Consider the following 111,433-nt stretch of genomic DNA (forward strand, 5'->3'; position numbering starts at 1 on the left):
GGTGTTGCAGGCGGTGTTGCCGGGGTACAGCTGTGCACCGTTGCCGTTGAATCTGCTCGTCGTTCCTGAACGGGCTGAGTTGGCTCGGGTTCGGCCGGCCCGGCCACGACGCGCCCGCACTGCGCTTGCCGGGTCAGTGGCGGTACAGCATGGGGCTTTCACCTCCCGATTTCCTTTCGCAGCAGCGAGGAATCGCGCCGGGGCGGGCGAAAGCCGGCGGGCGCGTTCTCCGGTGCGGAGCGACGCTGCCCGGGCTGTGGCCCATCGTGGCCGGGGCGCCTTGTCGAAACCTTGCCGTCACCTTGAAACCGCGGCGGCGGGACTGGTATCCCGGAAACAACCCAGGGAGGTTCCGTGAGCGGCACCGAGGTCAGGGTTCTCGGAGAGGTCGAAATACGGGTCGGCGAAAGGATTCTCGCGTTGGGCCCGCCGAGGCAGCGCCGGCTCCTCGCGGCGCTCCTCATCCAGCCGAACGTCCAGATCTCGACCGGCGAGCTGATCAGCCGGGTCTGGAACGGCTCCCCGCCGGCACGCGTGCACAACGCGCTCTACAGCTACGTTTCCCGTCTCCGCGCGGTGTTCCAGGACAGCGATCGGCTGGTTCTGACGCGCGGGCACCGCGGATACGTGGTGATCGTCGACGAGGACGACATCGATCTGTGCCGGTTCCGCGGGCTGGTGGCGCGGGCGCGGAAGTCCGGCAGCGATCGGCGGCGGGCGAAACAGTCGTACGAAGCGGCGTTGTCGTTGTGCCGGGGCGTGCCGTTCGTCGATGTCGACGCCGGGTGGCTGGTCGATCTGCGCGCCCGGTTCGCCGGCGAGCGGCTCGGGGCGGAGCTGGACCTGTTCGACATCTGCCTGCGGGAAGGCAAGTCGTCGGAACTGCTCGGCCCGCTGAACCATTACGCCGCCGAACATCCGCTGGACGAGCGGATCGCCGCGCAACTGATGACAGTGTTGTGCCGGCACGGGCGTCAGGCGGACGCGCTGCGCCGGTACGCCGGGTTGAGCCGCCGCCTTCGTAACGAGCTGGGCGTCGATCCCGGCACACGGCTGGTGGAGTTGCACGGCCGGATCCTGTCCGGCGCGTGTCCCTAACCCGGCAAAGCGGCGTTCAGCAGCAGATCCCGCAGCGAGAGCGCGGCTTCGGACGGCTTTTCGGGCAAGAGGACGACCTGGTCGGCAGTCGTCGAAGGACCGGTCAGCGGGATGATCAGCAGCCCCGGCGGCTGGTGGTCCAGGGCCGACTCGACGGTGATCCCGATGCCCGTTCCGGCCGCGACGTGGGCGGCGATCGCCTGCACGCTGTCGGCGGTCCGGATGATCCGCAAGTCCGCTCCGCTGATCCGGAACGCGGACAGCAGCCGGTCGCACAGCCCGCTGTTGATCTGGTGCGGCCAGGTCAGCAGCGCGGTCGCCGACAGCTCGGCGGCGCTCAATTCGGCATGTCCGGCAAGGGAATGCGCCGCGGGCACGAGCGCGACGAACCGTTCGGCGGAGAGCACTCTCGCCCGCACGCCGTTGATCCCGCCGGTCGCCCAGCCGATGCCGAGCCCGACGGTTTCCGCGCGCAGGGCCGCGAGCTGCGCGGTGGTCGGCATCGGCTCCGGCACGATCGTGACGTCCGGGAACTGCTCGCGCAGCTGCGGCAGGCAGCGCATCAGCACCTGGTGCGCGGTGTATTCGGCGTGGGCGACGACGAGCGTGGTGCGCGCCCGGCCGCCACCGGCCAGGGAACGGCCGCGTTGCTGGAAGCGGCGCAGTTGGGCGAGGGTGGCGTAGGCGTCGGGCAGGAGCGCTTCGCCGAGATCGGTCAGCGAGACGCGGCGACTGGTGCGGTGGAACAGCTTGCCGCCCAACGTTTTCTCGAGACGGCGGACGGCGTCGCTGACGGTCGGCTGTCCGCGGTGCAGGCGTTCGGCGGCGCGGCCGAAGTGGAGCTCCTCCGCGACCGTGACGAACGCTTCCAGCTCGATCCTGTCCACCGGATCAGGCTAGCCCGATCAATCGGTGTGACCGATCGCTGGGTGTCGGAGAACGGCGTTGATGGCGCCCAGCGGTCGGGATGAGATGGGGAGCAAGCAGGGGATTTCCCCACGACCGGAAGAAGTTTTCGCATGACAGCCAATGCCGTTGACGGCATCCCGCACGCCACCGTGACCGTCGTCTGCCATTCGGTGCACGGGCACACCCGCCTCCTGGCCGAGCACCTCGCCGAAGGGGCGCGGCAGGTGCCGGGCGTGGAGGTGCACCTCGTCGACGTCCGCGCCGAGGACGTCACCGCGGGCCGCTGGCACGACAGCGAGGTCATGGCGTTGCTGGACCGTTCCGACGCGATCGTCCTGGGCTGCCCGACTCTGATGGGCAGCGTGTCGGCGGTGTTCAAGGCGTTCATGGAGGCCGCGTTCACGCCGTTCACGACGCAGGTGTGGAAGGACAAGCTGGCCGGCGGGTTCACCATGTCCGCGTCGCAGAGCGGCGACAAGCTGACCGTGCTGCAGCAGCTGTCGGTGTTCGCGGCGCAACTGGGCATGCAGTGGATCGGCGTGGGCGACATGCCGGGCAACAACTGGAGCGGCGGCACCCGCGACGACCTCAACCGGCTCGGCTCGTGGCTGGGGCTGATGAGCCAGAGTCATGCCGACCTGGGCCCGGAGGACGCCGGTTCGCCTGGCGACCGGGTCACCGCGCAGCGGTACGGCGAGCGGATCGCCCGGCTGGCGCAGCGGTGGGTCAACGGCGTGCCGTACGAGACCGGCCGGATGACCGAACACGAGACCCGCGCGCTCTCCGCCTCCCTCCGGGAAGCAGCGGCCGGGTGAGTTCGCGGTCTGTGAAGGACTCCTTGCGGGAATTAGATTCCGTCAAGGAGCCCTTCACCGACCAGGCAGGCTTAGGTCCCGGCGACGAACTCGGCGAGCAGGCCGTGCGGTGCGTCGGGACCGAACATCTGCCGTTGCAGGTGCGCGCCCTCAGCGGCGGTTTCCGCGCTGCGCGGGAACATCGCCTGCTCGTACTCGGCGAGCGCGGCCTCGACGTCGCCGGGATGGGCGGCGAGCGCAATCCCGAGTTCGGCGCCGTCGAGCATGGCCAGGTTCGCGCCTTCTCCGTTCGGCGGGGCGAGGTGCGCGGCGTCGCCGATCAGGGTCACGCCCGGCACCCGCTCCCATCGGTGGTCGATCGGCAGTCCGTAGTGCGGCCGCAGGACCGGCGCGGTGCTGGTTTCGGTGATCAGTGCGGTCAACGCCGTCGACCAGCCCTCGTACTCCGCCGCGATCCGGGCGGTCGCGGCGGCTGTGTCGGCTGTGTCGGCGAAATCGATGCCGTCGAACCATTCCAGCGACCGTTCCAGCCCGAGGTAGGCGTGCAGGATCCCGTCTCGCTCGCGGTGCGCGGTGATGCCGTGGCCCGGCGCGAGCACCAGCAGCATCCCGCCGCCGACGGCCTCGGCCGTGGCCGGGAACCGGCGGTCGGAGTCGTGGACGAAGGTCTCGACCGAGGACACCCCGCTGTACTCCGGCTTCGCCGAGGACAGCAGCGGCCGGACCTTCGACCAGGCACCGTCCGCGCCGACCAGCAGGTCCGTGCTCACCGTGGTTCCGTCCGCGAAGGCGACCTCGTAGCCCTCGGCCAAGGCGCGCACGCCGCTGACCTTGTGTCCCCAGTGGACAGTGCCCTCCGGCAGCGAGTCGATCAGCAGTTGCCGAAGCTCGCCGCGGTGGACTTCGGGGCGGCCGCCGGTGCCGTCGTCGGGTTGTTTGAACAGCACTGTCCCGTCCCGGTCGAGCAGCCGCAGTTCTTGTCTCCCCTCCAGGACCAGGGTGCGGAATTCGGCGGTCAGCCCGGCGGCTTCGACGGCGAGCTGGCCGTTGTAGTCGTGGATGTCGAGCAGGCCGCCCTGGGCGCGCGAGGCCGGGGACGCCTCGGCTTCGTAGACGGCGGCGGGGATTCCGCGGACGTGCAGGACGCGGGCGAGCGTGAGACCGCCGAGCCCGGCGCCGACGATCGTGACGGGTGTGTTCATGACACGGCTCCTTCGAGAGAGAAGTTCTGGTACGCCATTCCATATTGGAACGGCGCTCCAGATGTGTCAAGATAGGCCCATGGCTACGGGGACGCGCCGGGCACAGCGGCGCACGGAGGCACTCTCTCGGGAGCGCATCGTCGAAGCGGCGGTGGAACTGCTGGACGCGGCCGGCGAGAGCGGCCTGACCTTCCGGGTGCTCACCGAGCGGCTCGCGACCGGTCCCGGCGCGATCTACTGGCACGTCGCGAACAAGGGCGAACTGCTGGTCGCCGCGACCGACGCGGTGGTGGCGGACGCGCTGGCGGCGGAGTCGGCCGGCTCGCCGCGCGAGGAGGTGCACGCGGTCGCGCTCGGGCTGTTCTCCGCGATCGACGCGCATCCGTGGCTGGCCGCGCAGCTTCTGCTCCAGCTGTCCCGCAGCCCCGGCGGACCGGTGACGCCGCGGATCCTCGAAAGCCTCGGCCGTCGGGTCCGCGCGCTCGGCGTGCCCGAGGAGCACTGGTTCACCGCGACGTCGGTCCTGATGCACTACGTCCTGGGCGCGGCCGGGCAGAACGCGGCGAACAGCCAGGTGACCGAGCCGGACGCGGACCGGGCCGAGTTCCTCGCCGCCACCGCGGAAGCGTGGGAGGCATTGGATCCGGAGGAGTACGAGACCACCCGGGCGATGGCGAGCCAGATGAGCGAGCACGACGACCGCGAGCAGTTCCTCGCCGGGATCGATCTCGTGCTCGCCGGGGTCGCCGCGCTGTATCCGGGCGGGCGCGCATGACCCTCGCGCTCACCGATGCCGGGGGAGCGGGCAAGGACGCGCGGGAGCGGTTCGGGGAGTTCCTGCGCGTCTACGCGTCGGTCAACACCCGCGTCGCCTACGCGACCGACCTCGGCATCCCGCTCGACTGGGTCCCCGGCTACCAGCCTCCGGACCCGGGCCGTCGCCGCGGCCGGGCGCGGCGGACCGATCCGGACGCGCTCGCGTGGCTGCCGTGGTGCCTGCGCAACGGGTTCACGTCGTTCGCCGACGTCCGGGTGGAGCACGTCGAGCAGTGGCTGGACGAGCTGGCGCGGGCCGGATACCGCGACGCGACGCGCGGCCGGATGCTGTCGGCGGTGTCCGCGTTCTACCGCAAGTACCTGCTGCGGGAAGGCTTGGCCGGGCACAATCCCGCCGCGCTCGTCGACCGGCGCGCGCAGCATCTCAACCGGCCGTCCGGCGTCCCGTCGCAGACCGCGCGCTGGTCTTTCGACGCGTGCCGCGCGTTGCTGCTCGCCGCCTGGCTGCTGGTCGAGCACAGCCGGAACGGCCCGCGCGACCGGGCGATGGTCGAGATCCTGATCGGCACCGGGGTGCGCGCGGAGGAACTCGTCGGCGTCGATCTGGCCGACTACCGGCGGCCGGCCGCGGGCGGCATCGGCGTGCTTCGCGTGCACGGCAAGGGATCCAAGGACCGCGAGGTCGCGCTGGCCGCACCGGTGGCGGACGCGCTCGACGCCTATCTCGCGGACCGCGTCACGCCGCAGGTCCCGGCGCTGCGCGGGCAGGTCGGCGCGAAGCGGGCGGAGCCGCTTTTCGTCACCAGCACCGGCGCGCGCGTGCACGTTTCGCACGTGACCGCGTTGCTGCGGCGGCTGTGCGCGACGTTCTGCCAGCCGCCCAAAACCGCGCGGCTGCAGCAACTCCATGACACCGCCGAGGCCCGGTTCGTCGCGACCCACCTGCAGTCGTTGTGCGACACCGTCCACCCGCATTCGGCGCGCCACTCCTACGCGACGCACGCGATCGAGCGAGGGGTCCCGCCGCGCCAGGTGCAGCGCGACCTCGGGCACGCCGCGTTGTCGACCACCGAGGGGTATCTCCACGACGAGAACGCCATCCGCGATTCCGCCGCGCACGAACTCGCTCCGGCGCTGCACCGCGGGTGGCTCGGCTGATCATCCGCCGCTGATCCGGGCGAGCCGCTGGGCTTGTCCTTGGTGCAGATCCCGGACCCACTCCCAGCCGGGCTTGGCCGACGGGCCGATCCGCGGGTCGTCGGGTTCGCGGCCGTCGCGCAGCGCGTGTACGTACGCGCGGTCGAGGTCGATTCGCCTGCTGATCTGGTCGGCTCCGACGGATCCGTGGCCGGGGATGAGGACCTCGACGTCGTCCGCCACGGCTTCGAGCGCCCGCAATCCGGCGAGGTAGTCCTCGATCGGGTCGGCGGCGGTGTCGAACATCGGGACCAGGACGTCGGAAAGCATGTCGCCCGCGACGAGCACCCCGCGCTCCTCGATCAGCAGCGCCGCGTGCCCCGGGGAGTGCGCCGGATGTTCGATGATCCGGGCTCGCGGGCCGTCCCACGGAACATAGGCGGTTCCGGCGGGCAGGCCGGTGATGCGGCCGAACAGGTCCAGCGGCACGTCGTCGGCGATCTCCGGCGGCAATCCCTCGGCGATGAGGGTTTTCCAGTCCGGCTTCGCCAGCAGGTCCCGCAGATCGGCCGCACACCGGGCGGTGCCGTAGCGGGGCGCGTCGCCGAATTCGGCGTGCCAGAGCGCGTGATCCCAATCCGGATGCGTCGCGAAGCCTGCCGCGACCGGCTGGCCGAGTTCGCGCAGATCGTTGGCGAGGCAGGTCAGTTCGTCATCGGTGAGCCCGGGATCGACGAGCAGCACGCCCTCCCGGCCCTGCACGACGACCGCGTTGTTCTCGAGCAGTTCGCTCTGGTGGACCAGCACGCCCTCCGCCGCCTGGCTGAGCATGACGGCACCCCCTTCCGTTCGTGATGCGCGACGGTATCCCGAAGTGATGGCAAAGTGCAAGCACTAGGTATTGCCGCGTCAGCGGTCAAGCCTCGATGAACGGTTCGGTGCACAACGTGCAGGCGATCGGCCCCAGTTCCAGAATCGACCGGGCTGCGCGGATCCGGCGGGGCGGTTCGCATCGGCAGATCGCCGCGACGTAGTTGGGCCCGCCGCGATGCGCGCCACGGCCGTCGACCGGCGCGATCACCACCGGCGGCGCGAGCGGTTCGGCCACCTCGTCCGGCCCTTCGGGATCGTCCGGCGGGGCCGCGACGGCGCGCCGCGCGACTTCCTGTTCGGTGTGTCGCCACACGGTCAGCGCGTCTTCGAGCCGGGAGAGTTCTCCTTCGTACGCCTCGAGAGTCGCGGGGAGGGCGGTCGTCGCGGACCAGCCGATCCGGTCCGACTGTTCGGCGCGCAGGCCGAGTTCGGCGGCGAGCGCGGCGAAGCGTTTGTTGTGGTAGCGGCCGTCGCTGACGTCGACGATGTCGCGGGTGGCGGCGAGTCCGTGCGCGGCCTCGTGCAGCGTGGTGGAGAGGATCTCGGCCGCGCCGCGCCGGAGGCCTTCCGCGCCCAGGAAGAACTCGGCGCGCGGTTCGACGCCGTCGCCGACGTGCCAGCGGGACCGCGCGAAATGGCCGTGGATCTCGGTGGTGGTGCCCATCGTTCCGGACGCCAGCACGAGGATCGCTTCGGGAACATCCGCGTGCCGCCGCCGGATTTCGGCCCACAGCTGTTCCATCGCGTGCATGACGCGGGTCGTCGGGCCCAGCGCTGCGGTGTTCATGCGCCCATCTTGCCGCTTAAGCGGTAACTAGCTCAGGGAGAGTCCGGAGAGCACCCGGTCGAGGCCGGCGGAGAAGACGGCGTCGCCGTCGGGGTGGACGGCGTCGCGCGCCGTGCGGAGGAGAGTGGGGTAGCGGCCGGAGTCGAACATCCGCTGCAGGTACGGCGCGGCGGCGCGCTGCCAGCTTTCCTCGTCGAGGCCGGTGTCGCTGATGAGTCGCCGCTCGCGGATCTCGCTGCGCACGGCGCCGGTGACGTAGGAGTGCACGGTGAAGACCGTGATCATGGCGTCCTCGATCGGGCCAGGACCGGCCGCGGCGGCGAGCGACGCCTCCAGGTAGGCGAGCGCGTTCGGGCCGAGCCCGGGCCGTCCGCCGATCAGGTCCGCGAACCATTCGTGCCGCTGGACGGCCGCGCGGCAGCCGTGGGCGAGCGCGCGGAGTGCCGCGAGCCCTTCGGTTTCCGGGTCCGGCAGCGGGATCTCGCCGTAGACGGCGTCGGTCATCAGGTCGAGCAGTTCTTCTTTGGTGTCGAGGTAGCCGTACAGCCGCATCGGCCCGGAGCCGAGCGCGGCCGCGACCTTGCGCAGCGACACCGCTTCGAGGCCGCCTTCGTCGGCCAGCGCGCAGGCGGTCTCGACGATGCGGGCGCGGCTCAACGGCACCGGCGCCGCGCGCGCCGGCGGTTCGGGCCGTTCCCACACCAGTTCGTCCATGCTCGCTCCTTTTCGGGTGACAGTACCGGGGCGGTTCCGATACGGTGTATTTGCTCAATACAGTGTATCGAGGGGTTGTCATCATGCGAATCGTCATTGCCGGGGGCGGGCTCGGCGGGCTCACCTGCGCGCGGGTGCTGCGGGCGCACGGCGTCGACGCCGTGGTCTGCGAACGCGACGCCAGCCCGGAAGCCCGGGTGCAGGGCGGCACGCTGGACCTCACGGTCGACGAGGGCCAGTGGGCGCTGCGCGAGGCCGGTCTCGAGGCCGGTTACCGCGCGATCGCCCGTCCCGAGGGCCAGGACATGGTCCTCTACGACTCAGCGGGAACCCTGCTGCGGCAGGAAATCACCCCGGACGAGGGCGAAGCGCGCTGGGGCCGTCCCGAGGCGGACCGCCCGGCGCTGCGGAAACTGCTGCTCGACGCGCTCCCCGAGGAGACTGTCCATTGGGGACACGCGGTGACTCGCGCGGAGCCGCTCGGCGACGGACGGCACCGCGTCCATCTGTCCGGCGGCGAAACCCTGGAGTGCGATTTCCTCATCGGCGCGGACGGCGCCCGGTCGAGAATCCGTCCGCTGTTCACCGACGCGGAACCGGCGTACTGCGGCGCGCACGGGATGGAGCTGGTCATCCATGACGCGGACCGCGCCCACCCAGCCGCATCGGCGCTCGTCGGGCGCGGCGGCTTTTCCTCGATCGGGGATCACCAGACGCTTTCCGCGCAGCGCAACGGAGACGGCACGATCCGCGTCCACCTGACCCTGCGCTGCGCCGAGGACTGGGTTGAGACCTCGGGGATCCCGTTCGACGACCCGGATCGCGCCCGCGTCGCGCTGAAGGAGCTGTATGCCGGGTGGCCGGAGGAGTTCCTGGCGTTGCTGGACGCGACGTCCGGGCCGGTGCTGGTGTATCCGCTGACCGCGCTGCCGGTCGGGTTGCGATGGGACCCCACGCCGGGCGTGACGCTGATCGGGGACGCGGCGCATCTGATGTCCCCGTTCGCCGGACAGGGCGCGAACCTCGCGATGCGGGACGGCGCCGAGCTTGCCCTTGTTCTCGTTCAAGGCGGCGACGTGCGGAAGTTCGAGGAGGCGATGTTCGACCGCGCCGAACCGGCGGCGCAGATGTCGGCGGACAACCTGGAGCTGTTCCTGTCCGACGGCGCGGCGGAGAAGGTGCGGCACCTGTTCGCGAAAATGTCCGGGGAAGAGGACTGATCTAGCCGAGTGTTGCCGGGCCTTGGCACACCGCGTTTTCCGCGACTGCGGGCGTTTCCCGGGCATCTTGCTTTCGGCGTGCGCGGGGCGAGCCTGAGCTGACTGCGGCGTGCTGGTTCAGCTCACGGCACCTGTTCAGGCGGGTTCGCGCAGGCGGTAGTGCTGCGGACTGCGGCCGTACTCCCGTTTGAACGCGGTGCTCAGCGTGAAGGGGCTGCGGTAGCCGACCTGCCGGGCGATCGCGGTGAGCGTCGCGTCGGGTTGCTGTCGCAGGAGATCGGCGGCGAGGGCGAGCCGCCAGGTGGCGAGGTACGTCATCGGCGGCTCGCCCACGGCGTCGGTGAAGCGCCGGGCGAGCGCGGCGCGGGAAACCCCGGTCGCGCTGGCCAGCCCCGCGACGGTCCACGGATGCTCGGGCCGGTCCTGCAGCAGCCGCAGGGCGTGCCCGGCCACCGGGTCGCCGTGCGCGCGGTACCAGGCGGGCGCGGCCGGGCGGTCGAGCCATTCGCGCAGGACGCGGACGAGCAGGAGGTCCAGCAGCCGGTCGAGGACCGCTTCCTGGCCGGGGACGTCGCGCTCGATCTCGTCGGCGAGCATCGTGACGAGCGGGTCCGGACTGTCTCCGGCGCGTGCGGTGACGACGCTCGGCACCGCGGCGAGCAACCGGCGCGACACCTCGCCGACGGTCGGGTAGGTCCCGGTGAGCAGCACCGTCGGACCGTCCGCGTCGCCGCCCCAAGTGCGGACGCCGAACTCGGTCAGGTCGGTGAGATGCCCGCCGTCCGGGGTGACGCACTCCTGCCCCGGCCGGATCACCGCTTGCGGCGGCGTCCCCGGCTCGTCGGCGACGAGGTACGGCTCGGGCCCCCGGATGACGGCGACGTCGCCCGCGTCCAGGCGCACGGCTTCGGCGTTGTCGGGCACCAGCCAGGCATCGCCGCGCACGACGGCGAGCACGGTCAGCGGCGCTTCGTCCTCGATCCGCAACGACCACGGCGGCCGCAGGACGGACCGGAGCAGGAACGCGCCGTGCGCACGGGGTCCTTCAAGCAACGCGGTGAGCGGGTCCACGCTGCTGAGAGTAGCGCTGCGGCAAGGGAAAGCTCGGTGGTTCCGGGGGCCGGGCTGGCTGGGATCGCGGCACTGCGGGTTGCGGCACCGCGGAAGCGCGGTTCGCGTCGCCCGCAGTCCTCGGCCCGCCATTCCAGGCCGCGCCTCCGCGCGTGCCCGGTTCGCTCGCGCTCGCGAACAAGCCCACCACGTCGGAAACCGACCTCGCTCCGGTCTCTCGGTCGCGAACTGGTTGCCGTTTTCACCGAATACCGGCGACCGTTCAGGCCGCGAGCATCGCCGCCGCGATCTCCTCGGCGGCAGCGTCCGGAATCGCGCTGGCGGCATCCTCCACGACCGCCAGCCGCGCACCGGGGATCTCGCGGGCGAGGGCTTCCCCGTTGCCGACCGGGAAGAACGCATCTCGGCGGCCGTGCAGCACGACGGTCGGGATCGCGAGTTCCGGCAGGCGTTCGCGCCACCGCGGTGTGCAGTCGAGTTTGGAGAACACCATGCCCAAGTGATTCGCCAGTTGCACCAACGGCTCCGTGCTGGCCGCGCGGTCGAAGATGCGTTCAGCGGCGGTTCGGGCCTCGTCGGGGTCGTTGCCGAGAATCTCGGCGCTGACGGCGGCGCGTTCGGCGACGGCGGCACGGTCTGACCAATCCGGCATCGGCAGCGCGAAGACTTTGTGCATGACTTTCGCGTCGTGGTCGGGCAGATCGGGGTCGACGGGGCCTGGCGCGACGGGGCGCGTTCCGTACAGCGTGAGGGCGGAGAAGGCGGACGGGTGGTCGAGGGCGGCGACTTGGGCGACCATCCCGCTGACCCCGACCCCGGCCAGGTGTGCGGGCCGGTCGTCGAGTTCTCGGGCGAGGGCGGCGGCGTCGGCGGCGAGGTCGCGCAGGGTGTAGGCCGGGGCGTTCGGATCGAGAGTGGTCGAGGCGCCTGCGTCGCGGAGGTCGTAGCGCACGACGTGCCGTCCGTCGCGGGCGAGTGCTTCGCACAAAGTGTCCGGCCAGGACAGCATCGTCGGGCCGCCGGCGAGCAGGACCAGCGGTGCGGTCGGGTCGCCGAAATGCTCGGCGCCGAGCGTGACGCCGTTCGGAAGGGTGTGCTGCATGGAGGTCTCCTGCTGAGACGATCGCGCATGGTTCCGAGCGGATAACCGATGGATCGTCTCGCGATCTTTGGGTTGACTGGGAGCGTGCTGGGGGACGAAACGGAAGGCAAGACGATGGTGATCGTTTCGAAGGCGGTTCTCGTGGCGGCAGTGGTTGCGGCGGGGCTGATCGCGGGGTTGTTCTACGCGTACACGGTGTCGGTGATGCCGGGCCTCGCCCAGGCCGACGACCACACGTTCGTGACCGCGATGCGCCGGATCAACGACGTCATCGTGAACGGCTGGTTCATGCTGTCGTTCCTGGGCGCGCCGCTGCTCGCGGTCGCGGCGGTGGTCCTGCACTTCACGAGCGGGGCTCGGGGCGGGCTGCCGTGGCTCGTCGCGGGTGCGGTGCTGCTGGTGGCGATGGTGATCGTGACCGGCGCGATCAACGTGCCGATGAACAACGCCCTCGCCGTGGACACGGCCGACTTCGCCGCGCTGCGGGCCCGGTTCGAGGAGCCGTGGGTGCGGTGGAACACGGTGCGGACGGTGGCGTCGGCCGCCGGGTTCGGGTGTCTCGTGGGCGCTTTGGTGACCCGGAGCGCGTGACTCCGGGCCACCGGCCGGTCAGTCCGCGAGCCGGAAGCAGAGGTCGGTGTCCCAGTTGTTCGGGTCCGGCTCCGCCTGCGGGTTCGTGCGGTAGATCTCGAGCCGGGCGGTCCAGTGCTCGCCGTCGGCCTCGACGGTGCGGTCCCAGCGAACGTCCTCCTTCTCGCCCCAGGCGAGCAGGTCGGCGGTGGCCGCGAAGAGGCCGCTCGGCGCGCCGTGGTGGGTGGCCTGGGCGTATTTCCCGGCGGGCAGCACGGCGTTGAAGTACTCGTCGCCGAGGTCGACGGCGTCCGTGACCGGGACTCCGACCTCGACGGTGACGGTCTCCATGTCCGTGCCGAGCACCAGATAACGGAAGAACGGCGCGCAGGCGGGTTCGAGGCCGCGTTCGTCGAGCGCGCCGACGATCGCGGCGATCCGGTGCGCGACCTCGGCCATGCCGTCGAATCCGACTGTCGCGCGGTAGCCGACGTAGCGCTGCTCGTTTCTGTCCACAATGGAGGGCATGGGGTTCCTTTCGGTTCGGGGCGCCGGCCTCAGCCGAGGAGCGGGCGTACTTCGATCGTTCCGTATGCGGCGGCCGGATGGCGGGACGCGTGCTCGACGGCCTCGTCGAGGTCGGCGCATTCGAGCACCGCGTAGCCGCCGATCTGGTCCTTGGTCTCGGCGAACGGCCCGTCGCTGAGCAGGACGTCGCCGTCGCGCACGCGCACCGTGGTGGCCGTCGCGGGCGGGTGCAGTCCTCCGCCGCCGACGAGGATGCCGCGTTCCACGAGGTCCTCGGACCAGCCGCCGCAGCCGATCGCGAGCTGTTCCTCGGTGGGCGCTTCGGACCCGGCGATCATCAGGAGGTAGCGCACGAGTTCTCCTCGGTGAGAGTTTCGGCGAGGCGAGCGGCAAATGCCTCGGGTTCGACGGCGAATCCGGCGTGGTCTCCGGGGAACCGGACGGGTTCGCTGCCGAGCGCGCCGGCCAGTCCGACGCCTGCCTCGTACGCCGGGGTGCCGATCGCGTCGCCCACCGCGACGACGATCCGGGTGTCCGCGGCGGCGAGCGCTTCGAGGTCGGGTTCCCACGCGCCGATCGCGCCCATCAGCTTGCCGAAGAAGACTTCGAAGTTGCCGCGCATCTGCTTGCCCTGCTCGATTTCCTCGGCGGTGGGGTGCTCGGGCGGCGGCGGGATCTCGAATCCGCTCGCGGCCATGAACGCGCCCAGGGCCGCGTCGATGCCCTGCTCCCGGTAGATCGCCGGGATGTCCGGGAAGTCGGCCAGCAGTTCGCCGAGATAGCGGCTGACCGGCGGTTCGTGCGCGACGAGCGTGTGCACCGCGGCGGGGTAGCGGGTGGCGTGTTCGAGCATGGTGATCGCGCCGCCGCTGTTGGCCAGCACGGAGACCGGTCCGCCGTCCAGTTCGGTGAGCAGCCGCTGCACGTCCTCGGCGTGCTGGCCGACCAGGTCGTCGTCGAGTTCGGTGGTGCGGCTGCGCGAGATGCCGCGCGGGTCGAAGGTGACGACGGTGTAGCGGTCGGCGAGGAACGGGCGCAGCGCGGTGAACGCGGTGGCGTCCGCGGGTCCGCCGGGTACGAGGAGCAGCAGCGGTCCGGTGCCTGCGACGTCGTAGCGGAGTTCCGCGCCGGGCACGCGAAGGGTTTTGGTGATCATGGCTGTCCTTCCGGGGTCGGTTTGCCTTCCCGACGAACGGAAGAGGCCGAGACAGACACCTCGGGCGAAGAAATTTCCGAAAGTCTTCTCCGGAGGTAGCTGCGTTCGGCTCCGGTGCGGGCCAACGCGAGCGCTTCGGCGTACGCGACCTGGGCTTCTTCGGTGCGGCCGAGGCGGCGGAGGAAGTCCGCGCGGGTGGCGGGCAGCAGGTGGTAGTCCGCCAGCTGCCCGGTCAGCCGGTCGGCGAGGGCGAGCCCGGCTTCCGGTCCGGCGGCCATCCCGACCGCGACCGCGCGGTTCAGCTCGACCACCGGACCCGGCCGGAACCGCCGCAGCTGGAGGTAGAGCCCGGCGATCTGCGCCCAGTCGGTGTCCTCGGCGCGCGCGGCGGTGGCATGGCACGCGGCGATCGCGGCCTGCACCTGGTACGGCCCGGGACTGCGTCGGCGCAACGCTTCCTCGAGCAACGCGGTTCCCTCGGCGATCGCGGTGGCGTCCCACCCGCTCCGGTCTTGTTCGTCGAGCGGGATCAGCTCGCCGTCGGGCCGGTTTCGCGTGCCGCGGCGGGCGTGTTGCAGCAGGAGGAGCGCGAGCAGGCCGGTGGCCTCGGGTTCGTCCGGCATCAGGGTGCACAGCAGCCGGGCCAGCCGGATGGCTTCGCCCGCCAGGTCGGGGCGCTGGAGATCGTCGCCCTCGCTGGCCGAGTAGCCCTCGTTGAACAACAGGTACAGCACGCCGAGCACCGCGGCGGTGCGCTCGGGCAGCAGATGGGCGGGCGGCACCCGGTACGGGATCCCGGCGGCGCGGATCTTGCGTTTCACCCGCACGAGGCGCTGCGACATCGTCGATTCGGACACCAGGAACGCGCGGGCGATCTCCGCGGTGCTGAGTCCGGCCAGGGTCCGCAGCGCGAGCGCGACCTGCGCTTCGAAGGCGAGCGCGGGGTGGCAGCAGGTGAAGATGAGCCGGAGCCGGTCGTCTTCCACTCCGCTGGCTCCGCTGTGGACAGCGGCCGGTTCGTCCGCGACCGCCAGCCGCGCGGCCTCCCGGAGTTTGTCCTCTCCCGCCGCAGCTCGCCGGAGCCGGTCGACGGCACGGTTGCGCGCGGCGGTGGTGAGCCACGCCCCGGGGCGGTCGGGAACGCCGTCGCGCGGCCAGGTCCGCACGGCGAGCGCGAACGCGTCCTGCGCGCATTCCTCGGCCAGGTCCCAGTCGCCAGTGACGCGGATCAGCGTTGCCACGACCGAGCCCCACTCGTCGCGGAACGCCTGCGCGACAGCGGCTTCGACCACGTCGTGCTGCCCGGTCACCGCACGCTCCCTTCTCGTGCTGGTCGGCGGACCAGTTCCGCCGACACTCTCCGAACGGTAAACCGGGCCACCGACAATTTCGCGGGATCAGGCTCCGGCGAGCTGCCCGATCCCGTCGAGGATGCGGCCGAGCCCGAACCGGAAGTGGTGCTCGGGATCCGACGACCCGCCGTAGGTCTGACCGGCGGTGGCGCCGACGCGGCTCGCGCGCGGGAAGTGCACCGGATTCGCCGCCGGGATCTCGGCCAGCACCGGCGCGGAGCGGTTCCACCAGTCGAAGTCGGTCATGCCGCTGCGCCGCGCGGCGCGGGTCGCGTCCACCGAACCGCGCGCCGCGCCCGCGACCAGTCCGTTGAGCAGGCTGACGATCGCGTCGAGCTGCACGTCGTCGAGGTCGAGTTCGTCCATCGCGGCCAGTTCGCGCTCGTATTTGGCGAAGCTGTGCGGGCCCAGCGTCGGGCGGCCGACGCGGATCTCCAGCAGCCACGGATGCCGGTGGTAGAGCCGCCACAGGTCCTCGGCGACCGCGGCCAGTCCGGCCCGCCAGCCTTCCGGCAGCTCGCCGGGGAGTTCGCCGTGCGCGTGGTCGAGCATCAGCTCCAGCAGTTCCTCGCGGCCGGGCACGTAGGTGTAGAGCGACATCGTCGCGACGCCCAGCTCGTCGGCGATCCGGCGCATCGTGACCGCGTCGAGCCCGTCCGCGTCCGCGACCCGGATCCCGGCCGCCACGACGTGCTCGACCGACAGCTTCGGTTTCGGGCCGCGGCGCGGGGGACCGGGCACGCCCCACAGCAGTTCGATGGTCCGCCGCGGATCGCCCGGCTCCTCGGTGTCCATTTCGCTCCTTGTACGCAGTACAGAGTTTTCCGGTAGACTATCCCGGACAGGCCAGCCAGGGGAGGGCGGAGCACTGAATTCTGTAGTGGTGGAGCCGGGCCGGATCGTGTTCTGGAGACCGGACGGTGCGGAGCCGGACGGTCCCGGGGCGCCCGGCACGGTCGAGGTCGTGCTGCCGGACGGGGTGCGCACGGTGCCCGCGCTGCGGTTGCCGACCGCGGAGGCGGTGCCGGTGCTGCGCGCGCTCACGGACCCGTCCGCGCGGTTCTGGGCGCTGGCCGCCGAAGCCGCGGAACGGCTCGCCTCGGCCGGGTGGACCGGACCGCTCGACCCGGCCGAGGAAGCCTGGCTGCGCCGCCTTGCCGAAGCGATGCCTCCCCGCGCCCACGCGACTCCGATCCCTGGCGACCCGGCGCGGTTGCCGGAGCCGTATCCGCTGCTGATGCGTTTCCTCGGCGACGTCGCGGGCGTGGAGCCCGCGCTGCGCGTCTCGCTGCGGATCGAGTCCGACGATCTGGCGGGCGGCCGGTTCCGCGCCGTGGTCCAGGTGCACGGCGGGACCGAGCCGCTGGTCGACGCGGAAGAGCTGTGGCGCACTGGAAGCCAGGAAGCACGACACGAGGTTCTGCTGGCGTTGCGGCACGGAGCCGAGGTGTGGGCCGCGCTGGCTCCGCTGCTGTCGGCGGCGGTTCCGTCGGCGGTCGCATTGGGAGACCGCGAGATCGCCGAGCTGCTCGCCGGAGCGCTCGACGCCGCCGAATTGGCGGTGCACTGGCCCGCGGAGCTGACCGGGCTGGCCGCGCGCGCGGTCGTCCGGCCGGGCGACGCGCCGTCCGACGCGCGGTCGTTCTTCGGCGGCGACCGGGTGCTGCAGTTCGACTGGCAGCTCGCACTGGGCGACAGCGAGCTGAGCGTCGCGGAACTCGACGCGCTCGCCGAGGCGCAGCGCCCGGTCGTCCGGCTGCGGGACCGGTGGGTGCTGCTGGACCGCACCACCGCCGACCGCGCCCGCGATCGCACGCTCAAGCCGTTGACCGCGATCGAGGCGCTCGGCGTCGCGCTCACCGGCCGCACCGAGGTCGACGGCGAGCTGGTCGACGTCCGCACCGACGGCTGGCTGGAAGACCTGCGCGCGCGGCTGTCGGCCGATCCCGAGCCGGTGCCGCAGCCGGCGGGGCTGGCCGCGACCCTGCGCGATTATCAGCTGCGCGGCCTGCACTGGCTCGACACCGTCACCGGGCTGGGTCTCGGCGGCTGTCTCGCCGACGACATGGGGCTCGGCAAAACCGTCACGCTCATCGCCCTGCATCTGCACCGGAGCGCCGGTCCCACATTGGTCGTGTGCCCGGCTTCGCTGCTGGGCACGTGGGAAACCGAGATCCGCCGGTTCGCGCCCGGGGTCCCGGTGCGCCGGTTCCACGGCGCCTCGCGGTCGCTGGACGAGCTCGACGGCGGCTTCGTCCTCACCACCTACGGCACGCTGCGCACCGACCCCGCGCCGCTGGCCGAGGTGAGCTGGGATCTGCTGGTCGCAGACGAGGCGCAGCACGTGAAGAACCACCGCTCCGACACGGCGAAAGCGTTGCGGCTGCTGCCTTCCGCGGCGAAGGTCGCGCTCACCGGCACGCCGGTGGAGAACACGCTCACCGAACTGTGGGCGATCCTCGACTGGACCACGCCGGGTCTGCTCGGCCCGCTCGCCGATTTCCGCCGCCGCTGGGGGAAGCCGGTCGAATCCGGGGCGGACCCGGCGGTCGCCGGGCAGTTGTCCCGGCTGCTGCGGCCGTTCCTGTTGCGCCGCCGCAAATCCGACCCGGGCATCGCGCCCGAGCTGCCCGCCAAGACCGAGACCGACCGGCCGGTGTCGCTCACGACCGAGCAGGCGTCGCTGTACGAGGCCACCGTGCGCGAGCTGATGGCGGACATCTCCGCGAGCGACGGCATGGCCCGCCGCGGCCGGGTCGTCAAGCTGCTCACCGCGCTCAAGCAGATCTGCAACCACCCCGCGCAGTATCTCGGCGAGCCCGACGGCAGCACGCTTTCCGGCCGGTCCGGGAAGCTCGAGCTGCTCGACGAACTGCTCGACACGATCCTCGCCGAGGACGGCGCGGTGCTGGTGTTCACCCAGTACGTCGTGATGGCACGGCTGCTGGAACGGCACCTCGCCGCGCGGGGCATCCCGTCGCGGCTGCTGCACGGCGGCACCCCGGTCGCCCGGCGCGAGGAGCTGGTGCGCGGCTTCCAGAACGGCGACGTGCCGGTGTTCCTGTTGTCGCTCAAGGCCGCGGGCACCGGGCTCACCCTCACGCGCGCCGATCACGTCGTGCACTACGACCGGTGGTGGAACCCGGCGGTCGAGGACCAGGCGACCGACCGCGCGTACCGGATCGGGCAGACCCGGCCGGTGCAGGTCCACCGGCTGGTCGCGGAAGGCACGGTCGAGGACCGGATCGCGGTGATGCTGCGGGAGAAACGCGCGCTCGCCGACGCGGTGCTCGCCTCGGGCGAGGCCGCGCTCACCGAACTCACCGACGACGAACTGGCCGAGCTCGTGACCCTCCGGAGGCAGCGATGACCGACCGGGTCCGCGGATTCCCCGCGTTCCCCGCCCGCCCCGGCCGCGGCCCGTTCGCCCGCACCTGGTGGGGCCGCGCGTGGCTGCAGGCGATGGAGGACACCGCGCTCGACCTGCGGCAGCTGAAGAAGGGCCGGAGCTACGCCGCGGCCGGACTGGTCGGCCCGATCACGGTCAGCCCGGGCCTCGTCACCGCGACCACCGAGGACGCCGACGACGGCCCGTACCGCACGGGCGTCCACCTGGCCGAACTGTCCACAACGGACTGGGAGCTGCTGCTCGACCGCGCCGCCGACCACTCCGGGCACCTCGCCGCGCTGCTCGACCGGCATCTGCCGCCGGAGCTGGCCGAGGTCGTCCCGCTGCTGCCCGGCATCGGCGACCTGGACCCGGACTGCGACTGCCCCGGCTGGGAGCTCCCGTGCCGGCACGCCGCCGCGCTGTCGTTCCAGGTCGCGTGGCTGCTCGACGCCGACCCGTTCCTGCTGCTGCTCGCGCGCGGCCGGACCGAACAGGAAATCCTGGACGAACTCGGCCGCCGCACGGCCACCCGGGTCACCACGGGAGTGCTGGCCGCGGACGCGTATGCACGGGAGGTGCCGCCGTTGCCGGATCTCGCGGAGTTCACGCCCCGCGTCCGCTGAACCCTCGCGCACAGTCAGCGGGCCCGGTCACTCGATCCGGTGGACTCGTCTCCGGTGGCTGTGCGTCCTGACCTGCGGAATCGGCGGACACCCCGGTCCGCGCGGCGATCATGCTTTCAGCAGGATTTCATAGCTTCTCCGTAGCTTTCCGAATGCGTTCAGTAACCTTCTGACCATTCGACGCGGAGGGGACCCGATTGTGAAGAAAGCCAGGAGGATCGCGCTGATCGGCGCTGTCGTCGCCACGCTCGGCGCGGGATTCGCCAGCGCGGCGCCGGCGTCCGCCGACGGCGCGCACTACTACATCCTGATCGGCGGCACCTGCGACGGGAAGGCGTCGGTCTACCATCCGGAGTGGCTGCGGGGCGGCATCGCGCGCGTCGTCGACTATCCCGCCGGAGCCGCCGGCGCCCCGAACTGCGACCAGACCCCGATGGACCAGAGCGTCAAGATCGGACACGACCGAGGCCGCCAGGTCGTCCAGGACGCCTACCGGGAGAACCCGAACGCCGAATTCACCGTCGTCGGCTACTCCCAGGGCGCGATCGTGGCGAACATGGTGCTCAGCGACATCGCCGACGACCAGCTCGGCGTCGACAAGGCGAAGTTCAGCGCGAAACTCTTCGCCGACCCGATGCAGCCGCCCGGCCCGGCCGGAACCGGGATCAGCTCGACGCTCCCGCCCGGCACCGGACTGCCGTCGCCGTTCGGCGGATACGTGTCGTTCGGCGCGGGCCGCCCGGACTTCGACGGCGTCCGGTCCATCCGCTACTGCATCCAGACCGACGGCATCTGCGACTTCGACCCGATCCAGGCCGCGGGCGGGTATTTCGCCCAGCACTGGTGCTACCAGTGGCCGCGCCCGTCGGACCAGCGGTCGATCATGGGCGACACCATCGCCGACGGCGTCTACACCAACACGTCCGTGCGACTGGGCAAACAGGACTGCTGGGGCGGTCCGGTGCATCCCTGACCGCCGCCCGAGCGGGTTTCCCAACACCCCCAGCGAAGCCGGGAAGCCCGCTCGGGCCCTGCTACGTCCTCATCGCCGCGCGCCGAACCAATGCAACAGACGCGTCTCCAGCTCCCGCTGATCCTCGCCGGTCCAGACCACGTGCCCGTCCGGCCGCAGCAGCACGGCCGGGACGTCGAGGTCCTCGCTCACGTCCACGACGCGGTCGACCCGGTCCGCCCAGCCCTCCGCCGACAGCTGCCCGGTCTGGTCCAGCAGCAGCCCGCGGCCCTGGTGCATCAGCTCGTACAGCCGTCCTCGCTTGAGCGCCAGGTCCGGCATCCGCCGCCCGAGCAGCGGATGCCCCTCGCCGAAGTCGTAGCGGATGTCGAGCGCCAGCACCTTCTCCAGCAGCAGCCGGTTGACCTCCTCGAAAGCCATCAGCTCCGTCAGCAGCCGCCGCATCGCGCGCCCGTCGGGATCGGGCGACATCGCCACGGCCTGCGCGCGGACGTTGTCCAGCACGGCGTCGGCGACCGGATGCCGTTCGGCCTCGTAGGTGTCCAGCAGTCCCTCCGGCGCCCAGCCGTTGACCTCGGCCGCGAGTTTCCAGCCGAGGTTGAACGCGTCCTGGAGGCCGAGGTTGAGCCCCTGCCCGCCCAGCGGCGGGTGGACGTGCGCCGCGTCGCCTGCCAGCAGCACCCGGCCGACGCGGTAGTGCTCGGCCTGCCGGGTCGCGTCCCCGAACCGCGAGAGCCAGCGAGGGGAGTGGACGCCGAAGTCCGTCCCGGCGTACTCCCGCAGTTGGTGTTTGACCTCGTCCAGCGTCGGCGTCCGCGCCTCCCGGTCCTCGACCACGCCCGCGGCGGGCACGACCACGCGGAACATCCCGTCGCGGAGCGGCCCGACCCCGAACCACAGCTGCGTCTTGCGGATTTCCGTCACCAGCGCGGCGACTTCGGCGGGATCCGCGGTCGCCTCCATCTCGCCCAGCAGAATCTCGCGCCGCGCGGGCTCGCCCGGGAACGCGACACCGAGCGCTTTGCGCACCGTGCTCCGCCCGCCGTCGCAGCCGACGAGGTAGCGCGCCCGCAGTTCGCTGCCGTCGGCCAGCGAGACGGTCACCCCCTCGTCGTCCTGGCTCAGCCCGACGACGTCGCACCCGCGCCGGATCTCCGCGCCCGCCTTGACCGCGTGCTCGGCGAGCAGCCGGTCGGTGATCGGCTGCGGAAGCCCCAGCACGTACGGATGCGAGGTGTCGAGCCGCTCCGGCGCGGGCCGCGCGATCCCCGCGAAGAAACCCCCGACCGGGTGCGTCGAACCCTCGGCGAGGAACGGCTCCAGCATCCCCCGCTGGTCCAGCACCTCCATGCTGCGCGAGTGCATCCCCAGCGCGCGCACGAACTTCGGCGGTTCCGCCTCCTTCTCCAGCACGACCACGCGCACCCCGTGCAGCCGCAGCTCCGCGGCCAGCAGCACGCCCGCCGGCCCGGCCCCCACCACGATCACGTCCGCCATGAACTTCTCGTCCCCTGTACCGGAGCCGGTTTCCGCCCGCGGCATTTCCGCAGGCAGTGGCTCCGGCGGACGATTGTGGAGCACCACCCGGGCCTTGCCGCAAGCCCCGGGGTGCGCTATATGTTGAAGGGGACAGGGAGAAGTCCCTGCTCCCTTCCGTCCCCAGTGGACTTTCCTCAGCCCTCCTTGCGGGCCATCAAGTACGCCTGCTGGGTCGCTTCGAAGCTCGGTCCCGGCTCGCGCACCAGGCGCGCGTCCACCACGAACCCGGCGTCGGCGAGCAGGTGCGCGACGAAGTCCGGGTCGAGCCGGTACGCGTCGGCCGCGATGTCGTGCCCGTAGGCGTTCTCGATGCGGCGGCGATGGTTGTCGCCCACCTGGAACGCGGTCAGCAGCCAGCCGCCGGGCCGCAGCACCCGCGCGAGTTCCTTGGCCACCACCGGAAGCTCCTCCGGCGGCGTGTGGATCAGCGAATACCACGCGAGCGCCCCGGCGAGCGAGCCGTCGGCGAGGTCGAGCGCGGCCAGCGAGCCGACCTCGAAGCGCAGGTGCGGATGCGTCCGGCGGGCGACCTCGACCATCGCGGGGGAGAGGTCGACGCCGAAAACGTCGAGCCCCAGCGAAGCGACGTACCCGGTGAGACGGCCGGGGCCGCAGCCCAGATCGCCCACCGGGCCCTCGCCGGTCAGCTCCGCGAACGCGCCGAGCATCGTCCGGTCCCACGTGCTCGACTCGAGGAAATCCTTCAGCATTTCGGCGTACGACTCGGCGACAGTGTCGTACGCGGTCCGCGTCTCGGTTACGTAAACAGGTTCGGTCACGGGCAGGGACAGTAGCCCTCGCCGCCGGGCCCTGTCCGGCGAAACACGCGGACTAGACGCGGGCGCGGGCGATGATCGCGGAAGTGTCGGTTCCAGCGGGCAAAGTGCCGAAAGCCCAGCCCCAGTCGCCGCCGAACCGCGTGCCGCAGAACGCGTCCGCCACCGCGCGCGGCGCGTGCCGCACGAGCAGCGAACCCTGCAGCACCAACGCCATCGACTCGACGACCCGCCGCGCCCTGAACTCCAGATCGTCCACATCGGACAGATCCTTCTTGAGCCGGTCGACTGCGTCGTCGAGGCGCGCGTCCCCGCCCGCCGCCTGCTCCACCTCGGCGAAGAAAGCCGCCACGGACTCCGGCTGCCGTCCCATCGCGCGCAACGCGTCGAGCGCGGCGACGTTGCCCGAGCCCTCCCAGATCGACATCAGCGGAGCTTCGCGGTACAGCCGCGGCATGCCCGACTCCTCGACATACCCGTTGCCGCCAAAGCATTCCAGCGCCTCGGCCGCGTGCATCGGAGCCCGCTTGCAGACCCAGTACTTGGTCACCGCGAGCCCGAGACGACGGAACGCCTGCTCCTGCTCGTCGTCGCGCCGGTCGCCCGCGGCCGCGAGCCGCATCGACGCCGCCACCGCCGCTTCCGCCTCGATCACCAGGTCTGCCAGCACATTCGCCATCAACGGCTGGTCCACGAGCGCCTTGCCGAACGCGTGCCGGTGCGTCGCGTGATGCACGGCGCGCACCGTGCCCAGCCGCATGCCCGACGAACTCCCGAGTGCGCAGTCGAGCCGGGTGTTGTTGACCATCTCGATGATCGTCCGGACCCCGCGGCCCTCTTCGCCGACGAGCCAGCCCACCGCGTCGTCGTACTCGATCTCCGACGACGCGTTCGACCGGTTGCCGAGCTTGTCCTTCAAGCGCTGCAACCGGATCGGGTTCCGGCTGTCGTCCGGGAGAACGCGGGGGAGCAGGAAGCACGACAGCCCGCCGGGGGCCTGCGCGAGCGTCAGGAACATGTCCGACATCGGCGCGCTCGTGAACCACTTGTGCCCGACCAGCCGGTAAGTCCCGTCGCCCGCGGGCCGCGCCGCGGTGGTGTTCGCGCGGACGTCCGACCCGCCCTGCTTCTCGGTCATCGACATGCCCGCGATCAGGCCGCGTTTCGCGGTCGGCTCGCGCAACCCGAAGTCGTACTCGGTCGACGCCAGCAGCGGCTCGTACTTCTCGGTCAGCTCAGGATTCGCGCGCAACGCCGGAACCGCCGCGTACGTCATGGAAATCGGGCAGGTGTGCCCGGCCTCGGACTGGCTCCAGACGTAGAACTTCGCCGCCCGCGCCGCGTGCGCCCCCGGCCGCTCGTCCCGCCACGGCGCGGCCTGCAGCCCGTGCGACACCGCGACGTTCATCAGGTCGTGCCAATGCGGATGGAACTCGACCTCGTCGATCCGGTGGCCGAACCGGTCGTGCGTGCGCAGCACCGGCTCGTTCTCGTTGACCAGCCGGCTCCACTCCTGCACCTGCTCGCTGCCCGCCAGCCGCCCCAGTTCGCGCAGTTCGTCGACGACCCACGACGCCTCCGTGCGCCCGACCGCCTCCGCCAGCGCCGGATCGGCGGCGACGTCGTGCTCCAGCGGCGGAACCTGATTGACGACCTCATGCGTTGCGGGCATCCGAACCTCCCAGTGACCGCACGACGAACGTGCTCAACTCGCTGACCTCCGCCGACCCGCCGTTGGTCAGCGGGCCGATCAAGACTTCCGCCGCGGCGCCGACCAACGCCGCCGCACTCACCGCCGCGTCCTGCGCGGGCAACACCCCGGCCCGTACGCCTTCGGCGACGTGCTCGGCCACGACGTCCCGGAACACCCGCCGGAATTCGAGCCGCTCCGCATCGATCACCGCGTCCACGGGCTCCGCCAACAGGGCGTACGCAAGCCTCGGGGCTTTCAACGCCCGCACCGCGAACGTCTCGAACACCGCTACGACGCGGGCCACGGGATCGGCCGGTCCAGCTGCCGCTGAACGCACCGCCTCGACCTCGCGGGAGACGACCTGCCGGAAGACCCGCACGACGAGGTCAGCCTTGGTGGGGAAGTGCCGGTACACCGTGCCCACGGCAACACCCGCCCGCTCGGCGACGGCGGCAACCGAGCAGCCCGAGTAGCCGTGCTCGGCCAGCTGCTGCACGGTGGCGTCGAGGATGCTGTCCCGGAGCGCGTCGAGGCGCTCCTGGACCTTGGGCGTTCTGCGGTAAGCCACGGCAAGAAGTGAACCACCGATTCACAACTTGCGTCAACGGTGCGGCTCGCATCCCACGATGGGCAGGGTCAAGCACCTGTCCCCGGCAGCGCGGCCGGAACGGCACGCCACCGACGGTCTTCCACCAGGGTATGGAGCAGCTCTACGCTGGGCCGAAGGTGCGAAAGCCGCTGTAGACGCGGGCGGGGGACGGCGTGGAAGACTTTCTCCGGTTCGGGACGGCAGGGGGACGGGTCGGCGCGGAAGACGCCGGCCGGTTCGAGACGGCGAGACTGGCCGTTCGCCGTCGGCGAGTGGGCGTGCTCATGGCGGTCTCCGGCATCGTGTTGTTCAGCGTGTTCGTTTCGAGCGGGATCTTCCTGCAAAACCGCGCGGACGACCTTGCTGCCAGCGGAGTTCGGGTGCAGGGCACGGTCGTCGTGGTCAACGGCGATCGCCCCTCGCGGTCCGGCTTCGTCCATGTGCGCTTCATGGTGGACGGCGACGACCGGGTACGGGTGCTCAGCAGGACATCGAGCGAGCCCGTACCGCGGGTCGGGGACACGGTCACCGTGATGTACGACCCGGCAGACCCCGACCGGCTGCGCACCAGCGACCTGGCCAACGACCCATGGGGGCTCACCGTGGCGATGGTGTTCAGCTTCGTGCCGTCGTTGTGCTTGATTCCGGGCGGGTTCTTGACCTGGCTCGACCGGGAGCGGAGGCTTCGGGCGCGTTCTTACGTCCGGAGCAAGGCACCGCGCCCCCGTCGAGGACGCGACACGCTGGTGCTGTGGCGGGACTTCGGCCCGGCCACCCCGCGCCGACCGGCGCGCAAGCGCCCCAACAGCCGCGCCTGAAGCGGATGCGGGCGGAGCGGGGATCCGTCCAGGTCTCCCGCGCGGCCCGCACCGAGAGCGCCGGACTCGTGCCTCGCGATCAGCACGGGAGGCGAAGGGTTCGGCTGCCACCTGCACGCCGGTACAGCGTAGCGAGAATTCCGTGACGGGCCGGTTATTCGCTTGCCGTACCGCCTCTCTCGCCAGGACCATTTCCCGTATGCGCTTCTCGATCAACATCCCGAACTTCGGCGATTTCGCCGACGCCCGGACCGTGGCGAGAGTGGCCGCGGCGGCCGAACAAGAAGGCTGGGACGCGCTGTTCCTCTGGGACCACGTCGTCCACGACAAGGACAAACGCCGCGGCCAGCCGTTCGGCGATCCCTGGATGCTGCTGACCGCGGCCGCGCTCGCGACCTCCACCCTCAAGCTCGGCACGCTGGTCACCGCGGTGCCCCGCCGCCGTCCCGAGCACCTCGCCCGCCAGGTCGCCACCCTCGACGCCCTCAGCGGCGGACGGGTCATCTTCGGCGCCGGCCTCGGCGGACCGATCCAGGACGAATTCGGCAGCTTCGGCGAACCCACCGACCCCGTGCTGCTGGCCGAGCATCTCGACGAAAGCCTCGGCCTCCTCGACCAGTACTGGTCCGGAAACCCCGTCAACCACGACGGCAAGCACTACCAAGCCCGCGACGTCACCCTCCTGCCCGCCACGGTCCAACAGCCGCGCCCGCCCGTCTGGCTCGCCGCCGTGTGGCCCAACCGCCGGCCCGTCCGCCGCGCCGCGCGCTGGGACGGCATCGCCCCGCTGTTCACAAACGCCACCCACGGCGTCGTCCCGGCAGCGGAAGACGTCCGCGATGTCGTGTCCTACGCCCGAAAACACGGCGCGGGGGAGAAGTTCGAATTCGTCGTCGGCGGCCGCACCCCGGGCGACCCGGCCCGAGCCCGCGACCTGATCGCCCCGCTCGCCGAAGCCGGCGCGACCTGGTGGGACGAACGGCAGCTGATCACCACCAGCGACCTCGACCGCCTCGAACCCACCCTGCGCCGCATCAGCCAAGGACCGCCCAGGGGAGTGGACTAAACCTCGACCGCCAGCACCTCGCTCAACCGCTCCGCCAACGGCCGCAACGACTCCGCCGAAACGCCGTTGTCGAGACCAGCGGCAGGGAGGAAGCGAACGCTCGTCCCGGTAGTGCCATCCGCGGGCACCGCAACCAAATCGTCAACCGGGACGCCGTGGCGATACCGCTGCGTCCACGCCCCCTCCGCACGGCGATTCGTGTGCACCAGCCACTCGCTCAACGCCGCGACCACCGACATCCCGTATCGAGGATGCCCGTCCGGGAGGGGAGTGGCCGGCGGAAAATCGAAATACCGGAAGTCTTTCGTCGCCATCACCGGCTTCCGCACCGGCCGCCCGTCGTCGCCGACCGCCATCTGCGTCCCGCGACCGTCGTCCGACACCGAAACCGAACCGTCCGGGTGGAATTCGACGACCGCCCGGCCCGCACCCAGATCCTCGGCCTCGTCCGCGGCGTAGGCGAGCACCTCCAGAATCAGGTGACACAGTCCGGTCGGCGCGTACCGAGTCGGCTCCGGCAGCGGCATCTACCCATCCTGCCACCGATCCTTGACCTGGTCCGCGCTCCAGCACCTACCTTCGCGGCCATGACCACAACGCTCATCACCGGTGCCACCAAAGGACTCGGCTACGAAACCGCCCGCCGCTTGGTTGCCGCCGGACACACCGTCTACATCGGCGCGCGCGACGCCGCCCGAGGCCAGCGGGCCGCGGAGGAACTCGGCGCACGAACCGTTCAGCTCGACGTCACCGACGACGCGTCAGTCCTCGCCGCGGCGAAAACCGTCGAGGCTGACGGGGGACTGGACGTCCTCGTCAACAACGCAGGCATCGCCATCGAACTGGGCAGCGATGGGGAACCGGTCGGCGCACCGGACGTGACTGCCGACCTGATGCGGGAAACGTTCGACACCAACGTCTTCGGCGTCGTGCGAGTGCTTCACGCGTTTATGCCGCTCCTGCGACGCTCATCCGCGCCGGCGGTGGTGAACGTCAGCAGCGCGCTGGGATCGCTGGGCAGGATGGCCGACCAGGCGACGCATCAGCACGCGTACCGGGGCGTGGCGTACCCGGCGTCGAAGGCCGCGGTGAACATGGTGACTGTGCAGTACGCGAAGGCGTTTCCGGAGATCCGGATCAACGCCGTCGAACCCGGCTACACGAACACGGACATCAACGGACGCCGCGGCGGACAGTCCGTTGAGCAAGGCGCGGAGATCATCGTCCGGATGGCTCAGGTGGGCACGGACGGACCGACGGGCACGTACGTGGACATCGACGGTCCGCTGGTGTGGTGAGGCCGGAATGGCTGGAATACTCGTACTGTGGACGAGTATTCCTGGCCAGACGAGCGCCTCGTGGGCCGGGCTCGTGCGGCATGGGCGGCGACGATCGAGTCCTTGCCGGTGGGGACGTCGATTACGGGCAAGGTGATCGGCCGACAGCGGTTCGGAGTATTCGTGCGGATCGATGGCGTGCCCGACGCGCTGGGGTTGGTTGAGGTGACGGCGTTGCCGTGCGGCACGTCGCTGCCAGCGGTCGGAGACGCCGTCGTCGGCGAAGTGCTGTGGCACGCCGCCCATAACCACCAGATCAGGATCCGACCTTCCCAGCGCTGACTCTCAGGCGGGTGAGTGGTCTGGGTGCTGCTCAAGCAGCTTACTTGACATAATGTACATTATCGGCGTTTTGGCGACCTGCGGATCAGCGTGCCGAGGAGGGGTTTCTCCAGAGGTTTCTGATGCTGTCGCACGACTTGTCTCCGCACGCGTCCTCTGGAGCATTCCTGGCTCGCCGAGCATCAGCTGGCTTGCCTCTCCGTCACAGGTGGACGCTGGGCCAAGTTCCTGCGGAGCCTCAGGTGCCGTCTCGGCGAAGAGCCTGGAATCCCCGACGGGATCCACCGGGTGCAGTCGTGCTTAATTCGTCACCGTGACGAATTAAGCACGACTGGCTGGACGTTGAGGTTGGAGCACAACAACTTTCTCCAACACGCTGAGGCTGACTCGGACGACTTGAAGATCCACTCGACCAGATGAACGCGTCGCAGACCGGACCCAGCGTCAGGTGGATTCGCTGCACAGAGGCACGCGCGAACACCGACTTTTCACGCAACGCAGGGAGCATCCAAGCGCGAGTGGAGTGATCGAAAGGCGCTGTCCCCCAAGGGGATCCAGCCCCTTCTCAAACCTCGTCAAACCCCTTCCACGGCCATGTTTCATGCATAATCGCTATTATGCATCATATATCAGACAACAGGTAGGGCCGAAGCAGCGTCGAAATTGTCGGTGCTGTGCGGTACAAGATCACTATGCTCGTTTCCGAGGCACAGCAAGCGTTCTTCGCGGCACGGCGGCCGCGCAAGGACTCGCCGCACACCACTGCCGCTTATCGGCGCGATCTCGCCGGGATCACCGCTCTCCTGCTGGCCGAGTTGGGTCGCGCCGAGGCGGACGTCGAAGAGCTGACAGCGCCGGTGCTGCGGGCTGCCTTCGGCGTGTTTGCCGACAACCACGCGAAAAGCTCGGTGTTGCGCGCGTGGTCGACGTGGAACCAGTTCCTCACCTTCTGCGTGTCCGACGGACTGCTCCCGGGCAACCCGATGGGAGCAGTCGCCCGGCCCAAGACTCCCCCGCTCACTCCGAAACCGTTGCGGGGCGAGGAAACTCCCGAGCAGCTGCTCACCGCGGCGGCCGACGGTGCGCGGCGCGCGCGGGATCCTTGGCCGGAGCGGGACGTGCTGGTTCTGGCGCTCGGGCTGGTCGCGGGACTGCGGGCAGCGGAAATGCGCGCGCTCACGCCGCGGTCGGTCGTCGGGCGAGACGGTGAACTGAGGCTGCACGTCCACGGCAAGGGCAGCCGGGACCGGTCGATCCCGGTGCAGCCGGCGATGGCGAAACTGATCGAGGACTACCAGGCTTCGTGCCGTCGACGGTTTCCCCGGCATCGTTTTTCGTCGAACGAGCCGTTGCTGCGGGACCGGGCGGGCAACCCGATCGGGCGCGGTGCGCTGGAGTATCTGGTGAAGTCGTGTTACCGGTGGGCGGGTTTGCACGACCGCGTGCCGACGGGCGCGAATCTCCACGCGTTGCGGCACACCTTCGCCACGCGGCTGGCCGAGGACGGTGCGACCGCGTCGGAGATCATGTCGCTGCTGGGTCACGCGAGCCTCGCGACGAGTCAGAACTACATCGAAGCGACCGGCCGGGAACAGCGAGCCGCCGCGGCGAGCAACCGCACGTATCGGGCGCTCAACGGGTTGGCTCGGGAGGAGTCTTCTCGAGAGGGCACTGCGCGGGAGGTCGATGTGATTGCATGAGCGCGTGACTGACGAACCTTCGCGCGTCGTGCGCGCCAGCCGTGAGATCGAGGCACCGGCGGAGCGGATTTTCGAGCTGATCGCCGATCCGGTGCGGCAGCCCAGCTGGGACGGCAACGACAACCTGGCCGAGGCGAAGCCGGGCCAGCGGGTTCACGCGGTCGGCGAGGTGTTCACGACGACCCTCACGAACGGCTGGGTTCGGGAGAACCGCATCGTGGAGTTCGAGGAGGCGCGCCGGGTGGCGTGGCGTCCGTCGGAGCCGGGCAAGGAGCCGCCGGGGCATTTGTGGCGTTGGGAACTGAACCCGCTGAGCGCGACGCGGACTGAGGTGACGCACACCTACGACTGGTCCGAGCTGGATCCCGACGACACGATGCGCAACACCCGCGCGCGGTCCATGACAACGGACAATTTGACGGCGTCGCTGGAGAATTTGGCGCGGGCGGCGGAGCTTCCGCAGTCGTAAGCCGGGGCCCGCGCGCGGATTGCAGCGAGTGCGCGCTGTGTGCCAACAGGCGATCCAGGCCCGGGATGCAGCGACCCTGCCGCAACGAGTCGAGCGGATGCTGGTTCTCGGCCGTGTCAATGAACCCCTGCCCGCGCGGAGGCCACCATCAGCCTCTCCCCTGTGCCCGGCGTGGCTGAACAGGTCCTGTTCAGCCACGCCGTCCCGGCGTTATCGGTGTGCGCGCAGGGCGGCAGCGAGCCACGCGAAAGCAGGCACGCTGCGCGGTTCCGGCGGGCGATTGTCGATCAGGCTCAGCAGTTCCCAGTAGCGTTCGACGCGCGGTTCGGCGACCAGGTCAAGCCATTCGAGCAGGGCTCGCGAGTCGCAGTCAGCGGGCACGATCCGGTCGAGGATCGCGTGACCGGCAGCCGATTCCGGTGCGATCCCCTCCTCCGCCGCGGGACCAGCGTGTTCGAGGACGCCCGGGCGGATGGTGAGGCCGAAGTCGATGCGGTAGTCGGATTCGCCGCGGAGCACCATCTGCCGCATCGTGTGCTGGAAGTCGTCGTCGGAGACGAGTTCGGCCAGCTCTATCCAGGCGTCCACCTGAGCGGAAGTCGGGTCGTCGGGCAACTGCGGCGGCATCTCTCGCATGAACTCGGCGATGACCAGAGCGTCCGGGTCGTCGACCCCGGCGAAGATCTTGTCGACGAAGCCGTCGATGAGCTGTTGCCGTTCGCGGGCCGATAACCGGGCGAGTTCGTGCATCAGGGCCAGTCCTTCGGTCTTGTTGTCTCGGCTGAGGGCGTTGAGCAGGACCGCGCGGTTCAGCCGCAAGAGCTGGATCTGGGCTTCGAGTGCCTCGACGTGGCTCGCGGCGATTTCGGCCAGCGTGGATCGGCTGTCGAGTACCTCGCGCACCGCGTCCAGGCCGAAGCCGAGTTCGCGCAGCGTCCTGACCAGGTGCAGGCGGCCGACCGCGTCGGCGCTGTAGAGCCGGTAGCCGCCCGCGGACCGTTCCGCGGGCGGGATTACTCCGCTGTCGGACCAGAATCGGATCGTCCGCGCGGACAGTCCGGTGCGGCGGGCAAGCTCTCCGATCGGGTAGCGGCCGGTCGCTTCGTCCATGCCCTCAATCTGCACCTTCCACCCGCTGGAAGGTCAACTCGAATTCAGGCGGCCGTCGTGCTCCGGGGGAAGTCCTTGCGCTTGATCTTCGCCCGCCGTCCGTCCGGGTGGTGGAACACGATCCCTTCCGCGAGGTGGCCCGGCGAAAACTTGCTGTCCAAAGTGGTCAGGAACTCGCGCAGGCCCTGGTAGCTGCGCGGGACGTCCCGCACCGCGGGCGCTTGGAAGTCGAACGGCACGCACCGGTGCTCCGGCAAGGCCAGCGGGTTGCCCTGGATGCGCGGCCCGAGCGCTTCGCACGGGTGCTCCCCGTCCGCCCACTCCGACACGTCGGTGTTCCCGGCGGCGGCGAGGATCCACTTGTCGTCGGCGGAGGTCTCGTCGGTGTCGACGTACCAGCCGTCCACGATTCCTTGCTGTTTCTGGGCCTTGCTGGGGTTGCGGCGCTTTTCGACGCGGACCAGGAGGCCGGAGCGGACGGTCAGGCGAACGTTGGTGCCGTCGAGTTTCTCGGTCCCCACTCCGGCCCCGTCGAAGACCCACGCGCATTCGGCGCGGGGCCGGTCGACCACCTGGAAGCGCTCGTCGCGTTCGAAGAGCGTGGGGATCTTCTCCATGACTTGGTTCCCTCTCCTGACATGCCCCAGTAGTTCCTCGTGGCTGACGACGCCCTCGGCCAGTCCGCTCGCCAGCGACCGGACGAGGTCCGCGACCGACACGTCCGCTTCGACCGCGACGTGCTTCAGCGCCTTCTTCTCCTCCGGGGAGATCCAGGCGACCAGCCGCGACCAGCCTTCCGGGGGCGTCCAGCGCGCCGGGGCCGCGGGGCTTTTGCGGGGCCGGCCTCGCCCTCGGGGTTCGTCCATGGCGGGAACACTAGAGCCGCGAGGCCACTTGTGTCAATTGGCATAACCGAAAATAGTCAGCAGGTCAGACAGCGAGTTTCGGGGGAAACAAATAGCCTCAGCGAAGCTGTTCGAGATCCTTGGCCGCTGTAGCGATCTCCTCGGCGAGCTGTCGCAGCTCCCCCGCAGTCGCGCCGTCCTGGGCAGCGGTCACGATGTCCTCCGCCGCGCAACGCAGCTGGAAGAGCCGGTCCTGCAACGCGGCGATCTCGGTGTCCGACAGCACGACCGCGTCCTCGGGCAGGCCGCTGCGCTGCAGGGCGGTCCGGCGTTCGTACGCGCGTTGGCGGCAGGATTGCCCGCAGTAGCGTCGGCGGCGTCCGACGTTGCCCGCTTCGGGCAGGCGGCGGCCGCACCAGCCGCAGTGTTTCGGGGCGTTCGTGCGGCGCGGCACGACGCGTTCGTCGCCGGTCAGAGCGGTTTCGGCCAGTTCCCTCACCCGCCGGACTCTAGCTGTCCATCACGTTCTCACGACGGGGCCACACCGATGGCGCAGACTGGAAGCATGCGTCCACCGTTTCCGTACCTCGCCGACTCGCTCCCCCGCGCCTTCGCCCACCGCGGCTGGCATCTCGGCGACCTGGAGGGGCTGGAGAACTCGCTGCCGGCGTTCCAGCGCGCGGCGGCCGAGGGGTATCGCTATCTGGAGACCGACGTGCACGCCACGTCGGACGGCGTGGTCGTCGTCCACCACGACTCGACGCTCGATCGGACGACCGACGGGCGCGGGGCGATCGCGACGCAGACCTGGGCGCAGCTCAAGGACGTGAAGATCGACGGCCGGGCGCCGTTGTCGCGGCTGGAGGATCTGCTCGAGGAGCTGCCGGAGGCGTTCTTCAACATCGACGTGAAGGCCGACGGCGCGGTGGTCCCGTTCGTGCGGGCGCTGCAGCGGACCGGGGCGATCGACCGGGTCGCGGCGGCGTCCTTTTCGGACTCCCGGCTCGCTCGGCTGCGCCGGCTGGCCGGGCCGAAGCTGCTGACCGCGATGGGGCCGCGGTCGGCGTTCCTGTTGTGGGCGAACGGGTGGGCTCCGCTGCTGCCGATCAGCCGGTTCTCCGCGGGCTGGCTCGCGCAGGTTCCGGTGCGGCAGGGGCCGTTGACGGTGGTCGACCGTTCGTTCGTGAAGTCGGCGGTGCGGCGCGGGTTCGAGGTGCACACGTGGACGATCGACGACGCGGACCAGATGCGGACGCTGCTGGACCTCGGCGTGCACGGCATCGTCACGGACCGGCCGGATCTGCTGCGCGAGGTGCTGCGGGAACGGGGTGCGTGGAAGTAGCGGACAGAACCTGACCGCTGCTCGAGGCAGGATCAAGGGCGTGCCGAAGACCTCCGCGCGGCTGTTGTCGCTGCTCTCGTTGCTTCAGGCTCGGCGGGATTGGCCGGGTGCGCTGCTGGCCGAGCGGCTGGAGGTCAGTCCGCGCACGGTGCGCCGCGACGTCGACCGGCTGCGGGAGCTGGGCTATCCGATCGTCACGACGAAGGGGCCGGACGGCGGTTACCGGCTCGACGCCGGTGCGCGGCTTCCGCCGTTGCTGTTCGACGACGATCAGGCGGTCGCGCTGGCGATCGCGTTGCAAGCGGCGACCGGAGCCGGCATCGAGGAGGCGGCGAAGCGGGCGCTGCAGACCGTGCGGCAGGTGATGCCCGCGCGGTTGCGGCATCGGGTGGACGCCTTGAGCTTCACTGCCGTCGAGCGCCCGGCCCCCAGCGCGGATCCGCAGACGCTCGTCGCGTTGAGCGCCGCGGTGCGGGCCCGGGAGGTGCTGCGATTCGATTACGCCCCAACGGATACGCCGCCTCGGCGCGTGGAGCCGCATCATCTCGTGACGTGGGGCCAGCGGTGGTATCTGGTCGCGTGGGATCTCGATCGCGAGGACTGGCGCATCTTCCGCGCGGACCGGATCACGCCGCGGACGCCCACCGGGCCGCGGTTCGCCGAGCGCGGGCTGTCCGACGTCGCCGCGTTCGTGGCCGCCAAGTTCCGCGGGACGGATCTGTCCGGCGAATGGCCCTGTCGCGGCGAGGTGATCCTGCGTCTCCCGGCGAGCGAGGCGGCGAGTTATCTGGCCGACGGGGTCGTCGAGGCGCTCGGGCCGGACCGGTGCCGGGTGAGTCTCGGGGCTTGGTCGTGGCGCGGGCTGGCCGCTTCGTTCGGCCGGGTCGACGCTGATCTCGAAGTCGTCGGCCCGGCCGAACTCGCGGAAGCGTTCCAGCAGCTCGCCGCGCGCTACGCCGAAGCGGGGCGGGTCAGCGCGGAGCCTTGCCCTCCCACGCGGCCCTCCACGTCTTCGGACCGAGCCGGCCCGAGTCGTTGATGCCGTTGGCGCGCTGCAGGTCCAGGACCGCGGTGCGGGTCTTGTCGTAGTAGCAGCCGGTGCCGCTGAAGCCGTAGCCGAAGGCGTTCATCCGCAGCTGGAACGTGCGCAGCGCGGGCGCGCAGTCGCCGTAGGCGTAGACGAGGCCGGGCCAGGCGGGAGTCGCGCCGGGCGGTCCCGGCGGCGGGGTGGGCTGCGGCTTGGGCGCGGGCGGCGTCGGCAGTCCGCCGCCGCCGATGTAGGCGGCCTCTTCCCAGGACGGGACGCGCTTGCTGCGGGCGTCGCCGTCGTTGGACAGGCCGAGCATGCCGCCGCATTCCCACGGCTGCCAGCCGCGCATCCGGTACAGGTACAGCGCGCGGTAGTCCTGCTCGCGGGGGCTGGCCTGGTCGGGGCGGCCCTGGCCGCCGACGCTGCGCCAGGTGGAGAGGTCGAACTGGTAGGCGCCGTAGTAGCCGTTGCCGGTGTTGATCGTGTAGCGGCCGCTCGACTCGCACATGCGGAGCTTGGCCCAGGTGTCCGAGCGGGGGTCCGCGGAGGCGGCGCCGGTGACGACGAGTTCCATGCCGAGGACGGCGACCACGAGCAGCAAGGCTCGAGCGGCGGCCCGTCTGGCAGTGCGAACGCGGTTGGTCATGCCACGCACACTAAGCACGTGACTCATGGACCACAAGAGTCACACCACGCACAGCAGTCTCACATGACACGCCCGGATATCGCGGCAGCGACACGCCCGGCCCGGCGTGTCGCGTGTTCCTGCGCGCGGCGTGGCGGAAACCGGAAGCGACGAACCGGACACGGTTTGCCCCCTTCGGCGGTACCGGCTGCCCTCTCGGCAGTAATGTCCGGCGCGACCTGGAGATTCATGACCGAACGAGGAGCCGTGGATGACGCTGGCCGAGACCCGGGACAGCAAGCGGGAACGGTGGGGCTGGTACTTCTACGACTGGGCCAACTCGCCGTTCTATTCGTCGGTCACGACCGTGTTCGGCGCGCTGTATATGAGCACCGTCGCGGCGGCGGACGCGAAGCAGAACATCACCCTTAACGGGGACAGGGCTTGTCTCAACGCGGCCGGAGCGGACGACAAGCTCAACCACTGCGACGTGTCGGTGTTCGGCCTCCACTTCCCCGCCGGTTCGCTGTGGGGCTACCTGCTGTCGGTGGCGACCGTGGTGCAGGTTCTGGTGCTGCCGATCGCGGGCGCGGTGGCCGACCGCAGCCGCAACAAACGCAAGATCCTCGGCGGGTTCGCGGTGCTGGGCGCGGTGGCGTCGGCGCTGATGTTCTTCATGGCCGGTTCGGACTGGCAGCTGGGCGCGGCGCTGTTCATCCTCGCGAACATCGGGTACGGCGGTTCGCTGGTCGTCTACTACTCGTTCCTGGTGGACATCGCGACGCCGGACGAGCGCGACGACGTTTCGGCCAAGGGCTGGGCGTTCGGCTACCTCGGCGGCGGGCTCGCGCTCGCGCTGCAGCTCGCGTTCTACCTCAGCCGGGAGTCCCTCGGCATCGACACCGGTCTCGCGGTGCGCATCTGCTTTCTGACTTCGGGCATCTGGTGGGCCGTCTTCACCGTCCCGACGCTGCGGCGGCTCCCCCGCGTCCACGTGCCGACCGAGACCGCGCGCGGGGTTTCCGTGCTGCGGTCCGGTTTCCGCGAGCTGCGCCAGACGCTCGCCGAGGCGAAGGCGTATCCGCTCACGCTCGCCTTCCTCGGCAGTTACCTGCTCTTCGCGGACGGCATCAACACCGTCGTCACGGTCTCGGCACAGTACGGGAAGGACGAGCTCCGGTTCTCCGACGAAGTGTTGATCATCACGGTGCTGGTGATCCAGTTCCTCGCCTACGCCGGCGGCGTCCTGCACGGCCTGCTCGCGCGGCGGCTCGGCGCGAAGCGGACGATCCTGGTCAGTCTCGTGCTCTGGGTCGTGGTGCTCGGCGGGGCGTACTTCGTGCAGCCGAGGCAGCCATTGCAGTTCTTCGCCGTGGCGATCGGCATCGGGCTGGTGCTGGGCGGGACGAACGCGCTGGCCAGGTCGCTGTTCAGCCAGATGATCCCGGCCGGGAAGGACGCCCAGTACTACTCGCTCTACGTCGTGGGCGAGAAGGGCACGTCGTGGCTGGGGCCGCTCGTGTTCGCCGGCGTGGGGCAGGCGACCGGGTCGTTCCGGCTGGCGATCATCGCGCTCGTGGTGTTCTTCGTGCTCGGGTTCGTGTTCGTCGCGCTGGTCCCGGTGCGGCGCGCGATCGCGGCCGCCGGCAACCGTCCGCCGGAGGTGCTGTGAGGCCCAGATAGGGTCGGGCGTCGTGACCGCTGCAGACGACGTTGTTCTCGAGGACCCCACCGACGCGCTTTCCGCGGCCCCGCCGGCCGGGGCCCGGCGCAACGGTCCCGCGCGGGGACGGCTGAAGTTCTGCTACGGCCCGATGGACTGCGGGAAGTCGACGCTCGCGCTGCAGATCGACCACAACCACGCGCGCCAGGGCCGCCGCGGGCTCGTGCTGGTCCGCCACGACCGGTCCGGCGCGCCGCAGATCACCAGCCGGATCGGCATCGCGCGGCGGGCGACCGAGGTCGCGACCGGCACCGACATCCGGGACCTGGTGCGCGAGCAGTGGGCGCGCGGGCAGCACGTGGACTACGTGATCGTGGACGAGGCGCAGTTCCTCTCCCCCGTCCAGGTCGACCAGCTGGCCGAACTCGCCGACGAGGCGGGCATCGACGTGTACTGCTTCGGGATCGCGACCGACTTCCGCAGCACGCTGTTCCCCGGGGCCGCCCGGCTGTTCGAACTCGCCGACGAACTGCAGCCGGTCCAGGTCGAGGTGCTCTGCTGGTGCGGGCTGCCCGGCCGGTTCAACGCGCGGGTCCGCGACGACGTGATTCTCCGTGACGGAGACACCGTTGTGGTAGCAGATACCGAACACTCCGTAGTTGAACCTTCAGCTTCAGCACGGTCTGATGCCGAAATGGTCACGGTCCGTTATCAGGTACTGTGCCGTCGGCACTTCCGCTCGGGGGATCTGGGACCCGCTGCCGCCCAGCACGGTCAGTTACGGTTGTCCTAGAGCTAACCTAACTAGCCCGACTGGGGGATATCCGCACTAAGAAGGCGGTATCCGCGTCACGTCAGAGGGCGAAACGACTCCCTCTGGAGGAAGCTGAAGACCACGGGTGACGCAGCTCATCGTGAGCAGCGACATGGGGCGCCGGGAATCTCTCGGATGCCTCGTTCGTTGCATAGGGTGAGCATCACCCTGGCTCCACCCGGAGCTGACTGAAAGGAATCCCACTATGGCCGACCGTGTTCTCCGTGGAAGCCGGCTGGGAGCGGTCAGCTACGAGACCGACCGCAATCACGACCTCGCTCCGCGCCGTACCGTGCGCTACTCCTGCCCCAAGAACCACGAGTTCGAGGTGCCGTTCTCCGACGACGCCGAGATCCCGACGGTGTGGGAGTGCCGCCTGCACGGCAGCGAATCCGAGATCGTCGACGGCGGGCAGCCCGAGCAAAAAAAGGTCAAGCCCCCCAGGACCCACTGGGACATGCTGCTGGAGCGCCGCTCCATCCCCGAGCTCGAGGACCTGCTGAACGAACGTCTCGCCGAGCTCAAGGGACGCCGGACCAGCCGGTCCGCTTGAGCCTCGGCCAGTAGCTGGCTCCCACCACCGAACAGGAACGGCCCCCGCGACCTCCCCCCCGCGGGGGCCGTTTCGCGTCCGCGGCACGGGCGCGGCCAGCCAGTCCGACGCGGAGGCCGATCGCCGTCTGCGTTTCGGGGGCGGCTTCCTCGCGCGCACCGGGCCAACGCCCAGCCTTTCGCAGACCTCCACGGGTGTCGGCCGGGTTCAGGCGGCCGCGTCGGCGCGGGCCTGCCGCCAGCGCGGGCTGTCGACGTAGTGGTTGTCGTACTGCTCGGACGACGCCGCGATCTCCTTCGGGTCCGCCTCGCCGCGGGCCACGCGGTCGAGCAGCCGGTAGTAGTCGAAGCGGTCCATGCCGGGAGTGAAGACCACCAGGACGTCGGCGGCGGAGCCCGCGGCCGGGCCGAAGGCGTGCGGGACGGTCGGCGGCACGGCGAGGAAGTCGCCGGTTTCGAGGGTGTGCAGGTCGTCGCCCGCCAGGACATGGAGTGCGCCGCCGAGGACGAAGAAGAACTCGGTCGCGCGGGTGTGGAAGTGCGCCGGGGTGCCGAAGACGCCCTCGTTCAGGGTGGCGCGGTTGGTGGTGAAACCGCCGGAGTCGGCCAGCAGCGTGATCAGGCTGCCGGGAGCGTCGGAGAGGACTTCGGCGGCGGCGGCGCGGATCAGGGTGGTTTCGGACATCGGTTCCTCCTCGGTGGAGCTGGCTGACAAGGACTACTTTTCCGTCGCTGAGCTGGGCGAACAACGACGAAGTGCGCATCGGTTGATAAGCTCTGGGTTATCGATCGGAGGCGTGGGTGGAACACCGGGACATCGAGGTTTTTCTCGCGCTCGCCGAGGAGCTGCACTTCGGCCGGACCGCTGAACGGCTGCGCGTGTCGCAGGCGCGGGTCAGCCAGTCGGTCAAGACGATGGAGCGCCGGATCGGGGCGCGGTTGTTCGACCGCACCAGCCGGCGGGTCTCCCTCACTCCGCTCGGTCGCGGGCTGGAGGCCGACATCCGGCCCGCTTACCGGCAGCTGCTGGCCGGGATCGAGCGTGCGGTGGCGGCGGGACGCGGCGTCGAAGGGACCTTGCGGCTCGCTTTCGAGGCTCCGGCGGTGGCGAACCTGATCTTCGACGTCACGGGCGCTTTCCGGGCCCGGCACCCGAGCTGCGAGGTCGACATCAGCGAGGCGCCGTTCGAGGACCCGCTCGCCACGCTCCGCTCCGGCGAGGCCGACCTGGCCGTGGTCCTGCTGCCGGTCGCCGACCCCGCGATCACGACCGGACCGGTCGTGCACACCGAGCCGATGGTGCTCGCGGTCGCGTCCGGGCATCCGTTCGCCCGCCGGGAGTTCGTCACCTTGGAGGATCTCGGCCGCGACACGGTCCTGCGCGCCGCGCACCCGCCGCCCGCCTACTGGCGGGAGCCGCCCGAGCCGTGGACGACGCCCGCGGGCGTTCCGGTCACCCGCGGGCGCGCCTATCGCACCTTTCAGGAACTTCTGCTGGTCATCGGCGCGCGCGAAGGAATCTGCCCGTTGGCCGCGCACGCCGCGGAGTACTTCGCGCGACCGGGCATCGCCTTCGTGCCCTTCCGCGACGCTCCGCTGGCGCAATGGGGATTGATGTGGCGCAGCGCCGGGGAGACCGCGCTGGTCAAGGCGTTCGCAACGACAGCCGCCGAGCTCCGGCCTTAGCCACAGCCCACACCGCGAACGCGCACCCGGCGAACGCCGCGCCCAGGATGCTGGAGCCGGTCCAGCCCGCCGCCGAGAACGCGGTGGTCGTCGTGGCCGCGCCCAGGGCAGAGCCAAGCGAGTAGAAGATCATGTAGCCGCCGATGACACTGCTCGTGCGGTCCGGATGCGCCGTGGTGAGCAGGTGCTGATTGCTGACATGCACTGCCTGCACAGCGAAATCGAGCACCAGCACGCCCACGCCCAGCAGCCACAGCGACGGCCGCCCGACTGCCAGCCACGACACCGCGAGCAGGACCAGCGCTCCGCCGGTGACGAGGCTCGCGTGTCCCCCGTCCGCCCAACGTCCCGCGCGGGCGGCACCGAGCGCGCCTGCCAGACCCACCAATCCGAACAGGCCGATCTGCGCGGTGCTCAGGTTCCACGGGGCGGCGGCGAGGGGCAGCGACAGGCCGCTCCACAGCGCGCCGAACGAAGCGAACAGGAAGAACGCGATCAGTCCCCGCGAGAGGAACAGCGGCTCGCGGAAGAGGCCGCCCAGCGACGTCAGGACCTGGCGGTAGGTGGTGCCGTCGCGGCGCGGGTCGGGCGGCATCGTCTTCAGGACGAGACCGGCGAGTGTCACCAGCAGCACCGCGAGTGCGACGTAGACGCTGCGCCAACCCCACAGTTCGGCCAGCGCACCGGCCGCGACGCGTGCGCCGAGGATGCCGATGACCACGCCGGAGGTCACGACGCCGAGCGTGCGGCCGCGTTCGTCCGAAGTGGACAATGCGGCGGCGTAGGCGACTGTCGTCTGCACGACCACCGCGAACAGGCCCGCGAGCGCTAAACCGGTTAGCAGCAGCCAAGTTTGGGTGGCGGCTGCGGCGAGCGCCGTGCCCACGGCGGTCAGCAGCAGGTGCCCGGCGATGAGCTTGCGGCGGTCGACGAGATCGCCGAGCGGGACCAGCACGGCGAGTCCGGCCAGGTAGCCGAGCTGTCCGGCGGCGACGATCCAGCCCAGTCCGGCGTCCGGCACGCCCAGGTCTCCGCCGATTTCGGCCAGAACCGGCTGAGCGGCGTAAATGCTCGCGACGGCGACCGCGCACACTGCGGCGAACACCGTCCGGCGGCCCGTGGTGAGGCCCATGACTCCCCCAATCAGTAGCTAATTGCAACTGATCGCACCGTACGGCAGAATGGTTTCAAAGAGCAACTCATCAAGGAGGCGCGCCCGTGGGCGAGAACTCGGCCTGGACCGACCCGTCGTGTCCGGTGGCCCGCACCCTGGACCTCGTCGGCGACCGGTGGAGCCTGCTGATCGTCCGCGACGCGATGGACGGCGCGCGGGCGTTCACCGACTTCCAGCAGCGCACCGGCATCGCCCGCAACATCCTCACCGACCGGCTGCGCCGCCTGGTCGAGCGCGGCGTCCTCGACCGGCAGACCGCCGAGTCCGGCAAACGGCAGGTCTACTCGCTCACGCAGGCCGGGCGCGATCTGTTCACCGTCGTCGTCGCGCTCCGGCAATGGGGCGAGCGGCACGCCTTCTCCCCCGGCGAAGACCACTCGGTGCTCGTCGACGAGGCCGGTCAGCCGGTTCCGCCGCTCATGCCGGTCGCGGCGAGCGGCGCCGCCGTCGACGTCGGGACGACCTCGGTGCGCAAGGTTCGCTGAATTCCGCCTGCCCCTTGCTCCGGGGACACGACGGGCCTATTGTCAACGTACTGCTTGATAAAGAGATCGGTTGATAAAGATGTCCGTTGACAACGTCGAGGACCGGCTGGACCGGGCGTTCACCGCGCTGGGAGACCCGATCCGGCGTGCGCTGATCGCCCGGCTCTCGCGCGGCGAAGCGACCGTGAACGAACTGGCCGAGCCGTTCCCGGTGACGAAACAAGCGGTGTCGCGGCACGTCCAGGTGCTGGAGGCGGCCGGGCTCATCACGCGCAGCCGCGACGGCCAGCGCCGCCCGTGCCACCTCAACGCCGCCGCTCTCGAAGAGCTCACCAGCTGGATCGACGCCTACCGGCTGACCCGCGAACGCGAGTTCCGCCGCCTCGACAGCATCCTCGAAGAGGCCAGTGCCCTCGAAAAGACCAAGGAGCAAGACCGATGACCGCGACCACCATCAGCGCCCAGCCCGGCAGCCCGTTCATCGAGGTCGTCCGCGATTTCGACGCGACCCCCGCGCAGTTGTTCCGCGCCTTCACCGACCCTGACCTGTTCACCCGCTGGCTGGGTCCGCGCGACATCGAGATGCGCATCCTGGAGTTCGACGCGCACTCCGGCGGGGCGTACCGCTACGTGCATCGCGACTCCGACGGCGGCGAGTACTTCTTCCACGGCGTCTTCCACGCGGTGGAGAGCGCCGAGCGGATCGTCCAGACCTTCGAGTACGAGGGCGCGCCGGGCAACGTCAGCCTGGAGAGCATGACCTTCGAGGACCTCGACGGCCGGACGCGGCTGCGGACCCGGTCGGTCTTCCCGAGCGTCGAGGCGCGCGACGCCATGGTCGCGAGCGGGATGGAGCGCGGGATCCGCGATTCGATGGACCAGCTCGGCGAACTCGCGCGCGACGCGGACCGGCCGGGAGCGAGCCGGGTGGTCGTGGACATCTCGATGTCGCTGGACGGCTACGTCACCGCCCCGGGAGCCGGTCCCGACCACGGGCTCGGCATCGGCGGAGAACCGTTGCACGCCTGGGTTTCCGAGCCGACGCCGCGCGATTCGGAGATCCTGCACCGGTCGTTCACCGACACCGGGGCGGTGGTCATGGGCCGCGCCATGTTCGACGTCGTGGACGGCCCCAACGGCTGGGCCGACGAGGACGGCTACGGCGAGGGCGAGGACCGGATCCCCGCGCCGCCGGTGTTCGTCGTCACCCACGCCCGGCCCGAAAAAGTGCGGCTGGGCGAGCGGTTCCGGTTCGTCACCGACGGCCTCGAAAGCGCGATCGAGCAGGCTCGCGCGGCCGCAGGCGGAAAGAACGTCACCGTGGGCGGCGGCGGGTCGATCGCGTCGCAGGTCCTGTACGCCGGATTGGCGGACGTGCTGCGGATCCACCTCGCGCCGATCGTCCTCGGCGACGGAACCCCGTTGTTCCCCCAAGGAAATCCCGGGCCGGTGCGCCTCGAGCCGCTCGGTGCGGTGTCGACGCCGGGCGCCGAACACCTCACCTACCGCGTCCTGAACTAGAAAACCGTCAGCCTCGGCCCAGCAGCTTCTTCAGCTGGGCCAGGCGGCGCTGCACGCCCCACTCCGCGACCCGGAAGAACGCCTCGGACATGATGCCGCCGCTCATCTTCGACACGCCGATCTCCCGGTCGGTGAAGGTGATCGGCACCTCGACGATGTCGAACCCGGCGTCCGCGGTGCGGCGCGTGAGGTCGATCTGGAAGCAGTAGCCGTGCGAGGCGACGTCGTTCAGCGCCAGCTTCTCCAGCACCGGACGGCGGTACACGCGGAAACCCGCGGTCATGTCCGCCACCTTGATGCCCAGCGCGATCCGCGAGTACAGGTTCGCCCCGCGCGAGAGCAGGGTCCGGCGCAGCGGCCAGTTCACCGTGCTGCCGCCGGGCACGTACCGCGACCCGATCGACAGGTCCGCGTCGCCGACCGCGTCCAGCAGGCGCGGCAGGTCCTCCGGCGCGTGCGAACCGTCGGCGTCCATCTCCACGAACGTCGCGTAGTCGCGCTCCATCCCCCAATGGAACCCGGCGATGTAGGCCTTGCCGAGGCCCTCCTTCGCGGTGCGGTGCAGCACGTGCACCCGCTTGTCCCCGGCCGCGCGCTCGTCGGCCAGCTCCCCCGTGCCGTCCGGGCTGCCGTCGTCGACGACGAGCACGTCGACGTCCGGAAGTGCCTTGTGGAGCCGGTCCAGCACCGGGCCGAGGTTCTCCCGCTCGTTGTAGGTCGGGATCACCACCAGCACCGGTTCGATCGTTTCGGCCCCCCGCGGCGCCTGCGCCATCCGTCTCCTCCGCATCCGGCGAGTCAGCCCGCCGTTTCCCCTGCTGTGGTCCCCGTTGTCACTGTCTTGCCGGTACCGCGCCGGGTGCGAAAACGGAGCACGAACCCGCCGGCGACACCCGCGATCGCCAACGCCAGCAGTCCGTACTCCGTCCACGCACCGATTCGATCCGACAGCGTAGTCTGCGTGCGCAGCGGCACGCGCCCGACCAGGGCATCCGCCGTGAAAAGCCCGGTGGAGCTGGTGATCGTCCCGTCCGGGGCGACCAGCGCGCTCACCCCGGACACCGCCGACACCACCACCGCGCGCCCGTGTTCGACCGCGCGCAGCCGCGCCATCGCCAGCTGCTGGTAGCTCATCTCCCCCGGCCCGTACCACGCGTTGTTCGTCGGCACGACGAGCAGTTCGCCGCCTGCGTTCGCCGCGTCGCGCGCGGGGCCGTCGAACGCCGACTCGTAGCAGATGAACACGCCGATCTTGGCTCCCGCGACCGACAGCGCGGCATTGGAGCCGTCGCCGGGCCGCATGTCGCGGGTGTCGTCGATGAACGGCGTCACCAGCCGCGCGATCGCGCGCGCGGGCACGTATTCGCCGAACGGCACCAGATCCTGCTTGACGTAACGCTGTCCCGGCCCGGTGTTCGGATCCCAGACGACAGCGGAGTTCTCCGCCGCCCCGTCCGGCGTGCGCACGAGCGCGCCGATGATCCCCGGGGCGCCGAAGGCCGACAGCATCTGGTCGACGCCCGGGTCGTCGCCGTCGAGCGGAGTGGAGGTTTCCGGCCACAGCACCAGATCCGGCTTCGGCACCTGTCCTGATTGGACCTTCTGCAGCAGCCGGGAGCTTTCGGCGAGAGCGTTCGCGCGCAGCACCCCGCGCTGTCCCTGCAGAGCCAGTCCGATGTCGGGTGCGTTGCCCTGCACGGAGGCGACGGTGAGCGAACCGTTCTGCGCCTCGGTCCCGATCGTCGGCCACACCGCGAGCCCGGCCGCGGCGGGAAGCACGGTGAACACAGCGGGCCACACCAGCGCGCGGTCCCAGGCTTTTCGCGTGCGCCACAGGTTGCTTATCACCGCTGCGAGCCCGAAACCGGTGAGCACGACGGCGAAACCGACCAGCGGCGCGCCGCCGACCGACGCCAGCGACAGGAACGCGCCCTCGGGCTGGCTGAACGCGACCCGGCCCCACGGGAACCCGCCGAACGGGAACCACGTGCGCGGCGTCTCGAGCGCGACGAACACCAGAGCGCCCCAGAGCGGCGCCAGCGGCAGCCGCGCCACGACCCGGATCAGCCACCCGGCGAGTCCGAAGTAGAGCGACAGCGCGAACGACAGCGCCAGCCACGGCAGCGGCCCGAAATCGCGGCCGAGGAAATCCTGCAGCCACACCAGCAGCGGCACGAAGAACGCCATGCCGAACACGAAGCCGTACCCGAACGCGCCCCGGAACGACCGTCCACGAAGGACCAGCGCGAACGCGGCGAACGCGATCGGGGCCAGCCACCACAGCGGGCGCGGCGCGAAGCTGAGGTAGTAGCCGTAGCCCGTCGCCGCCGTCGCCAGGACGCGCGCGAGCCAGGGCTTCCACGCCCGCTTTCGCTTGGTCTTGTGCGGAACGCCCGAATCGGCGTCCGCCACGCTCACTGCCACACCCGGAACTCTAAGCGGCCGGTGTGAACTCGTCGTAGATGACCGTCCCGCCGCGGACGGTGCGCAGGCAGCGCGGCAGCGGCGCGCCCGGCTCCAGCCTCGGCAGCGGCGGCACGCCCGAACGCGGGTCGGTGGACCAGCGCTGCACGCGGCTGTCGGCCGTGGCGACGACGAGGTCGGCCGCGTCCCAGATCGCGTAGTGCGCGGGCGCGCCGGGGACGAGGCTGCCGGTGACGCCGTCGTTGACGCCTGCCGCGCGGTGTCCGGCGCGCGTGTGCGCGGTGAACGCGGCGCGGGCGGAGAGACGCGCTTCGGGAGTGTGGTGGTGCACAGCCGCGCGTACGGCGGCCCACGGGTCGACCGCGGTCACCGGGGCGTCGCTGCCGAAGGCGAGCACGACTCCTTCCGCAGCGAGCTGCGCGAAGGGGTTCAGCGCTGTCGCGCGGGCGCCTAGGCGTTCGGAGTACATGCCGGAGTCGCCGCCCCAGGCTTCGTCGAACAGCGGCTGCACGGACGCGACGACGCCCCATCCGGCGAGTGCGCGCGCCTGGTCCTGGGTGACCATCTCCAGGTGCTCCAGCCGGTGGTGCCGCGCGGCGAGGGAACGCTGGCCGACCTGCTTCTCGGCGAGGCGGAACCCCTCGACCACCTCGCCGACGGCGGCGTCGCCGATGACGTGGAAGCCCGCCTGCAGCCCGGCTTCGGTGCAGGCGACGAGGTGGTCGGCGATGACCGCGGCGTCGGCGTAGAGGGAGCCGGAGGTGCCGGGCTCGTCGGAGTACGGCGCGGTGAGGGCTGCGGTGCGGGAGCCGAGGGCTCCGTCCACGAAAAGGTCTCCGGCGACGCCGTGCGCGCCGAGGCGGCGGGCGGTGTCGAGGGCGTTCAGCTCGCCCCAGTAGCCGACGACCTCAGGCAGGGTCGGGTCGGTCAGCGCCAGGAGGTCGGCGAAGTCTTCCTCGCCGGAGATGTCCGGGCCCGCGCATTCGTGCACCGACACGATCCCGCGCGCGGCGGCCGTCGCGAGGAACGCGCGCTGGGCTGCCTGGCGCTGCGCCCGGGTGACCGCGTCCCGGGCGGCTCCGCGGACGAGGTGGTGGGCGGCGCGGGTGAGCGGGCCGTCTGCGGACCATCCCGCGGCGGACTCGACACCGGGCGCGAGTTTCGTGAGCGCGCTCGAGACCAGCGCGGAGTGGACGTCGACGCGGCTCAGGTAAACGGGCGTGTCCCCGGCAGCGGCGTCGAGTTCGGCGCGGCTCGGGAGTCGCTGGTCGGTCCAGGACGACTCGTCCCAGCCGTGCGCGAGCAGGACCTGCCCGGGAACGACGGCCCCGCGCACCGCGGCGAGCAGGTCGGCGGAGCTGCGGACCGCGGTCAGGTCGAGGCCGGTCAGGTGCAGGCCGGTGGAGGTGGCGTGCACGTGCGCGTCCACGAACGCCGGCGCGACGAACGCCCCGCCCAGGTCGACCACCTCGGCGTCCGGGTGCAGCGCGCGGGCCGGGGCGTCCTGGCCGACCCACACCACCGTGCCGCCGGAAACCGCCATCGCGGTGGCGTCCGGGGAGGACGGGGTGTAGACGCGGCCGCCGAGCAGGAGCGTGGTGCTGTCGTTCACTCCCCGAGTCTCCCGCCTGGTCCCCCGAGCAGGGCAGACCGGGTCATCCTGCAGAAAGATTTACGGTCGACTAACGTTATGGCAGGATATTTTCACGCGTTCCCGACGACTAGGAGTACAGATGACTGCGATCCAGGAACCTGTGCCGACTGCCGCCGCCTTCGACCAGCCGTACGAGTACGTCCGCGCAGAGTTGGCAGAACCCGACTGGCGCCGCTTCCCCGGCTGGCACGACGTCACCGAGGCAGAGTGGCGGGACGCCCAGTGGCAGCGCGTGCACTGCGTGCGCAACGCCAAGCAGCTGCGGGCTCTGATGGGCGACCTGCTGGAGGAGCGGTTCTACGAGGACCTGCTCGCCGACCAGCGCGAGATGGCCACGATGTCGATGCTGCTGCCGCCGCAGATGATCAACACGATGGCCCCGCACGCGGGCACCGACCCGGCGAAGGTGACCGAGGCGTTCTACGCCGACCCGATCCGCCGGTACATGCTTCCCGTGCGCAGCGACCGAGACCCGGCGTGGCCCAGCCACCCGCACGCCGAACGCGACTCGCTGCACGAGGCCGAGATGTGGGTGGTCGAGGGGCTCACCCACCGCTATCCGACGAAGGTGCTGGCCGAGATGATCTCGACCTGCCCGCAGTACTGCGGGCACTGCACCCGGATGGACCTCGTCGGCAACTCGACCGAGCAGGTCGAGAAGCACAAGCTCGCGCTCAAGCCGGTCGACCGGCAGGACGCCATGATCGACTACCTGAAGCGCACCCCCGGCGTCCGCGACGTGGTCGTCTCCGGCGGCGATGTCGCCAACGTGCCGTGGCCGCAGCTGGAGTCCTTCTTGATGCGGCTGATGGACATCGAGACAGTGCGCGACATCCGCTTGGCCACGAAGGCGCTCGCGGCGCTGCCCCAGCACTGGCTGCAGCCGAAGGTGACTGAGGGGCTGCAGCGGGTCGCCCTTACGGCACAGGCCCGCGGGGTGAACCTGGCTATTCACACGCACGTGAACCACGCGCAGTCGGTGACGCCTTTGGTCGCGGAGGCGGCGCGGACGGCGCTGCAGGTCGGTGTGCGGGATGTGCGGAATCAGGGTGTGCTGATGCGCGGGGTCAATGCGACTCCGGCGGCGCTTTTGGATCTTTGCTTTGCCTTGCAGGGTGAGGCCAACATTTTGCCTTACTATTTCTATATGTGCGACATGATCCCGAATGCGGAGCACTGGCGGGTTTCCGTGCATGAAGCGCAGGAACTTCAGCGCTCGATCATGGGCTACCTGCCCGGCTACGCGACCCCGCGGATCGTCTGCGACGTCCCCTATGTCGGGAAGCGATGGGTGCACCAGCTCGCCGAGTACGACCGTGACCTGGGGATTTCCTACTGGACCAAGAACTACCGGACCGGGATCGAGCACGAGGACCCGGAGGCGTTGCAGCGCAAGTACCCGTACTACGACCCGATCCAGACGCTGCCCGAGGCTGGGCAGAAGTGGTGGGCCGACCAGAAGACCCGCTAACCCCGAGCGCATGATCCCGAGCGCTTGCCGACGCTTGGGCGACAGACCTGCAAGCCACGGCTGACCGCCACGGGATCCGCGCCCTGCCGTAGGCGAACCGCGCAGGGGAAGAAGACTTCAAAGTGGTGCCTGGCCAGCGGATATGCCGTCGGCCAGGCACCTGCCAACGTGCCGCGACGTGGCCGTCGGCGCGGTGAAACAGTTCGACCTGCCCGACCGTGCGAGCCCTGACTCGGCTGTGAGAACACACCCAGGACGTCCGCGATTCCGATCGGCGGATGGCCCGGAAACGGCCCAGATGATCCACAGTGGACACTCGCGCAATACTTCCGGACGACCGGCACGAGTGGCTATATTCTGCCGTCCGGAAAGCAAAGGTCCGACTATTTCGAGCCCGTTCGAGCGCGATAGTTTCCGGAATGCTTGCATGGATGACACTAGGTGAATTCACCCCGACTATGCGCTCCACTGCATCGACCATTTCCGAGGTGCCTGCAATAGCGTTCGCCCCGAAAGAAGGCGAGATTACTCTGAGTAGTTTCGCCACAGCGCGAAGTTCGCCGGGGCTGAACAGTTCTGGCTCCCGGTCCGGCCGAACCGCGGGCGTTTGGCGTGCGCAGGGGCCAACTGTCCGAGGCCTGGCGTTCGCTGACTCCCGGGACCGGCTGGCCGACCGGTGCCGCGACCTAGCCTCGTTGCCGCCCGCGCACTGCCTGACCGCCACCAGGATACGGTCGCCGCGACCTGGTCCCGTTCAGTCGATCACTCCGACCAGTCGCACCCCGCAGCCACGGGCAGCACCCTCCTCGACCTGGCTAGCTGTCTCGACTCGGTGGCATCCCGTCCGCGGCAGTTCGCCACCGAAGCTGTCGCCGAACTGCCGCTGAATAGCGTGGGACGCAGGATCGACACGGAACAGGTCCGCGAACCGGCGCGCAACACAGCAGTTCGGCTTCCGTCGCCGGTCGCAGCGGCAACGCTCCGCCAAGTTCCTGTCCCGCGACTCGGGCCCGTTCCTTGGCCTGCATTACGGCTGCGGTTGTCGCTGGTCTCGCGGGGAGACCGAGACCAGCCGCCAGCGCGGCGTCCACCGGCGCCACTCTCCTTCGAACGCGCGGCGCGCCACCGCCACCGCACGGTCAACGTCCTCGGCATCCCCTTGCGCGATCGAGCAAAGCGAGTCCCCGGTCGCCGGGTTGAGCACCTCGATCCGGCGACCGGAGGCGGCATCCGCCCATTCGCCGCCGATGAGGTTCTTCTTCGCCCCCGCGACGAACTGCGGTACCACAAGTGCCGGGCCTGCGGACATTCGTTGTCCCATAGCGCTTTCCGCCTTCACGCACAGCTCGGGACGACCAAGAGCTTCGTCCGGGAACGAGTCTCCGGCGACATTAAGCGGCGCTGACAGAGCGGTCAATTTCCGTTTTTCGAAGCGGTGCTTCGGGAAAACCGAAGTGTCTCAGCCGTCCACCAGGCGGGTCTGTCCAGCCCAGTACTTCGCGCGCAGTTCCCGCCGCAGCAGTTTGCCGGACGAGTTCTTCGGCAGTGCGTCCGCGAACTCGACACGGCGCGGTTTCTTGTACCCCGCGATCGACTCCCGGCAGGCGGCGAGCACCTGTTCCTCGGTCAGATCGCTGCCCGGTTCCCGCACGACGACAGCGAGGACGCTTTCGCCCCACCGCGGATCCGGGACCCCGACCACAGCGGTCTCGGCGACCCCGGGCAGCGCGCCGATCACTTTCTCCACCTCGCTCGGGAAAACGTTGAACCCGCCGGAAACGATGAGGTCGCGTTTGCGGTCCACGATGTACAGGTAGCCGTCGGACATCCGGCCGATGTCGCCGCTGCTCGCCCAGGAATCCGGCCGCAGGAACGCCGCGGTTTCCTCTGGCTGGCGCCAGTAGCCGGTCATCATCATGTCGCCGCGGATCCAGATTTCGCCGCTCTCCCCAGGCGGCGCGTCGTTGCCGTCCGCGCCGACGATCCGCACCTCGATGTACGGGGTGACGCGGCCCGCCGAGGCGAGCCGTTCCGGGGCGGGCTCCGCCGGATCGAATTTGTGGTCCTCTTGCGACAGACTGGACACCGGCATCGGCAGTTCGGTGAGCCCGTAGCTCTGGACGAACACGTCGCCGAACCCGGCGATCGCGCGCGCCAGCTTCGCCGGTGCGATCGCCGAGCCGCCGTAGATGATCGTTCGCATCGAGCTGACAGCGTGGTCACCGTGGTCGCCGCGTTCGAGTTCGTCGGTCAGCATCGTGAGGATCGTGGGCACGATCGGCATGGCGGTCACCCGGTACTTTCCGATCGCTTCCACCGCCTCACGCGCGTCGAACTCCGCGGCGAACAGCTGCCGGGCGCCGCGGACGGTGTACACCAGCCCGTACCAGCCGGCCAGATGGCTGAGCGGCGCGATCTGCAGCATGGTGTCCCGGTCGGTGATCGGCGGCAGTTCGACCATCATGTTGCGGATCGTGGCGAGGAGGCTCCGGTGCGTGTGCATGACGCCCTTGGGCCGTCCGGTCGTTCCCGACGTGTACGGCATCCAGGCCAGGTCCTCCCGCTCCGCCGGAGCGGGAGGGACGGGATCGTGCTCGGCCAGCTCGGCGACTGACCTGGTGCTGACGACTTTCGCCTCGACACCGGCCGCGCGCAATGCTGCGTCCAACTCGGTGACACGGTCCGCGTCGGCGACCACGACGCGAGCCGCGCAGTCCTCGGCTATCTCGGCGATTTCCCGGGCATGCAAGCGGAAACTCACCGCGACCCGGACGAAACCTCCCCAGAACAGGGCATGGTCGACGACGACGTACTCCGCGCAGTTGCGGGCGGCGATCAGGACTCGGTCGCCGCGGCCGAGTCCCAGCCCGGCGAGCCCTCCGGCGAGGCCCGCGGCCAGGTCCCGCAGGCGGCCGAAGGACGTTTCCGTCCCGTCGGCGTGCACGAGCGCGGTCTGTCCGGAATGGACGTCGTAAGTCCGTTGCAGCAGCGAGGAGACGGTCGGACCAGGGAGTTCGAAGCTCACGTTCACCCTCCAACACGAGAACCGGCAAGGGGGACCACACACAGCCGACGCGTACGGAATATTTCATATGCAAGTCGCCGGATGTCAAGGGTCAGGACATCCGGCGGCGCACCTGGCTGCGTTGCCCGGTCGTCCCGCGGTTCATCCCGACCAGGCCTTGTGCGCGCGGATCGAGACCGAACGCCGCCGGGAAATCCGGTCCCGGACCCGCCGCGGTGAGGCCGCCGTCGACAACGAGCGTCTGACCGGTGACGAATTCCGCCGCCGGGCCTGCCAGGTAGCCGACCGCGCGGGCGATGTCCTCGGGCTGGCCCCAGCGCGGCCACGGCTGGCCGGGTGGGCTGGCTGCCGCCAACGCGTCGCCGCGGGCCGATTCGAGCAGCGGGGTCCGGACGAGCCCTGGGCAGACCGCGTTGACCCGGATCCGCTGCGGAGCCAGTTCGACGGCCGCGGACATCGTCAGGTTCAGGACAGCGGCTTTGGCGGCGCAGTAAGCGGTCGAGGCGAGCGTCGCGCCGCTGTACGCGGCGGCCGAGCCGATGTTGACGATGCTCGCCCCTGCGGTCATCACGCGCGCCGCGTGCTTGATCCCGAGGAAGGTGCCGCGGGTCAGGACCGCGAAGGTGAAGTCCCAGTCCTCGACCTCGATCTCGGTGACCGGGCCGAACGCGCCGCCCAGCCCGGCGTTGTTGACCAGGACGTCCACCTGCCCGAAGCGGTCGATCGCGGCCGCCACCACGGCGGCGACATCCCGCTCCTGGCTGACGTCCGCGGGCACGGCCAAGCCGCCCGCCTGCTCGGCCGTTTCCTGGGCGGCGCGCGAGTTCAGGTCGGCGACCACCACCCGGTATCCCTCGGCGGCCAGGTGCAGGACGGTGGCGCGGCCGATGCCGCTTCCGCCGCCGGTGACGATCGCGACCGGTCCTGGCTGCGGCGTCACAGGTTGTAGCCGCGTTTGCGCAGCAGCGGCAGGACGTGGTCACGGATCTGCTGAACGCCCTTGTGCGGGTCGAAGAAGCACAGCGCGACCTGCTCCACGCCGGACTCGTACAGGTCGATCAACTGGTCGGCCACCGTCTCGTAGGAACCGAACAGCTGGTAGGCGCCCATCCCCATGCCGAGGCCCTCGTAGTGCTGCTTGCCGATGCCCAGGTACGGGTCCTGATTCGCGCCGCTCTTGGAGCGGCCCTCGCCGAACTGGTCCTCGGTGACCTCCTGCCGTTCGCTGTTCATGATGTGCCCGCTGCGCGTCAGCCAGACCTCCAGCGCGTCGCGGTCGATCTCGCTGCGCATCCACTCCGTCGTCTCGGCGGCCTTGGCGTCGGTCTCGTCCATCACGACGTAACACATCGCGCAGATCCGTACCTTGCGCCCGTGTTCGGCGGCCATCGCGTGAATTTTCGCCGCACGCCTGGCATAGCCGTCCAGATCCTTGTCGTCGGCGGTGATGAACAGTGCGTCGCATTGCCTCGTCGCGAAGTCGAGACCGATGTCGGACCCGGCCGCGCAGATCAGCAGCGGCCGAGGGCGGCTCGTCGGGAGCGGGTCGATCTGCGCGCCGTGGAACTGGAAGTACTCGCCCTCGAAGTCGACGGGTTCTTCCGAGGACCACAGATGCTTCAGCGCAGTCACGAGTTCGTCCGCGATCGCGTAGCGGACCTGCTGCGACGGCGGGCCGACGAGCCCGAACTGGGCGTAGTCGACGGCGTTCTGCCCGGCCACGATGTTCACGCCGAGCCTGCCGCCGGAGAGGTGGTCCATCGACGCGGTCATCTTCGCCAGCAGCAGCGGCGGGATCTGGTATCCCACGTGGATCGTCGTGTAGATGCCGATCCGTTCGGTGATCGCAGCCGAACCGGTCGCCGCGGTCGCGAAGTCCAGCTGCGAGTTGTTCCAGCGGGTCGCCCCGTCGTAGCCGCTCCACATCCCGTACTGCAGCTGGCTGTCGAACCCGGCTTCCTCGGTCGCGCGCAGCAGTTTCGCGGCGGACGGCCATTTCCAGAACTCCTGGTGCCGTTCCGGGTCGCTGAGCACGGCTTTGCTCGCCGACAGCCCGCTGCTGACGTTCCACGCGAACAGCGACAGGTGCATGTGCTTGTCGCGGTGCAGTTCCGGCTGTCCGCCCGGGTCGAACGGGCCGCGCAGGAGTTCGGCACGGGTGCCTGGCCGGGCACCGGGCGGGCGCTGGGACATGCTGCCTCCTCAGTTAAGACTGACCGGTTGGTATCTGGGACCTAAAACTCGCCGGAGCATCGGTCAACGGACCGATGAGGCGCGCAGGCATCGGCCGCGCACGAGGTCAGCGGCCTTCTCGCCGATCATGATGCTGGCCGCGTTGGTGTTGGCGGACACGACCGTCGGCATCACGGAGGCGTCCGCGACGCGAAGCCCGTCGATTCCGCGGACGCGCAGGTCGGGGTCGACGACCGCTTCGTCGTCGGTCCCGATCCGGGCGGTGCCGGAAAGGTGGAAGTAGCTGCTGATCGACTCCCGCACGGCCTGTTCCAGCTCCGCGCGGTCGAGGCGCAGCATCGCGGTCGTGTCCGACCGGCCGTCCCACTCGTCGAACGCGCCCGTACGCACGATCTCGTCGACCAGCTCCACTCCCCTGACGAGTTCGTCCAGGTCGCCGCGTTCCCGGACGTAGGCCGGGTCGATCAGCGGCGCGGCCAGCGGGTCAGCTGACGCCAGCCGCACCGAACCCCGGCTCGCCGGGCGCATGTGCCCGATCGCGAAAGTGAAGCTGTCCGGGGCGGGCTGCTGCCAGCTCAGGTGGTAGTCGAAGTTCATCACGCACAGGTTCAGGTCCGGTCCGTGGTCGGCGCCGTCGGTGCGGGCGAGCAGGGTGGCCCCGTCCATTCCGGTGGCCGTGAGCGGTCGCCGCGCGTGGTAACGGATACCGGCCAGCAGGATGTGGTCCTGGAGGTTGCGGCCGACACCCGGCAAGTCGCACATCGGTTCGACGCCCGCGGCCGCGAGTTCGTCCGCCGGTCCGATCCCCGACAGCAGCAGCAGGTGCGGCGAACCGACCGCACCGGCGCACAGGATCACCTCGCCCGCCGACACCGACTCACGGACACCGTCGCGCAGATACTCGACGCCGTGGCAGCGCCCGTCCCGGACGGTCAGCCGCAGCGCGGTCGACTGGGTGCGCACGGTCAGGTTCTGGCGAACCGTCGCGGGTCGCAGATACGCGGTGGCGGTGCTCTCGCGAGAACCGTCCAGGACAAGAGATTCCGGATGGCCGACGCCGGACATCTCCGCGGCGTTGAATTCGCCGGTTCGCTGGTGCCCCGCGCTCAGCGCGCCCTGGACGAACGCCTCGCCGAGGCGATGCGGCTCGCCGGGCGCTCGCGGCCGCAACGGACCACCGGTTCCGCGGTAACGGGGATCTCCGCCGGGAACATGCTCGGACCGCTGGAAATACGGCAGCACGCCCGCGTAGTCCCAGCCCTTCGCACCCAGGCTCGCCCAGTGGTCGAAATCGAGCCGGTGCCCGCGCAGATGGGTCATGCAGTTGATCGAGCCGGACCCGCCCAGCACCCGGCCGCGCGGTGCGGGATGCGCCCGGCCGGTCCCGGCCTGCGCCACCGTTTCGAAGCCCCAGTTCGCGTCGGTGTCCTGCAGTTCTTCCCAGCGCGCCGGATCCATGACGTCGGCCCGCCGTTCGTCGCCGCCCGCTTCGAGCAGCAGAACGGAAACGCCCGGGTCTTCGCTCAGCCGGGCGGCCACGACGCAGCCGGCGGATCCGCCGCCGACCACGACGAAGTCGAACTTGTCCATCGAACCGCCCTTTCACGTTGACAGGAAACGCTCCACCGCGGCAGCGGTCTCGTCGAACGCCGTCCAGAAAACCGCGTGCTGACCGGGCACCTGCACGATGTCGGCCAGATACGGCTCGTAGGCCGCGCGCTGTTCGGGAGTCACCAGGCCGAACTCGGGCGCGTAGATCAGCTGCGCCGGGCGGGTCAGGGTCTCCGGCGGCGGTGCGGGCGCGGCGAACTCGCTGAAGATCGACACGATCGCGGCCTGGCTGGTGCGCCGCTTGATCCGGCCGTCCGGCAGCCGGTCGAACTGGGTCTCGACCTCGGCCAGCAGTTCCGGGTCGATCTTCCGCTCGCCGGTGTTCTCCCGGCTGCCGAGGAAGTCCTCGACCGAATCCCACACGTCGCCGGTCAGCTCCTGCTCAGCCCGGTGCTGTGCCAGCTGCGGCGAGATCCGGATGACCGGCTCGATCAGCACCGCGCGGCCGATCTTCTCCGGCCGCCGCGCCGCCAGGTCCAGCAGCAGCCTGCCGCCGAAGGAGAAGCCGAGCCAGTCCGGCCGGTCCAGGCCCAGCGCGCCGACGGACTCGATCAGGTCGTCGGCGCAGGTGGCGTGTGTCCACGGCGGATTCCAGCCGGACCGGCCGTGCCCGCGCAGATCGAAGGCGATCACCCGGAACTGCCGCGCCCATCGTTTGGCCGCGACGCGCCGGAACTCCCCCGCGTGCGAACCGACGCCGTGCACGCAGACGAGCGGCGGTGCTTCGGGGTCGCCCCATTCGGAACGTTCGAGGATCATGCCCGCTCCGCCAGTACTTCCAGCCGCACCCGGTCCTCGTGCGGGAGCGCGGCGACCAGGGTGAGCCGGACCGGGTGCGCGTCCGCCGGGAACCATTCCGCCCAGGCGCCCCAGAAGTCGCCGCGGTACGAATCCTCGGACAGGTAGCAGGTCGCCTTCACGACGTCGGTCAGCGCGCAGCCGACACTCTCGAGACCGGCCTGCACGCCCGCCATCGCCGCGCGGATTTCCTCGGCCAGCGACCGCCTGCCGGGGTGCGGCTCGGGAATGGGAGAGCCCACGAACGCGAACTCGCCGGTGGAACGCACTTCGAATGCCGCGGTGTCAGTCATCGACGGCTGCCCTCACCTTCGGCAGGACCTCCTCGGCCAGCAGCCGCATGGTCCGCTCCACGCAGTGGTCGTTCTCGGTCAGCGACGGTGCGAGGACCCAGTGCGTCGCGTTGTTCGCGCGCGCGGACTGGATCATCTTCTCGGCCACCGTGTCCGGCGAACCGACGAGCAGATGGTCGCGTTCGAAAAGCAGGTCGAACGGCGGGGTCGCGCGGATCGCCGGATCGTCCGGGTCCTCGCCCTCGTCGAGCCAGACCTTGATGCCGCGCACCTTCTCGATGTAGGCGAACGAGCTGGTCACCTCGGGTTCGGCCAGTTCGCGCGCTTCGGCGTCGGTCGGGGCGATCAGGCATCCGCGCAGCACCGCCGATCCGTTCTGCAGCGGGGCTCCGCCGCCGCGCTCCGCTTCGTCCTGATAGGACGCGTTGAGTCCGTTGAGAATCCCTCGGGTCGGGAACCAGGTGATGGTCTTCAATCCTTGCTGGGCCGCCGAGACGAAACCGCCGGTGGTGTCGGTGACGCTGTAGAGCGGCGGACCGCCTGTCTGATGGGGGCGCGGGATGACGGCCATGCCGGTCGCCTTGCCGCTCTCGTCGGTGTACTCGCTCGGGCCGCCTGGCCATTTCGTGTCTGGGTGTGGGTATTCGAAGCGCTCGCTGCTCCACTTCAGCGGATCCTGCGCCCAGGCGGCGCGCAGGAGGCCGAGCCGTTCGGCGAAGATCGCCTTGCTGCGGGCGTCGGCGGAGCGGTCCGCCTCGGCGTTGAGGTTGATGATCTCCGCTTGCAGGATGCCCCGGCTGAGCGCGACGTCCAGCCTGCCGCCGGTCATCTGGTCGAGCATCGCCAGGTCCTCGGCGAGCCGGATCGGGTGCCACGCCGGGAGGATGACCGCCGCGATCCCGATCCGGATCCGGCGGGTGCGGCTCGCCAGGTCGGCCAGCAGCAGCGCGGGGTTCGGCGACTGGTCGACGCCCATGTGGTCGAAGTGGTGCTCGCCGATCCAGATCCCGTCGATGCCCAGCTCGTCGGCGAGGACGAATCGTCGTCGCGCCTGTTCCAGGACTTCGTGCCAGGGCCGCGCGTCGTCCTTGTTCTCCAGCGCGTGCAGAAGGTCGACTCTCACGATTCCGCTCCCCGGTAGGCGATCGCGTCGATCTGCACGCGACAGTCGCCCGCGACGCCGAGCGCGACCGTGCAGCGAGCCGGGTACGGACCGGGCGCGAACACGTCGCGGTAAGCCTGAACGAACTCCATCCGATCGGTCTCCTCGCGGACGTAGCAGGTGGTTTTGACGATGTCGCCCAGGCCGCAGCCGGCCTGCGCGAGCTGGTCTTCCAGCAAGGCCAGCACCACGCGGGTCTCCTCGCCGACGGTGCCCGCCTCCGGGACCCGGCGCATCGTCGCCGGGTCGATCGCGATTCCGGAGGCGAACGCGAAATCCCCGCTCGCCGAACCGCCAGCGGAACCCGGATGCTTTCGCTGTTCGAAATAATCCGCCATGCACAACTCCCGACGCTTGCTGGTCTCGGTGCCGTTCTCAACATACCTACCGTTTGGTATGATGTCGAGATCCCGGCTGTTTTCCTTCCGTTCCCCCGCAGAAAGCAGGAGGTATCCCATGCCCACTTTCCTCACCGAAGATCCGGCGGCGGCCGACCGGTTCGGTCTTTCCGGAGCCGCGGTCGCGGGCGGCCTCGTCTTCGCCGGCGGCATGGCTCTCGACCTGGACACGTTCGCCCGGCTTCCCGGCACCGCAACGGTTTCCGCCGAGACCCGGGTCGTCCTCGACCAGATCCGGGAGGTCGTGGAGGGGGCGGGCGGTGCGCTGTCCGGAATGCTCAAGGCGACCTGTTATGTCAGCGCGGCCGAGCACATTCCGGAAATGCTCGCCGCTTTCGACGACTATTTCTCGGGCGGTCCGCTGCCGATCCGGTCGGTGGCGGTAGCAGGCCTCGCGGGAGCGTGCCGCGTGGAAATCGATGTGATCGCGTCGGCGGGCTGATTTTCCGAAAACGGACCGGGTTCGGCGGAACCCGGTCCGTGGTGGACGGTCACCGGCGATGCCGGGCGGCGGGGTGCCGGTCCGGCAGCCGGTCGCCGTATCCCATCAGCTTCTCGCGCAGCGTGCCCGGCGCGTATTCGCGCTGGGCGAGCCCGCGGTCCTGCAGCACCGGGATGACGTGCTCCACGAACTCGACCAGCGACGTCGGCCGCAACTCCATCGAGACCGTGACGCCGCCGACCCCGGCCTCGTGCCACCGCTGCAGCACGTCGGCGATCTGCTCCGGGGTGCCCACGACCCGGCCGCGGTTCCGGCTGGCCCGGACCACTTCCCGCAGGGTCGGGACCCGGTCTTTCGGCAGCCCGTCGACGAGCGCCTGGAGACTGCCGGACATGCCGCCGCTCCCGGCCGGGTCGTTCAGCAGGTCGACCGGATCGTCGGGGCTCAATCCGGAGAAGTCCTTCCCGATCGCGGAACTGAGGTGCGCGACGAGGTCGGGGAAGTCCGCGCGCTCGAACAGTTCGGCGGCCTTCCGGCGCGCCTCCGCCTCGGTGCTGCCGACCACGAAGCGGGACGAGACGACGAACGAAATGTCGTCCGGACGCCTTCCGGACCGCACCGCGAGCCGCCGGACGTCGGAGATCGTCTCCGCCATCGCGCGCTCGTCCGTTTCCGCGATGAACTGGATCTCGGCGTGCCGGGCGGCGTACTCCCGGCCCGCCGGCGAGCCACCCGCCTGGACCAGCAGCGGCGTGCGCTGCGGGGTCGGATGAGTCAGGTGCGGACCCTGCACCCGGTAGCGGTCCCCCGCGAAGTCGATCGGATGCACCTTCGCGGGGTCCACGTACACCCCCGACGCGACGTCGGCGAGCAGCGCGTCGTCCTCCCAGGATCCTTCCCAGAGCCGGTAGACCACGTCCGCGTATTCCTCGGCCCACGCATAGCGCTCTTCGCGGGAAGGCAAGTCGGCGTACCCCAGGTTCCGGGCCGCGTTCGGGCTGTAGGAGGTGACCATGTTCCACCCGACACGGCCGCCGGTGAGCTGGTCGAGCGTGCTGGCGCGGCGCGCGAACGTGAACGGATGGTCTTGCAGGATCGAGCTGGTGAACAGGAATCCGAGGTGTTCGGTCGCCGCGGCGAGCCCGGAGATCGTCACCGCCGGGTCCCACAGGATCATCCGGCCGCCGCGCACCTCCGCTTCGCGGTCGTCCGCGGTGAAGCCGCCCATGCCCATGGCGTCCGCGAAGAACATCGAGTCCATGCAGCCGCGTTCGGCGGTGCGAGCCAGGTCGCTCCACCACTGCAGGTCCGGGACGGCGCGCGGCGGGACCAGTTCCGGGTGCCGCCACAAGCCGAACTGCCCGTCGAGCCAGCCCAGTGCGGTGAACGCGTGCAAGGTCAGTCTGCCGGCCATGGCCGATCGCCTCCTCAGGTCGTGTGCGAACGGCTCACGCGAGCGAGATCTCGTCCCAGCGGAAGCCGTTGAAACCGAGTCCGGAAGCGTCTTTGCGCGCTCCGGTGAACTTCTTGCGGTAAGCGTCGGGGATGTTGTGCCTCCCCCACACCAGCCACGGCCCCTCGTCGTGGATCACCCGCGACAGTTCGTGCATCAGGTCGGTGTATTTCGCGCCCGTCGTGGTCATCGCCTGCGCGTACAGCGAATTGACCTTCGGGTGGTCGAAATGCTCGCCGTTGAACCCGCCGGTGGGCAGCCAGCAGTAGGACGCGTTGTCGTAGAGGGACTGGGTGTAGTCGTAGCTGTTCTTGAGCTGCGAGCTGAAGTAGCCGGGACCGTAGAACGACGACAGGTTCTGCACCGGCTCGATGGTCAGCTCGACCCCGATCGCCTTCGCGTACTCCACCATCAGCGTGGCCGTGCTCATCGCGCTCGGCTCGACCTGCCCGACCCGGTAGGTGACCCGCATGCCCTCCATTCCCGCCTGCTTCAGCAGCCATTTGGCCCGGTCCAGGTCCTGGCGCCGCTGCGGGATCGAGCCGTCCACCGCGGGATCGATCCGCGCCCACGCGCCGATGTCGTTGCCCGGCTCGCCGAAGCCCGAGTAGAGCGTCTTCACCATCTGGTCGCGGTCCAGCATCAGCTTGAACGCCTGCCGGACCCGGTTGTCGGCGAACTGCGCGCCCTGGTCGCACCGCATGCCGGTGAACTCGAACGCCCCGGTCTCGGACACGATCAGCGCGAGATCGCTCCTCGCCCGGATCTGTGCGCTCAAGTTCGCCGGCACCCGGTCCATCCCGTCGATCTGGCCGCTGATCAACGCGTTCGTCCGCGCGGTGATCGGATCGCTGAACCCGACCAGTTCGAGCGAATCCAGGTACGGGCCGTCCTCGCGCCAGTAGTTCTCGTTGCGGTCGCCGACGAATCGCTGTTCCGGCTGGAAGCTCCGATACTTGAACGGCCCGGTCCCCACGGGGTTCTTCGGGTCGAAGCCGACCGGGACGATGCCGGTCGGCGCCTCGGCGAACCCGTCCCGAAGCTGCGAATTCGGCGATTTCAGCTCCAGCCGCACCGTCCGCTTGTCCACAGCGGACAGACCGTTCGGGTCGATCGAGGCCAGCAGCCCCGCGGAGAAGCCCGGGTTCTTCGGGTCGAGGTTGCGCCGGATGGTGTGGATGATGTCGTCCGCGCCGAGCGGTTTCCCGTTGTGGAACGTGACGCCGTCGCGGACCCGGACAGTCCAGGTCTTGAAGGTTCCCGGCGCGGGCTCGAACTCCTCGGCCAGCCCCGGCTGAAGACGCCACGAGTGGTCGCGGGCCATCAGCGTGTCGGTGAGCGCGGTGGCGAGCGCGAACGACGAGTCCGAGGCTTGCGGATCCATCGACACTGTGCCGGCGAAATCCGAGGGAGCGAAACGGAAAGTCCCGCCCCGCTTGCGCGGTCCGGTCGGCGCCGCGTCCCCGGCTTCGACCGCCGATTCGCCCGGCGGCCCGCCCGAGCACGCGGCCAGCGCCAGACCCGCCGCACCGGCGGCGGCCGCGCCGAGCAGCCGCCGCCTCGTCATGCCAGGGACCAGGTTCTCGTGCATGTGCCCGCCTTTCTCCCGGTGCCTGGACCGCGTCGTCCCGGCACCGGCTAGATGGTCGACCCGGCTGTCAGGCGAGCGAGATGTCGCTCCACTGGTAGCCGTTGAACCGGCCCGACGCGTCCTGCACGGCTCCGGTGAACTTGTCGCTGCAGACGTGGACCGTGTTCTGCCGTCCCCACGAGATCCACGGGCCGTCATCCCAGACGAGCCGCGACACCTCGTGCATCAGCTCCTGGTACTTCTCCGGAGTCGCCGCCAGCGCCTGCGTGTACAGCGAGTTGACGCGCGGGTTGTCGTAACCGGTGTTGTTGTAGATCCCTTTGCCGGTGAAGCAGTACGCGGTGTTGGCGAACATCGTCTCGGTCGAGTCGGAGTCCACTTTCAACTGCGAGGTGTAGTAGTCCTGGCCCCCGTAGTACTGGGCCCGGTTCGCGACCACGTCCAGGTTCACCGTGACCCCGGCCGCCTTCGCGTTCTGGACCAGGACATTCGCGGATTCCACCTGGCCGGTCGCGAGCTGGCAGGTGCGCAGCGTGACGGTCATCCCGTCCTTGCCCGCGGCCTTCAGCAGGGACCGCGCCTGGTCGAGATCCTGTGCGTGCTGCGGCAGCGAGCCGTCCATCGCCGGGTCGAACTCGGCCCACACACCGGTGTCGTTGCCGACCGCGCCCTGGCCGTTCCAGGCGACCTTGACCATTTGCGGCCGGTCGACCAGCAGCTTGAACGCCTTGCGCACCCGCGGGTCCTCGAACACCGCGCCCTTGTCGCACCGCATCTCGAAGACCTGGTAGGCACCCGACTGCGAGATGAGGACGTTCAGGTTGGGGCGCGCGGAGATCTGCGGCAGCTGAGCCGGGTGCAGCCCGTCGATGCCGTCGATCTGCCCGGACAGCACCGCGTTCGTCCGCGCGGTGGTCGTGTCGGCGAACCCGATGAACTCGAGACCGTCCAGATAGGGCCGTCCCTCGCGCCAGTAGCTGCCGTTGCGGGTGCCGGTCCAGCGCTGGCCGGGGGTGAAGTTCACTTGCTTGAACGGGCCGGTGCCGACCGGGCGGTTCGGATCGAACCCCACCGGCATGATCGCCGCCTCCGACGGCGCGAACGCCCGGCGCAGCTGCGAGTTCGGGCTCGTCAGTTTCAGCCGCAGCGTGCGTTTGTCGAGTTTCTTGATCGCGTTCAGGTCGATCGCCTTCAGGAGGTTCGACGCCGAACTGGGGGTCTTGGGGTCCAGGATCCGCTGCAGGCTGAAGAGCACGTCGTCGGCGTCGAGAGTTTTCCCGTTGTGGAACTCGACGCCCTCGCGCAGCCGGATCGTCCACACCGACTGGTCGGTTCCCTCGGGTTCGAGCAGCTCCGCCAGCGCGGGCCGCACCCGGTTCTGATGGTCCGGCGCGACCAGGGAATCGAACATCGCGAAGCGCAGTTCGTAGCCGCTGTTGATCGACAGCGGATCGGCCGAAGTGGTGCCTGCCGTCGAAATCGGGGCGAAGCGGAAGGTTCCGCCGCGCTTGCGGGGCCCGGTCGGCGCGGTGGCGGTCCGCACCGCCGGGGTTCCGGCGCAGCCGGCGAGCAGCAACCCGCCCGCCCCCAGCGCCCCGAGACGCAACGCCTGCCGACGGGTCAGTCCGGCGGAAAACGGTTCAGGCATGGGTTTCACCTCTCGATCGGCGACGCTCATCGCGCGGCGATGAGCTTTGTGCACCCCCCGCGACCAGGCTCGCGGTGTTTCGGCGTGCCCGGCGAACCGCTCGCGGCACCCGGTCCCCTCTTCACACCGACCGGTCGGTACTGAGAAGGTAGCCGCGCGCACCTGGGGAGTCAAGCCGGGACAGCACCCGCGATTCCGGGCTTTTCCGCTGGTAGGCAGACCGCTCCGCAAGCGCGCCCCCTCCTGCTGTCTCAGGTCTGCCCGCGCCGCCGGACGATGCCGAGGGAGACCGCCAGCAGCACAGCCACCGCCACCCCGGGCACCACTGTGCCGATCCCCGCGAGGCTTCCTCCAGCGAGCGCGCCGAGGAGGTTTCCGGCGGCCCACGAGATGTTCGTCAAACCGAAGGCGAGTCCTTGCTGCAGTCCGATCCGCTGCGCTCCGGCGGAAAGCAGCGCGAACCCCGGAACGAGGAACAGCGAGATCGCCGCGGCGAGCGCCACGATCACCAGTACGGCCGGGAAAACGGCGGCCGGAACCGCCAGCAGCACAGCGAGCGCCGCGGCCAGCACGAGACCGACGCGGATCGGGGCCAAGTGGCCGCGGCGGTCCGACGCGCTGCCGGCGAGCCGGGTAACCACCACCTCGGCGAACGCCGCGCACAGGAACGTCGCGCTGACCACCGCTCCGCCCGCGCCGAGACCGGCCAGCTTGAGCGGTCCGGTCACGGCGACGGTCCCGAACGCGACCCCGGCCGCGGCGACGAGCCACCCCGGCACCGCGACCTCCGGTCTGCCGACCGCCGACACCAGCTCCCGCAGCCGCTGCCGGTCGCTTCTCCCGGACGCGGGCTGCCTGCCGACACCGATCGCGAGAACGCCGAAAAGCCCGGCCAGAACGGTAAAAACCAGCTGCAGCGAGACCAGCTCGGCTACTCCGCCGACCACCGGGCCGAGCATGCCGCCGAGGGAACCGGCGGCCAGTCCCATGCTCAGGGTCCGCGCCCGTCGCCCGGCTGGCGCGACCTCCACCAGCCACGAGAACGCGCCCGACCAGGCGAGCGTACCGGCGACGCCCTGGACGAACCGGGTGATGTCCAGGAGCGCGAGCTGCCTGCCGTAGCCCATGCCGATGCTTCCGGCCGCGACGAGCGCCAGCGAGATCAGCACGGTGGTCCGCGCGCCGAGCCGGGCGACCAGCATCCCGGCGGGCACCGAACCGGCGATGGAGCCGGCCGCGTAGAGCGCGACGAAGAGCCCGGCCTCCGCGTGCGACATGCCGAAATCGGCCGCATAGCGCGGAATCAGCGGGGTGACGAGAGTGAGCAACGTGGTTTCGGTGAAGACCACCGCACAGATCAGCCAGGCCAGCGGCGGAGACCTGCGCGCGTCGTCCGGGCGGTTCACCGGTGCGTCGGGTCTCACGAATGTCGCTCACCTGCCGTCCGCGAACCCCTGCGGTGCCGCGCGGCCGGATGCCGGTCCGGAAGCCGGTCGCCGTAGCCCAGCACCCGCTGCCGGAGCGTCCCCGGCGCGTACTCGCGCTGGGCGAGGCCGCGGTCCTGCAGCACGGGGATGACGTGGTCGACGAAGTCGGTCAGCGAACCGGGGCGGACGTCCATGCCCACCGCGACGCCGCCGACCCCGGCCCGCTGCCAGCGTTCGAGCTGGTCGGCGATCTGCTCGGGCGTGCCCACTCCCCCGTGCCGGTCGCCGCGGGGGCGGATCAGATCGCGCAACGTCGGCGGACGGTCCGTCGGGAGCGAGCCGATGAGCGACTTGAGCACCCCGGACATACCGCCGCTCGACGTCGCACCGGCCAGCAGCTCGGATACCGGGGCATCGGGTTCCAGCCCGGTCAGGTCCACCCCGATCGATGTGCTGATGGCCGCGACCTTCCCGGCGAAGTCGGCGTAGCTGTCGAGATCGTCGGCTTTTCGCCGGGCCTCCTCCTCTGTGCTGCCCACGACGAAGCCGGTCGAGATGGTGAAGCAGATGTCGTCAGGTCTGCGGCCCGCTCGCGCGGCCAGCCGGCGCACCGCCGCGATGTCCTTCGCCGCCGACTCGGGATCAGGCGCGGTGATGAACTGCATTTCCGCGTGCCGGGCCGCGAATGCCCGCCCGGCGGGCGAGCCGCCCGCCTGTACCAGCAGCGGCGTCCGTTGCGGCGTGGCGTAGGTCAGGTGCGGTCCCTGGACCCGGTAGCGCTCACCCGCGTAGTCGATCGGGTGCACTTTGGCCGGATCCACGTAGACCCCCGTCGCGGCATCGGCCACCACCGCGTCTTCTTCCCAGGAGCCTTCCCACAGCCGGTAGGCGACGTCCACGTACTCGTCCGCCCACCGGTACCGCTCCTCGCGCGGCGGAAGGTCGTCCATCCCGAAGTTCCGCGCGACGTTCGGGCTGTAGGACGTCACGATGTTCCAGCCGACCCGTCCGTTCGTGAGGTGGTCGAGCGTGCTCGCCTTGCGCGCGAAGGTGAACGGGTGCTCCTGAAGAATCGAACTCGTGAAAAGGAATCCGATGTGCTCGGTCGCCGCGGCCAGCGCCGGGATCGCGACCGCCGGGTCCCACAGGATCAACCGGCCGTCGCGCACCTCCCTTTCCTGGTCGCTCGGGGTGAACCCGCCCATCCCCATCGCGTCGGCGAAGAAGAACGAGTCCAGGCGGCCGCGCTCGGCGACCCTGGCCAGTCCTGTCCAGAACTCCAGCTCCGGCACCGTCCGCGGCGGGGTCAATGCCGGGTTGCGCCACGCGCCTCCCTCGCCGTCGGTCCAGCCGAGTTCGGTGAATGCGTGAAAGGTCAGCCGACCAGCCATGCGAAGCGTGTCCCTTCCTTGTCCGCTGCCGCGCCGGTCAAGCCAGCGAGACGTTCCAGAGCCCGTATTCGTTGAGCGAACCGCCGCCCGCGCCTGCCGTGATCCCGGTGAATTTCCTGGTGAAGGCGCTGAAGACGTTCTGCCGTCCCCACACCAGCCAAGGACCTTCGTCCTGGATGATTCGCGACACCTTCCGCAGCGGGGCGTCGTATCCCGCACCGGTCGCCGCCAGCCCTTGTTTGAACAGGGAATCCACCTCGGGATCGGCATATCCCGCGGCGTTGTATCCCGCGTCGGAAAGCCAGTAGTACTCGGCGCCGCCGTACATCGACATGGTCGACGCGTAATCGATCTGGAGCTGCGCTTTGTAGTATTCGCCGGTGTAGAACTGGGCGTTGTCGCGGACCTGGTCGAGGGTGATCGTCACGCCGATCTTCTTCGCCTGCTCGATCAGCACCTGCGCCGTTTCGGTCATGCCCGGCAGCAGCTCCGCCACCCGCAGCGGGACGGTCATCCCCTCCTTTCCCGCTTCCCGCAGCAGCGCACGCGCCTGGTCGAGGTTCTGCGCCGGCGGCGGCAGGCTCGGATCGCAGGCCGAATCCCACTGCGGGAACACCCCCACGTCGTTGCCGATCGCTCCGTGTCCGGAGTAGATGGTGTTCACCAGCTGCTGCCGGTCCAGCATCAGCTTGAACGCCCTGCGCACCCGCGGGTCCTCGAACAGCTGTCCCTTGCGGCAGTTCATCGAGACGAACTGGACCGACCCGGTCTGCGACTCGACCACCACCAGGTCCTTGCGCTGTTTCAGCCGCGGCAGCTGCGAGATCAGCACGGTGTCGATCGCGTCCACCTGACCGCTCAGCATCGCGTTGACCGCGGCCACCGGGCTGGAAAGCCCGATCAGCTCGACCCGGTCCAGGTACGGCGCGGAATCCGGCCGCCAGTAGTGCGGATTCCGGGTGCCCGCCCACTGCTGGTGCGGGATGAAGCTCTCCTGCCGGAACGCGCCGGTCCCGACGGGGTTGCGCGGGTCGAAGCCGACCGGGACGACTCCGCAGAAGCTGGTGAATCCGTCCGGCAGCTGGGAATTCGGGTACTTGAGCTTCAGCCGGACCGTGCGCTTGTCGAGTTTCTTCAGTCCGGCCGGGTCGATCGCGCCCAGCAGCGCGGCCGCCGCGGCGCCGAGCTTCGGGTCGAGGATCCGGTTGATGGTGAACATGACGTCGTCCGCGCCCAGCGTCTTGCCGTTGTGGAATTCGACGCCGTCTCGGACGCGGATCGTCCACGTCGAGGCGTCCTTGGGGTCGGGCGCGAATTCCTCGGCCAGCTCCAGCTGGAGACGCTGGTTCGCGTCCCACTTCACCAGCTGGTCGTAGCACGGGAAACTCGATCCGCCGCCCAGCAGTTCCGGGTCCGCTCCGGTCGCTTCGTTGAACGACGCGCTGGCGAAGCGGAAAGTGCCGCCCCGTTTGCGGGGCCCGCTCGGCACCCCCGCCGCGGCGGAATCCGCCTCCGGCGCGCCGCCGGAGCACCCGGCCAGCACGATCGCCGACGCCGCCATCCCGCCGAGAAAGCCGCGACGGCTGAGTCTCGCCGAAACACCTCTTTGCATGAAATCCCGCTTTCCGCGGCGCGCACGCCGATAGTCGCGATCAGTCCAGATCCAGCGCCGGAGTGTCCTTCAACAGAGCTTGCGTGTACGCGTGCTGCGGCGAGTCCAGCACCTGGTCGACCGCGCCCTCCTCCACGATGACCCCGGTATCGAGAACCGCGACCCGGTCCGCGATCGCCCGGACGACCGCCAGGTTGTGCGTCACGAACAGCAACGTCAGGTTCTTCTCCGCGCACAGCCGTTCGATCAGCAGCAAGATCGACGCCTGGACCGAAACGTCGAGCGCGGACGTGATCTCGTCGCAGACCAGCAGGCTCGGATCCGTCGCGAGGGCGCGCGCGATGGTCACCCGCTGCCGTTCGCCGCCGGAGAGCTCGGACGGACGCCTCGTCGCCAGCCGCGGGTTGAGCGCGACGTCGTCGAGCAAGGCGTCCACCCGCTCGTCCAGTTCGGCCGAACCGGCGACCGAGCCGAGCGTGATCAGCGGTTCGGCGATCGAGTCCCGGACGGACCGGCGCGGGTTCAGCGCCTCGGACGCGTTCTGGAAGATGTACTGCACCGCCCGGCGTTCCTCGCGCGACCGGTTCCGGGCGCCGAACCGCAACGGGCTCCCGCCGACGGTCATCGCCCCGGTCGCCTCTTCGTGCAGTCCCGCGATGCACCGGCCCAGCGTCGTCTTGCCGGAACCCGATTCGCCGACCAGCGCGGTCACCAGGCCGCGCGGCACGTCCAGGTCGATGTCCTTCAGCACCTGGTAGCCGGAGTACGAAGCGGTCAGCTCGCGCACCGACAGGAAGCCATGACCGGCTTCCGCGGGAGCGCTTACGCGCGCGGCGAGGGCTGCGTTGGCGGGCGGCGAACTGCGCACGACCTCGGTCCGGCGGCACATCGCGACGTGGCCGGATTCGAGTGCCACCGGCTGGATCTCGCCGGTCCGGCACTCCGGTTCCGCCAGGTCGCAGCGGGCCGCGAAAACGCACCCGTCGGGCCGTTCGTCCAGCGGGGCCACCCGGCCGCGCACTGAACTCAGCACGCGCCGCCGGTGCGGATCGGGGATGACCTGGATCAGCCCGCGGCTGTAGGGATGCCCGGCGGCGCGGACGATCGCGTCGGCCGGTCCCGCCTCGACGAGCCGTCCGTAGTACATCACCCCGATCCGGTCGGCCAGTCCGCCGACGACCGCCAGGTCGTGGCTGACGTAGATCCCGGCGGTGCGGTGCCGTTCGCACAGCTCTCGCACCATCCGCAGCACGTGCGCCTGGGTCGTGACGTCGAGGCCGGTGGTCGGCTCGTCCAGCACGACGACCTTCGGATTGCAGATGAAGCCCATCGCGATCACGATCCGCTGCTGCTGCCCGCCGGAGATCTCGTGCGGGTAGCGCCGCAGGAATTCCTTCGTGGACGGAAGGCGCACGTCTTCGAGGATGCGCTCGATCCGTTCCCGTTGCTCCGCCTTGGAATCGACCCCGTGCACGGCCAGCGTTTCCGCCAGCTGAGCACCGAGCCGGCGGCACGGGTTGAGCGAGGAGAACGGGTCCTGCGGCACGTAGGAGATCAGCTCGCCGCGCCGTTTGCGCAGCGCCGGGCCGCGCAGCGACAGGACGTCGACCCCGTCGACCACTACGGAACCTCCGGTGATGCGGGTGCCGGGCCGCGCGTAGCCGAGCAGCGCCGAGCCGACCGTAGTCTTCCCGGACCCGGATTCGCCGATGACGCCGAGGATCTGGCCGGGCCGGAGGCTGAACCCGATGTCCCGCACCACGTTCACGTCCCGGTCCGCGAGATCCACCCGCAGGTCCGCGACCTCGATCGCCTGTTTCACCGTCTCCGCGACCGCCGTCATGCCGACTGCCCTCGCCGTCCGCTGAGGCCGGCGGCCTGCCCGAACGCGTCGGTCAGCAGGTTCGCCCCGACGGTGATGACCGCGATGGCGGCGACCGGCAGCAGCACCGGCAACGGGTTGGACAGAAGCATGGACTGGTTTTCGCTGATCATCATTCCCCAATCGACCGAGGGCGGCTGGCGGCCGAAGCCGAGGTAGGCGAGCGACGAGATGATGCCGATCGACCACGTGACCCGGATGCCGAACTGCACGGTGAGCGGCGCGACGATGCTCGGCAGGATCTCTCGCACGAGGATCCGCCGCCGCGGCACGCCGATCATTTCGGCGTACTGGACGAATCCGCGCCCGATCACCGCCAGCGAACCGCTTTCGACCACGCGCGCCACATACGGGATGTGCGAGATCGCGATGGTCACGACGATGATCCACCAGTTGACGCCGATGATGGACAGGAACAGCAGTGCCAGCAGCAGCGACGGGAACGACAGCACGATGTCGAGGATCCGCATGATGACCTGGCCGAGGACACCGCGGCGGTAGCCCGCGATGAGGCCGAGCACCACTCCGGCCCCGACGCCGACCGCGGTCGCGAGCAGTGCCAGCGCGAGGATCACGTTGCCGCCGTTGAGAAATCGGCTCAGCACGTCCCGGCCCAGCCCGTCCGCGCCGAGGACCGTCCCGTCGCCGGGCAGCGCATACGGCGCGCTGATGAGTTCCGAAGCGGAGTGCGGGCTGAAGAACGGCCCCAGGAACGCGACCGCCGCGACGAGAACCACCAGGGCGAGGCCGATCCGTCCTTCGGTTCGGCGCAACGCGGCTCGCACGAGCAGGCCGAATCCGCCGCGTTGTTTGTGCCTGGTGCGCTCGCCGACCGCGGCTTCGGCCGTTTCGACGTCCGTCATCGTGCCCCCTTGCGAAGGGTCGGTGTCATCGCGACAGTTCCGAGGTCCGCGACGCTGTTCAAAATCACGTAGACCGCGGCGAGCATCAGCGCCAGTGCCTGGACCACCGGCAGGTCGCGGCTCTGGATCCCTTGCACGAACGCGAATCCGATGCCCGGGAACTGGAACACGGTCTCCACCACCACGATCCCGCCCGCGAGATACGCCAGGGTCTGCGCGCTGACCTGGAACACCGGACCGGCGATCGCGGGCAGGGCGTGCTTGACGATGACCTGCCGTTCGGGCACGCCCTTCAACCGCGCCATCGCCACGTAGTCGCTTTCGAGCGCCTCGAGCATGCAGGCGCGCACTGTGCGGGCGATGTACGGCAGGCTGACGATGACCAGCGTCAGCACCGGCAGCACGAACGCGCTGGCTTGGGACAAGAGCGGCTGGTCCGGATCGATCAGCGACACCGCCGGCAGCACGTGCAGCACGTTCGTCGCGAAGAGAGCGACGAACAACAGGCAGAACACGAACTCGGGGATCGCCACGATCACCAGCATCACGACACTCGCGGTGTGGTCCGCCGCGCGGTCCCGGCGGATCGCGGTCAGGATGCCGATCGCGGTCGCCAGCGGGAGCGCGATGACCCCGGTGACGACCAGCAGGACGAGCGTGTTGGCCACCCGGTCGCCGATCAGCGCGCCGACGCTCATGTTGGTGGCCAGGGAGTTGCCGAGGTGCCCGTGCACCAGATCGGTGAGCCACAGCCAGTATTGCGCGACGAGCGACTGGTCGAGGTGCATCCGGGCGCGGAGGCTTTCGAGCGCCGCGGGGGTGGCCTGCTTGCCGAGCTGGACGAGCGCGGCGTCGCCGGGAAGCGCCTGGGTGGCGGCGAAGACGACTATCGAGATGATCACGAGGGTGAGCAGCGCGAAAAGCACTCGCGCCGCCAGCATTCGCTTCATCGGCGGGTCCTTCCCATTGTGGGGACGTCCGGCGCAGCTGCTGCGGGACGGGAAACCGGCGGCCGGGAATCGCGGCGAGGCACTACATACGTACCAGTTGGTTTGAACGAAGCTACTGGGCGTTTCCGCAGGTGTCAACGCTTCGGGGAGCCCGGCCGCCGACCCGTTACGCGCTCGTGTTCCTGGCTTCCGGGACCGCTGCGACCGCGTCGACGACGACCCGGGCAGCACCGTCCAAACAGGTCACTTGGGTGATGCGCGGCGGATACGGTCCCGGTGCGAGCCGCTCGTTCAACGCGGTCCAGAACTCGGCCCGGTCGTCGTCGGAGACGAGGTAGCAGTTGAGCTTCACGAGATCCGCGAGCGTGCATCCGGCCTCCGCCAGCGCGGCGGACAGCCGGTCGAGGCAGATCCCGGTCTCCTCGGCCAGCGTCGTCGCCTCGGGCAGCCGGTCGCCCGTCGCCCAGTCCAGGGCGGCGGCTTCGGCGAACACGAGACCGCCCGCCGCCACGCCCATCGAACGACCCGACTGGTCGCTGTCGAAGAAGCCGGGGTTCACCGCGGCCCGCCCGCCCGGCGGTTTGACCGCCACCACTTCGATCTCGACCCGGCAGTCCCCGGCCAGCCCGGCGACGATCGTCAGGCACTTCGGGTAGGGGCCTGGCGCGAAGACCTCCTTGAACGCCTCGCGGAACTCCGCGCGGTACTGGTCGTCGGAGAGGTAACAGTTCACCTTCACGATGTCCGCGAGGGTGCCGTCGGCCTGCTCCAGCGTCTTGAGGATCCCGGCAAGGCAGATCCGCAGTTCGTCGGCGATGGTGACCGCCTCAGGCTGCCGGGTAAGCGTGGTCAGGTCCAGCGCCATCCCGCCGAGGAAGACCAGATCCCCGATCACCGCCGCGCCGCCGAGACCGAACTTGCGCCGCAACTCCGGGTCACTGCCGGGGTAGGTGAGAAAAGCAGTCACCGTCAGTCCTTTCCTTCGCCCGCCGGGCGTACGGCGATCGCGTCCACCTGCACTCGGCAGTCGCTCACCAGGTCCATGCGCACCATCGCGCGCGACGGATACGGCCCTGGTGCGAGGAGATCGCGCCACGCCGCCGCGAAGTCGAGCCGGTGTTCCTCCTCGCTGACGAAGCACGTCACCTTTGCCAGGTCCCGCAGCGTGCAGCCGGCTTCGGCGAGGGTCCGTTCGATCCGTTGGAGAATCACGCGGGTCTCGTCCTTGATGGTGTCCGCTTCGGACACTCGCTTCATCGTGGCGACGTCGATGGCCGACGCCGCGGTGAAAACCATGTTCCCGGCAACGGTTCCCGCCGCTATTCCGGCGGTGTTGGTGCTGAGCAGCTGTCGCATTGCTCGCCTCTCAGTCGGTGGTCAGGCGTTCGGGATGACGCTGCGGAGCCCTTCGGACGACGCGATCGCCCTGGCGAGTTCCACGAGCGCGATTCCCTGGGTGCGGGCCTGGTCGGCGCGCTCCGCGGTGAGGGTCTGGTCCGGGGTGTAGCTGTCGGCGTTCACATACAAGCCGGGCGAAACGACGTGTGCGGCGAAGAAATCGACCAGTACGCCGCGCATTGCCTGCAAGCCCAGGAAGTGGTGATCGCTGCCCGCCGTCGCGACGATCGCGACCGCACGGCCGGTGAGTGCTTCTCGCGGCGTGCCGTCGAGAAGGGCTTTGAATGGCGACGCGTACGACGCGCGGTACATCGGCGCACCGAGAACGAAAGCGTCCGCGTCCGCCATCCGCGCCACGACCTCGGTCAGGTCTCGGTGTTCTGCTGCCTGGACGAGTTCGGTAGCGGCACCTGCCGCGGCCGCGCCGTCCAAGACTGCCTGCAAAGCCGCAGCCGTCCGCCCGCCGATGCTCGGCGAGCAGCTGATCGCCATTGCCTTCACCCGGCTCACCACCGCGACAGGACGAGCTTGTGGTCGGTGTAGAAGTCCAGCGGCCCGTCGCCGCAGATGTGCAGGTCGCCGTAGAACGACGAACCGGCGCCGCCCATGGTGAAGTTCATCGGCGGGGCCGGGAACGTGTTGATGCCGACGTTGCCCGCCGTCGAGCGCTGCTCGAACTCCCGGGCGATGGAGCCCGACCGGGTGTAGACAGTCGCGGCGTTGCCGAATTCGGTGTCGTTCGCCAGCTCCACCGCGTCGTCGAACGAGGCGGACCGGTGGATGTTGACGATCGGGCCGAAGGTCTCGTCGCGGTCGACGGGAGAACCCGGCTCGACGTCCACGAGCACAGTAGGGCCGAGGAAGTACCCGTCCGGCGTGCCGCTGACCGGCCGCACGCCCCGGCCGTCCAAAACCGCCTTCGCTCCCCCGCTGATCGCCGCGTCCACTGTCGCTTCGAGACGTTGCTTGCTCTGCGCGCTCACCACCGGCCCCATCGTCGTGCGCGGATCGAGACCGCTGCCGACAACGAGTTCCGACGCCCGCGCGACGACCATCTCCACCAGCGAGTCGTAAACGCTCTCGGCGGCGATGACGCGAGTATCGGCGAGACAGCGCTGCCCAGCCATCCCGAAGACCGACGAGACGATGCCCGCTGCCGCCCGTTCCAGGTCGGCATCCTCGGCGACCACGATCGGGTTCTTGGCGCCTCCGTTCGCCTGGACCCGTTTGCCCTCAGCCGCGGCGGCCGCGTAGATGGACCGCGCCGTCGGCGTCGAGGTGATGCAGGAGACCGCGGCGACCTCGGGACTGGCGATGAGCCGCTTGACCGCGTCGGCGCGCCCGTGAACCAGGTTCAGCACCCCTGGCGGCAGCTCGGCCTCTTCGAGGATCTTGATCAGGTGCGTCGACGCGTACGGGTCCTGTTCGGACACTTTGAGCACAAGCGTGTTGCCGCACACGAGCGCCCAGGCGGCGAACTGCCCGGGATTCATCACCGGGAAGTTGGACGGGGTGACCGCGGCGCACACGCCGAGCGGGACCCGCACGCGGCGGGCGTCGAGGCCGGCCGCGACATTCCCGCTGGCCGAGTGGTAGATCATCGGTGCCGCCGCGGCGCATTCGATCGCGTCCACGAGCCGGGTGACCTCGCCGCGCGCCTCGTCCAGCGTCTTGCCCTGGTCGAGCGAGACGGTCTCGGCGAGCGCCTCGGCATCGCGCTGCACCAACGCCTTGAACCGGTTGACGTAGGCGACCCGGCGGCTCAGCGACAGCGCCGACCACGGGCCGAACGCGTCCGCCGCGGCCTGGACCGCGTCGTCCACATCGGACTCGCTGGCCGCCGCGACCTCGCCGAGCCGCGCGCCGGTCGCCGGATCGAAGACGTCGATGGCTTCGGCGCCGTTTCCGGTGCGCCACTGCCCGCCGACGAACTGGCGCGGCTCCGGACGCTGTGATGTTGCAGAACCCATAGTGACCTCGTTCTCGTTGCCTTGGCCGGTCAATGAACCAACCGGTTGGTAGTCAGATCTCCCGACGGCTTTCCGGGACAGCGTCGGCGCCTAGGCCGTCGACGACGAGGCTGCCGAACGCCTCGCCGACTTCCCGCGGTGTCACCGTCCCCTGCGGATCGAGCCAGTGGTACGCCCAGGCCCCGATGCCGATCACCGCGAACGCCAGCAGTTTCGGCGGCACCGGCGCGGCGAAGTCGCCGTTCGCGATGCCCTTTTCGAGCACTTCGGTGACCAGCCGTTCGAACTCCGTCCGCTTGCGCCGGATCTCCGCGAACGTCCGGCCGGACAGGAACCGGTACTCCTGCATGAAGATGGCGATTTCCGCCCGGTAGACGCTGATCGGCTCGATCAGCACCTCGACCATCACGCGGCGCAGCAGCTCGTCCGGCGGGCCGCCGCTGGCGACGACGCCGCGCAGGAGGTCGAGCTGGTGGTCCACGAAATGGTCGTGGATCTCGTGCAGGACGTCCTCTTTGGTGTCGAAGTGGTGGTAGAACGCGCCTTTCGTCAGCCCGGCCCCGGCCACGATCTCCTGGACGGACGTCGCGTGGTAGCCGTGTTCCTCGAACAGCCGCACCGCGCTGTCGAGCAGGAGCTGGCGCGTGCCGTCCGGATCGCGCACCGGAGGCGTCTTCTTGCGGGCTCGGGCGGGCATCGGGCAGCTCCGTTCAGTGCGCCGCGGCACCGGACTCAAGGTGCTCGCCGGTGAAGAATTTCCGGCGGGCATAGGCCAGAGCGTGCGAACCGTCGTCGGCGGAGCCCTCGACGACCGCGCCGACGAAGATGATGTGATCGCCCGCCGGAACGGCCTGTTCGACCCGGCACACCACGTGCGCGGCGGCCGCGTCGAGCAGGATCGGCCCGCCGCCGGCCGCCGGGAGCGTCCATCGCTGGTCCTCGAACTTGCGGTCGGATTTGGTCGCGAAGTGCATCGCCACCGGTTCGCATCCGGTGCCGAGGTAGTTGATGGTGAAGGCGTTGGTTTCCTTGATCGCGGCAAGGGTGTTCGAGCCGCGGTCGATGCACGCCAGTGCGAGCGACGGTTCCAGCGAGACCGAGCAGACCGCCGAAACGGTCAGGCCGTGGGGCTGTCCGTCCGCGCCCATCGCGGTGACCACGGCCGCTGGCCCCGGTGCGGCCGCCATAATCGTTTTGAACGTCGTCAGGTCGATCATTTCGCTCCTCGCCGATCCGGCGGGCCCGTTCAGCCCACGTGCGCGATGACGGTCTTGAGTTCGGTGTAAACGTCTTCCATCGGGTACCGGCCCTGGGTGCGGCCGAGGCCGCTGAGCTTCCCCGCGCGACCGCCGTACGGCAGGTGCACCTCGGCGCTGGACGTGCTCGTGTTGACGTTCACCGTCCCGGCCGGGGCCCTCTCCGCGAACCGGAGGCCCCTGGCCAAGTCCTTGGTGTACACAGCCGCGGACAGCCCGTACGGAGAGGCCTGCATGATCCGCAGCGCTTCGGTTTCCGAGCTGATCCGCTGCAGCGGGGCGACCGGTCCGAATGTCTCCTCGACCGCGACTGCCATCGACTCGGTCACGTCGGCGAGAACGGTGGGCTGCCAGTACAGGTCGGTCGGGAATCCCGCCGCCCGCTCGCCGCCGAGCAGCAGCTTCGCGCCGTCGGCGACCGCGGAACGCACGTGCTGGTCGATCTTTCCGGCGAGGACGGCGTTGTTCACCGGACCCATCGTCGTGTCCTCGGCGAACGGATCGCCCAGCTTGATCTCCCGGCGCACGGCCGCGGTGAAGGCTTCGGCGAATTCGTCGTAGATCGCCTCGTGGACCAGGAACCGTCCGGCCGCGATGCAGTTCTGCCCAGCGCAGTAGTAGGTCGAGGACACTGAGCCTGGGATCGCGAGGGCGAGGTCGGCGTCGTCGAGCAGCACAGTCGGGCCGTTGCCGCCGAGTTCGATCAGCTGCGCCTTGCCCGCCGCGCGCTGCGCGACCCGGAGGCCGGTCGGCACGGAGCCGGTGAACGCCACCACCTGCACGTCCGGATGCCCGCTCAGCGCGTCGCCGATGACCGCGCCCTGTCCGGTCACCAGGTTGAACACGCCCTCGGGCAGCCCGGCGTCGATCAGGCACCGGGCGAACTCGTAGCACGTCAGCGTCGTGGTCGGCGCGGGCAGTGTCACGACGGTGTTCCCGGACGCGAGCGCCGGGGCGACCTGGCCCGCCATGGTGCCGAGCGGGAAGTTCCACGGCCCGATCGCGGCCACGACTCCCCTCGGAACGCGAGAGATGAGCACTCGTTTCGCGGTGTCGGCGAGCGGCGGGAGAATTCCGTCGAGGCGCTTGGCGCATTCGATGGCGCTCTGGAAATACTCGATCGTCTCGTCGACCTCGCCGAGCGCCTCGACGCGGTACGGCTTGCCCTGCTCAGAGGCCAGCAACCGGCCGAGGTCTTCGCGGCGCTCGGAGATCACTTCGATCGCGCGCTCCAGGAACTTGATGCGCTCGAAGACCGACGTCGCCGCCCATGTCTCGAACGCGTCCCCTGCGGCCGCGACCGCGGTCTCGACATCCGCCGGGGCGCCAAGCGCGAAGCTGCCGAGGAGTTCGCCGGTAGCCGGGCTGACAGCGTCCTGCCGTTCGGCCCCGGCCGACTCGACCGGCCTGCCGCCGATGATCGGTCCGGCGTGGACGGAAATCGCTGTCGCGGTCATGCGCGGCCCTCCGGTCGGACCGCGGTGGCGTCGAGGTGGACGCGGTGTTCGCCGGGGATGCCGACGACCTGGGTGATGCGCACCAGCCGAACGTCCAGCGAGGCGAACCGTGCGTCCCAGGTCTGCCAGAACTCGCCCCGGTAGCCGTCGTCGGAGAGGTAGCAGTTGACCTTCACGAGATCGCCGAGGCCGCACCCCAGCTGTCCCAACGTCTTCTCCAGTTCGTCGAGACACTTCGCGGTCTCGTCGGCGACGGTCCCGGCACTTGCCGCGGAAGCGGTCGCGAAGACGAGCCCGCCGGCGAGCACTGCCGCCGAGCCTTCGCTGTCGAGGAAAGCAGTCATGATGCGTCCTTGAGTTCGGCGGCCGCCTTGCGCACCGCGGGGAGGACCTCGTCGGCCAGCAGCCGCAGAGTCGTCTCCAGTTGGTCGTCGGAGACCCGGCCGAGCGCCAGCGACCAGTGCTCGATGCCGTAGTCGCGGTGCATCCGGATCATCCGTTCGGACACCGTGTCCGGCGAGCCCACGAGGAGGTAGTCGCGGTCCATCATCAGGTCGAACGGCTTCATCGACTCGAACGCCGGATCGCTCGGATCCTCGTCCTCCTCCAGCCACTCCCCCAGTCCGCGCACCCGTTTGATCAGGTTGAACCGGACCGCGACCTGCTCTTCCATCATTTCGCGGGCCGCTGCGTCGGTGGCTGCCACGCAGGTGTCGCGCACCAGCACGCAGGGACCAGGCATGTAGGAGGGCGGGCCGCCGTGCTGTGCGGCGACCTCGGCGTAGGCCGCGCCCAGTTTCTGCGCGCGCCGGGGAGTCGAATGCGAGGTGATGATTCCCAGCCCCTGCCGTGCCGCGGACCGGAAGCCTTCGAGTCCTTGCGACACCGCGTAAAGCGGCGGCGTCGGCGACTGCACCGGCTGCGGGAGCACGGCCAGCCCGGCCAGATAGCCGTCACTGTCGTGATAGGACTCGTACGCCTTGGCCGGCCATTTCGTCTTCGGCCGCGGGATCTGGTAGCGCTCCGACTGCCAGCTGAACGGATCCTCCGTCCACGCCGCCCGGACCATGGCCAGGTGCTCGTCGAAGATCGCCCGGGACCGCGCTTCGTCGGCCCGGTCGGCATCCGGATTCAGGTTCACGATCTCCCCGGCGAGAATGCCGCGCGAGAACGCGACATCGACCCGGCCGCCGCTGAAGTGGTCGAGCATCGCGAGGTCCTCGGCCAGCCGGATCGGGTGCCACAGCGGCAGCGACACCGCCGCCATCCCGAGCCGGATCCGCGACGTCCGGGCGGCCAGGTCCGCGCACAGCAGCACCGGGTTGGGCAACTGGTCGGTGCCCTCGGCGTCGAAATGGTGCTCGCCGAGCCACATCCCGTCGAAGCCCAGTTCGTCGGCGAGCACGACCCGGCGGCGGACCTCGTCCAGCAAATCCGACCACGCCCGTCCCCGCCCCTGATTCGCGAGCACGTAGAACACGTCAAACCGCATACCGACCATCCCTCACTGCCACGGTGTTGGGTTCATTTCCCGCGCTCACGGCAGCAATCCGATGCCGGGCGCGCCCTCGTCTTCTTCGTCGGCCGCCGCGGCGGTTTCGCGCGGCGGCCCCATGTCGTAGGTGACCCCCAGATCGCCGCCGACGTCGTACTCCTTCAGCGCGGGCAGCACCTCTTTGGAAAGGAGCGAGAAATTGGCGTCGGCGATGTCTTCCGGCATGCCGCCGTAGGCCGGGACCATCAGGACCCCGCCCGCGTTCAGCCGGTCCACGTATTCGAGCACTTGCGCCGTGACCTGGTCCGGCGTTCCCCACACCTGCAGATCGGCGAGGAAGCTGCTGAAGCCCTCGATGCCGTGTTTGGCGATGTTGCGGCTCAGCCCCGCGTAGTACTCGTAGCCCTCGATGTCGGCGAAACCGACATTGTCGAACTCGTAGTGCTTCACCGTCGAAAGCGCGTAATTCTGCAGATAATGCTCGCGAATGTGCTGCGCCTTCTCCTCCGTGGGCGCCGCGCCGACGAACAACGCGATAATCGGCTTGGGCGGCTGCGTCCCGTTGATCTCGACGAACCGGCGCCGGTAGTTCTCCAGTTCCCGCTCGACGGTGTGCCACGGCTTCTGCGCGATCACCATGATGCCGACGCCGAGCCGGGCGACCAGGTCGATCGATTCCGGGGAGATCGCCGAGGCGAAGGTCCGACCGCGGAAGCTCGCGTACGGCTCGGGCCGGATCTCGACGCGCGGCTGCCGGTACAGCTCCCCGTCGTACTCCATCACCCCGGTTTCGAGCCCGGCGGTGACCGCTTCGGCGTACTCGGTGAACAGCCGGCGCGAATGCCCCATCTCGACCCGGAGACCCTCGAACTCCGTCCGGCCGAGCCCGCGCCCGATGCCGAGCAGCGACCGGCCGCCGGAGAGATGGTCGAGCAGGGTGAAGCTTTCCGCGACCCGGACCGGGTCGTTCCACGGCAGCACCGACACCATCGTGCCCAGGCGCAGCCGCGACGTCTGCCCGGCCAGCCACGAGAGGAACTGGGGGACGTTCGGAGTCATGTCGTAGTCGGTGAAGTGGTGTTCCGGAGTCCACACCGAGTCGAAGCCCGCCGCCTCCGCCTCCAGGGCGTAGCGCGTCTCGTGCCGGTAGACCTCGGCGTCGCTCCGGCTTCGCCCGAGATTCTGGAAGATCAGTGAAAGACCCGTGTGCATGGAGACCGCCCTGTCTGGCTGACGAAGCTAGTTCCGACTAGTCGGTATGAAGTTAGAGAGGCGACACGCTCGAAGTCAAGGCCGCTCCGCAAGCCTTGCATACCGTCCGGTCGGTTGCATAGGGTGCGGGGCAAGGACGTGCCCGCCGCCGTTTGCCCGGGCGGTCCTCCCGACGACCCGGCAAGGAGCCCGATCGTGACGCAATTCCTCACTCCCCCAGCCTCAGGCGCGGCGAGCAGCGGTTTCGTCTTCGCCTCCGCGAGCGGCCCGCACCCAGGCACGACCGCGGACGAAACCCGCGCCTGTGTCGAGAAAATCGCCGCGACGCTCGCTTCGGCCGGACGCGGGCTGGCGGACGTCGTCAAGGCGAACATCTGGATCGCCGACGAGGCCCTTCACGACGATGTCGCAGCCGCGTATCGCGCGGCGCTAGGACCCGATTGCCGTGCGGTGCTGACGATCCTGGCCGCCGGAGTCCCCGGCGGAGGCCGCGTGGCGATCGATGTCGTTGCCGCACAATCGGATGCCGCTCCGGTCGCGCCTTTCGTCTACGCGTCCAGCCTCGCGATCGACGTCGCGACCATGCGCCGGGTACCGGAGGCCGCCACGATCGCCGGTGAGACAGCGGTGGTCTTCCAGCGCATCGGGAAGCAACTCGATGCCGCCGGACTGTCCGTGAAGGACATCGTCAAGACGACGACGTACGTGCGCGACGAGTCCTACCTCGAGGAATTCGAACAAGCGTACCGGGAAATCTTCGCCTCCCAGGATTTGCCCGCCCGCTGCACGGTCCTGCTGGGACTGGCCGGCGACTGCCGGATCCAGGTCGAGGTCACCGCTGCGGCGTGACCGCCCGGCACTGGCGACGAGGAAGGGCTCTGCATGCTGCTGGAAACCTACGAATGGGGAAATCCCGACGGCGCGCCGGTCGTCCTGGTGCACGGCGTGGGCTCGCACGCCGGGAGCTGGCGCAAGGTCGTCGACGAGCGCTGGGGAAAACGGTTCCGGATCATCGCGTTCGATCTGCGCGGGCACGGCCGCTCCGGATGGGAACCGCCGTGGACGCACGCCACCTACGTGGACGACCTGCTCGAATCGGTCGACGCACTGGGGCTCGACCGGCCGGACTGGATCGGCCGGTCCTTCGGCGGCAGGCTGATGCTCGACCTCGCGGCCCGCGCCCCCGAGCGGATCCGGCGGCTCGCGCTGCTGGAACCGGTCGTGCGGATCCCGGCCGAGCTGGCAAGGCACCGCGCCGAACAGGAATTGACCGGCGGGGAATGGGATTCGTTCGAACAGTTCGTCGCCAGCCGCGAAAACCTCGGCCCGGATGTCGACGTCGAGAAGTTCAAGGCGGAGCTGGCCGACGAGTTCGACACCCTCCCGGACGGGCGGCTCAAGCGGCGCACCAGCCAGGCGGCCGTCGTGTCCATCTTCAGCGAGTTCGCCGCGCCGGCGCCGCCGCCGGAAACGCTCCGTGTCCCGGCGATGCTCCTGTACGCGCCCGCGTTCGGTCTGGTCACCCCGGAACAGCTTGAGGCTTACCGGCCGTACCTGGAGCAGATCGTCGAGGTGCCCGGGCTGCACCAGATCCTGACCACGGCGTTCGACGAAACCGCGGACGCGGTGGAGAAGTTCCTGCTTGCGCCCTAGCTCCCGGCCGTGCGCGGGGTCGTTGTCCGTGAGGGGAACCCTGAGGGAATCTGATTCCCTCAGGGTTCCCCTCACGGACAACAAGAACCAGTTAAATGGTGGCGGATCGGGCGTTTCGTCGGGCTTGGCGTCCTTTGTGGACGATCAGCAGCCGGGGAGGGCACACCGCTCAGCTCCCTGGCATTGCCGGGATTCCTTCAAGGGGTCCTTCACGACCCTCCGGTCAGTCGTTGCGCAGCCCGCGTTCGCGCAGCCGCGGCATCAGGTGGTCCCGCATCTGCTCGACGCCCCGGTGCGGATCGAAGAAGCACAGCGCGACCTGCCCGACCCCCGCTTCGTGCAGGCCCGCCAGTTTGTCCGCGACCGTGTCGTAGGAACCGAACAGCTGGTAGCCGTGCATGCCGAGGCCGAACTGCGTGTAGCGGTCCTCCCCCAGGCCCAGGTACCGGTCTTCGAGATCGGCCTCGGGACCGAGCCCGGTGCGGATGATGTGATTCCGCAGCGCCTCGCGGTCGATCTCCTCAGCCATCCAGCGGACCTTCTTCTCCGCCTCGGCGTCCGTCTCCTCCATAACCACGTAACACATCGCGCAGATCCGGATCTTGCGCCCGTATTGCGCCGCCGCGGCGTGGATCTTCTCCGCCTTGGTGCGGTACTCGTCCAGGCTGCCGCCGGTGACGTTGCTCGCGATGAACATCAGATCGCATTGCCGGGCGGCGTAGTCGAACCCGATGTCCGACTGTGCCGCGCTCATCAGCAGCGGACGCGGCGAGGACTTCGGTCGCGGGCTCACCTGGGCCCCGTAGGCCTGGAAGTACTTGCCTTCGAAGTCGATCGGGTGGTCGGAGGTCCACAGGTACTTCAGCAGCGTGGTGAACTCGTCGGCGATTTCGTACTTCTGCTCGCGGGACGGCTTGTCGCCGATGCCGAACTGCGCGTAGTCGTTGGCGTTCGTGGACGCGATGATGTTGACGCCCAGCCGCCCGCCGGCGACGTGGTCGGTGGCCGAGGTGATCTTCGCGAGCCAGAGCGGATGGACGCCGTAGCCGACGTGGAAGGTCGTCAGCAGGCCGAGACGTTCGGTGATCGCCGCCGCGGCGGCGGGCGCGGTGGCGAAGTCCAGCGCCGAGTCGTTCCAGCCGATCTCGCCGCCGAACCCGCTCCACATCCCGTATTGCAGCTGGCTGTCGAAGCCCGCGGCCTCGGCCCCTTTCAGCAGCTTCGAGGCCGATGGCCATTCCCAGAAATCCCGCAGCCGCGCCGGGTCGCTCAGCACCGCTTTGGTGGCCGACAGGCCCGACCGCACGTTCCAGGCGAACAGGGACAGATGCAGCGGATGGTCGCCGGAGAGGTCGGGCTGGCCGCCGGGATCGAACGGCCCCCGCAGCACCTCCGCCTTCTCGGTATCGGACTTGAGCTGTCGAATCGACTCGGGCATTTCTCCTCCTGCTCGGAGTTTCGGATGATTCCCGGCTCAGGTGACGTGCAGGCGTTCGCCGGGAGAGACGTCCAACTGGTGGTGCCGAAGCGGTGCACGGCCTTGCACGTGCTCGACGAAGTAGTCCCACAACCGCTTCTGGTAGTACGGCTCAGTCGTGTAGTGATGGTCGCGGCCGGGCAGCGGCAGCACGTCGAAGTCCTTGCCCGCGTCGATCAGCGCAGCCGTGAACCGCAGCACCCCGGAGGGTTCGACCTGTTCGTCAAGATCGCCGTAGACGATCGCCAGTCGCCCGGACAGCCGTGCCGCGTAGGTGCTCGGCGACAGGCGCGCGTAATTCGGCGCAATCTCGTCCGGGCTCCGTCTCGCGGAGCGGCCGTCGCCGTAGTCGGGTTTGCCGAAGTGCGGTTCGGGGACGTAAGCCGAGGACACGCTCGGGTCGAGAGCTGGCGAGCTGGCGAAACCGACCGCGTAGAAGTCCGGTTCGAGCAGCATCGCCATCACCGTGCCGTAGCCGCCGGAGGAATGCCCGCTCACGCCTACGCGTGTCAGGTCCATCCAGGGCCGGGTGCGGGCGGCGTCTTCGATCGCTGCGCGGTGGTGCTTGATCCCGAACCGGTCGCGCTCGCCCCAGGTCAGGTCGCGGAACGCCCGCGAGCGGATCGGCGTGCCGGGGCCGTCGAGCAGAACGACGGCGAAGCCCATCTCGGCCAGCGAGTGCAGGCCGAACATGAACATGCCGTTGAGGCCTTCGAGGAAGCTGCGCGGCTGCGCCAGCACCTGGTGACCGCCATAGATGCGCTCCAGCACCGGCCAGCTGTCCCGTTCGGCGAACCGGCGTGGCTTGACGAGCACGCCCCAGACGTCGGTCTCGCCGTCGGCGGCCTTGGCACGGAACACCTCGGGAGGCGTCCAGCCGATCTCGTCCAGCCCGCTGGTGTCGGCGCGCGCGAGTTCGCAGACGTCCTTGCCGTCGGCGTCGCGGAGCATGATCACCGGCGGCAGATCTACGCGGGAGATGTTGTCCACGAAGTACTTTCCCGACGGGGCCACGCAAGAACGGAGATCCGCGCGCTGTCCGCTGTCCCGGATCACAGTGCCGAACGGAACGGCCGGGAACGCGTGGTCGGCGTCCTCCGGCGTCAGGCACTTCAATCCGGCGTTGGGTTCCGTACCGTCCAGGTCGACGCGGTACAGCGCGCGCAGGTAAGGGTTCCGGCCGGGCTCGACGCCGCCCGCGGTGAAGAAGACCTGGCGGCCGACCGTGCGGACGACGTCTTGGACGACCCAGTCGCCGTCGGTCACCTGCCGCGCCGCGCCCGTCGCGAGGTCGATCAGCCACAGATGCGGCCAGCCGGAAGCGAAGGTGAACCAGAGCAGTTCGTGCCGCTCGGGCAGATACCGGACGTTGTCGTCATGGAACCACACGTTGTTGAACCGGAACATGTGGTCGTACTCGAGGCAGACGACGCGCACCGCGCCGGTCGCGGCGTCGATCTCGACGACCGCGGCCTGGTCCTGCGCGGTCGTGGACGCCAGCGCGACGATCGTGCCGCGCGCGGTCCACCACGCGTGCCAAGGAAGAATCCGCAGTTCTCCGGGAAGCGAACCGACGCGCACGCGCGAACCGTCCGCCACGTCGAGCAGATACCACTCCCACCGGGAGTCCTCGGCGTCGCCGCTCATTTTCCCGCGCACATAACGCACCTTGGGCAGCACGTCGCCGTCTTGCGGGATGTTCTCGACGAACGGGTACGCCGTCACCGCGCGTTCGTCGACGCGCGGCACGAGCGCACGGGTCCCGTCGGGGTTCCAGAAGCAGCCGATCGCGCCGGGCGGCCGGCCGGTGCGGTCGCGGTCAATCCGGTCGTCGGAGGCATCCGGGGCCTCCGCCCAGCCGTAGTGCTCCTCGCCGTCGGTGGTCAACTGCCGTTCGGTGCCGGACGGGGTGCGAACCCAGAGGTTGTGGTCCCGAACGAACAGTTCTTCGCCACGCGGGCCGAGGAAACCGTTCGGGTCCGGGACCGGCAGTTCGGTGCTGCTGCCGTCGCGGGGGTCGATCCGCAGCCGGGTGCCGTCGACGGAGACGATGACGGAATCCCCGTCGTACTCGACCCCCGCGACCGGCAACCGCGCCGGATCCGCGCCCAGCGCCCGCGCCGCCAGTTCGTGGTCGAATGCCGGACCGCGTGCGCCGGTCGCAGCGTCGACCAGCAGGAACTCGTGGCCCGCGCGGTGCTCGTGCCGGAACCAGAACCGGTCTTCCCCTGGCAGCCAGGTCGGAACGATCAGCAGGTTCGTGGCTCGCTTCAGCAGCTCGCTCGGCCACAGCTGCGCGGCCCGTTCGTAGTCTTCCGGCCCCAGTGCCTGGTCGTCCGACGTCATCGTGCCCCTTCCCTCTACGCGCCGACGAAACGCGGCTTCCGCTTCTCGCGGAACGCGGCCATCGCCTCCGCAGAGTCCTGAGTGGACTGCACTACCGCCTGCTCCGCCGCGACCATCGACAGCGAGGTCCGGAAGTCGAGGTGCTCGCCGTCGCGCACCAGGCGCTTGATCGCCCGGATCGCCACCGGCGGCCCGTCCGCCAGCCGCCGGCACAGCCGCGCCGCCTCCTCGGCCAGCGCCTCCGGACTGTGCACGGACAGCACCAAACCCAGCTCCAGCGCCTCGTCCGCCTCGACGAACCGGCCCGTCCACAACAGCTCCAGCGCCCGTGCCCGGCCGACGATCCGGGGCAGCAGATGCGCGCCGCCGTCCCCGGGTATCAGCCCGACGCGCACATACGCCTCGGAGAACCTCGCCCGGTCGGAAGCCAGCCGGATGTCGCACGCGAGCGCCATGTCCATGCCCGCCCCCACCGCGACCCCGTCGACGGCCGCGATCAACGGCTTGTCGAGTTCCAGCGCTGCGGCAGCGACCCAGTGCACGCGCTGGGTGAGCACTTCCTGCCGTGCCAGGGTCGAGGTGATCTCGGCGAAGTCGTCCAGATCGACGCCCGCGCAGAACGCGTCTCCCGCACCGGTGACCAGGACGACGCGCACGGCGGGGTCAGCGTGCGCGGACCGGAGCGCTTCGGCCCAGGCGTCGAGCATCGCGAGCGTGAAGGCGTTCTTGCGGTGCGGGCGGTTCAGCAGGATCGTGGCGATCCCGTCGTCCACTGTGTACTCGAGGTCAGCCATGCGGAGGTCCTTTCGCCGGTCACGAGCACACGAGCGGCCACAGCTCGCGCCGCCCGGCTCCCGTCGCGAGGTCGGTGAGCAGTTCGTCCCAATGCCGGACGGACCCGAATTCCGAGCGCCACGCCAGAGCCGCGGCGGTGAACTCGTGCAATTGGTGCTCACGGGTCGTCCCGATCGCGCCGTGCACTTGATGCGCGTTCCGCACCACAGTGGACACCGCGTGTCCGGCGCACGAACGAGCAGCGGCGACACGGAATTCCAGCCGTGGGTCAGCCCATCCGGTACGCACGGCCTCGGTCAACGCGGCGTCGGTCGCGGCCCGCGCCAGTCCGGCTTCCGCCGCGGCATCGACGACAAGGTGCTGCACCGCTTGGAACTTCGTCAGCGGACGACCGAATTGGGTGCGCTCACTCGCGTGCTGCACGGTCAGCTCGACAATCCGGTCCAGCACCGCGCAGACCTGGACCGCACGCACGAGCGCACCGCGGAGCAGGAGTCGGTCGATCAGTTCGTCCGGCGCGGACACTCCGGGGAAGATCCCGAGGTCAGCCGTCACCCGGTCGCGCGGCTCCCCGGCGAGGTTCTGGCCCGGTTCGACGGTCAGGTTGGCCACGGCGGCATCGGTGACGCGCCATTTTCCGCCGCGCCGCCACGCCAGCACCGCGCGGTCGCAGTGCGAGAGCCACGGGACGGCGGCCGCCGTGGCATCGTCGTCAAGCAGGCAGACCGTGCGCCGCGCTCCGTCCGGCTCGATGCCGACCTCGTCCAGCAGCCAGCACGCCAGCAGATCGTGTTCGGCCAGCGGTGCCCGCACCCCGTGCGAGGCCGCTGCCCGCAGCAGTTCGGCAGCCTCCGGCCACCCGGCTCCGCTGCCGCCGCGCGATGCGCTGCCGGTCAACCGGACGAGACCAAGCTCCTCCAGCGTGCGCCACAGCCCCGGATCGCCCGGCACCGGTTCGGCGTACTCGGCCCGGTAATCCGCGAACACCGTCGCCATCAGCTCCGCCACGGACTTGTCCACCGCCATCAGCGCATCCCCAATCCGCGCGCGATCACGCCGCGCAATACCTCGTTCGTCCCGCCGCGCAGGGTGAACCCGGGACGTTGGACCACAGCCTCGTCGACCAATTCACGGAACTCCGGCGGCGAATCCGGCTCGACGAGCAGATCGGCGAAGTCGGCGATGTCGCCCTCGGTCGTGGTGCCGAGCACTTTCACCACCGCTGCCGCGGTGTCGGCGGGCTCGCCCCGTTCGAGCGCACCCGCGACGGCCAGCGACATCTGGTGCAGCCCGGTCAGCCGAGCGACATACCGGCCGAGGTCCGGCCGCCGCGGCACGGCGCCGGCTCGCATCTGCTCGGCGGTCTCGGCCAGCAGCGGGAAGGTGGACAGGAACCGCTCCGGACCGCTGCGCTCGTAGGCCAGTTCCGAGGTCACCTGCTGCCAGCCGTCGCCGATCGTGCCGAACACCAGCCCGTCCGGGACGAACACCTCGTCGAGGTGAACCTCGTTGAAGTGGTGCTCGCCGTTCATGGAGAGGATCGGCCGGATCTCGACGCCCGGCGACCGCAGGTCCACGATGAACTGGCTGAGCCCGGCGTGCCGGTGTTCCGGGTCCCGGGGGCTGCTGCGAGCGAGACAGATGAACGCGTCCGCACGGTGCGCGCCGGACGTCCACACCTTCGTCCCGGTGATCCGCCACCCGCCGTCGGCACGCTCCGCCTTCGTTCGCGCGCTCGCGAGGTCCGAGCCGGAATCCGGCTCGCTCATCCCGATCCCGAAGAAGCACTCGCCGCGCGCGATCGCGGGCAGATAGCGGCGTTTCTGTTCCTCAGTGCCGTACTTCAGCAGCGACGGGACGATCTGCCGGTCCGCGATCCAGTGCGCCGCGACCGGCGCGCCCGCCGCGAGCAGCTCCTCGGTCACCACGAACCGCTCCAGATGGCTGCGCCCGTGCCCGCCGTACTCGGGCGGGACAGTCATCCCGAGCCAGCCCTTGGCCGCCAACGCCCGGGTGAACTCCTCGTCCCAGCCGGTCAGCCACGAATCGACCCGCGGCCGGTCCGGCCGCGCGGCGAGGAACTCCCTGACTTCGGCACGCAGGTCCCGCTGCGAACGACCGTCTCCGGACGGCGGGGGCACCAGCCTGGGCGGGGTCATGAGCACCGTCCTGTTCGAGGCAGCGGATTGAACAATCCGACTAGTTGGTATTGAAGGTAGCCGCGAGGCTTCTTCCCGTCAACCACAAGGGAAACTGCCCGCAGCGACCAGGCCTTCAGGCCCGCTTCTTGCCCTTCGGCAACGATCCTTGACGCAAGCCGTCGACCACGATTTCGCCGAAAGCCTCGCCGATCTGCCGAGGCGTCATCGCGCCGCGCGGGTCGAGCCAGGTGTGCGCCCACGCCGCCACGCCGATGACCGCGAACGCCAGCACCCGGGGGGTGGCGACCGGCTTGAACGCGCCCGCCTCGATCCCCTGCTCGATCACCTGCGTGACGAGCTGCTCGAACTCGTCGCGCTTGCGCCCGATCGAGGCGAAGGTCTTGCTGGACAGAAACCGGTGCTCCTGCATGAAAATGGAGATCTCGGACCGGTAGATGCTGATCGGCTCGATCAGCACGTCGGTCATGATCCGGCGCAGCACCTCGTCCGGCTCGCCGCCCTCGTCCAGCACCGAATGCAGCCGTTTGAGCTGGAAATCGATGAACTGGTCGTGGATTTCGTGCAGGACGTCTTCTTTGGTCTCGTAATGGTAGTAGAACGCGCCCTTGGTGAGCCGTGCTTCGTCGACGATCTTCTGCACCGAAGTGGCGTGGAATCCGTCCCGTTCGAACAGCTTCAGCGAGGCGTCGACGAGCGCTTTCCGGGTGGCCTCCGGATCGCGGGGCGCCCTGGCCCGGCTCTGTGCGGCCGCGCGCTTTCCGGTGCGCGCCTGAGCGGCAGCCATCCCGTGCTCCTCATCTGGCCAACCCGGGCGGGTTGTGGATACCGACCGTTCAGACTGTAGCAGACGGTAACCACTGACCAGGGGATCCCGGGGCCCGCGCGCCGGGCGTCCCGCTCAGCCGAACGCCGCCTGCGCCTCGTCCCGGACCGGCTCGTCGGCGTAGCCGACCCCGATGTCGCCGCCGACGTCGTGCGCCTTGAGCGCGGGCAGCACCTCCCGGGCGATCAGGTCGAAGTTGGCGTCCGCGACCTCGACCGGCATCCCGCCGTAAGCCGGGACGAGAAGAACCGCCCCCGCGTCGAGGAATTCGACGTAGCCGAGCAGCTTTTCGACCACCTGCTCCGGCGTCCCCCAGACCTGCAGATCGGCGAGGAACCCGCTGAACTTGTCGATGCCGTGCCGGGCGATGTTGCGGCTGAGGCCCGCGTAGTACTCGTAGCCCTCGATCTCCGCGAAGCCCACATTGTCGAATTCGTAGTGCTCGACCGTGGAAAGGGCGTACCGCTGCAGATACACGTCGCGCAGCTCCTGGGCTTCCCGCTCGGTCGCCGCCACCCCGGCGAACACGCAGATCACCGGTTTCGGCGCCTCGCGGCCGTTGATCTCGTAGAACCGCTTGCGGTAGGCGGCCAGCTCAGCCCGCACGGTCTCCCACGGCTTCTGCGCGATGACCAGCAAGCCGATGCCCAGCCGCGCCATCAGGTCGATCGACTCGGGCGACACCGCCGAGGCGAACGTCCGGCCGCGGAACGACCCGCGCGGCTCCGGCCGGATGTCCACCCGCGGCTGGGTGTAGACCTCTCCCCCGTACTCCAGGACACCGGTCTCCAGCGCACTCGTGATCGCCTCGGTGTACTCGGTGAACAGCTTCCGCGACTTGCCCATTTCGACCTGGAAGCCGTCGAACTCCGCCCGGCCGAGGCCGCGCCCGATGCCCAGCAGCGACCGGCCGCCGGAAAGGTGGTCCAGCATGGTGAAGCTCTCCGCGACGCGGATCGGGTCGTGCCACGGCAGCACCGACACCATCGTGCCGAGCCGCAGCCTGCTGGTCTGCCCGGCGACCCAGGACAGGAACTGCGGCACGTTCGGCGTCAGCTGGTAGTCGGTGAAGTGGTGCTCCGGCGTCCACACCGAGTCGAAGCCCAGCTCCTCGGCCCTCGCCGCGTAGCGCAGCTCGTGCGCGTAGACGTCGCCGTCGGCGCGCCGGCGCCCCAGATTCTGGAAGACCAGGGTCAGTCCCGTATGCATCTCGGCTCCCGCAGATTCCGACTAGTTGGTATGTGAACCATAGAGTCTGTCGCGAACGGGCGTCAATGACGGGGTGGATTCTCTTGAGATCTTCCTTGTCACGTTGGCAATCAAAGCTTTCTTTGACATCGCACACCCTGTTCGGGTCGACCAGCGAGCCAGATCACTTCCCCTTCTTCGGACCGATCGGTATGTTGCCCAGACGAAGGCCGCTCCGGAAGAGAGGCGAAAACCGTTGCCGCAAGCCGTGATCGTTGACGCTGTCCGCTCGCCGATGGGCCGGGGGAAGACCTCCGGCGCTCTCGCCGCGCTGCACCCGGCCGATCTGCTGGGCCAGGTCCTCGCTGCCCTGGCCCAGCGCAATCGGCTCGACCCCCGCGAGGTCGACGACGTGCTCGTCGGCTGCGTGACCCTGTCCGGAGAACAGGCCGGAACCCCTGGCAGGCAGGCCGTGCTGGCCGCCGGCTGGCCGGTCGAGGTGCCCGCGGTGTCGATCGAACGCAAATGCGGCTCCGGGCAGCAAGCAGTGGAGTTCGCCGCGGCCGGGGTCACCGCGGGGCTCTACGACGTCGCGGTCGCGGCCGGGGTCGAATCGATGAGCCGGGTGCCGATCGGCTCGAACCGCCAGGGAGCGGACCCGCACGGCCCGGCGGTGCGCGAGCGCCTCCCGGATCTCGTACCGCAAGGCGTCGCCGCCGAACTGGTCGCGGCGAAATGGGGGCTGTCGCGCGCCGAGCAGGACGAGTACGCGGTCCGGTCGCACGCCCGTGCTGCGGAAGCCGCTGGCAGCGGCGCGTTCGACGGAGAGGTCGTGCCGATCGACGCATCCGGTTCGCTGGTGCGCCGAGACGAATCGATCCGTGCCGGAACGACGGCGGCGCGGCTGGCTGACCTCTCCCCCGCGTTCCGCACCGACGAACTGGCCCAGCGCTTTCCGCACGTCGAATGGTCAGTCACCGCCGGAAACTCCTCGCAGATCACCGACGGCGCGGCCGCACTGCTGGTGATGAGCGAGGAGAAAGCCGCCGCGCTCGGGCTGCGTCCGCGAGCCCGCATCGTGGCGTCGGCGGTGTGCGGCTCGGATCCGGAACTGATGCTCACCGGCCCGATCCCCGCGACGCACCGGGTGCTCGACCGGGCCGGGCTCGCCCTGGAAGCCATCGATGTCTTCGAGGTCAACGAGGCGTTCGCCGCGGTCCCGCTGGCTTGGCGCCGCGAATTCCCGGTGCCGGCGGAAAAACTCAACCCACGCGGCGGCGCGATCGCGCTCGGGCATCCGCTCGGCGCGTCCGGAGCCCGGCTCATGACCACGATGCTGGCCCACCTCGAAGCCACCGGCGCCAGGTTCGGCCTGCAGACGATGTGCGAGGCGGGCGGCATGGCGAACGCGACCGTCCTCGAACGGCTCGGTTGAAGGGAACCCGGACATGGAACTCAAGACGGCCTCAACTCTCGTCACCGGAGGCGCTTCGGGACTCGGCCGGGCCACCGCCCGGCACCTGGCCGAGCGCGGCGCGGAAGTCGTGATCCTCGACCGGCCCACGTCGCACGGTGCCGAAATCGCCGCCGAAATCGGGCCGAACGTACGGTTCGCTCCCGCCGACGTGCGCGATCCCGAAGCGGTCGACGCCGCTCTCGATCTCGCCGAACAGCGCGCGCCGCTGCGAGCGGTCGTCCACTGCGCGGGCAAAGGCGCGACGGTGCGGGTAGTCGAGAAGGACGGCAGCCCCGGGTCGCTGGCGGACTACGAGGAAATCGTCCAAGTGAACCTGATCGGGACGTTCAACGTGCTCCGCCTGGCCGCCGCCCGGATGGCCCGGAACGAACCGGTCGAGGGCGAACGCGGCGTCTGCGTGCTGACCGCGTCCGTCGCCGCGTGGGAAGGGCAGATCGGCCAGATCCCCTACGCCTCGGCGAAAGCCGGGGTTGTCGGCATGACGCTCGTCGCCGCGCGGGACCTCGCCCGGAAGCTGGTGCGGGTCTGCTCGATCGCGCCGGGCATCTTCGACACGCCGATCTTCGACCGGCACGGCCCGGAGGTCCGGGACAAGCTCGCCGCGACTGTGCCGCATCCGGCCCGGCTCGGCCGCCCGGAGGAATTCGCCCGGCTCGCGCTGGCGATCGTCGACAACCCGATGCTGAACGGCGAGACGATCAGGCTCGACGGCGCGATCCGGATGGCCCCGCGATGACCGGCGTGCGCACCGAAACCGCCGGTGCCGTCCTCGTCGTCACCATCGACCGACCGCACGCCCGCAACGCGATCGACCTGCCCGCTGCGGAAGCGATCGCCGCGGCGATGACCGAATTGGACAGTCGCGCCGACCTGAGCGCTGCGGTCCTCACCGGAGCGGGCGGCACGTTCAGCGCGGGCATGGACCTCAAGGCGTTCCTGGCCGGAGAGCGTCCGATCGTGCCGCAGCGCGGATTCGCCGGGATCGTCGAAGCGCCGCCGGATAAGCCGATCATCGCCGCCGTCGAAGGCTACGCGCTCGCAGGCGGGTTCGAGATCGCCTTGGCCTGCGATCTCATCGTCGCGTCCCGCACCGCGGTTTTCGGGCTGCCGGAGGTGAAGCGCGGCCTCGTAGCCGCGGGCGGCGGGCTCCTCCGGTTGCCGCACCGCGTCCCGCACGCTCTGGCACTGGAATGGGCGCTCACCGGCGCGCACATCCCGGCCGAGCGCGCCGTGGAAGCCGGTCTGGTGAACCGGCTCACCGAGCCCGGGCACGCCATGGCCACCGCGCTGGAGCTGGCTCAGACGATCGCCGCCAACGCTCCGCTGGCCGTCCGCGCGACGAAACAGATCATGACCCGAGCACGGGACTGGCCGGCGGCGGAAGCGTTCCCGCACTCCCACGAGATCGCTGTGCCGGTGCGGGAATCCCGTGACGCGCAGGAGGGCTCCCGCGCCTTCGCGGAGAAACGCAAACCGGTGTGGGAAGGCCGCTAACCCCGTCTAGCGACGTGTGCGGCGAGCTGGGTGCGATTCGCCAGTCCCAGCTTCGACAAGATGTTGTCCACATGCTTCTCCGCCGTACGCACCGAAATCACCAGCATCGAGGCGATCTCGCGGTTCGTCATGCCCTTCGCGACCAGTTCGCTCACCTCCTGTTCCCGCCGGGACAGCGGTGCGCGTTCCGGTTCCGGAGCGGGTGCCGGTTCCGCCTCGCCCAGCGCGTACGCGACCGCGGCGTCCACCGACATCGCTGCGCCGGACGCGTAGGCTGAGCGGAACGCGCCCTCGGTCGCGCGGCGGCGGGCGTCTCCCTCGCCTTTAAGGTGGTACACCCACATCCGCGGGATGCCTTCCAGCGCGAGGCCGACTTTGCGCAGCAACGCGTCCGCGGCGCCGAGCAGGCGGGCCGCGCGTTCGGCGTCGCCCTCTGACGCCGCGATCCACGACATCGCTTCCAGGCACACCGAGTGGCCGAGCTGGTCCTCCAGCGGGCGCTTGAGCCGCAAGCTCTCGCGCTCCAGTTCGGCCGCGGCCGCGTAGTCGCTCTGCCGCCACTTCTCCACCCCGAACGCCCACAACGAGAACGAGCGCCACCACGCTTCGCCGATCGGCGCGGTCGTTTCCTGGCACCGCACGTGCCACGCCGAGGCCCGCTCGCTCTCCCCCGCCAGGCTCAGGGCCAGGCCCGCCTCGAACATCGAGTGGATCTCCCCGGTGCGGTTCCCCAGCGCGGCGAACGCCTCGACCGACTCCTCGAGCCGTTCGATCGCGAATTCCAGGTCCCCGCTGAACAGCGCGAGCAGGCCCCAGGTCTGCGCGACGAACACCGCGAGGTGCGCGTCCCCCGTTCCGGCGGCGATCCGTTCGCCCTCCTCCAGCAGCGCGGGCACGACGTCGTGGTCGCCTTGCAGGATCGCCAGCCACGCGGCGAGCCGGAGCGCACGGCCCCGGTCGACGGTCGGCTCGGGCGCCGCGTCGAGCAGCTGGCCGAGCCAATGCCTGCCCTCGCTGAGGAATCCCCTGGCGAGCCAATAGTTTTCGACCGCCCAGGCCAGCCGCAGCCCGCTCTGCCCGTCGTGCGCGAGACAGGAGTTCAGCGCGGCGCGCAGGTTCGCGTGCTCCCGCCGCAGCCGCTCCAGCCAGTCCGCCTGCCGCGGGCCGGGCCAGTCCGCGTCGGCGTGCACCGCGAGCGCCGCGAACCACTCGCGGTGCCGCCGGTCCAGCTCCGCCGACTCGGCCCCGGCGAGCCGTTCCGTGCCGTACTGGCGGATCGTCTCGAGCATCTGATAGCGCGGTTCGCGGGAGTCCGCGACCCGGGTCAGCACAGACTTGTCGAGCAGCGCCGCCACCAGGTCCAGCACCGCCGTGCGGTCGATCTCCCCGCCCGCCGCGACCGCTTCGGCGGCGTCCAGGCCGAATCCTCCGGAGAACACCGAGAGCCGGCTCCAGAGCAGGCGTTCGGCGGGCGAGCACAGGTCGTAGGTCCAGTCGATCGACGCCCGCAGCGTCTGGTGCCGGGCCGGGGCCGTCCGGCTGCCCTGGGTGAGCAGGCGATACCGGTCCCCCATCCGCGCGAGCAGCTCCGGCAACGGCAGCACGCGCAGCCGCACCGCGGCCAGTTCGATCGCCAGCGGGATGCCGTCGAGCAGCCGGCAGAGGTCGGCGACCGACCGCTGGTTCTCCGCGGTCACCTCGAATCCGGGCAGCGCGGCGGCGGCGCGGTCGGCGAACAGCGTCACCGCCTCGCTCTGCGCGACGGCCGTCGCGGTGAGCGCCTGATCCGGGTCCGGAGTGGACAGCGGCGGCACCGGCACCACGGCTTCGCCGGCGACGTTCAGCGCCTCCCGGCTCGTGGCCAGCACGGTGAGGCGGCCGCACGCCCGCAGCAACGCGTCGGCCAGCGCGGCGGTGGCGGAGACCAGATGCTCGCAGTTGTCGAGCACCAGCAGCGCCTGCCGGTCGTGCAGGTGCTCGACCAACGTGTCCAGCTGCCACTGCGCCGACGTCTCGCGGATCCCGACCGCCGTGTTCACGGTGTGCCCGATCAGCGCGGGCTCCTGCACGTCCGCGAGGGCCACCACGTGCACGCCGTCTGCGAACGCCCGGGACACTTCGCGCGCGAGCCGGAACGCCAGCCGGGTCTTGCCGACGCCCCCGGTGCCGGTGAGCGTGACGAGCCGGGAACGCTCCAGCGCGTGCCGGGCGAGCGCGAGGTCCCGCCGCCGCCCGATGAACCGGGTCAGCTCCAGTGGCAGCGCCCCCGGCTCGGCGGCGTCTCCATCACCAGTCGGGCGGACCATCCCGGTAGTGTCCCCCACAACCGCGCCGTTGGCGACGGTCCGGCGCGGAATCGCCGCTGTGCTCAGCGTTCTTCCCGTCCCAGCACCAGATCCGCGGCCTTCTCCGCGATCATCGCCACGGCCGCGTTGGTATTGCAGGAGACGATTTCCGGCATCACCGAAGCGTCCGCTACCCGCAGCCGATCGACGCCGTGCACGCGCAGTGCCGGGTCGACCACGGAACGGCCGTCCGTCCCCATCCGGCAGGTGCCGGACAGATGGAAGAAGCTGCCGACCGCGTCGCGCACCGTCCGCTCCAGGTCGGCGCGGTCCATCCGCAGCAGCCGGCCGGTCTGGGCCTCGCCGCCCCATTCGTCGAACGCTCCGGTGCTGACCAGCCGGTCCGCTTCCTCGATCCCGGCGATCAGCTGGTCGAGGTCGTACTCCTCGCGCAGGTACCCGGGATCGATCAGCGGCGGCGCGCCGGGATCGGCGGATGCCAGCCGGACCGAACCGCGGCTGCGCGGGCGCATGTGGCCGATGCCGAACGCGAAGCTGTTGCCCGCCGGTGCCTGCCACGGCAGGCGGTAGTCCACTTGGATCTGCACGATCTGCAGCTCCGGGCCGTCCTGCGCGGAATCGGTCTTGGCGAACAGGGTCGCCTCCGCGTAGTTGCTGCTCGGCGACGGCAGCGGCCGCTCCGCCGCCATCCTGATCCCGGCCAGCATCACGTGGTCCTGAAGGTTCCGGCCGACGCCGGGGAGATCCGCCGACGCGGCGACGCCGAGCGCGTCCAGCTCGCCCGCCGGACCGATGCCGGACAACATCAGGAGCCGGGGCGAGCCGACCGCACCGGCGCACAGCAGCACTTCGCCGCCCGCGCCCGCCCACTCCGGCGCGCCGTCCCAGGCGTACTCGACACCAAGACATCGACCGTCCCGGACGGCCAGCAGCCGTACCTCGGCGCCGGTGCGCACAGTCAGGTTGGGCCGGTCCATCGCGGGCCGCAGGTACGCGGTCGCCGCGCTTTGCCTTCGTCCGTCCTGGATCAGCAGGTCGTGCAGGCCCGCCCCGAGCAGGTCGCCGTCGTTGAGGTCGGCGGCGATGCGGTGCCCCGCCCGGCGCGCGGCCTCCACGTGCGCCAGGCTGAGCGGATGCGGCTCGGCGATCGGCCGCGGCCGGAGCGGTCCGCCCCGGCCGCGGTATGCGGGATCGCCCCGGGGAACGTCCTCGGAACGCCGGAAATACGGCAGCACCCCGGCGTAGTCCCAGCCTTCCGCGCCCGCGGCGGCCCAGCGGTCGAAGTCGCCGCGGCAGCCGCGGAGGTGCGCCATGACGTTGATCGAGCCGCACCCGCCGAGCACGCGGCCGCGCGGGGCCGGGACAGCTCGTCCGGTGGCGGCCTGCACGGTGGTTTCCCAGCCCCAGTCCGCGTCGCCGCCGAGCAGGCCCGGCCACGCGCCCGGGTCCTCGACGTCCGGGCGCCGCTCGTCGCCGCCCGCTTCGAGCAGCAGCACCGAAACGTCCGGGTTCTCCGAAAGCCGGGCGGCGAGCACGCATCCGGCCGTGCCGCCGCCGACCACCACGTAGTCGAAGGAAACCATCAGAGCCCGACCACGACCGTCTTCAGCTCCAGGTACTCGTCGAGGTTCTCCTTGCAGGTCTCCCGGCCCCATCCGGACTGCTTGTACCCGCCGAACGGCAACGCGGCGTCGACCGCCTGGTAGCAGTTCACCCAGACCTGCCCCGATTCCAGCGCCGCGGCGACCTGGTGCGCCCGTCCGACGTCCTTCGTCCAGACCCCGGCGCCCAGCCCGAAATCGGTGTCGTTGGCCAGGTCCAGCACCTCCTCGTCGGTGTCGAAGGGCACGACCGTCAGCACCGGCCCGAAGATCTCCTCGCGCGCGATCCGGGAGTCCCGCGCGACGTTCGTGAGCACGGTCGGCCGCACGAACCAGCCCTGGTCGCCCCAGGCTTCCCCGCCTGCCGCGACCTCGACGCCTTCGGACCGCCCGATGCCGAGGTAGCCCAGCACTTTCTCGCGGTGCTCGGGCGAGATCATCGGCCCCATCTCGGTGGCGGGATCGAGTCCCGGGCCGAGTTTGATGCTGCGCGCCCGGTCGGCCAGGCCCGCCACGACGTCGTCGTACACGCTGCGGTGCGCGTACAGCCGCGAACCGGCGACGCAGCTTTCGCCCTGGCAGGAGAAAATCGCCAGCCCGGCGGTCGCGATCGCGGCGGGCAGGTCGGCGTCGCCGAAGATGATATTCGGGGATTTCCCGCCCAGTTCAAGAGAAACCCGCTTCAACGTGTCCGTCGCCGCCCGCGCGATGGCTTTGCCGGTGGCCACGGATCCGGTGAAGGTGATCTTGTTGACCCCGAGGTGCTCTACCAGCGCCGCCCCGGCTGTCTCGCCGTACCCGCTGACGTAGTTGAAGACGCCCTCGGGAATCCCCGCCTCGAGCACCAACTCGGCCAGAAGCGCGATCGACAACGGCGTCTGTTCCGCGGGCTTGACCACGATGGTGTTGCCGGTCGCCAGCGCTGGAGCGAGTTTCTTGACCGCCATCATCAACGGCAGGTTCCAAGGCACGATCGCGCCCACCACGCCGACCGGCTCGCGGCGGGTGTACGCGTGGTACGGGCCGCCGAAATTCGTCGGGAACGACACCGGGATGGTGTCGCCGGTGATCTTCGTCGGCCAGCCCGCGTAGTAGCGGAGGATCTCCACCGAGAACGGAACATCCACGAAGCGCGCCTCGGTGATCGGCATCCCGACGTCCAGCGCTTCGAGCGCGGCCAGCTCGTCCGCGCGCGCTTCGACGAGATCCGCCAAGCGCCACAACAGCTTTCCTCGCTCCTGCGGCGTCATCAGCCGCCACGGCCCGGTCAGCGCGGCGCGGGCCGCCGAGACCGCGCGGTCCACATCGGACGCGTCCGCCGCCGGGACGTCGACCAGCGCCTGGCCGGTCGAGGGATCGCGCACCGCGAGGCTCTGCCCGGAACTCGCCTCGACCCAGTCGCCGCCGATGAGCATCCGGCGAGCCTTTTCGACATTCGCGCGAAGGGACGCGGGCAGGGTTTCAGTCGTTGTCGCCATGATTTCCGTCCTTCTCGGCAGTGGGAACCGGGGGCGCGGCAACTGCCGCGCCCCCGGCGGATCAGGCGGGCTGCGCGGTCTTGCGCGGCGCGGTGAAGTTCTTCATCCGCGGGAACACCTCGCGGCCCATGCGCTTGATGTCCTCGACGTAGTCCGGGAAGATCAGCATGTAGCCCGCGACGTCGATCTCGGCCCATTCGTCCAGCTGGCGGGCGATGCTCTCCGGCGAACCGGTGATGAAGTCCGTCGACATCTGCACCGAACCCTTGCGGTCCATGCTGGCCAGGATCTCCGAGGTGCCGCCCTCCGCGGAGTCGGTGAGCGCGCCGCCGATCATGTACTCGATCGCCTTCATGTCGGCGTTGTCGACGTAGTTCTGCAGTTTCGCCTCGGCCTCCTCGTCGGTGTCGGCCATGACGACGCCGAGCGCCACGTACGGGCGGATGGTGCGCCCCGCCTCGTCCATCTGGCCGTTGAACCGGTCCACGACCTCGCGCAGCGCGTCCTGCCCGCCCCAGGCCAGCCGGAAAGAGTAGTCCGCGTAGCGGGTGGTGAACTTGATCGCGTCGTCGGAGGTCCCCGCGCACACGATGTTCATGGGGTGGTCCGGTTTCGGGCCCATCCGCAGGTCCTCGTACTGGAAGTACTCGCCCTGGAAGTTCGAGACGCCCTTCTCCCACAGTTCGCGCACGACCTGGCAGTACTCGCCCGCGTACTGCCAGCGGTAGGAGTTGTACTCGTAGCCCGGCCAGACCTTCATCGTCTCCAGTTCGCGCGGGTGCCAGCCGCCGGGGACGATGTTGAGCGAGAACCGGCCGGCCGAGATCGAGTCGATGGTCATCGCCATCCGGGCCGCGATCGCCGGGTGGATCGCGAGGATGTTCACCGAGCCGACGAGCTTCATGTCGGTGGTGTCCCGGGCGAGTGCGGCCATCTGGGTCATCGATTCCAGTGCGTCGTCCCAGAATCCGGTGGTGCCGCCGTGCCCGCGCAGCGCCGAAAGCGACAGCGCGAAGGAGAAACCGTTGTCCTCGCCGGTGGTGATGATCTCCCGCATGTGGTCGTACGTCGGCGAGTATTGGGGTGCGGTCTCGGACATGATGTAGCCGTTGCGGGCGCTAGGGATGAAGATGCCGAATTCCATGTCAGGGATTCCTCTCTTGTTGATCGCGGGGTCGTTACGGCAGCGTGACGGCCGCTTGCTCCACTTCGGACGGTGCGGCGGCCGGATAGGCGGCTTCGCCGAGGACGGCGTGGTCGAGCGCGCTGTCCAGCCCCTGGTCGACCCGCTCGTCCCGCAAGCCGATCGTCTTCTCCACGGCGAGGACCACAACGAACGCGCTGACCAGCCCGAGCACCAGGAACACGAGCACACCGAGCGCCTGGTGCCCGATGCCGACCGACGCGTGCTGCGGCGCGTACTCCCCGGCGAGGCCGAAGTACCCGCCCTGTTTCACGCCGGAGGCGAACACCGCCGTCATCAGCGCGCTGTAGACACCGGGGCCGAGGGTCAGCGGGACCACCTTGATGTCGTCGAGGCGCCAGCGGTTCATCAGCCGGTACCCGCCGACCACGATCAGCGGCGCGAAGAACGCGGTGAGCCCGGCCTGCCACGGCTTGGCGACGTCGAGCAGCGCGGACACCGAGATCCAGCCCGCGACCGGCGACACCAGCAGGAAGTACGGGCTCTTGCCGACCTTCCACGCGAGCAGGCCGCCGAGCACGGCGAAGGCGAACGCCATCATCAGGTTCGTGACGATCACGCCCATGCCGGTCTCGTTCAGCGTGATGCCGAAATACCCGGAACCCGGCACCAGGTACCCGTTGAGCAGCGCGTATCCGCACAGCCCGGCGAGGAACAGGAACAACCCGGCCACGGTGAAGACGAGGTTGTGCGGCATCGGCGGCTCGCTGGCCCGGCCGCCGAACACGCCGGCCCTCGGCTTAGCCCGCCACACCAGCACGAGCGCCCAGCACCCGAGCAGGATGTAGAAGAAGGCACCGCCGAAGTCGTGCGTTCCCGCGTTCGACAGCGGCCCGACCGAACCGTAGACGAGGTAACCGGCGAACGGGATCACGAGTGCGCCGAACACCAGCGTGACCGCCGACAGCCCGGCCGTCTTGACCCGCTCGATCACCGAGCCCGCGAGCAGGGCCGCGAAGAACGCGGCGAACAGGATGAACACCGCGAAGAACGCCTGGAACGAGTCCGCGCCCGGCATGGCCGCCGGGTCCAGATGCTGCGCATAGGTGTTGATGCCGGGTCCGCCGAGCCACCAGGATTTCAGCGCCTCCCCGAACGGATTCGGGACGCCGAACGCCTGGCCGAACTGGGTGTCCCAGATCGCGAACCCGGCGATCGACATCCCCGCCGCCGCGACGAACGCGGCGACCAGTTTCTGGACGGTCGTGTGCAGGACGTTGCCCGCCCGGCTGAGGCCGGCGTCGAACAGGAACACCCCGCCGACGGCGAGCATGATCGCGATCAGGCCGACGACGTAAAGGATCGTGGGCACCTGCGCGTTCAGCGAGACTTGGTTGTCGTACATGGCTTGGTTCTCCGCTCAGGAAGAGAGCAACAGGTCGAACGGCCGGTCGTACAGGACGGCTTCCACCACCTCCCGCGGGATCGGCAACGGCAGGTCCAGGTCGGCGACGGCGAGGAACTGGTCGGCCGCCTCGCGGGGGTCGAACGAGGGGAAGTCCGAACCGAAGAGGAGCCGGTCGGTCACGTGGCCCTCGATCGCCAGCCGCAGGCCGTTGTACAGCTGCCAGGTCTTGACCGGCAGCGTCGAGACGTCCGCGTACACGTTGGGGTTCTTCATCATCAGCTCGACCGCTTCGTGGGTCCACGGCTTGCCGAAGTGGGCGAGCAGGATCTTCGTCCCGCGGAACTCACGTGCGACCTTGTCCAGCAGCATCGGATAGGCGAATTCGTTGCAGCCGTCCGGGGCGAACACGCTCGCCTGGTGGAACATCAGGAAGATCCCCAGGTCCGCGGCCGTCCGGTAGACCTCGAACGCTTCGGCGCAGTGCGGGTGGAAACCCTGGTACGGCGGGGAAAGCTTCACTCCCTGCAGTCCGTGCGTCTCCACCGCGCGGCGCAGTTCGGCGGCCGCGCCAGGCTGGGTCGGGTCGACGCTGCCGACGCCGATCGCCCGGTCGCGGTTGGCCGCGAAGTACTCGCCCACGTAGTCGTTCGGCACGTGCATGCCCATCCGGGCGACCTGGAGGCCCAGCACGAGGAACCGGTCGGCGCCGCTGGCCCGCATGACCCGGCTGTGCTCGTCGAGGTCGGCCTCGCCGAACCCGGGCCGTCCCACCAGTTCCACGCCCCGCTCCGTCCACACCGGACCGAGGTGCTCGGGCCGGTAGACGTGCGTGTGCCAGTCGGTGAACGGACGATCCGGCATGTCAGGCCGCCTCGTCGCCCGGGCGGACGGCGATCGCCTCGATCTCCACCCGGCAGTCGCCCGCGATCCCGACCACGAACGTCGCGCGCGCCGGGAACGGGCCCGGGGCGAACACTTCGGTGTAGGCCTCCCAGAACTCCTTGCGACAGGAGTCGTCCGCGAGGTAGCAGGTGGTCTTCACGATGTCGGACAGGCCGCACCCGGCGGCTTCCAGTACGCCCTTGATCTCGTCGAGCGCGATCCTGGTCTCGTCGGCGATCGATTTCGCCTCGTCCTTGCGCCGCAGCGTTTCGAGGTCGAGCGCCATTCCGCCCGCGAAGACGAGGTCGCGCGTCGCGACGCCGGGGTTCATGCCGTAGCGCGGGTAGGGCAGGTTTTCCGGGTTGAGGTATTCCGGCACGGGTTCTTCCTTCCCTCGGTGCGGTCAGCTGGCAGCGGTCAGCGAGGTGTCGAGCTTGCGGATCTCCGGCATCACCTCGCGGGCGAACAGCCGCAGCGAACGGTCCACGTCCGGAGCCGGGATACCCGGGAAACCCATCTGCAGCAGCCAGTTCTGGATGCCATGCGACTTGGTGAGCCGCGTCATCCGCTCCAGGACGCTGTCCGGCGAGCCGATCATCAGGTGGTCGCGCTCCATCAGCAGCTCCCACGGATCCATTTCGCGGTAACGCGGATCTTCCGGGTCTTCGTCGGCGTCGAGCCACACGCCGATGCCGCGGACCCGGCACAGGAACTCGAAGAACTCGACGATGCCCGGTTCGGCGATGCGCCGCGCCTCCTCGTCGGTTTCGGCGATACAGCACAGCCGCAGCACGCCGCAGCCCTCGCCGAGCGCGGGCGTCCGCCCGGTCGTTGCCGCGGTCTCGGCGCGGTAGGTCTCGAAGAGGTTCTTCAGCACCTGGCCGCTGGGGTACCAGGTGATCGGCCGCAGGCCGTTTCGCGCGGCGTGCGCGAAACCGGTCATCGACTCGGTGACGGCGAACTGCGGCGGCGTCGGCCGCTGGAACGGCTGCGGCGTCATGCCGAACGCGACGAGTTCGTCGTTCTCGCCGACCCAGCCCCGCGGCATCGGCGCGCCCGGCGAGTGGATGAACTTCGTGCCCGGCTCCGGGAACGTATAGCGCTTGCCCTTCCAGCTGAACGGGTCCTCGGTCCAGATGCCGCGGACGATCGCGAGGTTCTCGTCGAAGATCTCGCGGCTGTTGTCCGAGCCGTTCCACCGGTTCGCCTGCGGGTTGAGGTTCATCACCTCGATCGGCAGGATGCCGCGGCCGAACGCGACGTCGAGGCGACCCTCGCTGAAGTGGTCGAGGACGGCGAGGTCCTCGGCCAGGCGCAGCGGATGCCAGAGCGTGAGCGAGACCGCCGCCATGCCGAGCCGGATCCGCTCAGTCCGCGCGGCCAGGTCCGTCGCCAGCATGACCGGGTTCGGGCTCGCGTCGCTGCCGTCGGTGTCGAAGTGGTGCTCGCCGAGCCAGATCCGGTCGTAGCCCAGTTCGTCGGCCATCCGCGCGTGCCGGCGCGTTTCGCGCATGATGTCGTGCCAGTCCTGCGTGCCCGAGCGGTTCGTCAGCGCGTAGAGCAGATCCAGTTCCATGCTCGCTCCCGTTCTCCGTGTCCAGCGGGCGCCTGATAATTCCGACTAGTCGGTACTTACGACGGTCGGTGATCGGCGTCACCGTGGATTCACTCACGAGACCGGGCCGCCGCGCCTTCGTGCGACTACCCAACCGCTACGTATCCTGCCCTGCGTACGTAGCGCGGAAGAGTCCGCTGACCTGCTATTCCAGCGCTTCGAGCAGACGCGGGAGAACCCGGGCGAAAGGGGCGAACAGGTCCATCCGGCGCGCGTCCTCGACCGCGGCCCACACGTGCGCGTCGTGCTCGTCGGACAGCGTCGCCGAGTAGTCCGGCGCTTCGGACGCCTCGGCGAGAATGGTGGTGTAGTTCCATTCGCCGGGCACAACTTCGTCCACGTACCGCGCGAGCGGCCGCCATCCGCCCGGCAGTCCGCCCATCTCCTCGGCGAATTCCCGCACCGCGGCCTCGTCCGCCGTCTCCCCCGCCAGCAGCGCCCCGCCCGGGATCGACCACTGGCCGCGGCTGCCGTGCACCCAGCCGGCCCGGCGCACGAGCAGCATCCGGCGCGGCGGCCGGGTCACGACCAGGATGCCCGCCGCGCCGTGCCTGCCCCAGCGGCGCCGTCCGTCCGCGGTCACGAACCATTCGTCCGGCACGGCCGCTCCTCCCGCGGGGTCAGACGCACATTTCGCCGAGCCGCAGCGTGTGTCCCATCCGGTCGCGCTTGGTCCGGAGGTACGCGACGTTGTCGGCGGTGGCCGGGATTTCCAGCGGAACCCGGTCGAGCACGGACAGCCCGTAGCCCGCGAGCCCGGCGAGCTTCGCCGGGTTGTTGGTGAGCAGCCGCATCGACCGCACGCCGAGATCGGCCAGGATGTGCGCGCAGGCGGAGTAGTCGCGGGCGTCGGCCGGGAAACCCAACTGGAGATTCGCGTCCACTGTGTCCGCTCCGGCGTCCTGCAGTTCGTACGCGCGCAACTTGTCGAGGAGGCCGATTCCGCGGCCCTCGTGCCCGCGGACGTACACCACCACTCCCCGGCCGGCCCGGGCGACGGTCTGCAACGACGCCTGCAACTGCGTCCCGCAATCGCAGCGCAGCGACGTGAAGACGTCCCCGGTCAGGCATTCCGAATGCACCCGGACCAGCACGTCCTCGCCGTCGCCGAGGTCCCCGAACACCAACGCGACATGCTCCCGGCCGTCGAGGGCCGATCGGTACCCGACCGCCCGGAACATCCCGGACGCGGTCGGCATGCGCGTGTCCGCGACTCGCTCGACCTGCGTTTCCGTCCGGCGCCGGTACGCCACCAGGTCGGCGATCGAGATCATCGCGAGCCCGTGTTCGTCGGCGAACCGGCGGCATTCCGGCGCGCGCATCATGGTCCCGTCGTCGTTGACCAGTTCGCACAACGCCCCGGCAGGCGCCAGCCCGGCGAGCCGGGCCAGGTCCACCGATGCCTCGGTGTGCCCGCCGCGCCGCAGCACTCCCCCGGCGACGGCGCGCAGCGGGACGACGTGCCCCGGCCGCGACAGGTCGGCCGGAACGGTCTCCGGATCCGCGAGCAACCGGATCGTGCGCGCCCGGTCCCGCGCCGAAATTCCGGTGGACACGCCGCTCTTCGCGTCGACCGTCACGGCGTACGCCGTGCCACGAGGGTCCTGGTTGACGGGAGTCATCGGCGGAAGGTCGAGCCGATCCAAGTCGGCGCCCGGTAGCGCGGCGCAGACGAACCCCGACGTGTACCGGACGGTGAAGTGCAGCAACTCCGGCGTCGCCAGTTCGGCGGCGAAGACGAGATCGCCCTCGTTCTCCCGGTTCTCGTCGTCGAGGACCACCACCGGCCGCCCCGAGCGAACGGCGGCGACCGCCGCGGCCACCGTGTCGAACGCGATCTCGCCGCGCTCGGGTGCGACTGCGTCCACCATGCCGCGCCTCCGTTCCCGCTTGCCTTCAAGTACCGACCGGTTAGTATGAACCTAGCACGGGTTCCCCGCAGCCGACCGAAGGAGCAGGCACCGCATGGGAAAATGGTTCGAAGACCTCCCTGCCGGACACGCGTTCGAGACCCCGGCCCGCACCGTCACCGAGACTGACCTGGTCGCGTTCTCCGGCTTGTCCTGGGATGTGCACGCCTTGCACACCGACGCCGAACACGCCCGCGCGACCCCGTTCGGCGAGCGCATCGCCCATGGCGCGCTGGTGCTGTCGATGGCCGTCGGACTGCGCGCCCGGACCGGGTATTTCGACGACACCCTGCTGGCCTTCCTCGAGATCCGCTCGTGGCAGTTCCTGGCGCCGGTCCGCATCGGCGACACCATCCGGGTCCGCAACGAAGTCACCGAGGCCCGCCGGACTTCCAACCCGAGCCGAGGCGTCGTGGTCCAGCGCGTGGAGGTGGTGAACCAGGACGACACGGTGGTCCAGGCCGGGGAGATGGTGTCGCTGATGCGCTGCCGGGAGTGACGGACCGCTCCTCGCCGAGGCAGGGCGCGGCGAGACTCGTGCCGATCCACGTCGCGCAGGGGACTTCAGCCGAGGGCTGGCCCGCATCGTGGATTACCTGGCGAGCACCCCGCACGGTCTCGCCGGACGAAGCCGCGGACGCCGTCCATGCCCGCAGCCCGCGGCCGCTGCCCGCGCAAGCTCGACAGCCTCCGCAAGAACATCCGGCCGCAAGACAACGGCTGCCGGTACCCGGATTCGCGCTTCCTGGACTTCGGCGACAAACCCGTCCACGGCACCAAGAGCAATCGGCACGCCGCCGCGGTCCGCGCTCGAGATCCCGACGATGCTCGCCCGAGGCAGCGAATCCGACGTTGTCGCCGCAGAAGGCGTCGAGGATCTGAGCCGATGCCGCCCGGCCCAGCCACCGACCGCTCCCCCGCCGACTCCGCGATGGCGCCGCCGTCGCCACGGTGATCGGCCCGCCCACGATCAACGGCCGTATCGCCGCCGGCACCGATCGGTTGACAACTCATATAATATATAATGCGACACGGCGCGAGAGCTGTCGCGCGCAGAACACCAGGTTGGGAGATCATGATGAGCGGCAACCATCTGGACAAGACGGCTCGCCGAGTGGTGGCCGGCCTGGACGATCACGGCAAGCGGCGGTGATCGTCGATGAGAACACGACCACCCGAGTGGCGCTGCTGGCGTTCACGGTCAATGACGTGTGGCGCACCGATGAACTGCCGCAGGCGCACGCTTGAGGCCGACGTCGAGCTGGACCCGCCCGCGCGCGGACTGGTGGTCCGATTGGCCACCTTCCCTCCGGACAACGAAATCGATCCGGCGGTGTACGCCGAGTCGATCGGGAACCTTCACGGCGAGGAAGCCAATTCCAGCAGTGCCGAGGAGATCGCCGGCCTGCACGAAACCCCGACGATCGATGTCGCGACAATCCTCGACGGCGAGATCCACGCCGTCTGCGAAACCGGCGAGGTGCTCCTGCGAGCGGGCGACACGGTGATCAACAGGGGAATCAAGCACGCGTGGAGCAACAAGACCGACAAGCCGGTCGCCATGGTGGCCGTCATGTACCCGGGCCGCCAGTAGCCTGCACGAAGGGAATCGTCATGTTGAGTTTCACCGATCGCGTCGCCATCGTCACCGGTGCTGGTCGCGGTCTCGGGGCTTCGCACGCCAAACTGCTCGCGGCGCGAGGCGCCGCCGTCGTCGTCAACGACCTCGGAGGATCGGCGGCGGGCCCGGGTTCGAGCGCGGCGCCCGCCGAGGAAGTCGTCGCGGAGATCGCGGCGGCGGGCGGCCGCGCGGTGGCGAACTTCGATTCCGTCTCCGAGAATCCCGAGCGGATCGTCGCCTCCGCGATCGAGGCGTTCGGCCGCCTCGACATCGTGGTCAACAACGCCGGCATCAATCAGGTGCACCAGTTCGGCGCAGACGTCATGGAATCGCTCCGCCGGCACATGGAGGTCCACTTCTTCGGCATGGCAGGGGTGACCGCCGCGGCGTGGCCTCATCTGATCCAGAGCGGATCGGGCCGCGTCGTCAACACCACCTCTCCCACCCTCATCGGGTTCCCGCGACAGACCCCGTACGTCTCGGCGAAGGGCGCGATCTTCGGATTCACCCGGACGCTGGCCTTCGAGGCCCAGGAGGTGGGGATCAAGGTGAACGCCATCGCGCCGACCGCCGCGACCCGCATGTCGGACGAGGCGGACCTGCCCGACGACTTCAAGCAGTTCATGCGCGACAACCTGCCCGCCTCGCTGGTGAGCCCGGTCGTCGCCTACCTCGCCCACGAGGACTGCGCGATCAACGGCGAAGTGCTGCAGGCGCAGGGCGGCGAGGTGCAACGCCTCGTGCTCGGCTTCAACCAGGGGTTCGCGAGCAAGGACCTCACGCCGGAGCTGGTGCGGCAGCACATCGACGAGATCCTCGACCCCGCCACCCACACCCCGTTCGCCACGATCGACAAGCAGGACCTTTCCGCCGTGGGAAAGTGAATTCCCCTGCGGACAAACCGAAGTCCCGGCGGAGCTCGGCTCCGCCGGGACTTCACTTCCGAACGCCGCGGACGGCGGTCCCGCCGGTGTGTCCGGCAGGACCGCCTCTACCGGTTCACTCGCCGCGGGTGGCGGCGAGGTTTTCCCGGAAGAACGGGACCGCTTCGGCGACCGCGCGGTCGACGTACTTCGGCACGTCGTAGAAGTCCATGTGCGCGCCGCCCTCGACCACGACGAGCTTCTTCGGGCTGCGGGCCCGGCCGTACAGCTCGGCGGACATCCACAGCGAACCGGCGTCGCTGCCCGCGACCACCAGGAGCGGCTGCTGCAGCAGGTCCTCGACCATGTGGAACGCGTCGAAGGTGAAGATCCGCGACACGCTCTTGGTGAACAGGAACTTGTTCTTCGCGTTCGGGTGCTGAGCGCGCGGGGTCAGGTAGTACTCGCTCGCCTCGACCATGTCGCGCGGGGTGTTCTCGTCCGGCTCGGCAGGCACATAGGGCAAGTAAGCCGCCTCCGCACCCTTCGCTTCGGCCGTGCGCTGCTGCGCCACGGCCTGCAGCGTGGGGACAGCGGCCGCGTCGGAGTCGGTGCCGTACCAGTTGCGGCGGAACGACGTGCCGATGTTCACCGCGCTGACCGTGGTGAGGGCCTTGATCCGGTAGTCCGTCAACGCGGCGTTGACCAGGTACCCGCCGCCGGCGCAGACGCCGAGGCCGCCGATCTGCTCGGCGTCGACATAGCCGAGGGTCTGCAGGTAGTCCACCGCCGCCCGGACGTCGTCGACGCGTGCGGCCGGGTCCTCGAGGTGGTGGGGCTCACCGCCGCTGTCGCCCTGGAACGAGGCGTCGAACGCGAGCGTGACGAAGCCCTGCCCGGCCAGTTTCTCCGCGTACAGGCCCGCGGTCTGCTCCTTCACGCCGCCGCCCGGGTGCACGGTCACGACCGCCGGGTAGCTGCCCTTGGGGTCGAACCCGTCCGGCAGGTACAGGTTTCCCGCCATGGTGATCGAGTCGTTCGGGAAGGTAACGGCCTCCACAGACGTCACTGCACTCACTCCTTGCACGTCTTCGGTGTCCCGAACCAGGCGGCCCGGGCTGCTGATACCCACTCTGCGGCGGTTCGCGCGGGCGTGGCAGATGCCGCTTGTCGGGGGTACCGGCAGCCCCTCCTTCCGCCGGCGTTCCGCGTTTACCCTCGAGGTATGGAGATCGCCAACGACCTCAGGGAATTCCTGATGACCCGCCGCGCGAAGGTCACGCCTGAGCAGGCCGGAATCATCGCAGGCGGGCGGCGGCGGGTCAGCGGGCTGCGCCGCGAGGAAGTCGCCCGGCTCGCCGGAGTCAGCACTGAGTACTACGTGCAGATCGAACGCGGCCGCGTGTCCGGAGTCTCCGACGAAGTTCTGCACGCGATCGCCACGGCGCTGCAGCTGGACGACACCGAAACCACGCACCTGTTCGACCTCGCGCGCGCCGCCGGGAAACGGGCCGGCCCCGGCCGCACCGTCCGGCAGCCGGTGCCGGAGGGGGTGCAAGCGCTGATCGACACGATGGTCAACGCCCCCGCGATCGTCCAGAACGGACACCTCGACGTGGTCGCGGCGAACGCGCTCGGCCGCGCCCTCTACGGCGTCGTCTACGAGCGCACCCCGCACCCGCCGAACCTCGCCCGGTTCATCTTCCTCGACGACCGCGCCGAAGAGGTCTTCCCGGACTGGAAGAAGGCCGCCGACGACGCGGTGGCCCTGCTGCATGTCGAAGCGGCCCGCGCACCGTATTCGAAAGCGGTCACCGGGCTCATCGGAGATCTCGCGACCCGCAGCGAAGCGTTCCGCACCCGGTGGGCAGCGCACGACGTGAAGGCGCACCAGCGCGGGACGAAACTGTTCCGCCACCCGGTCGTCGGCGAGCTGACGCTTCGGTTCGAAGGACTGCAGGTCGCCTCCGCGCCCGGCCTCACCCTGATCGGCTACACCGCCGAACCCGGCTCCCCTTCAGCCGAGGCACTGCAGTTGCTGTCCAGTTGGACGGCGAGCGAGGCACCCGGACCGGCGGTACCCTCCGCAGGGTCCGAAACCGCAGAAGGAGACCGCCGTGCCCAAGCCTAGCGAGCTGGTCGTCCCGTTCCCGGCGCATCGCCGCTGAGCCCACGCCGATGCCCGCCCGGAACGTGTGGTGGACCCGCCGCGAGGTCTCGCCGCTGGAACTGTTCTTCGATCTCGTCTTCGTACTGGCCGTCGGCCAGCTCGCGCACCACCTGCTGGGACATCTGAGCTGGACCGGCGTCGCCGAGACGCTCATCGCACTGGTGGCGGTCTGCGGGGTGTGGGCGTTCACCTCGTTCGAGGCGACCATGCTCGACGTCGAACGCGGCAGCACCCGGGCGACGATCATCGCGGTGATGGCGCTGGGACTTTTCATGAACGCGGGCGTCAGCGGCGCGTTCGAAGAGCAACCGTGGCTCTTCGTCGTCCCGATGATGCTCGCGCTCGCCGGGCCCGGCGCGTATGCCGCGGCCACCGCGCCGACGCCCGAACTGCGCGGGCACTTCAGGCGGGTGCTGGGCTGGCTCGCCGTCTCGGTGCCGTTCTGGATCGTCGGCGCGGCGCTGAGCCCGGAGGCCCGGATCTGGCTGTGGGCCGTGGCCGCGCTCGTCGACCTCACGGGCACGTGGACC

At 69.9% G+C, this 111,433-nt stretch carries 108 protein-coding genes (1 of these 108 cut by a window edge); 36 read left to right on the forward strand and 72 right to left on the reverse strand.

Annotated elements, in window-relative coordinates:
- The first annotated feature begins 354 nt into the window (after positions 1 to 354).
- The gene (locus tag ABZX37_RS20850; protein WP_354741791.1) at positions 355 to 1,098 is read left to right on the forward strand and encodes a BTAD domain-containing putative transcriptional regulator; all 744 of its coding nucleotides are present in this window, start codon (positions 355 to 357) and stop codon (positions 1,096 to 1,098) included.
- On the opposite strand, the gene ABZX37_RS20855 is transcribed toward ABZX37_RS20850, so the two are convergent.
- The gene (locus ABZX37_RS20855) at positions 1,095 to 1,985 is read right to left on the reverse strand and encodes a LysR family transcriptional regulator (RefSeq protein ID WP_354741792.1); all 891 of its coding nucleotides are present in this window, start codon (positions 1,983 to 1,985) and stop codon (positions 1,095 to 1,097) included. The genes ABZX37_RS20850 and ABZX37_RS20855 overlap by 4 nt on opposite strands.
- Positions 1,986 to 2,117: 132 nt before the next feature.
- Here ABZX37_RS20855 and ABZX37_RS20860 point away from each other — a divergent pair, with 132 nt between their 5' ends.
- Positions 2,118 to 2,822: a flavodoxin family protein gene (locus ABZX37_RS20860; protein WP_354741794.1), complete on the forward strand. Its 705-nt coding sequence runs from the start codon at positions 2,118 to 2,120 to the stop codon at positions 2,820 to 2,822.
- Positions 2,823 to 2,893: 71 nt separating this feature from the next.
- Here ABZX37_RS20860 and ABZX37_RS20865 read toward each other — a convergent pair whose 3' ends face one another.
- Positions 2,894 to 4,024: an NAD(P)/FAD-dependent oxidoreductase gene (locus ABZX37_RS20865; protein ID WP_354741796.1), complete on the reverse strand. Its 1,131-nt coding sequence runs from the start codon at positions 4,022 to 4,024 to the stop codon at positions 2,894 to 2,896.
- 79 nt (positions 4,025 to 4,103) lie between these two features.
- Between ABZX37_RS20865 and ABZX37_RS20870 the strand changes: the two genes are divergently transcribed.
- Positions 4,104 to 4,799: a TetR/AcrR family transcriptional regulator C-terminal domain-containing protein gene (locus ABZX37_RS20870; RefSeq protein ID WP_354741798.1), complete on the forward strand. Its 696-nt coding sequence runs from the start codon at positions 4,104 to 4,106 to the stop codon at positions 4,797 to 4,799.
- Positions 4,796 to 5,959: a tyrosine-type recombinase/integrase gene (locus ABZX37_RS20875; protein WP_354741800.1), complete on the forward strand. Its 1,164-nt coding sequence runs from the start codon at positions 4,796 to 4,798 to the stop codon at positions 5,957 to 5,959. Before ABZX37_RS20870 ends, ABZX37_RS20875 begins: the two co-directional genes overlap by 4 nt.
- On the opposite strand, the gene ABZX37_RS20880 is transcribed toward ABZX37_RS20875, so the two are convergent.
- The 3 genes from ABZX37_RS20880 to ABZX37_RS20890 all read right to left on the reverse strand — a co-directional run bounded on the left by ABZX37_RS20880 (position 5,960) and on the right by ABZX37_RS20890 (position 8,312).
- Complete coding sequence (locus ABZX37_RS20880) at positions 5,960 to 6,769, reverse strand: MBL fold metallo-hydrolase (RefSeq protein WP_354741802.1); 810 nt, start codon at positions 6,767 to 6,769, stop codon at positions 5,960 to 5,962.
- Positions 6,770 to 6,854: 85 nt separating this feature from the next.
- A complete protein-coding gene (locus ABZX37_RS20885) occupies positions 6,855 to 7,598 on the reverse strand; it encodes a hypothetical protein (RefSeq protein ID WP_354741804.1) in 744 nt (247 codons plus the stop codon).
- A 27-nt stretch (positions 7,599 to 7,625) separates the two neighbouring features.
- Positions 7,626 to 8,312 carry a TetR/AcrR family transcriptional regulator gene (locus tag ABZX37_RS20890; protein WP_354741806.1) on the reverse strand — a complete coding sequence of 229 codons (687 nt, stop codon included), beginning with the start codon at positions 8,310 to 8,312 and terminating at the stop codon, positions 7,626 to 7,628.
- Positions 8,313 to 8,395: 83 nt separating this feature from the next.
- On the opposite strand from ABZX37_RS20890, the gene ABZX37_RS20895 reads away from it, so the two are divergent.
- On the forward strand, positions 8,396 to 9,532 hold the full coding sequence (locus ABZX37_RS20895) for an NAD(P)/FAD-dependent oxidoreductase (RefSeq protein WP_354741808.1): 1,137 nt from the start codon (positions 8,396 to 8,398) through the stop codon (positions 9,530 to 9,532).
- Between the two features lie 135 nt (positions 9,533 to 9,667).
- On the opposite strand, the gene ABZX37_RS20900 is transcribed toward ABZX37_RS20895, so the two are convergent.
- The gene (locus tag ABZX37_RS20900) at positions 9,668 to 10,603 is read right to left on the reverse strand and encodes an AraC family transcriptional regulator (protein WP_354741810.1); all 936 of its coding nucleotides are present in this window, start codon (positions 10,601 to 10,603) and stop codon (positions 9,668 to 9,670) included.
- A 262-nt stretch (positions 10,604 to 10,865) separates the two neighbouring features.
- The gene (locus ABZX37_RS20905; protein ID WP_354741812.1) at positions 10,866 to 11,705 is read right to left on the reverse strand and encodes an alpha/beta hydrolase; all 840 of its coding nucleotides are present in this window, start codon (positions 11,703 to 11,705) and stop codon (positions 10,866 to 10,868) included.
- 114 nt (positions 11,706 to 11,819) lie between these two features.
- Here ABZX37_RS20905 and ABZX37_RS20910 point away from each other — a divergent pair, with 114 nt between their 5' ends.
- Complete coding sequence (locus tag ABZX37_RS20910) at positions 11,820 to 12,296, forward strand: anthrone oxygenase family protein (RefSeq protein ID WP_354742034.1); 477 nt, start codon at positions 11,820 to 11,822, stop codon at positions 12,294 to 12,296.
- An 18-nt stretch (positions 12,297 to 12,314) separates the two neighbouring features.
- Here the strand turns inward: ABZX37_RS20910 and ABZX37_RS20915 are convergent, their stop codons facing one another.
- The 5 genes from ABZX37_RS20915 to ABZX37_RS20935 form a co-directional block, all read right to left on the reverse strand.
- The gene (locus ABZX37_RS20915) at positions 12,315 to 12,803 is read right to left on the reverse strand and encodes a GyrI-like domain-containing protein (RefSeq protein ID WP_354741814.1); all 489 of its coding nucleotides are present in this window, start codon (positions 12,801 to 12,803) and stop codon (positions 12,315 to 12,317) included.
- Between the two features lie 29 nt (positions 12,804 to 12,832).
- Positions 12,833 to 13,156: a YciI family protein gene (locus ABZX37_RS20920; protein ID WP_354741815.1), complete on the reverse strand. Its 324-nt coding sequence runs from the start codon at positions 13,154 to 13,156 to the stop codon at positions 12,833 to 12,835.
- Positions 13,141 to 13,959, reverse strand: coding sequence for an alpha/beta hydrolase (locus ABZX37_RS20925; RefSeq protein WP_354741817.1), 819 nt, complete (start codon positions 13,957 to 13,959; stop codon positions 13,141 to 13,143). The genes ABZX37_RS20920 and ABZX37_RS20925 overlap by 16 nt, the downstream gene beginning before the upstream one ends.
- On the reverse strand, positions 13,956 to 15,269 hold the full coding sequence (locus ABZX37_RS20930; RefSeq protein WP_354741819.1) for an RNA polymerase sigma factor: 1,314 nt from the start codon (positions 15,267 to 15,269) through the stop codon (positions 13,956 to 13,958). The genes ABZX37_RS20925 and ABZX37_RS20930 overlap by 4 nt, the downstream gene beginning before the upstream one ends.
- 87 nt (positions 15,270 to 15,356) lie before the next feature.
- Positions 15,357 to 16,106, reverse strand: coding sequence for a TetR/AcrR family transcriptional regulator (locus ABZX37_RS20935; protein WP_354741821.1), 750 nt, complete (start codon positions 16,104 to 16,106; stop codon positions 15,357 to 15,359).
- Positions 16,107 to 16,212: 106 nt separating this feature from the next.
- On the opposite strand from ABZX37_RS20935, the gene ABZX37_RS20940 reads away from it, so the two are divergent.
- The 3 genes from ABZX37_RS20940 to ABZX37_RS20950 all read left to right on the forward strand — a co-directional run bounded on the left by ABZX37_RS20940 (position 16,213) and on the right by ABZX37_RS20950 (position 20,298).
- Complete coding sequence (locus ABZX37_RS20940) at positions 16,213 to 18,681, forward strand: DEAD/DEAH box helicase (RefSeq protein ID WP_354741823.1); 2,469 nt, start codon at positions 16,213 to 16,215, stop codon at positions 18,679 to 18,681.
- The gene (locus tag ABZX37_RS20945) at positions 18,678 to 19,325 is read left to right on the forward strand and encodes an SWIM zinc finger family protein (RefSeq protein WP_354741825.1); all 648 of its coding nucleotides are present in this window, start codon (positions 18,678 to 18,680) and stop codon (positions 19,323 to 19,325) included. Before ABZX37_RS20940 ends, ABZX37_RS20945 begins: the two co-directional genes overlap by 4 nt.
- A gap of 199 nt (positions 19,326 to 19,524) precedes the next feature.
- Entirely contained in the window at positions 19,525 to 20,298 is a 774-nt protein-coding gene (locus ABZX37_RS20950) for a PE-PPE domain-containing protein (RefSeq protein WP_354741827.1), read from the forward strand.
- Between the two features lie 69 nt (positions 20,299 to 20,367).
- On the opposite strand, the gene rox is transcribed toward ABZX37_RS20950, so the two are convergent.
- The 4 genes from rox to ABZX37_RS20970 all read right to left on the reverse strand — a co-directional run bounded on the left by rox (position 20,368) and on the right by ABZX37_RS20970 (position 24,874).
- Positions 20,368 to 21,795, reverse strand: a complete 1,428-nt coding sequence (gene rox / locus ABZX37_RS20955; protein ID WP_354741828.1) for a rifampin monooxygenase — start codon at positions 21,793 to 21,795, stop codon at positions 20,368 to 20,370.
- Positions 21,796 to 21,971: 176 nt separating this feature from the next.
- Positions 21,972 to 22,616: a methyltransferase domain-containing protein gene (locus tag ABZX37_RS20960; protein ID WP_354741830.1), complete on the reverse strand. Its 645-nt coding sequence runs from the start codon at positions 22,614 to 22,616 to the stop codon at positions 21,972 to 21,974.
- Between the two features lie 52 nt (positions 22,617 to 22,668).
- Positions 22,669 to 24,285, reverse strand: coding sequence for an acyl-CoA dehydrogenase family protein (locus ABZX37_RS20965; protein WP_354741832.1), 1,617 nt, complete (start codon positions 24,283 to 24,285; stop codon positions 22,669 to 22,671).
- Positions 24,269 to 24,874 carry a TetR/AcrR family transcriptional regulator gene (locus tag ABZX37_RS20970; RefSeq protein ID WP_354741834.1) on the reverse strand — a complete coding sequence of 202 codons (606 nt, stop codon included), beginning with the start codon at positions 24,872 to 24,874 and terminating at the stop codon, positions 24,269 to 24,271. The genes ABZX37_RS20965 and ABZX37_RS20970 overlap by 17 nt, the downstream gene beginning before the upstream one ends.
- Before the next feature lie 194 nt (positions 24,875 to 25,068).
- Between ABZX37_RS20970 and ABZX37_RS20975 the strand changes: the two genes are divergently transcribed.
- Positions 25,069 to 25,713 (forward strand): DUF3592 domain-containing protein, encoded by a 645-nt coding sequence (locus tag ABZX37_RS20975; protein WP_354741836.1) that lies wholly within the window; start codon positions 25,069 to 25,071, stop codon positions 25,711 to 25,713.
- 199 nt (positions 25,714 to 25,912) lie between these two features.
- Entirely contained in the window at positions 25,913 to 26,779 is an 867-nt protein-coding gene (locus ABZX37_RS20980) for an LLM class flavin-dependent oxidoreductase (RefSeq protein ID WP_354741838.1), read from the forward strand.
- Here the strand turns inward: ABZX37_RS20980 and ABZX37_RS20985 are convergent.
- Positions 26,776 to 27,306, reverse strand: a complete 531-nt coding sequence (locus ABZX37_RS20985) for a hypothetical protein (RefSeq protein ID WP_354741840.1) — start codon at positions 27,304 to 27,306, stop codon at positions 26,776 to 26,778. The two genes, ABZX37_RS20980 and ABZX37_RS20985, sit on opposite strands and share 4 nt — an antisense overlap.
- Positions 27,307 to 27,366: 60 nt before the next feature.
- Between ABZX37_RS20985 and ABZX37_RS20990 the strand changes: the two genes are divergently transcribed.
- From ABZX37_RS20990 to ABZX37_RS21005, 4 genes are all read left to right on the forward strand, one after another.
- Positions 27,367 to 28,077: an SDR family NAD(P)-dependent oxidoreductase gene (locus tag ABZX37_RS20990; protein WP_354741842.1), complete on the forward strand. Its 711-nt coding sequence runs from the start codon at positions 27,367 to 27,369 to the stop codon at positions 28,075 to 28,077.
- 27 nt (positions 28,078 to 28,104) lie between these two features.
- A complete protein-coding gene (locus ABZX37_RS20995; RefSeq protein WP_354741844.1) occupies positions 28,105 to 28,398 on the forward strand; it encodes a hypothetical protein in 294 nt (97 codons plus the stop codon).
- Positions 28,399 to 29,072: 674 nt separating this feature from the next.
- Positions 29,073 to 30,098, forward strand: coding sequence for a tyrosine-type recombinase/integrase (locus tag ABZX37_RS21000; protein ID WP_354741846.1), 1,026 nt, complete (start codon positions 29,073 to 29,075; stop codon positions 30,096 to 30,098).
- 4 nt (positions 30,099 to 30,102) lie between these two features.
- Positions 30,103 to 30,567 (forward strand): SRPBCC family protein, encoded by a 465-nt coding sequence (locus tag ABZX37_RS21005; protein ID WP_354741848.1) that lies wholly within the window; start codon positions 30,103 to 30,105, stop codon positions 30,565 to 30,567.
- A 210-nt stretch (positions 30,568 to 30,777) separates the two neighbouring features.
- Here the strand turns inward: ABZX37_RS21005 and ABZX37_RS21010 are convergent, their stop codons facing one another.
- From ABZX37_RS21010 to ABZX37_RS21020, 3 genes are all read right to left on the reverse strand, one after another.
- Positions 30,778 to 31,677, reverse strand: a complete 900-nt coding sequence (locus tag ABZX37_RS21010; RefSeq protein ID WP_354741850.1) for a MerR family transcriptional regulator — start codon at positions 31,675 to 31,677, stop codon at positions 30,778 to 30,780.
- A 44-nt stretch (positions 31,678 to 31,721) separates the two neighbouring features.
- A complete protein-coding gene (locus ABZX37_RS21015) occupies positions 31,722 to 32,543 on the reverse strand; it encodes a hypothetical protein (protein ID WP_354741852.1) in 822 nt (273 codons plus the stop codon).
- Positions 32,544 to 32,640: 97 nt separating this feature from the next.
- On the reverse strand, positions 32,641 to 33,012 hold the full coding sequence (locus ABZX37_RS21020; protein ID WP_354742036.1) for a hypothetical protein: 372 nt from the start codon (positions 33,010 to 33,012) through the stop codon (positions 32,641 to 32,643).
- Positions 33,013 to 33,087: 75 nt separating this feature from the next.
- Here ABZX37_RS21020 and ABZX37_RS21025 point away from each other — a divergent pair, with 75 nt between their 5' ends.
- Complete coding sequence (locus tag ABZX37_RS21025) at positions 33,088 to 33,864, forward strand: glycerophosphodiester phosphodiesterase family protein (protein WP_354741854.1); 777 nt, start codon at positions 33,088 to 33,090, stop codon at positions 33,862 to 33,864.
- A gap of 40 nt (positions 33,865 to 33,904) precedes the next feature.
- On the forward strand, positions 33,905 to 34,903 hold the full coding sequence (locus tag ABZX37_RS21030) for a YafY family protein (RefSeq protein ID WP_354741856.1): 999 nt from the start codon (positions 33,905 to 33,907) through the stop codon (positions 34,901 to 34,903).
- Here ABZX37_RS21030 and ABZX37_RS21035 read toward each other — a convergent pair.
- Positions 34,836 to 35,540 carry a transglycosylase family protein gene (locus ABZX37_RS21035; protein WP_354741858.1) on the reverse strand — a complete coding sequence of 235 codons (705 nt, stop codon included), beginning with the start codon at positions 35,538 to 35,540 and terminating at the stop codon, positions 34,836 to 34,838. The genes ABZX37_RS21030 and ABZX37_RS21035 overlap by 68 nt on opposite strands.
- Positions 35,541 to 35,790: 250 nt before the next feature.
- Between ABZX37_RS21035 and ABZX37_RS21040 the strand changes: the two genes are divergently transcribed.
- From ABZX37_RS21040 to ABZX37_RS21050, 3 genes are all read left to right on the forward strand, one after another.
- Positions 35,791 to 37,191 carry an MFS transporter gene (locus ABZX37_RS21040; RefSeq protein WP_354741860.1) on the forward strand — a complete coding sequence of 467 codons (1,401 nt, stop codon included), beginning with the start codon at positions 35,791 to 35,793 and terminating at the stop codon, positions 37,189 to 37,191.
- A gap of 22 nt (positions 37,192 to 37,213) precedes the next feature.
- Positions 37,214 to 37,975 (forward strand): thymidine kinase, encoded by a 762-nt coding sequence (locus tag ABZX37_RS21045; RefSeq protein WP_354741862.1) that lies wholly within the window; start codon positions 37,214 to 37,216, stop codon positions 37,973 to 37,975.
- Between the two features lie 226 nt (positions 37,976 to 38,201).
- Positions 38,202 to 38,549: an RNA polymerase-binding protein RbpA gene (locus ABZX37_RS21050; RefSeq protein WP_009078445.1), complete on the forward strand. Its 348-nt coding sequence runs from the start codon at positions 38,202 to 38,204 to the stop codon at positions 38,547 to 38,549.
- A gap of 207 nt (positions 38,550 to 38,756) precedes the next feature.
- On the opposite strand, the gene ABZX37_RS21055 is transcribed toward ABZX37_RS21050, so the two are convergent.
- Complete coding sequence (locus ABZX37_RS21055; RefSeq protein WP_354741864.1) at positions 38,757 to 39,233, reverse strand: cupin domain-containing protein; 477 nt, start codon at positions 39,231 to 39,233, stop codon at positions 38,757 to 38,759.
- A gap of 116 nt (positions 39,234 to 39,349) precedes the next feature.
- Here ABZX37_RS21055 and ABZX37_RS21060 point away from each other — a divergent pair, with 116 nt between their 5' ends.
- Positions 39,350 to 40,234 carry a LysR family transcriptional regulator gene (locus ABZX37_RS21060; protein ID WP_354741866.1) on the forward strand — a complete coding sequence of 295 codons (885 nt, stop codon included), beginning with the start codon at positions 39,350 to 39,352 and terminating at the stop codon, positions 40,232 to 40,234.
- Here the strand turns inward: ABZX37_RS21060 and ABZX37_RS21065 are convergent.
- Positions 40,194 to 41,366 carry an MFS transporter gene (locus ABZX37_RS21065; RefSeq protein ID WP_354741868.1) on the reverse strand — a complete coding sequence of 391 codons (1,173 nt, stop codon included), beginning with the start codon at positions 41,364 to 41,366 and terminating at the stop codon, positions 40,194 to 40,196. The genes ABZX37_RS21060 and ABZX37_RS21065 overlap by 41 nt on opposite strands.
- A gap of 86 nt (positions 41,367 to 41,452) precedes the next feature.
- Between ABZX37_RS21065 and ABZX37_RS21070 the strand changes: the two genes are divergently transcribed.
- The 3 genes from ABZX37_RS21070 to ABZX37_RS21080 all read left to right on the forward strand — a co-directional run bounded on the left by ABZX37_RS21070 (position 41,453) and on the right by ABZX37_RS21080 (position 43,414).
- Positions 41,453 to 41,893 (forward strand): helix-turn-helix domain-containing protein, encoded by a 441-nt coding sequence (locus tag ABZX37_RS21070; protein WP_354741870.1) that lies wholly within the window; start codon positions 41,453 to 41,455, stop codon positions 41,891 to 41,893.
- A 79-nt stretch (positions 41,894 to 41,972) separates the two neighbouring features.
- Positions 41,973 to 42,335: a metalloregulator ArsR/SmtB family transcription factor gene (locus tag ABZX37_RS21075; RefSeq protein WP_354741872.1), complete on the forward strand. Its 363-nt coding sequence runs from the start codon at positions 41,973 to 41,975 to the stop codon at positions 42,333 to 42,335.
- Complete coding sequence (locus tag ABZX37_RS21080) at positions 42,332 to 43,414, forward strand: SRPBCC domain-containing protein (protein ID WP_354741874.1); 1,083 nt, start codon at positions 42,332 to 42,334, stop codon at positions 43,412 to 43,414. Before ABZX37_RS21075 ends, ABZX37_RS21080 begins: the two co-directional genes overlap by 4 nt.
- Before the next feature lie 7 nt (positions 43,415 to 43,421).
- On the opposite strand, the gene ABZX37_RS21085 is transcribed toward ABZX37_RS21080, so the two are convergent.
- The 3 genes from ABZX37_RS21085 to ABZX37_RS21095 are packed head-to-tail and all read right to left on the reverse strand — an operon-like array spanning position 43,422 to position 47,450.
- On the reverse strand, positions 43,422 to 44,189 hold the full coding sequence (locus ABZX37_RS21085; protein ID WP_354741876.1) for a polyprenol monophosphomannose synthase: 768 nt from the start codon (positions 44,187 to 44,189) through the stop codon (positions 43,422 to 43,424).
- Between the two features lie 23 nt (positions 44,190 to 44,212).
- On the reverse strand, positions 44,213 to 45,838 hold the full coding sequence (lnt, locus tag ABZX37_RS21090) for an apolipoprotein N-acyltransferase (RefSeq protein WP_354741878.1): 1,626 nt from the start codon (positions 45,836 to 45,838) through the stop codon (positions 44,213 to 44,215).
- A 10-nt stretch (positions 45,839 to 45,848) separates the two neighbouring features.
- Complete coding sequence (locus tag ABZX37_RS21095) at positions 45,849 to 47,450, reverse strand: amidohydrolase (RefSeq protein WP_354741880.1); 1,602 nt, start codon at positions 47,448 to 47,450, stop codon at positions 45,849 to 45,851.
- A gap of 121 nt (positions 47,451 to 47,571) precedes the next feature.
- Here ABZX37_RS21095 and ABZX37_RS21100 point away from each other — a divergent pair, with 121 nt between their 5' ends.
- Positions 47,572 to 48,963, forward strand: a complete 1,392-nt coding sequence (locus tag ABZX37_RS21100; RefSeq protein WP_354741882.1) for a lysine 2,3-aminomutase — start codon at positions 47,572 to 47,574, stop codon at positions 48,961 to 48,963.
- Between the two features lie 1,027 nt (positions 48,964 to 49,990).
- Here the strand turns inward: ABZX37_RS21100 and ABZX37_RS21105 are convergent.
- The 9 genes from ABZX37_RS21105 to ABZX37_RS21145 form a co-directional block, all read right to left on the reverse strand.
- A complete protein-coding gene (locus ABZX37_RS21105) occupies positions 49,991 to 50,272 on the reverse strand; it encodes an aldehyde dehydrogenase family protein (RefSeq protein ID WP_354741884.1) in 282 nt (93 codons plus the stop codon).
- 150 nt (positions 50,273 to 50,422) lie between these two features.
- Positions 50,423 to 51,988, reverse strand: a complete 1,566-nt coding sequence (locus tag ABZX37_RS21110; protein WP_354741886.1) for an AMP-binding protein — start codon at positions 51,986 to 51,988, stop codon at positions 50,423 to 50,425.
- A 91-nt stretch (positions 51,989 to 52,079) separates the two neighbouring features.
- Complete coding sequence (locus tag ABZX37_RS21115; RefSeq protein WP_354741888.1) at positions 52,080 to 52,928, reverse strand: glucose 1-dehydrogenase; 849 nt, start codon at positions 52,926 to 52,928, stop codon at positions 52,080 to 52,082.
- A complete protein-coding gene (locus tag ABZX37_RS21120; RefSeq protein ID WP_354741889.1) occupies positions 52,925 to 54,181 on the reverse strand; it encodes an LLM class flavin-dependent oxidoreductase in 1,257 nt (418 codons plus the stop codon). Before ABZX37_RS21120 ends, ABZX37_RS21115 begins: the two co-directional genes overlap by 4 nt.
- Before the next feature lie 63 nt (positions 54,182 to 54,244).
- Positions 54,245 to 55,771 carry a GMC family oxidoreductase N-terminal domain-containing protein gene (locus ABZX37_RS21125; RefSeq protein WP_354741891.1) on the reverse strand — a complete coding sequence of 509 codons (1,527 nt, stop codon included), beginning with the start codon at positions 55,769 to 55,771 and terminating at the stop codon, positions 54,245 to 54,247.
- 12 nt (positions 55,772 to 55,783) lie between these two features.
- Positions 55,784 to 56,551, reverse strand: a complete 768-nt coding sequence (locus ABZX37_RS21130; protein ID WP_354741893.1) for an alpha/beta hydrolase — start codon at positions 56,549 to 56,551, stop codon at positions 55,784 to 55,786.
- Positions 56,548 to 56,883: a RidA family protein gene (locus tag ABZX37_RS21135; protein ID WP_354741895.1), complete on the reverse strand. Its 336-nt coding sequence runs from the start codon at positions 56,881 to 56,883 to the stop codon at positions 56,548 to 56,550. The genes ABZX37_RS21130 and ABZX37_RS21135 overlap by 4 nt, the downstream gene beginning before the upstream one ends.
- Complete coding sequence (locus ABZX37_RS21140) at positions 56,876 to 58,006, reverse strand: LLM class flavin-dependent oxidoreductase (RefSeq protein ID WP_354741896.1); 1,131 nt, start codon at positions 58,004 to 58,006, stop codon at positions 56,876 to 56,878. Before ABZX37_RS21140 ends, ABZX37_RS21135 begins: the two co-directional genes overlap by 8 nt.
- On the reverse strand, positions 58,003 to 58,383 hold the full coding sequence (locus tag ABZX37_RS21145; RefSeq protein ID WP_354741898.1) for a RidA family protein: 381 nt from the start codon (positions 58,381 to 58,383) through the stop codon (positions 58,003 to 58,005). Before ABZX37_RS21145 ends, ABZX37_RS21140 begins: the two co-directional genes overlap by 4 nt.
- A gap of 118 nt (positions 58,384 to 58,501) precedes the next feature.
- Between ABZX37_RS21145 and ABZX37_RS21150 the strand changes: the two genes are divergently transcribed.
- Positions 58,502 to 58,885 carry a RidA family protein gene (locus ABZX37_RS21150; protein WP_354741900.1) on the forward strand — a complete coding sequence of 128 codons (384 nt, stop codon included), beginning with the start codon at positions 58,502 to 58,504 and terminating at the stop codon, positions 58,883 to 58,885.
- Between the two features lie 49 nt (positions 58,886 to 58,934).
- Here ABZX37_RS21150 and ABZX37_RS21155 read toward each other — a convergent pair whose 3' ends face one another.
- The 19 genes from ABZX37_RS21155 to ABZX37_RS21245 form a co-directional block, all read right to left on the reverse strand.
- A complete protein-coding gene (locus tag ABZX37_RS21155; protein ID WP_354741902.1) occupies positions 58,935 to 60,299 on the reverse strand; it encodes an NtaA/DmoA family FMN-dependent monooxygenase in 1,365 nt (454 codons plus the stop codon).
- Positions 60,300 to 60,333: 34 nt separating this feature from the next.
- On the reverse strand, positions 60,334 to 61,929 hold the full coding sequence (locus ABZX37_RS21160; RefSeq protein WP_354741904.1) for an ABC transporter substrate-binding protein: 1,596 nt from the start codon (positions 61,927 to 61,929) through the stop codon (positions 60,334 to 60,336).
- A gap of 67 nt (positions 61,930 to 61,996) precedes the next feature.
- Positions 61,997 to 63,577, reverse strand: a complete 1,581-nt coding sequence (locus ABZX37_RS21165; RefSeq protein WP_354741906.1) for an ABC transporter substrate-binding protein — start codon at positions 63,575 to 63,577, stop codon at positions 61,997 to 61,999.
- Between the two features lie 251 nt (positions 63,578 to 63,828).
- A complete protein-coding gene (locus ABZX37_RS21170; protein WP_354741907.1) occupies positions 63,829 to 65,001 on the reverse strand; it encodes an MFS transporter in 1,173 nt (390 codons plus the stop codon).
- The gene (locus ABZX37_RS21175) at positions 64,998 to 66,395 is read right to left on the reverse strand and encodes an NtaA/DmoA family FMN-dependent monooxygenase (RefSeq protein WP_354741909.1); all 1,398 of its coding nucleotides are present in this window, start codon (positions 66,393 to 66,395) and stop codon (positions 64,998 to 65,000) included. Before ABZX37_RS21175 ends, ABZX37_RS21170 begins: the two co-directional genes overlap by 4 nt.
- Before the next feature lie 37 nt (positions 66,396 to 66,432).
- Positions 66,433 to 68,007, reverse strand: coding sequence for an ABC transporter substrate-binding protein (locus ABZX37_RS21180; RefSeq protein ID WP_354741910.1), 1,575 nt, complete (start codon positions 68,005 to 68,007; stop codon positions 66,433 to 66,435).
- Between the two features lie 40 nt (positions 68,008 to 68,047).
- A complete protein-coding gene (locus ABZX37_RS21185) occupies positions 68,048 to 69,850 on the reverse strand; it encodes an ABC transporter ATP-binding protein (RefSeq protein WP_354741912.1) in 1,803 nt (600 codons plus the stop codon).
- Positions 69,847 to 70,752: an ABC transporter permease gene (locus tag ABZX37_RS21190; RefSeq protein ID WP_354741914.1), complete on the reverse strand. Its 906-nt coding sequence runs from the start codon at positions 70,750 to 70,752 to the stop codon at positions 69,847 to 69,849. The genes ABZX37_RS21185 and ABZX37_RS21190 overlap by 4 nt, the downstream gene beginning before the upstream one ends.
- Complete coding sequence (locus ABZX37_RS21195; RefSeq protein WP_354741916.1) at positions 70,749 to 71,702, reverse strand: ABC transporter permease; 954 nt, start codon at positions 71,700 to 71,702, stop codon at positions 70,749 to 70,751. Before ABZX37_RS21195 ends, ABZX37_RS21190 begins: the two co-directional genes overlap by 4 nt.
- Positions 71,703 to 71,868: 166 nt before the next feature.
- Positions 71,869 to 72,669, reverse strand: coding sequence for a RidA family protein (locus tag ABZX37_RS21200; protein ID WP_354741918.1), 801 nt, complete (start codon positions 72,667 to 72,669; stop codon positions 71,869 to 71,871).
- Between the two features lie 2 nt (positions 72,670 to 72,671).
- On the reverse strand, positions 72,672 to 73,058 hold the full coding sequence (locus ABZX37_RS21205) for a RidA family protein (RefSeq protein WP_354741920.1): 387 nt from the start codon (positions 73,056 to 73,058) through the stop codon (positions 72,672 to 72,674).
- 21 nt (positions 73,059 to 73,079) lie between these two features.
- A complete protein-coding gene (locus tag ABZX37_RS21210) occupies positions 73,080 to 73,592 on the reverse strand; it encodes an NAD(P)H-dependent oxidoreductase (protein WP_354741922.1) in 513 nt (170 codons plus the stop codon).
- A gap of 14 nt (positions 73,593 to 73,606) precedes the next feature.
- Positions 73,607 to 75,070, reverse strand: coding sequence for an aldehyde dehydrogenase family protein (locus ABZX37_RS21215; protein WP_354741924.1), 1,464 nt, complete (start codon positions 75,068 to 75,070; stop codon positions 73,607 to 73,609).
- A 52-nt stretch (positions 75,071 to 75,122) separates the two neighbouring features.
- Positions 75,123 to 75,767, reverse strand: a complete 645-nt coding sequence (locus ABZX37_RS21220; RefSeq protein WP_354741926.1) for a TetR/AcrR family transcriptional regulator — start codon at positions 75,765 to 75,767, stop codon at positions 75,123 to 75,125.
- A gap of 13 nt (positions 75,768 to 75,780) precedes the next feature.
- Positions 75,781 to 76,287 carry a flavin reductase family protein gene (locus ABZX37_RS21225; protein ID WP_354741928.1) on the reverse strand — a complete coding sequence of 169 codons (507 nt, stop codon included), beginning with the start codon at positions 76,285 to 76,287 and terminating at the stop codon, positions 75,781 to 75,783.
- A gap of 29 nt (positions 76,288 to 76,316) precedes the next feature.
- Entirely contained in the window at positions 76,317 to 77,783 is a 1,467-nt protein-coding gene (locus ABZX37_RS21230) for an aldehyde dehydrogenase family protein (RefSeq protein ID WP_354741930.1), read from the reverse strand.
- A complete protein-coding gene (locus tag ABZX37_RS21235; protein ID WP_354741932.1) occupies positions 77,780 to 78,127 on the reverse strand; it encodes a RidA family protein in 348 nt (115 codons plus the stop codon). The genes ABZX37_RS21230 and ABZX37_RS21235 overlap by 4 nt, the downstream gene beginning before the upstream one ends.
- A complete protein-coding gene (locus tag ABZX37_RS21240; protein WP_354741933.1) occupies positions 78,124 to 79,275 on the reverse strand; it encodes an LLM class flavin-dependent oxidoreductase in 1,152 nt (383 codons plus the stop codon). Before ABZX37_RS21240 ends, ABZX37_RS21235 begins: the two co-directional genes overlap by 4 nt.
- 45 nt (positions 79,276 to 79,320) lie before the next feature.
- Positions 79,321 to 80,490 carry an LLM class flavin-dependent oxidoreductase gene (locus ABZX37_RS21245; RefSeq protein ID WP_354741935.1) on the reverse strand — a complete coding sequence of 390 codons (1,170 nt, stop codon included), beginning with the start codon at positions 80,488 to 80,490 and terminating at the stop codon, positions 79,321 to 79,323.
- A gap of 195 nt (positions 80,491 to 80,685) precedes the next feature.
- Here ABZX37_RS21245 and ABZX37_RS21250 point away from each other — a divergent pair, with 195 nt between their 5' ends.
- Complete coding sequence (locus ABZX37_RS21250) at positions 80,686 to 81,339, forward strand: Rid family hydrolase (protein WP_354741937.1); 654 nt, start codon at positions 80,686 to 80,688, stop codon at positions 81,337 to 81,339.
- 33 nt (positions 81,340 to 81,372) lie between these two features.
- On the forward strand, positions 81,373 to 82,143 hold the full coding sequence (locus tag ABZX37_RS21255; protein ID WP_354741939.1) for an alpha/beta hydrolase: 771 nt from the start codon (positions 81,373 to 81,375) through the stop codon (positions 82,141 to 82,143).
- Between the two features lie 223 nt (positions 82,144 to 82,366).
- Here the strand turns inward: ABZX37_RS21255 and ABZX37_RS21260 are convergent, their stop codons facing one another.
- From ABZX37_RS21260 to ABZX37_RS21290, 7 genes are all read right to left on the reverse strand, one after another.
- Positions 82,367 to 83,581, reverse strand: a complete 1,215-nt coding sequence (locus ABZX37_RS21260) for an LLM class flavin-dependent oxidoreductase (RefSeq protein ID WP_354741941.1) — start codon at positions 83,579 to 83,581, stop codon at positions 82,367 to 82,369.
- 36 nt (positions 83,582 to 83,617) lie between these two features.
- Complete coding sequence (locus tag ABZX37_RS21265) at positions 83,618 to 85,966, reverse strand: DPP IV N-terminal domain-containing protein (RefSeq protein WP_354741943.1); 2,349 nt, start codon at positions 85,964 to 85,966, stop codon at positions 83,618 to 83,620.
- 14 nt (positions 85,967 to 85,980) lie between these two features.
- The gene (locus ABZX37_RS21270) at positions 85,981 to 86,760 is read right to left on the reverse strand and encodes an enoyl-CoA hydratase-related protein (protein ID WP_354741944.1); all 780 of its coding nucleotides are present in this window, start codon (positions 86,758 to 86,760) and stop codon (positions 85,981 to 85,983) included.
- 19 nt (positions 86,761 to 86,779) lie between these two features.
- Positions 86,780 to 87,787, reverse strand: a complete 1,008-nt coding sequence (locus tag ABZX37_RS21275; RefSeq protein ID WP_354741946.1) for an acyl-CoA dehydrogenase family protein — start codon at positions 87,785 to 87,787, stop codon at positions 86,780 to 86,782.
- Positions 87,787 to 88,920 (reverse strand): acyl-CoA dehydrogenase family protein, encoded by a 1,134-nt coding sequence (locus tag ABZX37_RS21280; protein WP_354741948.1) that lies wholly within the window; start codon positions 88,918 to 88,920, stop codon positions 87,787 to 87,789. The genes ABZX37_RS21275 and ABZX37_RS21280 overlap by 1 nt, the downstream gene beginning before the upstream one ends.
- Positions 88,921 to 89,035: 115 nt before the next feature.
- Complete coding sequence (locus tag ABZX37_RS21285) at positions 89,036 to 89,707, reverse strand: TetR/AcrR family transcriptional regulator (RefSeq protein WP_354741950.1); 672 nt, start codon at positions 89,705 to 89,707, stop codon at positions 89,036 to 89,038.
- 114 nt (positions 89,708 to 89,821) lie between these two features.
- The gene (locus ABZX37_RS21290; RefSeq protein ID WP_354741952.1) at positions 89,822 to 90,955 is read right to left on the reverse strand and encodes an LLM class flavin-dependent oxidoreductase; all 1,134 of its coding nucleotides are present in this window, start codon (positions 90,953 to 90,955) and stop codon (positions 89,822 to 89,824) included.
- A 235-nt stretch (positions 90,956 to 91,190) separates the two neighbouring features.
- Between ABZX37_RS21290 and ABZX37_RS21295 the strand changes: the two genes are divergently transcribed.
- The 3 genes from ABZX37_RS21295 to ABZX37_RS21305 are packed head-to-tail and all read left to right on the forward strand — an operon-like array spanning position 91,191 to position 93,905.
- A complete protein-coding gene (locus tag ABZX37_RS21295) occupies positions 91,191 to 92,369 on the forward strand; it encodes a thiolase family protein (protein WP_354741954.1) in 1,179 nt (392 codons plus the stop codon).
- Positions 92,370 to 92,382: 13 nt separating this feature from the next.
- Positions 92,383 to 93,147, forward strand: a complete 765-nt coding sequence (locus tag ABZX37_RS21300; RefSeq protein WP_354741956.1) for an SDR family NAD(P)-dependent oxidoreductase — start codon at positions 92,383 to 92,385, stop codon at positions 93,145 to 93,147.
- Entirely contained in the window at positions 93,144 to 93,905 is a 762-nt protein-coding gene (locus tag ABZX37_RS21305) for a crotonase/enoyl-CoA hydratase family protein (RefSeq protein WP_354741958.1), read from the forward strand. Before ABZX37_RS21300 ends, ABZX37_RS21305 begins: the two co-directional genes overlap by 4 nt.
- On the opposite strand, the gene ABZX37_RS21310 is transcribed toward ABZX37_RS21305, so the two are convergent.
- From ABZX37_RS21310 to ABZX37_RS21355, 10 genes are all read right to left on the reverse strand, one after another.
- A complete protein-coding gene (locus tag ABZX37_RS21310) occupies positions 93,902 to 96,211 on the reverse strand; it encodes a LuxR C-terminal-related transcriptional regulator (RefSeq protein ID WP_354741960.1) in 2,310 nt (769 codons plus the stop codon). The genes ABZX37_RS21305 and ABZX37_RS21310 overlap by 4 nt on opposite strands.
- 62 nt (positions 96,212 to 96,273) lie before the next feature.
- A complete protein-coding gene (locus tag ABZX37_RS21315; protein WP_354741962.1) occupies positions 96,274 to 97,794 on the reverse strand; it encodes a GMC family oxidoreductase N-terminal domain-containing protein in 1,521 nt (506 codons plus the stop codon).
- Positions 97,794 to 99,290, reverse strand: a complete 1,497-nt coding sequence (locus tag ABZX37_RS21320) for an aldehyde dehydrogenase family protein (protein WP_354741964.1) — start codon at positions 99,288 to 99,290, stop codon at positions 97,794 to 97,796. Before ABZX37_RS21320 ends, ABZX37_RS21315 begins: the two co-directional genes overlap by 1 nt.
- A gap of 61 nt (positions 99,291 to 99,351) precedes the next feature.
- A complete protein-coding gene (locus tag ABZX37_RS21325) occupies positions 99,352 to 100,434 on the reverse strand; it encodes an LLM class flavin-dependent oxidoreductase (protein WP_354741966.1) in 1,083 nt (360 codons plus the stop codon).
- Between the two features lie 34 nt (positions 100,435 to 100,468).
- Entirely contained in the window at positions 100,469 to 101,839 is a 1,371-nt protein-coding gene (locus ABZX37_RS21330) for a hypothetical protein (protein WP_354741968.1), read from the reverse strand.
- 15 nt (positions 101,840 to 101,854) lie between these two features.
- On the reverse strand, positions 101,855 to 102,703 hold the full coding sequence (locus tag ABZX37_RS21335; protein WP_354741970.1) for an amidohydrolase family protein: 849 nt from the start codon (positions 102,701 to 102,703) through the stop codon (positions 101,855 to 101,857).
- 1 nt (position 102,704) lies between these two features.
- Positions 102,705 to 103,103, reverse strand: a complete 399-nt coding sequence (locus ABZX37_RS21340) for a RidA family protein (protein ID WP_354741972.1) — start codon at positions 103,101 to 103,103, stop codon at positions 102,705 to 102,707.
- A gap of 24 nt (positions 103,104 to 103,127) precedes the next feature.
- Positions 103,128 to 104,300 carry an LLM class flavin-dependent oxidoreductase gene (locus ABZX37_RS21345; protein ID WP_354741974.1) on the reverse strand — a complete coding sequence of 391 codons (1,173 nt, stop codon included), beginning with the start codon at positions 104,298 to 104,300 and terminating at the stop codon, positions 103,128 to 103,130.
- Positions 104,301 to 104,484: 184 nt separating this feature from the next.
- Entirely contained in the window at positions 104,485 to 104,940 is a 456-nt protein-coding gene (locus ABZX37_RS21350) for an NUDIX hydrolase (RefSeq protein WP_354741975.1), read from the reverse strand.
- 19 nt (positions 104,941 to 104,959) lie between these two features.
- Positions 104,960 to 106,210, reverse strand: a complete 1,251-nt coding sequence (locus ABZX37_RS21355; RefSeq protein WP_354741977.1) for a bifunctional 3,4-dihydroxy-2-butanone-4-phosphate synthase/GTP cyclohydrolase II — start codon at positions 106,208 to 106,210, stop codon at positions 104,960 to 104,962.
- A 94-nt stretch (positions 106,211 to 106,304) separates the two neighbouring features.
- On the opposite strand from ABZX37_RS21355, the gene ABZX37_RS21360 reads away from it, so the two are divergent.
- The 3 genes from ABZX37_RS21360 (at position 106,305) to ABZX37_RS21370 (ending at position 108,754) form a co-directional block, all read left to right on the forward strand.
- Positions 106,305 to 106,748: a MaoC/PaaZ C-terminal domain-containing protein gene (locus ABZX37_RS21360; RefSeq protein ID WP_354741979.1), complete on the forward strand. Its 444-nt coding sequence runs from the start codon at positions 106,305 to 106,307 to the stop codon at positions 106,746 to 106,748.
- Between the two features lie 723 nt (positions 106,749 to 107,471).
- Complete coding sequence (locus tag ABZX37_RS21365) at positions 107,472 to 107,843, forward strand: cupin domain-containing protein (protein WP_354741981.1); 372 nt, start codon at positions 107,472 to 107,474, stop codon at positions 107,841 to 107,843.
- 20 nt (positions 107,844 to 107,863) lie between these two features.
- On the forward strand, positions 107,864 to 108,754 hold the full coding sequence (locus ABZX37_RS21370; protein ID WP_354741983.1) for an SDR family NAD(P)-dependent oxidoreductase: 891 nt from the start codon (positions 107,864 to 107,866) through the stop codon (positions 108,752 to 108,754).
- Positions 108,755 to 108,869: 115 nt separating this feature from the next.
- Here ABZX37_RS21370 and ABZX37_RS21375 read toward each other — a convergent pair whose 3' ends face one another.
- Positions 108,870 to 109,802 carry an alpha/beta hydrolase gene (locus ABZX37_RS21375; protein ID WP_354741984.1) on the reverse strand — a complete coding sequence of 311 codons (933 nt, stop codon included), beginning with the start codon at positions 109,800 to 109,802 and terminating at the stop codon, positions 108,870 to 108,872.
- 156 nt (positions 109,803 to 109,958) lie between these two features.
- Between ABZX37_RS21375 and ABZX37_RS21380 the strand changes: the two genes are divergently transcribed.
- Complete coding sequence (locus tag ABZX37_RS21380) at positions 109,959 to 110,864, forward strand: helix-turn-helix transcriptional regulator (RefSeq protein WP_354741986.1); 906 nt, start codon at positions 109,959 to 109,961, stop codon at positions 110,862 to 110,864.
- A 47-nt stretch (positions 110,865 to 110,911) separates the two neighbouring features.
- On the forward strand, positions 110,912 to 111,433 hold the start of the coding sequence (locus ABZX37_RS21385) for a low temperature requirement protein A (RefSeq protein WP_354741988.1). It continues 642 nt past the right edge of the window; only the first 522 of its 1,164 coding nucleotides appear in the window; the start codon lies at positions 110,912 to 110,914; its stop codon lies beyond the right edge, outside the window.

Source organism: Amycolatopsis sp. NPDC004079, from assembly GCF_040610415.1.
GTDB lineage: Bacteria > Actinomycetota > Actinomycetes > Mycobacteriales > Pseudonocardiaceae > Amycolatopsis > Amycolatopsis halotolerans.

What these genes read in the sequence shown, in the direction of transcription:
- ABZX37_RS20860 (WP_354741794.1), top strand. Translation starts at nt 2,118, where the DNA reads ATGACAGCCAATGCCGTTGACGGCATCCCGCACGCCACCGTGACCGTC.
- ABZX37_RS20865 (WP_354741796.1), bottom strand. Translation starts at nt 4,024, where the DNA reads ATGAACACACCCGTCACGATCGTCGGCGCCGGGCTCGGCGGTCTCACG.
- ABZX37_RS20870 (WP_354741798.1), top strand. Translation starts at nt 4,104, where the DNA reads ATGGCTACGGGGACGCGCCGGGCACAGCGGCGCACGGAGGCACTCTCT.
- ABZX37_RS20875 (WP_354741800.1), top strand. Translation starts at nt 4,796, where the DNA reads ATGACCCTCGCGCTCACCGATGCCGGGGGAGCGGGCAAGGACGCGCGG.
- ABZX37_RS20880 (WP_354741802.1), bottom strand. Translation starts at nt 6,769, where the DNA reads ATGCTCAGCCAGGCGGCGGAGGGCGTGCTGGTCCACCAGAGCGAACTG.
- ABZX37_RS20885 (WP_354741804.1), bottom strand. Translation starts at nt 7,598, where the DNA reads ATGAACACCGCAGCGCTGGGCCCGACGACCCGCGTCATGCACGCGATG.
- ABZX37_RS20890 (WP_354741806.1), bottom strand. Translation starts at nt 8,312, where the DNA reads ATGGACGAACTGGTGTGGGAACGGCCCGAACCGCCGGCGCGCGCGGCG.
- ABZX37_RS20895 (WP_354741808.1), top strand. Translation starts at nt 8,396, where the DNA reads ATGCGAATCGTCATTGCCGGGGGCGGGCTCGGCGGGCTCACCTGCGCG.
- ABZX37_RS20905 (WP_354741812.1), bottom strand. Translation starts at nt 11,705, where the DNA reads ATGCAGCACACCCTTCCGAACGGCGTCACGCTCGGCGCCGAGCATTTC.
- ABZX37_RS20910 (WP_354742034.1), top strand. Translation starts at nt 11,820, where the DNA reads ATGGTGATCGTTTCGAAGGCGGTTCTCGTGGCGGCAGTGGTTGCGGCG.
- ABZX37_RS20915 (WP_354741814.1), bottom strand. Translation starts at nt 12,803, where the DNA reads ATGCCCTCCATTGTGGACAGAAACGAGCAGCGCTACGTCGGCTACCGC.
- ABZX37_RS20925 (WP_354741817.1), bottom strand. Translation starts at nt 13,959, where the DNA reads ATGATCACCAAAACCCTTCGCGTGCCCGGCGCGGAACTCCGCTACGAC.
- ABZX37_RS20935 (WP_354741821.1), bottom strand. Translation starts at nt 16,106, where the DNA reads ATGGACACCGAGGAGCCGGGCGATCCGCGGCGGACCATCGAACTGCTG.
- ABZX37_RS20945 (WP_354741825.1), top strand. Translation starts at nt 18,678, where the DNA reads ATGACCGACCGGGTCCGCGGATTCCCCGCGTTCCCCGCCCGCCCCGGC.
- rox (WP_354741828.1), bottom strand. Translation starts at nt 21,795, where the DNA reads ATGGCGGACGTGATCGTGGTGGGGGCCGGGCCGGCGGGCGTGCTGCTG.
- ABZX37_RS20965 (WP_354741832.1), bottom strand. Translation starts at nt 24,285, where the DNA reads ATGCCCGCAACGCATGAGGTCGTCAATCAGGTTCCGCCGCTGGAGCAC.
- ABZX37_RS20980 (WP_354741838.1), top strand. Translation starts at nt 25,913, where the DNA reads ATGCGCTTCTCGATCAACATCCCGAACTTCGGCGATTTCGCCGACGCC.
- ABZX37_RS20985 (WP_354741840.1), bottom strand. Translation starts at nt 27,306, where the DNA reads ATGCCGCTGCCGGAGCCGACTCGGTACGCGCCGACCGGACTGTGTCAC.
- ABZX37_RS20990 (WP_354741842.1), top strand. Translation starts at nt 27,367, where the DNA reads ATGACCACAACGCTCATCACCGGTGCCACCAAAGGACTCGGCTACGAA.
- ABZX37_RS21010 (WP_354741850.1), bottom strand. Translation starts at nt 31,677, where the DNA reads ATGGACGAAGCGACCGGCCGCTACCCGATCGGAGAGCTTGCCCGCCGC.
- ABZX37_RS21015 (WP_354741852.1), bottom strand. Translation starts at nt 32,543, where the DNA reads ATGGACGAACCCCGAGGGCGAGGCCGGCCCCGCAAAAGCCCCGCGGCC.
- ABZX37_RS21025 (WP_354741854.1), top strand. Translation starts at nt 33,088, where the DNA reads ATGCGTCCACCGTTTCCGTACCTCGCCGACTCGCTCCCCCGCGCCTTC.
- ABZX37_RS21035 (WP_354741858.1), bottom strand. Translation starts at nt 35,540, where the DNA reads ATGACCAACCGCGTTCGCACTGCCAGACGGGCCGCCGCTCGAGCCTTG.
- ABZX37_RS21040 (WP_354741860.1), top strand. Translation starts at nt 35,791, where the DNA reads ATGACGCTGGCCGAGACCCGGGACAGCAAGCGGGAACGGTGGGGCTGG.
- ABZX37_RS21050 (WP_009078445.1), top strand. Translation starts at nt 38,202, where the DNA reads ATGGCCGACCGTGTTCTCCGTGGAAGCCGGCTGGGAGCGGTCAGCTAC.
- ABZX37_RS21055 (WP_354741864.1), bottom strand. Translation starts at nt 39,233, where the DNA reads ATGTCCGAAACCACCCTGATCCGCGCCGCCGCCGCCGAAGTCCTCTCC.
- ABZX37_RS21065 (WP_354741868.1), bottom strand. Translation starts at nt 41,366, where the DNA reads ATGGGCCTCACCACGGGCCGCCGGACGGTGTTCGCCGCAGTGTGCGCG.
- ABZX37_RS21075 (WP_354741872.1), top strand. Translation starts at nt 41,973, where the DNA reads ATGTCCGTTGACAACGTCGAGGACCGGCTGGACCGGGCGTTCACCGCG.
- ABZX37_RS21080 (WP_354741874.1), top strand. Translation starts at nt 42,332, where the DNA reads ATGACCGCGACCACCATCAGCGCCCAGCCCGGCAGCCCGTTCATCGAG.
- ABZX37_RS21085 (WP_354741876.1), bottom strand. Translation starts at nt 44,189, where the DNA reads ATGGCGCAGGCGCCGCGGGGGGCCGAAACGATCGAACCGGTGCTGGTG.
- ABZX37_RS21100 (WP_354741882.1), top strand. Translation starts at nt 47,572, where the DNA reads ATGACTGCGATCCAGGAACCTGTGCCGACTGCCGCCGCCTTCGACCAG.
- ABZX37_RS21105 (WP_354741884.1), bottom strand. Translation starts at nt 50,272, where the DNA reads ATGTCCGCAGGCCCGGCACTTGTGGTACCGCAGTTCGTCGCGGGGGCG.
- ABZX37_RS21120 (WP_354741889.1), bottom strand. Translation starts at nt 54,181, where the DNA reads ATGTCCCAGCGCCCGCCCGGTGCCCGGCCAGGCACCCGTGCCGAACTC.
- ABZX37_RS21125 (WP_354741891.1), bottom strand. Translation starts at nt 55,771, where the DNA reads ATGGACAAGTTCGACTTCGTCGTGGTCGGCGGCGGATCCGCCGGCTGC.
- ABZX37_RS21130 (WP_354741893.1), bottom strand. Translation starts at nt 56,551, where the DNA reads ATGATCCTCGAACGTTCCGAATGGGGCGACCCCGAAGCACCGCCGCTC.
- ABZX37_RS21135 (WP_354741895.1), bottom strand. Translation starts at nt 56,883, where the DNA reads ATGACTGACACCGCGGCATTCGAAGTGCGTTCCACCGGCGAGTTCGCG.
- ABZX37_RS21145 (WP_354741898.1), bottom strand. Translation starts at nt 58,383, where the DNA reads ATGGCGGATTATTTCGAACAGCGAAAGCATCCGGGTTCCGCTGGCGGT.
- ABZX37_RS21150 (WP_354741900.1), top strand. Translation starts at nt 58,502, where the DNA reads ATGCCCACTTTCCTCACCGAAGATCCGGCGGCGGCCGACCGGTTCGGT.
- ABZX37_RS21155 (WP_354741902.1), bottom strand. Translation starts at nt 60,299, where the DNA reads ATGGCCGGCAGACTGACCTTGCACGCGTTCACCGCACTGGGCTGGCTC.
- ABZX37_RS21160 (WP_354741904.1), bottom strand. Translation starts at nt 61,929, where the DNA reads ATGCACGAGAACCTGGTCCCTGGCATGACGAGGCGGCGGCTGCTCGGC.
- ABZX37_RS21165 (WP_354741906.1), bottom strand. Translation starts at nt 63,577, where the DNA reads ATGCCTGAACCGTTTTCCGCCGGACTGACCCGTCGGCAGGCGTTGCGT.
- ABZX37_RS21175 (WP_354741909.1), bottom strand. Translation starts at nt 66,395, where the DNA reads ATGGCTGGTCGGCTGACCTTTCACGCATTCACCGAACTCGGCTGGACC.
- ABZX37_RS21180 (WP_354741910.1), bottom strand. Translation starts at nt 68,007, where the DNA reads ATGCAAAGAGGTGTTTCGGCGAGACTCAGCCGTCGCGGCTTTCTCGGC.
- ABZX37_RS21185 (WP_354741912.1), bottom strand. Translation starts at nt 69,850, where the DNA reads ATGACGGCGGTCGCGGAGACGGTGAAACAGGCGATCGAGGTCGCGGAC.
- ABZX37_RS21190 (WP_354741914.1), bottom strand. Translation starts at nt 70,752, where the DNA reads ATGACGGACGTCGAAACGGCCGAAGCCGCGGTCGGCGAGCGCACCAGG.
- ABZX37_RS21195 (WP_354741916.1), bottom strand. Translation starts at nt 71,702, where the DNA reads ATGAAGCGAATGCTGGCGGCGCGAGTGCTTTTCGCGCTGCTCACCCTC.
- ABZX37_RS21205 (WP_354741920.1), bottom strand. Translation starts at nt 73,058, where the DNA reads ATGCGACAGCTGCTCAGCACCAACACCGCCGGAATAGCGGCGGGAACC.
- ABZX37_RS21210 (WP_354741922.1), bottom strand. Translation starts at nt 73,592, where the DNA reads ATGGCGATCAGCTGCTCGCCGAGCATCGGCGGGCGGACGGCTGCGGCT.
- ABZX37_RS21215 (WP_354741924.1), bottom strand. Translation starts at nt 75,070, where the DNA reads ATGGGTTCTGCAACATCACAGCGTCCGGAGCCGCGCCAGTTCGTCGGC.
- ABZX37_RS21220 (WP_354741926.1), bottom strand. Translation starts at nt 75,767, where the DNA reads ATGCCCGCCCGAGCCCGCAAGAAGACGCCTCCGGTGCGCGATCCGGAC.
- ABZX37_RS21225 (WP_354741928.1), bottom strand. Translation starts at nt 76,287, where the DNA reads ATGATCGACCTGACGACGTTCAAAACGATTATGGCGGCCGCACCGGGG.
- ABZX37_RS21230 (WP_354741930.1), bottom strand. Translation starts at nt 77,783, where the DNA reads ATGACCGCGACAGCGATTTCCGTCCACGCCGGACCGATCATCGGCGGC.
- ABZX37_RS21235 (WP_354741932.1), bottom strand. Translation starts at nt 78,127, where the DNA reads ATGACTGCTTTCCTCGACAGCGAAGGCTCGGCGGCAGTGCTCGCCGGC.
- ABZX37_RS21240 (WP_354741933.1), bottom strand. Translation starts at nt 79,275, where the DNA reads ATGCGGTTTGACGTGTTCTACGTGCTCGCGAATCAGGGGCGGGGACGG.
- ABZX37_RS21245 (WP_354741935.1), bottom strand. Translation starts at nt 80,490, where the DNA reads ATGCACACGGGTCTTTCACTGATCTTCCAGAATCTCGGGCGAAGCCGG.
- ABZX37_RS21255 (WP_354741939.1), top strand. Translation starts at nt 81,373, where the DNA reads ATGCTGCTGGAAACCTACGAATGGGGAAATCCCGACGGCGCGCCGGTC.
- ABZX37_RS21260 (WP_354741941.1), bottom strand. Translation starts at nt 83,581, where the DNA reads ATGCCCGAGTCGATTCGACAGCTCAAGTCCGATACCGAGAAGGCGGAG.
- ABZX37_RS21265 (WP_354741943.1), bottom strand. Translation starts at nt 85,966, where the DNA reads ATGACGTCGGACGACCAGGCACTGGGGCCGGAAGACTACGAACGGGCC.
- ABZX37_RS21270 (WP_354741944.1), bottom strand. Translation starts at nt 86,760, where the DNA reads ATGGCTGACCTCGAGTACACAGTGGACGACGGGATCGCCACGATCCTG.
- ABZX37_RS21275 (WP_354741946.1), bottom strand. Translation starts at nt 87,787, where the DNA reads ATGGCGGTGGACAAGTCCGTGGCGGAGCTGATGGCGACGGTGTTCGCG.
- ABZX37_RS21280 (WP_354741948.1), bottom strand. Translation starts at nt 88,920, where the DNA reads ATGACCCCGCCCAGGCTGGTGCCCCCGCCGTCCGGAGACGGTCGTTCG.
- ABZX37_RS21285 (WP_354741950.1), bottom strand. Translation starts at nt 89,707, where the DNA reads ATGGCTGCCGCTCAGGCGCGCACCGGAAAGCGCGCGGCCGCACAGAGC.
- ABZX37_RS21290 (WP_354741952.1), bottom strand. Translation starts at nt 90,955, where the DNA reads ATGCATACGGGACTGACCCTGGTCTTCCAGAATCTGGGGCGCCGGCGC.
- ABZX37_RS21300 (WP_354741956.1), top strand. Translation starts at nt 92,383, where the DNA reads ATGGAACTCAAGACGGCCTCAACTCTCGTCACCGGAGGCGCTTCGGGA.
- ABZX37_RS21305 (WP_354741958.1), top strand. Translation starts at nt 93,144, where the DNA reads ATGACCGGCGTGCGCACCGAAACCGCCGGTGCCGTCCTCGTCGTCACC.
- ABZX37_RS21310 (WP_354741960.1), bottom strand. Translation starts at nt 96,211, where the DNA reads ATGGTCCGCCCGACTGGTGATGGAGACGCCGCCGAGCCGGGGGCGCTG.
- ABZX37_RS21315 (WP_354741962.1), bottom strand. Translation starts at nt 97,794, where the DNA reads ATGGTTTCCTTCGACTACGTGGTGGTCGGCGGCGGCACGGCCGGATGC.
- ABZX37_RS21320 (WP_354741964.1), bottom strand. Translation starts at nt 99,290, where the DNA reads ATGGCGACAACGACTGAAACCCTGCCCGCGTCCCTTCGCGCGAATGTC.
- ABZX37_RS21325 (WP_354741966.1), bottom strand. Translation starts at nt 100,434, where the DNA reads ATGGAATTCGGCATCTTCATCCCTAGCGCCCGCAACGGCTACATCATG.
- ABZX37_RS21330 (WP_354741968.1), bottom strand. Translation starts at nt 101,839, where the DNA reads ATGTACGACAACCAAGTCTCGCTGAACGCGCAGGTGCCCACGATCCTT.
- ABZX37_RS21335 (WP_354741970.1), bottom strand. Translation starts at nt 102,703, where the DNA reads ATGCCGGATCGTCCGTTCACCGACTGGCACACGCACGTCTACCGGCCC.
- ABZX37_RS21345 (WP_354741974.1), bottom strand. Translation starts at nt 104,300, where the DNA reads ATGGAACTGGATCTGCTCTACGCGCTGACGAACCGCTCGGGCACGCAG.
- ABZX37_RS21355 (WP_354741977.1), bottom strand. Translation starts at nt 106,210, where the DNA reads ATGGTGGACGCAGTCGCACCCGAGCGCGGCGAGATCGCGTTCGACACG.
- ABZX37_RS21360 (WP_354741979.1), top strand. Translation starts at nt 106,305, where the DNA reads ATGGGAAAATGGTTCGAAGACCTCCCTGCCGGACACGCGTTCGAGACC.
- ABZX37_RS21365 (WP_354741981.1), top strand. Translation starts at nt 107,472, where the DNA reads ATGAACTGCCGCAGGCGCACGCTTGAGGCCGACGTCGAGCTGGACCCG.
- ABZX37_RS21370 (WP_354741983.1), top strand. Translation starts at nt 107,864, where the DNA reads ATGTTGAGTTTCACCGATCGCGTCGCCATCGTCACCGGTGCTGGTCGC.
- ABZX37_RS21380 (WP_354741986.1), top strand. Translation starts at nt 109,959, where the DNA reads ATGGAGATCGCCAACGACCTCAGGGAATTCCTGATGACCCGCCGCGCG.